This window comes from Methylomonas subterranea, assembly GCF_024505185.1.
Lineage (GTDB): Bacteria > Pseudomonadota > Gammaproteobacteria > Methylococcales > Methylomonadaceae > Methylomonas > Methylomonas subterranea.
In genome coordinates this window covers 172,681-266,116 of sequence record NZ_JANIBJ010000001.1, presented here as the reverse complement: position 1 = coordinate 266,116, position 93,436 = coordinate 172,681, and the positions used below count along the sequence as shown (strand labels likewise).

Annotated in this window: 88 protein-coding genes (1 of these 88 cut by a window edge); 32 read left to right on the top strand and 56 right to left on the bottom strand. The window is 52.1% G+C overall.

Features of this window, described 5'->3' with window-relative positions; all coding sequences use genetic code 11:
- Both NP590_RS01215 and NP590_RS01210 read right to left on the bottom strand, forming a co-directional pair.
- Positions 1-940: SPOR domain-containing protein (locus tag NP590_RS01215; RefSeq protein ID WP_256600315.1), on the bottom strand; the 940-nt coding region annotated here is incomplete at its 3' end.
- 80 nt (positions 941-1,020) lie between these two features.
- Entirely contained in the window at positions 1,021-1,992 is a 972-nt protein-coding gene (locus NP590_RS01210) for a YbgA family protein (RefSeq protein ID WP_256600314.1), read from the bottom strand.
- 738 nt (positions 1,993-2,730) lie between these two features.
- On the opposite strand from NP590_RS01210, the gene NP590_RS01205 reads away from it, so the two are divergent.
- From NP590_RS01205 to NP590_RS01190, 4 genes are read left to right on the top strand one after another with little or no spacing between them, the layout of a single operon-like run.
- Positions 2,731-3,612, top strand: coding sequence for a hypothetical protein (locus NP590_RS01205; protein WP_256600313.1), 882 nt, complete (start codon positions 2,731-2,733; stop codon positions 3,610-3,612).
- On the top strand, positions 3,609-3,977 hold the full coding sequence (locus NP590_RS01200) for a hypothetical protein (protein ID WP_256600312.1): 369 nt from the start codon (positions 3,609-3,611) through the stop codon (positions 3,975-3,977). The genes NP590_RS01205 and NP590_RS01200 overlap by 4 nt, the downstream gene beginning before the upstream one ends.
- Positions 3,974-4,426, top strand: a complete 453-nt coding sequence (locus NP590_RS01195) for a hypothetical protein (protein WP_256600311.1) — start codon at positions 3,974-3,976, stop codon at positions 4,424-4,426. Before NP590_RS01200 ends, NP590_RS01195 begins: the two co-directional genes overlap by 4 nt.
- Before the next feature lie 16 nt (positions 4,427-4,442).
- Positions 4,443-5,783 carry a hypothetical protein gene (locus NP590_RS01190; RefSeq protein WP_256600310.1) on the top strand — a complete coding sequence of 447 codons (1,341 nt, stop codon included), beginning with the start codon at positions 4,443-4,445 and terminating at the stop codon, positions 5,781-5,783.
- 81 nt (positions 5,784-5,864) lie between these two features.
- On the opposite strand, the gene NP590_RS01185 is transcribed toward NP590_RS01190, so the two are convergent.
- The 14 genes from NP590_RS01185 to NP590_RS01120 all read right to left on the bottom strand — a co-directional run bounded on the left by NP590_RS01185 (position 5,865) and on the right by NP590_RS01120 (position 18,574).
- A complete protein-coding gene (locus NP590_RS01185; protein WP_256600309.1) occupies positions 5,865-6,371 on the bottom strand; it encodes a lipocalin family protein in 507 nt (168 codons plus the stop codon).
- A gap of 13 nt (positions 6,372-6,384) precedes the next feature.
- A complete protein-coding gene (locus NP590_RS01180) occupies positions 6,385-7,749 on the bottom strand; it encodes a cryptochrome/photolyase family protein (protein ID WP_256600308.1) in 1,365 nt (454 codons plus the stop codon).
- A gap of 6 nt (positions 7,750-7,755) precedes the next feature.
- On the bottom strand, positions 7,756-8,268 hold the full coding sequence (locus NP590_RS01175) for a hypothetical protein (protein WP_256600307.1): 513 nt from the start codon (positions 8,266-8,268) through the stop codon (positions 7,756-7,758).
- A gap of 9 nt (positions 8,269-8,277) precedes the next feature.
- Positions 8,278-9,189 (bottom strand): TIGR01777 family oxidoreductase, encoded by a 912-nt coding sequence (locus NP590_RS01170; protein ID WP_256600306.1) that lies wholly within the window; start codon positions 9,187-9,189, stop codon positions 8,278-8,280.
- A gap of 36 nt (positions 9,190-9,225) precedes the next feature.
- The gene (gene msrQ, locus NP590_RS01165) at positions 9,226-9,867 is read right to left on the bottom strand and encodes a protein-methionine-sulfoxide reductase heme-binding subunit MsrQ (protein WP_256600305.1); all 642 of its coding nucleotides are present in this window, start codon (positions 9,865-9,867) and stop codon (positions 9,226-9,228) included.
- Positions 9,867-10,826, bottom strand: coding sequence for a protein-methionine-sulfoxide reductase catalytic subunit MsrP (msrP, locus tag NP590_RS01160; RefSeq protein ID WP_256600304.1), 960 nt, complete (start codon positions 10,824-10,826; stop codon positions 9,867-9,869). Before msrP ends, msrQ begins: the two co-directional genes overlap by 1 nt.
- A 48-nt stretch (positions 10,827-10,874) precedes the next feature.
- Complete coding sequence (locus NP590_RS01155; RefSeq protein ID WP_256600303.1) at positions 10,875-11,669, bottom strand: sterol desaturase family protein; 795 nt, start codon at positions 11,667-11,669, stop codon at positions 10,875-10,877.
- Positions 11,670-11,731: 62 nt separating this feature from the next.
- Positions 11,732-12,184 carry a PAS domain-containing protein gene (locus NP590_RS01150; RefSeq protein ID WP_256600302.1) on the bottom strand — a complete coding sequence of 151 codons (453 nt, stop codon included), beginning with the start codon at positions 12,182-12,184 and terminating at the stop codon, positions 11,732-11,734.
- A 33-nt stretch (positions 12,185-12,217) separates the two neighbouring features.
- A complete protein-coding gene (locus tag NP590_RS01145) occupies positions 12,218-12,700 on the bottom strand; it encodes an SRPBCC family protein (protein ID WP_256600301.1) in 483 nt (160 codons plus the stop codon).
- A 58-nt stretch (positions 12,701-12,758) separates the two neighbouring features.
- Positions 12,759-13,181, bottom strand: coding sequence for a hypothetical protein (locus tag NP590_RS01140; protein WP_256600300.1), 423 nt, complete (start codon positions 13,179-13,181; stop codon positions 12,759-12,761).
- 73 nt (positions 13,182-13,254) lie between these two features.
- A complete protein-coding gene (gene ftsH / locus NP590_RS01135; protein ID WP_256600299.1) occupies positions 13,255-15,162 on the bottom strand; it encodes an ATP-dependent zinc metalloprotease FtsH in 1,908 nt (635 codons plus the stop codon).
- 17 nt (positions 15,163-15,179) lie between these two features.
- Positions 15,180-16,040: a protease modulator HflC gene (hflC, locus tag NP590_RS01130; protein WP_256600298.1), complete on the bottom strand. Its 861-nt coding sequence runs from the start codon at positions 16,038-16,040 to the stop codon at positions 15,180-15,182.
- A complete protein-coding gene (gene hflK / locus NP590_RS01125) occupies positions 16,040-17,197 on the bottom strand; it encodes an FtsH protease activity modulator HflK (RefSeq protein ID WP_256600297.1) in 1,158 nt (385 codons plus the stop codon). Before hflK ends, hflC begins: the two co-directional genes overlap by 1 nt.
- Positions 17,198-17,308: 111 nt before the next feature.
- Positions 17,309-18,574, bottom strand: coding sequence for a sigma-70 family RNA polymerase sigma factor (locus tag NP590_RS01120; RefSeq protein ID WP_256600296.1), 1,266 nt, complete (start codon positions 18,572-18,574; stop codon positions 17,309-17,311).
- Positions 18,575-18,666: 92 nt separating this feature from the next.
- Between NP590_RS01120 and NP590_RS01115 the strand changes: the two genes are divergently transcribed.
- The 7 genes from NP590_RS01115 (at position 18,667) to NP590_RS01090 (ending at position 24,703) form a co-directional block, all read left to right on the top strand.
- Complete coding sequence (locus NP590_RS01115; protein ID WP_256600295.1) at positions 18,667-19,569, top strand: MerR family transcriptional regulator; 903 nt, start codon at positions 18,667-18,669, stop codon at positions 19,567-19,569.
- Positions 19,570-20,483: 914 nt separating this feature from the next.
- Positions 20,484-20,993 (top strand): REP-associated tyrosine transposase, encoded by a 510-nt coding sequence (locus NP590_RS01110; protein ID WP_256600294.1) that lies wholly within the window; start codon positions 20,484-20,486, stop codon positions 20,991-20,993.
- 163 nt (positions 20,994-21,156) lie between these two features.
- Positions 21,157-21,591: a hypothetical protein gene (locus NP590_RS01105; protein ID WP_256600293.1), complete on the top strand. Its 435-nt coding sequence runs from the start codon at positions 21,157-21,159 to the stop codon at positions 21,589-21,591.
- Positions 21,537-21,746: a hypothetical protein gene (locus tag NP590_RS20535; RefSeq protein ID WP_371927207.1), complete on the top strand. Its 210-nt coding sequence runs from the start codon at positions 21,537-21,539 to the stop codon at positions 21,744-21,746. Before NP590_RS01105 ends, NP590_RS20535 begins: the two co-directional genes overlap by 55 nt.
- A gap of 342 nt (positions 21,747-22,088) precedes the next feature.
- Positions 22,089-22,697, top strand: a complete 609-nt coding sequence (locus NP590_RS01100; RefSeq protein WP_256600292.1) for a hypothetical protein — start codon at positions 22,089-22,091, stop codon at positions 22,695-22,697.
- Positions 22,698-22,807: 110 nt separating this feature from the next.
- On the top strand, positions 22,808-23,317 hold the full coding sequence (locus NP590_RS01095; protein WP_256600291.1) for an REP-associated tyrosine transposase: 510 nt from the start codon (positions 22,808-22,810) through the stop codon (positions 23,315-23,317).
- Positions 23,318-23,491: 174 nt separating this feature from the next.
- Complete coding sequence (locus NP590_RS01090; protein ID WP_256600290.1) at positions 23,492-24,703, top strand: hypothetical protein; 1,212 nt, start codon at positions 23,492-23,494, stop codon at positions 24,701-24,703.
- A 281-nt stretch (positions 24,704-24,984) separates the two neighbouring features.
- Here NP590_RS01090 and NP590_RS01085 read toward each other — a convergent pair whose 3' ends face one another.
- Positions 24,985-25,263 carry a hypothetical protein gene (locus tag NP590_RS01085; protein WP_256600289.1) on the bottom strand — a complete coding sequence of 93 codons (279 nt, stop codon included), beginning with the start codon at positions 25,261-25,263 and terminating at the stop codon, positions 24,985-24,987.
- Between NP590_RS01085 and NP590_RS01080 the strand changes: the two genes are divergently transcribed.
- The 3 genes from NP590_RS01080 to NP590_RS01070 all read left to right on the top strand — a co-directional run bounded on the left by NP590_RS01080 (position 25,243) and on the right by NP590_RS01070 (position 32,196).
- Positions 25,243-29,820, top strand: coding sequence for a calcium-binding protein (locus tag NP590_RS01080; protein ID WP_256600288.1), 4,578 nt, complete (start codon positions 25,243-25,245; stop codon positions 29,818-29,820). The two genes, NP590_RS01085 and NP590_RS01080, sit on opposite strands and share 21 nt — an antisense overlap.
- Positions 29,720-31,507 (top strand): carbohydrate-binding domain-containing protein, encoded by a 1,788-nt coding sequence (locus tag NP590_RS01075; protein ID WP_256600320.1) that lies wholly within the window; start codon positions 29,720-29,722, stop codon positions 31,505-31,507. The genes NP590_RS01080 and NP590_RS01075 overlap by 101 nt, the downstream gene beginning before the upstream one ends.
- A gap of 155 nt (positions 31,508-31,662) precedes the next feature.
- Positions 31,663-32,196 carry a hypothetical protein gene (locus tag NP590_RS01070; protein WP_256600287.1) on the top strand — a complete coding sequence of 178 codons (534 nt, stop codon included), beginning with the start codon at positions 31,663-31,665 and terminating at the stop codon, positions 32,194-32,196.
- Between the two features lie 177 nt (positions 32,197-32,373).
- Here NP590_RS01070 and NP590_RS01065 read toward each other — a convergent pair whose 3' ends face one another.
- Both NP590_RS01065 and NP590_RS01060 read right to left on the bottom strand, forming a co-directional pair.
- Complete coding sequence (locus NP590_RS01065) at positions 32,374-35,706, bottom strand: EAL domain-containing protein (RefSeq protein ID WP_256600286.1); 3,333 nt, start codon at positions 35,704-35,706, stop codon at positions 32,374-32,376.
- A complete protein-coding gene (locus tag NP590_RS01060) occupies positions 35,703-36,770 on the bottom strand; it encodes a sensor histidine kinase (RefSeq protein WP_256600285.1) in 1,068 nt (355 codons plus the stop codon). Before NP590_RS01060 ends, NP590_RS01065 begins: the two co-directional genes overlap by 4 nt.
- Positions 36,771-37,095: 325 nt before the next feature.
- Between NP590_RS01060 and NP590_RS01055 the strand changes: the two genes are divergently transcribed.
- The 3 genes from NP590_RS01055 to NP590_RS01045 are packed head-to-tail and all read left to right on the top strand — an operon-like array spanning position 37,096 to position 41,791.
- Complete coding sequence (locus NP590_RS01055) at positions 37,096-38,961, top strand: ATP-binding protein (protein ID WP_256600284.1); 1,866 nt, start codon at positions 37,096-37,098, stop codon at positions 38,959-38,961.
- Positions 38,958-40,814, top strand: coding sequence for a response regulator (locus NP590_RS01050; RefSeq protein WP_256600283.1), 1,857 nt, complete (start codon positions 38,958-38,960; stop codon positions 40,812-40,814). The genes NP590_RS01055 and NP590_RS01050 overlap by 4 nt, the downstream gene beginning before the upstream one ends.
- Positions 40,814-41,791, top strand: coding sequence for a response regulator (locus NP590_RS01045; RefSeq protein WP_256600282.1), 978 nt, complete (start codon positions 40,814-40,816; stop codon positions 41,789-41,791). The genes NP590_RS01050 and NP590_RS01045 overlap by 1 nt, the downstream gene beginning before the upstream one ends.
- 63 nt (positions 41,792-41,854) lie before the next feature.
- Here NP590_RS01045 and NP590_RS01040 read toward each other — a convergent pair whose 3' ends face one another.
- From NP590_RS01040 to tusD, 6 genes are all read right to left on the bottom strand, one after another.
- A complete protein-coding gene (locus tag NP590_RS01040) occupies positions 41,855-42,622 on the bottom strand; it encodes a hypothetical protein (protein WP_256600281.1) in 768 nt (255 codons plus the stop codon).
- Positions 42,619-43,359: a type III pantothenate kinase gene (locus NP590_RS01035; RefSeq protein WP_256600280.1), complete on the bottom strand. Its 741-nt coding sequence runs from the start codon at positions 43,357-43,359 to the stop codon at positions 42,619-42,621. Before NP590_RS01035 ends, NP590_RS01040 begins: the two co-directional genes overlap by 4 nt.
- On the bottom strand, positions 43,356-44,348 hold the full coding sequence (gene birA, locus NP590_RS01030) for a bifunctional biotin--[acetyl-CoA-carboxylase] ligase/biotin operon repressor BirA (protein ID WP_256600279.1): 993 nt from the start codon (positions 44,346-44,348) through the stop codon (positions 43,356-43,358). The genes NP590_RS01035 and birA overlap by 4 nt, the downstream gene beginning before the upstream one ends.
- 39 nt (positions 44,349-44,387) lie before the next feature.
- Positions 44,388-44,969, bottom strand: a complete 582-nt coding sequence (locus NP590_RS01025; protein ID WP_256600278.1) for a PilZ domain-containing protein — start codon at positions 44,967-44,969, stop codon at positions 44,388-44,390.
- Positions 44,970-45,041: 72 nt separating this feature from the next.
- Positions 45,042-45,398, bottom strand: a complete 357-nt coding sequence (gene tusC / locus NP590_RS01020) for a sulfurtransferase complex subunit TusC (protein WP_256600277.1) — start codon at positions 45,396-45,398, stop codon at positions 45,042-45,044.
- Positions 45,399-45,404: 6 nt separating this feature from the next.
- Positions 45,405-45,794 (bottom strand): sulfurtransferase complex subunit TusD, encoded by a 390-nt coding sequence (tusD, locus tag NP590_RS01015; protein WP_256600276.1) that lies wholly within the window; start codon positions 45,792-45,794, stop codon positions 45,405-45,407.
- 132 nt (positions 45,795-45,926) lie between these two features.
- On the opposite strand from tusD, the gene NP590_RS01010 reads away from it, so the two are divergent.
- The 6 genes from NP590_RS01010 (at position 45,927) to NP590_RS00985 (ending at position 54,613) form a co-directional block, all read left to right on the top strand.
- Positions 45,927-47,378 (top strand): M48 family metalloprotease, encoded by a 1,452-nt coding sequence (locus NP590_RS01010; RefSeq protein WP_256600275.1) that lies wholly within the window; start codon positions 45,927-45,929, stop codon positions 47,376-47,378.
- A gap of 534 nt (positions 47,379-47,912) precedes the next feature.
- The gene (gene rpoZ, locus NP590_RS01005; RefSeq protein WP_256600274.1) at positions 47,913-48,155 is read left to right on the top strand and encodes a DNA-directed RNA polymerase subunit omega; all 243 of its coding nucleotides are present in this window, start codon (positions 47,913-47,915) and stop codon (positions 48,153-48,155) included.
- An 8-nt stretch (positions 48,156-48,163) separates the two neighbouring features.
- A complete protein-coding gene (locus NP590_RS01000; protein WP_256600273.1) occupies positions 48,164-50,341 on the top strand; it encodes a RelA/SpoT family protein in 2,178 nt (725 codons plus the stop codon).
- A 2-nt stretch (positions 50,342-50,343) separates the two neighbouring features.
- Positions 50,344-50,739 (top strand): deaminase RidA, encoded by a 396-nt coding sequence (ridA, locus tag NP590_RS00995; protein WP_256600272.1) that lies wholly within the window; start codon positions 50,344-50,346, stop codon positions 50,737-50,739.
- A gap of 41 nt (positions 50,740-50,780) precedes the next feature.
- Positions 50,781-52,892, top strand: a complete 2,112-nt coding sequence (recG, locus tag NP590_RS00990; RefSeq protein ID WP_256600271.1) for an ATP-dependent DNA helicase RecG — start codon at positions 50,781-50,783, stop codon at positions 52,890-52,892.
- A gap of 245 nt (positions 52,893-53,137) precedes the next feature.
- On the top strand, positions 53,138-54,613 hold the full coding sequence (locus NP590_RS00985) for a RimK family ATP-grasp domain-containing protein (protein ID WP_256600270.1): 1,476 nt from the start codon (positions 53,138-53,140) through the stop codon (positions 54,611-54,613).
- Between the two features lie 6 nt (positions 54,614-54,619).
- Here the strand turns inward: NP590_RS00985 and NP590_RS00980 are convergent, their stop codons facing one another.
- Positions 54,620-55,534 (bottom strand): DMT family transporter, encoded by a 915-nt coding sequence (locus tag NP590_RS00980; protein ID WP_256600269.1) that lies wholly within the window; start codon positions 55,532-55,534, stop codon positions 54,620-54,622.
- A gap of 291 nt (positions 55,535-55,825) precedes the next feature.
- On the opposite strand from NP590_RS00980, the gene NP590_RS00975 reads away from it, so the two are divergent.
- The 8 genes from NP590_RS00975 (at position 55,826) to NP590_RS00940 (ending at position 62,645) form a co-directional block, all read left to right on the top strand.
- On the top strand, positions 55,826-56,863 hold the full coding sequence (locus NP590_RS00975) for an agmatine deiminase family protein (RefSeq protein WP_256600268.1): 1,038 nt from the start codon (positions 55,826-55,828) through the stop codon (positions 56,861-56,863).
- A 65-nt stretch (positions 56,864-56,928) separates the two neighbouring features.
- Complete coding sequence (locus tag NP590_RS00970; protein WP_256600267.1) at positions 56,929-57,813, top strand: carbon-nitrogen hydrolase; 885 nt, start codon at positions 56,929-56,931, stop codon at positions 57,811-57,813.
- A gap of 65 nt (positions 57,814-57,878) precedes the next feature.
- Positions 57,879-59,420, top strand: coding sequence for a cation:proton antiporter domain-containing protein (locus NP590_RS00965; RefSeq protein ID WP_256600266.1), 1,542 nt, complete (start codon positions 57,879-57,881; stop codon positions 59,418-59,420).
- A gap of 47 nt (positions 59,421-59,467) precedes the next feature.
- Positions 59,468-60,199, top strand: coding sequence for a DUF1538 domain-containing protein (locus NP590_RS00960; protein WP_256600265.1), 732 nt, complete (start codon positions 59,468-59,470; stop codon positions 60,197-60,199).
- The gene (locus NP590_RS00955) at positions 60,199-60,975 is read left to right on the top strand and encodes a DUF1538 domain-containing protein (protein ID WP_256600264.1); all 777 of its coding nucleotides are present in this window, start codon (positions 60,199-60,201) and stop codon (positions 60,973-60,975) included. The genes NP590_RS00960 and NP590_RS00955 overlap by 1 nt, the downstream gene beginning before the upstream one ends.
- A gap of 8 nt (positions 60,976-60,983) precedes the next feature.
- Positions 60,984-61,334 carry a P-II family nitrogen regulator gene (locus NP590_RS00950; protein WP_256600263.1) on the top strand — a complete coding sequence of 117 codons (351 nt, stop codon included), beginning with the start codon at positions 60,984-60,986 and terminating at the stop codon, positions 61,332-61,334.
- A complete protein-coding gene (locus NP590_RS00945; RefSeq protein ID WP_256600262.1) occupies positions 61,331-61,738 on the top strand; it encodes a CBS domain-containing protein in 408 nt (135 codons plus the stop codon). Before NP590_RS00950 ends, NP590_RS00945 begins: the two co-directional genes overlap by 4 nt.
- Positions 61,739-62,123: 385 nt before the next feature.
- Positions 62,124-62,645: a bacteriophage T4 gp5 trimerization domain-containing protein gene (locus NP590_RS00940; protein ID WP_256600261.1), complete on the top strand. Its 522-nt coding sequence runs from the start codon at positions 62,124-62,126 to the stop codon at positions 62,643-62,645.
- A gap of 110 nt (positions 62,646-62,755) precedes the next feature.
- Here the strand turns inward: NP590_RS00940 and NP590_RS00935 are convergent, their stop codons facing one another.
- From NP590_RS00935 to NP590_RS00885, 11 genes are all read right to left on the bottom strand, one after another.
- A complete protein-coding gene (locus NP590_RS00935) occupies positions 62,756-62,950 on the bottom strand; it encodes a YbdD/YjiX family protein (protein WP_256600260.1) in 195 nt (64 codons plus the stop codon).
- A gap of 1 nt (position 62,951) precedes the next feature.
- Positions 62,952-63,308, bottom strand: a complete 357-nt coding sequence (locus NP590_RS00930; RefSeq protein ID WP_256600259.1) for a PilZ domain-containing protein — start codon at positions 63,306-63,308, stop codon at positions 62,952-62,954.
- A 94-nt stretch (positions 63,309-63,402) separates the two neighbouring features.
- The gene (locus NP590_RS00925; RefSeq protein WP_256600258.1) at positions 63,403-66,201 is read right to left on the bottom strand and encodes a class I adenylate cyclase; all 2,799 of its coding nucleotides are present in this window, start codon (positions 66,199-66,201) and stop codon (positions 63,403-63,405) included.
- Positions 66,202-66,243: 42 nt separating this feature from the next.
- The gene (locus tag NP590_RS00920) at positions 66,244-66,855 is read right to left on the bottom strand and encodes a histidine phosphatase family protein (RefSeq protein ID WP_256600257.1); all 612 of its coding nucleotides are present in this window, start codon (positions 66,853-66,855) and stop codon (positions 66,244-66,246) included.
- Positions 66,856-66,867: 12 nt separating this feature from the next.
- The gene (locus NP590_RS00915; protein WP_256600256.1) at positions 66,868-67,614 is read right to left on the bottom strand and encodes a phosphate/phosphite/phosphonate ABC transporter substrate-binding protein; all 747 of its coding nucleotides are present in this window, start codon (positions 67,612-67,614) and stop codon (positions 66,868-66,870) included.
- Positions 67,615-67,626: 12 nt separating this feature from the next.
- Positions 67,627-68,103: a PAS domain-containing protein gene (locus NP590_RS00910; RefSeq protein WP_256600255.1), complete on the bottom strand. Its 477-nt coding sequence runs from the start codon at positions 68,101-68,103 to the stop codon at positions 67,627-67,629.
- A 28-nt stretch (positions 68,104-68,131) separates the two neighbouring features.
- Positions 68,132-68,494 (bottom strand): roadblock/LC7 domain-containing protein, encoded by a 363-nt coding sequence (locus NP590_RS00905; RefSeq protein WP_256600254.1) that lies wholly within the window; start codon positions 68,492-68,494, stop codon positions 68,132-68,134.
- A 34-nt stretch (positions 68,495-68,528) separates the two neighbouring features.
- A complete protein-coding gene (locus NP590_RS00900; protein ID WP_256600253.1) occupies positions 68,529-69,188 on the bottom strand; it encodes a hypothetical protein in 660 nt (219 codons plus the stop codon).
- Between the two features lies 1 nt (position 69,189).
- On the bottom strand, positions 69,190-69,729 hold the full coding sequence (locus tag NP590_RS00895; RefSeq protein WP_256600252.1) for a GTP-binding protein: 540 nt from the start codon (positions 69,727-69,729) through the stop codon (positions 69,190-69,192).
- A gap of 15 nt (positions 69,730-69,744) precedes the next feature.
- On the bottom strand, positions 69,745-70,914 hold the full coding sequence (locus NP590_RS00890; protein ID WP_256600251.1) for a hypothetical protein: 1,170 nt from the start codon (positions 70,912-70,914) through the stop codon (positions 69,745-69,747).
- Complete coding sequence (locus NP590_RS00885) at positions 70,911-71,471, bottom strand: type IV pilus assembly protein FimV (RefSeq protein WP_256600250.1); 561 nt, start codon at positions 71,469-71,471, stop codon at positions 70,911-70,913. The genes NP590_RS00890 and NP590_RS00885 overlap by 4 nt, the downstream gene beginning before the upstream one ends.
- 288 nt (positions 71,472-71,759) lie before the next feature.
- Here NP590_RS00885 and hemJ point away from each other — a divergent pair, with 288 nt between their 5' ends.
- On the top strand, positions 71,760-72,185 hold the full coding sequence (gene hemJ, locus NP590_RS00880; RefSeq protein ID WP_256600249.1) for a protoporphyrinogen oxidase HemJ: 426 nt from the start codon (positions 71,760-71,762) through the stop codon (positions 72,183-72,185).
- A gap of 14 nt (positions 72,186-72,199) precedes the next feature.
- On the opposite strand, the gene NP590_RS00875 is transcribed toward hemJ, so the two are convergent.
- The 19 genes from NP590_RS00875 to NP590_RS00790 all read right to left on the bottom strand — a co-directional run.
- Positions 72,200-73,984: an asparagine synthetase B family protein gene (locus NP590_RS00875; RefSeq protein ID WP_256600248.1), complete on the bottom strand. Its 1,785-nt coding sequence runs from the start codon at positions 73,982-73,984 to the stop codon at positions 72,200-72,202.
- A 9-nt stretch (positions 73,985-73,993) separates the two neighbouring features.
- Entirely contained in the window at positions 73,994-75,352 is a 1,359-nt protein-coding gene (locus NP590_RS00870) for a phenylacetate--CoA ligase family protein (protein ID WP_256600247.1), read from the bottom strand.
- Complete coding sequence (locus tag NP590_RS00865) at positions 75,349-76,374, bottom strand: glycosyltransferase family 4 protein (RefSeq protein WP_256600246.1); 1,026 nt, start codon at positions 76,372-76,374, stop codon at positions 75,349-75,351. Before NP590_RS00865 ends, NP590_RS00870 begins: the two co-directional genes overlap by 4 nt.
- A 58-nt stretch (positions 76,375-76,432) precedes the next feature.
- On the bottom strand, positions 76,433-77,641 hold the full coding sequence (locus NP590_RS00860) for a TIGR04063 family PEP-CTERM/XrtA system glycosyltransferase (RefSeq protein WP_256600245.1): 1,209 nt from the start codon (positions 77,639-77,641) through the stop codon (positions 76,433-76,435).
- A 131-nt stretch (positions 77,642-77,772) separates the two neighbouring features.
- Positions 77,773-78,858 (bottom strand): nucleotidyltransferase domain-containing protein, encoded by a 1,086-nt coding sequence (locus NP590_RS00855; protein WP_256600244.1) that lies wholly within the window; start codon positions 78,856-78,858, stop codon positions 77,773-77,775.
- The gene (locus NP590_RS00850; RefSeq protein ID WP_256600243.1) at positions 78,848-79,753 is read right to left on the bottom strand and encodes an HprK-related kinase A; all 906 of its coding nucleotides are present in this window, start codon (positions 79,751-79,753) and stop codon (positions 78,848-78,850) included. Before NP590_RS00850 ends, NP590_RS00855 begins: the two co-directional genes overlap by 11 nt.
- Positions 79,746-80,027: an HPr-rel-A system PqqD family peptide chaperone gene (locus NP590_RS20530; RefSeq protein ID WP_371927204.1), complete on the bottom strand. Its 282-nt coding sequence runs from the start codon at positions 80,025-80,027 to the stop codon at positions 79,746-79,748. Before NP590_RS20530 ends, NP590_RS00850 begins: the two co-directional genes overlap by 8 nt.
- A 10-nt stretch (positions 80,028-80,037) precedes the next feature.
- Positions 80,038-80,691, bottom strand: a complete 654-nt coding sequence (locus tag NP590_RS00845; RefSeq protein ID WP_256600242.1) for a hypothetical protein — start codon at positions 80,689-80,691, stop codon at positions 80,038-80,040.
- Positions 80,692-80,796: 105 nt separating this feature from the next.
- Positions 80,797-82,683: an XrtA/PEP-CTERM system amidotransferase gene (locus tag NP590_RS00840; RefSeq protein ID WP_256600241.1), complete on the bottom strand. Its 1,887-nt coding sequence runs from the start codon at positions 82,681-82,683 to the stop codon at positions 80,797-80,799.
- A gap of 21 nt (positions 82,684-82,704) precedes the next feature.
- Entirely contained in the window at positions 82,705-83,838 is a 1,134-nt protein-coding gene (locus NP590_RS00835) for a TIGR03088 family PEP-CTERM/XrtA system glycosyltransferase (protein WP_256600240.1), read from the bottom strand.
- A 4-nt stretch (positions 83,839-83,842) separates the two neighbouring features.
- Positions 83,843-85,042, bottom strand: coding sequence for a TIGR03087 family PEP-CTERM/XrtA system glycosyltransferase (locus tag NP590_RS00830; protein WP_256600239.1), 1,200 nt, complete (start codon positions 85,040-85,042; stop codon positions 83,843-83,845).
- A 7-nt stretch (positions 85,043-85,049) separates the two neighbouring features.
- On the bottom strand, positions 85,050-86,069 hold the full coding sequence (locus NP590_RS00825; RefSeq protein WP_256600238.1) for a FemAB family XrtA/PEP-CTERM system-associated protein: 1,020 nt from the start codon (positions 86,067-86,069) through the stop codon (positions 85,050-85,052).
- Positions 86,066-86,905, bottom strand: a complete 840-nt coding sequence (locus tag NP590_RS00820; RefSeq protein ID WP_256600319.1) for an XrtA system polysaccharide deacetylase — start codon at positions 86,903-86,905, stop codon at positions 86,066-86,068. Before NP590_RS00820 ends, NP590_RS00825 begins: the two co-directional genes overlap by 4 nt.
- A gap of 32 nt (positions 86,906-86,937) precedes the next feature.
- Positions 86,938-88,089 carry a non-hydrolyzing UDP-N-acetylglucosamine 2-epimerase gene (gene wecB, locus NP590_RS00815; protein ID WP_256600237.1) on the bottom strand — a complete coding sequence of 384 codons (1,152 nt, stop codon included), beginning with the start codon at positions 88,087-88,089 and terminating at the stop codon, positions 86,938-86,940.
- Positions 88,070-89,095 (bottom strand): XrtA/PEP-CTERM system-associated ATPase, encoded by a 1,026-nt coding sequence (locus NP590_RS00810; RefSeq protein ID WP_256600236.1) that lies wholly within the window; start codon positions 89,093-89,095, stop codon positions 88,070-88,072. The genes wecB and NP590_RS00810 overlap by 20 nt, the downstream gene beginning before the upstream one ends.
- Positions 89,096-89,113: 18 nt before the next feature.
- Entirely contained in the window at positions 89,114-90,739 is a 1,626-nt protein-coding gene (locus NP590_RS00805; RefSeq protein WP_256600235.1) for a TIGR03016 family PEP-CTERM system-associated outer membrane protein, read from the bottom strand.
- The gene (locus NP590_RS00800) at positions 90,711-91,610 is read right to left on the bottom strand and encodes an XrtA-associated tyrosine autokinase (protein WP_256600234.1); all 900 of its coding nucleotides are present in this window, start codon (positions 91,608-91,610) and stop codon (positions 90,711-90,713) included. The genes NP590_RS00805 and NP590_RS00800 overlap by 29 nt, the downstream gene beginning before the upstream one ends.
- 16 nt (positions 91,611-91,626) lie before the next feature.
- Positions 91,627-93,156 (bottom strand): XrtA system polysaccharide chain length determinant, encoded by a 1,530-nt coding sequence (locus NP590_RS00795; protein ID WP_256600233.1) that lies wholly within the window; start codon positions 93,154-93,156, stop codon positions 91,627-91,629.
- Between the two features lie 41 nt (positions 93,157-93,197).
- Positions 93,198-93,436, bottom strand: the 3' end of a protein-coding gene (locus NP590_RS00790) for a polysaccharide biosynthesis/export family protein (RefSeq protein WP_256600232.1). The gene runs 484 nt beyond the window's last position; only the last 239 of its 723 coding nucleotides appear in the window; its start codon lies off the right edge, out of view; it ends in the stop codon at positions 93,198-93,200.

Here is a 93,436-nt window from a genome sequence, read left to right as displayed (position 1 = left end):
TGTCGGCCGGCGCCGGTTTGGCTGTTTGCGCCGCCGGTTTTTTCGCGGATTCGGAAACAACGGTTTGCGGCTTTGCCGCCACTGGGGCGGGCTGGACTTGATTGGCCGGTGCGGCCGCTACGATTTCCGGCAGTCTCTCAACGACCGGCGCCGGCTTAACCGGCTCCGGCGCTGATTTGACTTCCGCCTGGATCGGCGCCTGGGCAGGGAGTGGGGCCGGAGCCGCCGGTTTTTCCTCGGCTTGCCGCTGTTGCAACTGGATAGCCTGTTGTTGCCTGTCGCGTTCCAGCTGTTTTTGCGCCGTTTCGTATTGTTCGACGGCCAGTTCCAGTTTGACCAATTGCTGCGTCTGGGTGTCCAGACGATTTTCCAGACTGGCGATCAACATATCTTTCTCGGCCAATTTGGCGGACTCGGCATGCAGGTTTAACTGCAACTGGGTTTTGGCCTGTTGCTCGCCCCGGAAACGCTCGGCAACCCGGGCAATGACGGCCTCGAACTCGGGCAACAGGTTTTCCGCATCGGCCGCCGGCAGGTTATGCAAATTCAATTCGAAACAATCGACTAAATTGACCAGACTGTCCGCCACCAGCCGTTTGCTGCCGTTCAAGCGCGATTCGAAACCCAAGGCCCGTTGCGACTCTGCTTGCGCGGTTTGTTCGGCGGCCAGCTTGGCCTCTTCGGCTTCCGCCAACTGCTGACGCAAGGCTTCGATTTGCTGATTGGCCTGCTCCAGACCTTCCTGGGTTTGCTTCTTGGCCTGATTGGCCTGAATGATGTTTCGTTTTAAAAACCCGATCCGGATACTATAAAAGATGGCTGTCAGCAGCCAGACGGAAAGCGCCAGACTAATGGCATATTCCCGGTTATGCAGGGTCAGTTGGTACCAGTGTTGCAGCAATTCTTCAAAAAAAGGCACAAGTTTTTGCACGGTTTCCATTACAGCGTCCTGTTTATAATTATTCTGAAAATAAGATCATCGCGAAGATGACGGTAAGATGTCTATTGTAAACGACCCGCTTATATTTCGTTCAGCAACGATAATTCGGCGGGATGCGGAGTCATGTAAAAAGACTCGTCGATGAAGGCATCCGGCTGTTTGCGAAAGTGATGCCGCAGCAAGGTCAACGGTACGATCAAGGGCACACTGCCCGCCCGATAACTCTCGATGGTGTCCACCAATTCCTGTTTGTCGTCGCCATCGATGTTGCGCTTCAGATAACCCTGAATATGCTGCAATACATTGACGTGATTACCTCGGGTGGCCACGATTTTAAGACAGGCCATCAAGCCCGCGATGTAGCGTTGGCCGATTTCCTCGATATTATCGGCCCGCGCTTCGGCAACCAGCCGTCCCAACTCCCTGGCCCGATTTTGCTCGTGGCTCATCGCAATCAATTTATGCCGGCTGTGAAAGCGCATCAAGCCGTGCGCGGTCAGCGGGGCCCGGCAAAGCCGCCGCCAACGATGACGCACGAATACCCGCTGGATGAAATTCTCCCGCAAGCCCGGATCGCCCAAGCGGCCTTCTTCCTCGACCGGCAAGGTCGGAAAATGCTCTTGCAGATAATCGGCAAACACCCCTACCCCGGCGCGGGCCGGGATATCGTTTTTATAAACCTTGACCCGCGCCATGCCGCAACTGGGCGAATCCTTTTTCAGAATATAACCGCATAAGCCATCCAGCCAGACGCTTTGTTTTTCAGCCGCTTCCCGCAAGGCTTCGGTGACATCCAAACTGTGATCCTTAACCCCCACCACCCTGATACTCGCGCCGATTTCCCGCAACTGCACCGCCGGACGCGGTACGCCCAGGCCGGCTTCCACTTCCGGGCAAAAGGCCCTGAACTGGAAATACTGTCCCAGGGTGCGCTCGATATAACTGTGGTATTTGTGAGCGCCATCGTAGCGAACCGCGTTACCCAACAAACAACTGCTGATGCCTACCACAATAGTATCCGCATGGTCGGCGGCCGAATTTTCGACGTTCATATACTCTCCAAAAATGTTTCCCTATCGTTAGGATTCCGCCCCTAACGCTCATGAAACCGGCGCATCGCCCCGGCAAATGAAAGTAGTGCGGCTGGGTACGGTTCCTCGCCGGACAGGACGCCGTAAATACGTCCGTGTAGGCTCGACGGCAGCATCCTTGCTGCCGACGCCTGTCCAACAAGCAACCGTACCCGCTCGATTTTTTACTTTCAGAGTAACGCTCATGAAGGCCTGGCAATCACCCCGGCAAATGAAAGTCAACAGCGTTATGTCCTTAGTTTTCTGGGCGGTTGCCGCGTAACTTTCAGAGTAACGCTCATGAAGGCTTGGCAATCACCCCGGCATATGAAAGTCAACGGCGTTATGTCGTTAGTTTTTGGGCGGTTGACACGTGACTTTCAGAGTAATAACGTCCCGATTTATATCCCTCACCCAGGGGGCCATGCACAAATAGGCGGGTCGACATTTTCGCCGGGTTAAGGGCTATGATAAAGGCGCGGCAGCGCCCGCTGCATGAAAACAACAGCAGCCTGGGGCCAGTTTGCCATCAATAAACCGCTTTGCCTAAAAAAACCGCCGTGCAACTAGCGACCCGGATGACTTTATGGCACGATGCCCCGAGCCATGGTCTGTTTAATTACCGCGCTATGTCAGCCTCAAGACACACATGAATAGGCTGGCCCGGCAGTGGCTGTCGGGCGCGGGGATAAACCTGGAATTTCCGATAAACGAGTCATTATGCCAAGCAAATCAAGCAATACCCCGAACCCATTAAAGCGGCTGCGCCTGCTGGGCTGCGCCGCGATTATCGCCTGCGCTCCGGCGCAAGCGCCGGCGGGGGAGCGGGTCTGGCGCTTCACGCATGCCATTGCCGCGCCATGGGGGCCGGCATTGCCCGGCGGCGCTCAATTGAGCGGCAGGACCGTGACACTGGGGGATGCCAGTCTGCGCGGTCCCGAACCGCTGCGCTGCGAAACGGCGCGCATCGAAGCGACCCGCCTGCCGGCCGAAGGCCTGTTCGAGGGCAATCTGCCGGCTCCCGCCACGGATAGCGCGAAGACGTTGGGACTTGCCGGCTTTCCGGTCGACGGCATCCGGGTAAGCTGCGACAACGCCGGATTCGAATTCCACCGGGCCGATGCCGACACCCTGTTGCTCGGCCTCGACAACCGGGTGTGGATATTGTCCGGCGCACCCGGGACAACCGCCGCGGCGGACTCGCCGGCCGGTGTCGTGCAGCGATTGCTGGAATTGCATTTCAACGGCGACATGGGCTTTACCCCCGCCAGCGCGGCGGCCAAGGCCGCTCTCCTGAGCGCCGGACTTGCCAACGATATAAACGCCTATTTCTCCCGTCCATTGGCGGAAGATCAAGTCCCCGACATCAACGGCGACCCGTTTACCGCCAGTCAGGAATATCCGACCCGCTTTGCGGTCGGTGCCGCCGAAATCGCCTTGGAAAACCGCGCGGCCCAGGTACCGGTGCGCTACGCCGACGACTGGCGCGAATATAGTGTGCAATTTCTGTTGTTGCATAGCGACGCGGGCTGGCGGGTGGACGATGTGGTCGATGGCTCGGGCACCGGTTTGCGCAGTTTGCTGAGACGCGAAACACCATGAATAAACGCCATTTATCCATCATCTGCCTGCTCTGCGCCGGGCCGGTTGTCGGAGCGGAGCAAGATTTCGCCGATTTTCTCGGCGGTTTTCGCGCCGCCGTCGCCGGCAACGATGCCGGCCGGGTTGCCGACATGACCCGGCTGCCTTTTCTATTTGCCGGCCGGCCCCACGGCCGCGACGAATTTGTCGAGCTTTATCCGACACTGTTCGATGCGGCGGTTCGCTCTTGTCTGGCCGAGGCGACCGCGCTGACCGAAGCCGCCGACCGGGTGTTGTTCTGTCCGCCTTACGCCTTTTATTTCGACAACCGGGACGGCGGCTGGAAACTGCGCGAATTCAACGCCGATGGCGAGGATATGCCTTGAACATCTCGGCAAGTATCGCCTTGACCCTACTGTGCTTGCTGGCCCACGGCCAGTCGGCCCGGGCCGATGCGATTCCGGCCGCGGCGCGCAACTGCGCAATCGCCGCGCCGCCGGCGGATTCGGGTGCCTATGTCACGCCGGGCGGTTTTTTGATCGTCCATCCGCGCAACGCGGCTTTGTCGGCCGATTACACCGGCTGCAAGTCGATCTGGCTAGCGGACGAGACGGCGGGCACACCGTTATTGCTGCGTTTGTATTTTGAACAAGGCAAACTGCTGGCGTTACGTAATCATCGCGCGGCCGCCCCCAATGAATGCGTGCGACCATTCGACAGTCCGGCTTGCCGCGATGCGGATGCCAATCCGCTGACGACCCTGTATTTGGCCACTTGGCCGCTGGCGTGCATGGAAGGCTCCCGGCGGACCGATTGCAGCGGCGATCCCGATTGACCCAAGGCATCTAGGCATGATGGAAACGTTATCGCTTTGGTTGTCCGAATATCCGCTGCTGGCCGGCATGGCGTTCGGATTGTTCGTGCTGTTGCTGCTAGGTCTGGTGTTCGGCACACTGATGCGCCGCGCCGGCATGTCGCTGAAACCCCTGGTCTGGTTCTTCGTGCTGATGCTGTTGGTGGCGGGGCCGCAAGCGGTCATGCACATCCTGGACGTTCTGGCGTTCCAGAAACAGCGGGCAGCGGTGCCTTCCGCCGAACCGGGGGCTACAGGCGATAGGCAATTGGCTCCCATCCCCTGGCAACAGGTATTCGGTCCGGATGCCGACCCGGATCTGATCGTCGATCCGCGCCAACCTTTACAAGTCATTCTGGGCGAGGCGGAACAAGCGGCGCTGTCGTTCAGCAAGCGCGCCACCTCGGCCTTGGCCGCGCGCTTTTCTTCGCCGGCACAAGCCGCCCGCGCGCGAACCTTGTATGCCGGCTTTTTTCAGTTCGCCCAGGCGACCGGCAGCGATGCGCTCGGCTGGACCGCGCAACGCTATGCCGGTGCCGGCGAGTGGAATCATGTGGTGGTGGCGGGCGCAGAGCTGTATGCCTGGACCGCCGCCGACCGCGACAGTGTTATCGAACAACGCGAACGCGCCTTGGGTCCAATGGGCGCGGCGGGCCTGACGCCACTTTCCTTGAGCGGCACACAAACCGCCAGGCCCAAGCGCGCGCATGAAGCCAGACTGGTGACCGACAATCTGGATTGGCGCTTCATGCTACCGTTTGCCATTGTCAATCTTGCCGCCGCCGTGTTGTGGTTCTTTTGGGGCGCCGCCTGGGCGGCGCGCACTTCGCCCAAGACCACCGCGCCGCCCGCGCCGGCCACGGCATTAATCGGCAAGTTGCTGTCAGCCTACCCAAGCGAATCGGCCGTCAAAACCGTCCTGAACCCGGATGGCTCCATCACGCTGGACTGGAATTACGCCGATGCGGCCTGGTTCGACCTGATGCGCGCGCATCGTATGAAACGCACCCAACGTCTGCTGCTCCAACCGGACCCGGCCGGGCATACGGTGCGGGTACGCGAGTATTGGAGCTCTTTCGACGCCTCGGCCGGCGTCAACGGCCTGCGTCTATCTTGGTACGCCGCCACCGGCATCCAGTTTTTCCGTCTGGAGCAACAACGGGAATTCGGCGTGCAACTCGGCGCCGGCGGCCGCCCCAACGGCGCATTGAGCCATGCTTACCGCTTCGACCTGCAAGCCATGAAACAGCCGGCCATCGATGCCGTGACCGCCGCGGGTTGGCGCTGGCAACCCGTCCTGTTGACCGGCCCCGGCTGGTTGCGCTGGCTGACGGGTTAAGCCGATACGCCGGGAGCACTAGCCGATGCGCCATGCCCGGTCGGCCGCAACAAGGCCGCGGATTTCATGCGGGAAATCGTCCTACGGATAAATCAGCTCTCCGACCGGGAAGCCCAGTTCGGCGGCTTGTTGCAGCAGTTCTTTCAAAACGGTTTCATCCAGCGTGGGCGCGCGCGCCAAAATCCACAGGTAATCGGTATTGGGACCGGCAATCATCACATAACGGTAAGCGGTTTTATCCAGCGCGATGATGTTATACGCCCCGTAAAATGGCCCGAAAAACGACACCTTCAGGCGCCCCACATCCGGGGTGTCGATGAAATAGGCTTTACCTTCGGCGCTTCGGCGTTGCCGGCTTTCCGCGTCATATCCGCTATTGATCACCTTGACCCCGCCATCCGCGCGCAAACTGTATTCGGCGGTAACCCGGCTCAAGCCGCGTTCGAAGCTGTGGTCCAGCCGGGCGATTTCGTGCCAGGTACCCAGGTAGCGTTCCAGTTCGAATCCCGTAACGGGCCTTACCCCTTCGGGAATGCCGGTACACGCCGTCAAACTCAACAGCGCCAGCCAACTTAAAATACTTCGCATAAATATCCCCCGATTATTGATCGGCTTGCTGAAACAGGGCCTTGGCCCGTTGGCTGCGCAAACCGTGTTCGACCATGGGCGGCGGATAAGACCCCGCCAACGGTTGTTTAAACCAGTTGTGAATCCGCTCTGGAGAATAATGCTCTAATTCCGGCAGCCAGCGTTTGATATATACGCAGTCGGGATCGAATTTTTTTTGCTGCAGCCAGGGATTGAAAATCCGGAAATACGGTTGGGCGTCACAGCCGGTTGAAGCCGCCCATTGCCAGTTGCCGTTATTGAGACTGGGATCGTAATCCAGTAAATGCCGGGCAAAATAACGCTCGCCCCAGCGCCAGCTAATCAGCAAATCCTTGACTAAAAACGAAGCGACTATCATGCGCACCCGGTTATGCATGCAGCCGGTTTGGTTCAACTGCCGCATGCCGGCATCGACAATCGGAAAGCCGGTCCTGCCGTCCGCCCAGGCCTGAAATTCATCCCTGTCGTTACGCCAGTTTATGGCGTCGTAACGCCGTTGAAAGGCATGCCCGAACACCGTGGGGAAATGGAAGCCGATGTGGGTAAAAAAATCCCGCCAATACAGTTGCCGCAACAAGGGATGCTCGGGGCCGAGTTGCGTCAGCGCCGCGTGATAGGCTTCCCGTACCGAACAGCAACCGAACTTGAGATAGGCGGACAAATCGCTGGTGGCCGATAGTGCAGGAAAATCGCGTTGTTGTTGGTAGTCCCGCAAGGCAGCCAATGCGTGCAATTTTTGCAGGGCGGCTTGCCGCCCGCCCGGCAAATCCTTGCAAGCGGATGATCGTAAACTCGCCATCAGCGCTTCGGCTTCCGATTCGCCGTCCATGAATTCGCCGCCGCACAACTCTTGCGGCGATGCAACCGCATGCCAGCGCACCCGCTTATAAAACGCCGTGAATACCTGATAGGCGGAACCGTCGCTCTTCAACGCCTGTTCCGGCTCGGTCAGCAGCGCATCGGCGTGACTGGAAAACGCCAGCCCGCGTTGCTGGCAAAAAGCTTGCAAATCGGCATCCCGCTTGCGGCTAAACGGCGTGTAGTCGCGATTGACGAACACGGCCTCTATGGCGTGTTGCTGTTGCAAGCGACCGATAAGCTGTTCCGGCTGGCCGTGATACAGCCCCAGCCGGCAGCCGCGCGCCAGGCATTGCTCGCGCAAGTCTTGCAGGGCTTCCAGCATGAATTGCAGTCCCGGCCGGCTTTGATAGGGGTGGGCATCTATTTGGCGCGGATCGAAAACAAAACAGGCCAACACCCGCCCGGACCGGCTCAGGGCCGCATGCAAAGCAGAATTGTCGTACAGGCGCAAATCGCGGCGAAAAATAAACAGGGAATTTGCAAAGCGTTTCTGCATGCCGGACTAAACGCAGTCGCCCCAGTGAATGATCATTTGCTGGCAATTAAACAGAATATTGGGGTAATACTGATAAATGACCCCGCGCAAAGCCAAATCGCAATAGGCCGCCGCCGTGAGGCAGCGCGCGGTGGTTGCCCAAAGCCGGCTGGAACTGTTTTTGGAGCATCGCCATACCGCCCCCGTCCAATAAATCAACGGCATGGCCATGATCACGTGCATGGTGACCCAACTGGCCACCGTAAAAGTGCCCTCTTGCACCCGGTAGTCGATGTAAAACAAAATACCGTTAAAAAACACAAAAAACGGCCAGAACGCATCCTTTAATTTCAGATAGCCCAGCCAACTCCATTGCAAATAGAAATACAAGGTCGGCGGCGTGCGCTCTTCCCATTCCGGCTCGGGGGGCGGCGTAATGCTGTAAGTCAGCATCGCCAGGCCAAGCGCCACCAGCAGCGCTTCATACCAGCTGATAAAGGAGGTAAAGGCAAATAATATGGATAGACTGTCGATCAGCATGATGAATGATTAATTGGCAAGCAGGATATCGCGCAAGGCTGCGTCGAGATCGCCGAATTGAAATACATGGCCCTGGCTCAACAACCTGTCCGGCATCACCCGCTGACTGCCCAGCAGCAGGGCGGCCATTTCGCCCAGCAATAATTTCAGTAGAAACTCCGGCAGGGGCAGCAGCAAGGGCCTGTTTAACACGCCGGCCAGAGTCGCGCTGAAAACCCGATTGGTCACCGGATTGGGCGCGGTGGCATTATAAGCCCCTTGCATCTCCGGATTGTCCATCATGGCTAGCACGATGGCAATCCAGTCCCGCAGATGTATCCAGGACATCCACTGCCCGCCCCGGCCCAGTCGGCCGCCCAAGCCGAAGCGAAACGGCGGCAACATGCGTTTTAACAGCCCACCGTCCGGCCCCAAAACCAGACCGGTGCGTATCAGGCACACCCGCGTGCCGGCGGCCGCGGCCGACAGGGCCGTTTGCTCCCAGTCCGCGCATAACCGCTGGGCGAAATCGACCCGCGGCTGGCTTTGTTCGGTCAATAGCGTATCGCCGCAATCGCCGTAAAAACCGATGGCGGAACCGCTGATCAACACCTCCGGCGGCCCCTCGGAACGCTTGATCCAGTCCACCAGATCCCGAGTCAATCCGATGCGGCTCTCGCGTAACAAGCGTTTACGGGCTTCACTCCAGCGCCGGTCGAAAATGCCGGCGCCGGCCAGATTGACCACGGCCTTGAACCCGGAGGCATCGGCTAATTGATCCATGCGAGTGACGGCCCGCACCTGCGTGCCAAATTCGCGCCGAACTTTATCGGCGTCGCGGCTAAAAATCGTCACGTCGCGTTGCGCCCGCAGCAACTCGAACGTCAACGCGCTGCCCAAAAAGCCGGTACCGCCGGTAATCAATACGGGTTTATCAGTCATAAGCACCCCCAGATCAAATGAGTAAAATGCACTCGGTCATTCGCCTTCTCCCAGCGAAATTGCCCGGCCCTTTGGCAGCATCAATTTGGCCAATTGCCGGTTTTTAAACCAGACCAACACTCTAAACCCCAGTAAAAATACAACGATGGTCAGATAAAACAAGGGCTGAAACATATTACCCTTCAATTGCCAGAAATAATGCATTACGGCGGCGGCGGCGGCGTAATAGATCAGCCTGTGCAGTTTTTTCCAGTTTTTACCCAGCCGCTTTTTGGCGGATTTGGGCGAGGTAAGCGCCAACAGCAGCACAATAATGTAAGCGATGACCCCCATCCAGATATAGGAGCTTTGCGCGATATCGATTGCAATCAAATTCCAGCTAGCGGCATGATCGACGAATAAATATCCCAATACATGCAGGGTAGCGTAAAAAAATGCATACATTCCCAGCATTTGCCGGTACTCCGCCATACCGCGCCATTTGGTCATGGTTTGCAGCGGGGTGATCGCCAGTGTAAGACACAAAAACCGCAAGGACCAATCGCCCAGCCTGATATGGATGGCCTGAATCGGATTCGAACCCAAATTATCGCCGACTATATCCCACAGCAAAACAAACAGCGGCAGTAAACAGCCGATTGAGATGACGATCCATGTGTTGTTGATACGGAACCACATCAGTAGAAATGCCGCAGGTCCATGTCGCCGTATAAAGCCGCGACTTGCTCGCCGTAACCGTTGTAAAGCTCTGTCTTGCGGCGCGGCGTAAAAAATCCGCTACCCAATCGGCGTTCGCTGTATTGGCTCCAGCGCGGGTGCGGTACGGATGGATTGACATTGGCATAAAAGCCGTACTCGGTGGGAGCAAAGCCGTGCCAGGTGGTCATCGGGGCTTTTCTTAACAATTCGATTTTGACGACGGCCTTGATGCTTTTGAAACCGTATTTCCAGGGCACCACCAGACGCACGGCGGCACCATTTTGCTTGGGCAACACATCGCCGTACATGCCGACCGCCAGTATCGTCAGAGGATGCACCGCTTCATCGATACGCAGAGCCTCCACATACGGCCAATCCAGCATCGCATCGATGCGTTGCTTGGGCATGCTGTCCGGCGCGTGAACGGCGGTGAATTTGACGAATTTGGCGCCGGACAAGGGCTTTACCTGCTTAAGCAAATCGGCCAACGGAAAACCGACCCATGGAATCACCATGGACCAACCCTCGACGCAGCGAAACCGGTAAATGTATTCTCGAGGGCTGTGCTGGCGGAGAATCTCCTCCAGGTCATAATGGCCCGGCTTTTCCACTTCGCCGCCGACTTCCAGCCGCCAGTTATCGGTTGGAAGATTTTGCGCCAATTCGGTCGAGTCTTCCTTGTTAAAGGAAAACTCATAGTAATTGGTATAGTTTTTGACCAGTTCCGGCGGTGTAAGCAGTGCCCTATCGGTGGAATATTCACTGTTCTTCAATAAAGGCCAACGCGATTGCGGACCGGTATTAGCCGAAACGGACGAAATAACATTGGGCAGCAAGGCACCGGCAATCAGGGCCTTGACGATTTTCCGCCGCTGTTGAAACACCAGCGGATCGGTGATTTCACTCGCGGGTATGGCTTTTGTTGTTTTTATGATCATGCTAAATCACCCACGGTTTGGGTTGGCGCAAACGAGGCCGGCGTGAAGTTACTTTTTACCCTTGGGTATCAGTCCCAGTAACTGTTTAAATTTACGTTCGGTTATGAAAGCCAAGGAAAATAATTGAATGAAATTTTCAGCTTCAATCAAATCCAAACCGATATTTGCCGGCACCAATTCCTTGCGGGTGCCGAATATACGGTCCCAAATCGCCAACACGATACCGTAGTTACTATCGTGTTCCACGCGCAGGGTGGAATGATGGGTGCGGTGCAGGCAAGGGGTAATAATGTAATTTGAAATTAGCTGTTCGTTGGGCACCCGAATATTGGCGTGATGGAAAAATATAAAAAACAACTCGATAATTTCAATCGACAATACCAAATAGGCATCGACCCCTATCACTATTACGAAAACGCATTTGTAAGCGATTTCCAGCAATAGATCGAATACATGAAACCTGAACCCGGTCGATACGTTAAAACTTTTATCGCTATGATGGACCTTGTGAAAGCGCCACAACCATTCGTACTTATGGCTGGCGACATGCCAAAGGTAAATGGCGAGATCGAAAAAGGCGAACGCCAGCAACCATTTCAGCGGGCCGTTTTGCATGCCGCCCAGCAAACCGATGGAAGCAAATTGCTGCGCGACCAGGAACAGCGAAGAGGCGCGTAAAATGGTCAGGATGACGTTGTTGACCAGAAAAGCCGTGGTATTGGTGACGAGGGATTCCTTGTAAACTTTCCGGCTGAATTTTCTGTACGGCCTTTGTTTTTCCAAAACCAGCAAAATCATGAAGGCCAGTATCGCCAGTCCGAATAAAGCCGCGGTGAAAGCCATATCACCTTTTCCAGCATGTTCCAAAGCTCCCATATCGCCAACCCCGTCAAGTCATAAAGCGTTTATTGTTTTTGAGCGCTCAACAATTCGGTCAAGGCCTTGATCTCATTATCGGCATCGACTTGTTGGGTAATATCGTACTGCACGCCCAGATAATAGATTACCCGCTGTTTCTTATCGAATAACGGTATAACCTTCAGGTGGTTATAAAACAAGGTGCCGTCTTTTTTATAATTGCGCAAAGTCACTTCAACACCTTCATGCTTATTCATAGCCTCGGCGATCTTAAAGCGGGCCGCTTGCTCTCTGTCGTCGCCTTGCAGAAAACGACAGTTATGGCCGACGATTTCGGCCTGGGAATAGCCGGTCAGGCGCTCAAAGGCTTTGTTGGCGTATATGATGGGCGCGTCTTCCAAATCCGGGTCGGCCAATGTAACGCCATTAACGCATTCGTCCAGGATAGCGGACAATACCTGAGGGATTATTCCCGAATCTTTATCGACAATAAAATTCATGCGCTCACTCCAAATCAGTCAGTTTTTTAATTATTAATTGCATTCGGCGGAAATCAGGTTTTTTATATTTTCCACGGTATTCTCGGCTCCATCTTCGATGGCATACCGAATCAGCTTTTCAAATGGCCGCATGAAAACCTCCAATTCCAATAACTCAAATCTAAAGGTCAAGCGGGTAGGTTTTTTTTGCTCCAAGGTATTTAAAATATAACTATGTTTATAGGGCTGATCCAAACCGCTTAAAATCAATTTATTGTGCGGCTCGAAATCCGTAATGGTAAAGGTGGATTCGATTTCCGTATCGTTATCCCTGCGAACCTGTTTGGCTTTGGCGCCAACAAATACCTTGGTGCCGTCCAACGGCTCAAACTTCACCACCTCAACCGCCCATTTCGGGTAGTTGGTAAAAAACCGCTCCCCGACAAAGTTAAAAACTTGATCAACCGGTTTATCTATTTCGACAGATGCTTCGCCAACCACGGGCTTGCTTGAATCGAACGGCAACTTGAAATGCATGAAATCCCCCTGGATAAAACCGAAGAAAGACCGGAGCCCTTATCCGGAAAAGCATGTTTTACTGATCGGCTTTTTGCCTGAATACGCCGACTCCGCCATATAAGATATGGGACATACCGGCATATAAAAACAAGCGTTGATAATTTTCATCGATTTTGAGCTGATTTACCGAACCATAATATTCCAACGATATGGTCAGTAGCAGTAAAAATGCGCCGAGAGCCGTAATTGCCGTGAAATTATTGCTTATTTGATGAAAGCCGTATACCGCTACCTGCACCAAACACAGATATATCAAAACCAAACGTAAATTATTCGCCAAAGGCCCGTACAAATCGCTGGTATTTTCAAAGAAGAATTCGCTGCCGGTCAAAGACAATATACTGGCCAGCAAAATCAACATGACCGAGGCGTTAAAGTTAACCTGCAGGACAATCTGAATAATATTTAACGACGTACAAGATAAAGAGCGGGTATTCATACTTGATACCTCTTATTTTTAAAAAGATACCCTCCCGGAGTACAGCATTGGGAGGGCACATAGAGGAGGACGGTTATGAGGACATGACGGGTTGTTGCGTAAGGTCGGCGGATTGGCCGTCATCAGCCTCGCATTCGGTTTCGGTTTCCAGCACTATCGGCTCGGGTTGCGGCTCGGGCGGCGCAATGGTTTTGCCTTGCATCAATTCATCGATCTGATATTTATCGATGGTTTCCCAATCCAGCAGCGCATGCGCCATGTTGTGCAGAATTTCAATGTTATCCTTCAAAATGGTTTCAGCACGGTTGTAATTGCTGTCGATCACCGCACGAATCTCATCGTCTATGGTTTGCGCCATTTTTTCCGACATCGGTTTGGCTTGAGGCCCCATGTAACCGCCCTCGCTATCGCCGTAATCCATGGGTCCGAGCTTGTCGGAAAGCCCCCACTTGGTGACCATGTTTCTGGCCAGTTGGGTGGCGCGCATGATGTCGTTGGAGGCACCGGTGGTGACCTTGTTCTTGCCGTAAATCAAGGCTTCCGCCACCCGGCCGCCGAACAGACTGGCAATCTGGCTTTCCAATTTGTCCTTGCTGGCGCTGTATTGGTCGCGCTCCGGCAGGAACATGGTGATACCCAGCGCACCGCCGCGCGGCATGATGCTGACTTTATAAACCGGGTCATGTTCGGGCACCATGCGACCGACAATAGCGTGTCCCGCTTCGTGGTAAGCCGTCATCAGCAGGTCGTCCTTGCTCATGATCATGGTGCGTTTTTCGGCGCCCATGATCATTTTGTCGCGGGCTTTATCCAGATCGTTCATGGTGACCACGCGTTTATTGTTGCGGGCGGCAAACAACGCGCCTTCATTGATCAAATTGGCCAACTCGGCGCCGGAGAATCCCGGCGTGCCGCGGGCGAGGTCATTGATATTGACGTCGTCGGCCAGGGGTACCCGGTCCGCGTGCACTTTCAGAATTTGCTCGCGGCCCTTGATGTCGGGCAAGCCTACCTGTACCTGCCGATCGAAACGACCGGGACGCAGCAAGGCTTTGTCCAGAATGTCGGAGCGGTTGGTGGCGGCGATGACGATGATGCCTTCGCTGCCGCTGAATCCGTCCATTTCCACCAATAATTGGTTGAGGGTTTGCTCGCGCTCTTCGTTGCCGCCGCCCATGCCGGCACCGCCCCGCTGTCTACCGACAGCATCGATCTCGTCGATAAAAATGATGCAGGGCGCGCGTTTTTTGGCTTCGGTGAACATATCCCTTACCCTGGACGCACCCACGCCGACGAACATTTCCACGAAATCCGAGCCGGAGATGGAGAAGAACGGCACGCCCGCCTCGCCGGCAATGGCCTTGGCCAGCAGGGTTTTACCGGTACCGGGAGGCCCCACCATCAACACGCCGCGGGGGATTTTGCCGCCCAAGGCTTCGTACTTGCCGGGGTCTTTCAGAAAGTCCACCATCTCGACCACGTCCTGTTTGGCCTCTTCGCAGCCCGCCACATCCTTGAAGCGTATCTTGACCTGGTTCTCTTCCATCAGTTTGGCGCGGCTTTTACCGAAGCCCATTTGGCCGTCGCGCCCGCCCGCCATCTGAGATTGCTTGCGCATGAAATACACCAGCACCGCAATCAACAACAAGGTAGGCGCCCAGGAAATGAAAATATTCATCAGGGTGCTGGGTGGCTGAGGTTTTTCCACCTTGATCTTGACGCCGTATTCCAGCAATTCGTCGATCATGCGCATGTCGTTGGGGTTATAGGTGGAAAAACGGGTACCGTTGACGCGTTTGCCGTCCACATAATTGCCGTCGACCACCACTTCGGTCACCACTTTGTTCCGCACATCCTCGATAAAATCGGAATAAGAGATCTCGTAATGCGGATCGTATTGCGGCATGTTTCGATTGAATATCGAAGACACCACGATACCGATGGCGGCGACGATGACGACAAAGAATAAAATTTTCTTCATGACTGGGTTCTCCCGACTCATTTCTCGCTGGAGAAGTATTTGAAAAAGTCCGAATTCGGCTTTAACACCAAGGTGTCCTGGGTATTTTCAAACGAGGCCTGATAAGCCTGCAGGCTGCGGTAAAAGGCATAAAATTCAGGGTTTTTGCCGAAACTTTTCGCGTATATCTCGGCCGATTCGGCATCGCCGCGGCCGCGCAGGTTTTCCGCTTCACGCTGGGCATTGGCGACGATGACCTGCTTTTGCTTGTCGGCTTCCGCGCTGATCAATTCCGCGCTTTCCGCGCCTTGCGATCTGAACTCGCGCGCCACCCGTTCGCGTTCCGCCCGCATGCGCTGAAATACCGAACTGCTGACTTCCTGCGGCAGGTCTATGCGTTTAATCCGGATGTCGATCAGTTCGATACCGAATTTTTGCGCCGCCGGCGACAGTTTTTCCAACAAGGTGTCGCGTAATTCGCTGCGGTCTTCCGAAATCAACTGCTTGATGGTGCGCACGCCGAATTCGCTACGCATCGCATCCTTCATGATTTGATCGAGGCGTAGATTGGCTTGAAACTCATCGCCACCGACCGTGGTGTAAAAAAGACCCACATCACCGATTCGCCACTTGACGAACGAGTCAACAATAACGTTCTTCTTTTCGGAGGTAAGAAAACGCTCGGATTTGGCATCCAAGGTCAGCACGCGCGCATCAAACGTACTGACATTATTGATGATGGGGGTCTTAAAATGGAGTCCGGGGCTTAAGTCGGAGGTGACGATTTCGCCCAGACGAAACAGAATGGCTTTTTCATGTTGATTGACATGAAAGACCGACATGGAGGCCAGGCCCAGAAAAGCCAGACTGACCGGAAAAATGACTTGTGCTTTGTTCATTATTTGCTCCTGCTTGGGCGTAATTCATTGCCGGACGTATTGCGCGCGCCGTTTTTATCTGTACTTTGGCGCTCAACCTTCAATTCGGGTTCGCCGACCGTCGAACCCGCCGGGGCTTGCTGAGCCGTCATTTGCTGCAAGGGCATGTAAAGCGCGGGCGGCTGATCGGTATCCACCACGATTTTGTTGGTGGAGCCGTAGAGTTTTTCCTTGGCTTCCAGATACAGACGCTTGCGCGTGATGGCCGGGCTTTTTTCGTATTCCACCAGCAATTGATCGAAACGTTCGGTTTCGCCCTTGGCTTTCGCCACCTTGCCCGCCGCGTAGGCTTCCGCTTCCTGCAGGATACGGGCGGCGGCACCGCGAGCCTTCGGAATGATTTCGTTGCTGTAGGCTTCCGCTTCGTTGATCAGGCGTTGTTTGTCTTCGCGGGCCCGGATAGCATCTTCAAAGGCGCCCTGCACTTCTTCCGGCGGCTGGGCATCCTGCAGATTGACGCTGGCTATCACAATACCGGCCTTGTAAGCGTCCATGGCTTCCTGGATTTCTGTTTTGATTTCCGCCACGATCTGACTGCGGCCCTCGGTCAACACGAAGTCCATGTTGTTACGGCCTATCACTCCGCGCAACACGCTTTCGGTCAGCTGCTTCAAGGTATGTTCGTTGCTTTTGACGTTGAACAGATAGTCGCTGGCGCTGTTGATTTGGTATTGCACCGCCAAACGGACCGCAATGATGTTTTCGTCGCTGGTCAGCATCAAGGATTCCTGCGGAATCACCGACGCCTTGCTGACGCGGGCCGCGTCGCTATAACCCACTTCGATGAAACGTTGTTGTTCCACATTGACCACGCTGACCGTTTCAATCGGCATCGGAATATGCCAATGTGGCCCCGGCAGGGTGGTTTCCGTATAGGCGCCGAAACGAGTGACCACGCCTCGGTTACCTTGATCGATAATGTAAATGCCGCTGATCAGCCAGCCCAATACCAGGGAACCGCCCAGCACGCCGGCGATTTTGGAAAGGGAAAACAGCTGTTCATGTTCGTGGTAAAAACCCAGCGTCTTGTCGGAAATCGCTTTCCATTGTTTTTCAAACTCCATTTTCCAATCCGGTGGCGGCGTTTGTTTATCGGCGTTGTGGTTTTCTGAAGACATAGTCACTCCTCTTGTTACGTGTTTAGCCCGAACTCGGCTTTCATTGTTATTGTTTACAGACACTCAGCGCATCCACCGCAATTATGGATACAAAACACCAATACAGAGTATTTAAGTGTCTTTTGGTTCCAAAAACAGCATAAGGTCAAATCCGAATTGTTGTTTTAATTTTTGCAACGCTTCATTTTGAATTTGCCTGACCCGTTCCCGTGTCACTTGTAACTGATCCGCAACAGCTTGCAAAGTCATTTCGGTATGATTTTTCAAACCGAAGCGCATGGACAAAATCACGGCCTGTTTTTCCGGCAAGGTGGCCACGGCCCTATCCATGTAACTGACCAGATCGGTATCTATCAAATCCTGCAAAGGCAGGTTGAATTGTTGTTGCTGCATTTTTTCCATCAGCGACATCGCATCGTCTTCTTCACTACCGCCGCCGTCCTGCATATAGGTGGATTGGTAATAGCTGCTGATGGTCTTGATCTCCTGTTCGGACAAATCGCAACTGGCTTTCAGCTCGGCAAATGTCGGCCAACGCTCATGCAGTAGATAGGTGTTGCGCATCACCTCGAATATCGGCGAGGATTTTTCCGCCAGCGCAACGGGCAGTGGCACCACCTTATCCTGCTTGACGATCAGTCTCGAAATGGCTTGCCTGATCCAATAGACGGCATAGGTTGAAAAGCAGTTGCCGCGCGCGGAATCGAAACGGTCCACGGCCTTGATCAAACCCACCATGCCTTCCTGCATCAAATCTTCGAAGCTTAACGACACGGTTTTATATTTGTGCGCCACAAAAGCCACCAAGCCGGTATTGCTGGCAATCATCTCCTGACGCAGGGATTTGAGCTGATATCTCGAAGCCTGCAGGCGGGCTTTATAGCTCGGTTCCAATTCCCCTCGCAGCCCCAGTTTGTTTTCCACCACTTCGCTCACTTCGATCAAATAAATGGACAGGAAGTCCAAGCCGCGCAAAATCCGCAAGGCCAGCGGCGAAATCCGCAAGCGTTCACGCGGGATATCACCTAAAACCTGTACAAAACGATAATCCTGTACAACATTGTATGTGCCGGTTAACCTGTCTTCGTCCAGCAAGCGCTCGCGGATTGGCTCCTGGTCGCCGAATTCGCCCATGAAGCGCTGCAGGGAGGCCTTGTAGTCTTCGGTGTTTTTGACCAGCACGATATCCGAACAATCGGTGCCTTTTTTCAGATCGGAAAGCAGCTGGCCAACGATAAGCTCGGCTACCTGCTTGTTTTCCAATAACAATTCCAATAATTGCCGCCGGGCCTTCTCCACACGGCAAGCCAGAATGACTTGTTCGGACTCGCTGGCGCAGTGGGCGGTATGGGTTACAACTTCTGCAGATGCTGACATGGTTTTTTTACCGGACTCAATATTAGGTTGGAATCGAAGATACAATGCTGTAGAATTTTTGTCAAACTTATTTTTGTACAAAACATAAACAAATGTATTCAATCAAAGCAATCACCTCAATAACCGGCCTGACTGCTGAAACCTTGCGCGCCTGGGAACGCCGCTACGCCTGCATCGAACCCAATCGCAACGAAAATGGCCGCAGATCCTACTCCCAAGCCGATCTGGAAAAGCTGAAGCTGCTGGTCGACCTGACCCGAAGCGGTCACGCCATCAGCAAAATCGCCAATCTGACCTGTGAGCAATTGCGCCATTTTCAGAATCAATCGCCCGAACAAAACGACCAACAGCAGACGAATTTGTTCAATCAGCTCATCGAAGCGCTGCGACATTACCGCATCGAGCGCTGCGAACAACTGCTTAAGCGCGCCCAACTGGCTTACGAACCCCTGGAATACGCCAGGGATATCTTGCTGCCGGCGCTGCATCTAATCGGACAGTTATGGCACGAAGAAAAGATCAACATCGCCCAGGAACACATGTTTTCCAATTGCGTAAAACGTATCGTGCTGACCATGGTGAACAATCTGCATCAACCGTCCAGACAAAACCCGAGCATGCTGTTTGCCACACCCAGCGGCGAACCGCATGAATTCGGCATTTTATTAGGCTGTCTGGTGGCGGCGGCGCAGCAATATACCTGCTACTACGTTGGGCCGGACCTACCGAGCAAGGACATCATAGATGCCAGCCGGCATTTAAAACCCACGGTGATCGTGATGGGCATGGTAAAAAACCCGCCGGAACTGCAGACCCTTGTACAAGTCGATCAATTGCTTCATTTTGCCGAAACCAGCGCCACCGCGATCTGGCTGGCCGGTGCCGGCGCCCAACATTGGCTCGGTCTGCATAAGTCGCCGCCACCCGGCTGCGAATTGATTAGCGATATCGACCAATTCCATACCAAGGCCCGGCAAAGGCAATTTTTGAGATGAGAACCTCGTGCCGAATTGCTTCCCCCTATGAAAAAGGAGGATAAAGGGGGACTTACCCCACATGAAGGTCACAAAAATTTGGACAGTGGAAAAATTGCAATACAGAATCACGCCCGATTTCACCTCATTTATAGTACTAGAGCCTATTTGGGCTCCTTGCCTAAAACCGCGCGTAACCGACGATCAACAGGGATGAGCGGATGCCACAAGCATTCGGCTTACAAATAAAACAGTTTAAGGACATGAAATAACTGGAGTGAAATAACTGAAAATAATAACTGGGGTCAGAGTAAAGTAAATTTAAGGTTACTCCGCCCCCAGTTATTTACGGGCTGAAAATCGGGTCGACAGTAAATAATTTTATAAGTCAGTAGTTCTACTTTGTCACATTTCATTCCAGAGCCACTTGCGCTGGATTATGCGGTGCGGATGATAGAAGCGGTATTACCGAAGGGTAAAGCAACCGAATACGCAAAAGCGCTCAATAATTAATCACCTCGTTATCGGCAAAGTTATCCCCGCCTCGAAAGAATAAAATAGCGGAAAAACTGGAAGCACTTCACAAAATTGTAGACACCGGGAAAGTTCAACGGCAAAATCACGACCCATGTCACCGTATAACTGGAGTTAGAGACAAATTACCTGACTTCTCGACTCAAATCCACGCGTAACCGGCAATAGCAGGGATGATCGAATCCCGCAAACAATCTCCGGCTGGCAAACAAAACTTAATACGGACGTTGAACGCAAAGCGGAAAAAATAGCCACGATACGATGCGCCAAATAGGATGTGCCGACGCAAGGAGGCGCATCAATCGCGTAACCAAAATCCATGACCGAATATAACGCGATAAGGTGCGCTAAATAGGATGTGCCGACGTTAGGAGGCGCATCTGTCGAGTCCCAATAACACCATGACAGAATATCGTCGATTTTATATACCGAAAGCCATGTGGTTTTTCACCGTCAATCTTGCCGAGCGCAAAAACAATCATCTGTTGATTGACAAGATTGATGAATTACGAAATGCCTTTCGATATGTAAAACAACGCAAACCTTTTCATATTGATGCCATCGTTATATTACCGGATCATTTGCATTGTATTTGGACATTGCCACCCGACGACGGAAATTTCTCCGTAAGATGGAATATGTTGAAAGGACGATTTTCCAGGTCAATTGACCATGGAGAAAGAATTTCGAAAAGCCGTCAAAAACGCCGCGAGCGTGGAATCTGGCAGCGCCGATTATGGGCGCATTTGATCGAGGACCAAAACGATTACAACAAGCAAGTTGATTATATTCATTGGAATCCGGTAAAACACGGTCATGTTAAAAATGTAATCGATTGGCCTTATTCAAGCTTTCGCCGTTATGTAGAACAAGGTATTTATGAACCACGTTGGGGAAATGATGAAAAATAATAGATTGATAGTATTGAATGACTCGACCGATGCGCCTCCTAACGTCGGCACATCCTATCAGCTACCACAATTTAGCGCACCTTATCGCGTTTCATCTTGTTGGTCGGTGCCGGCGACGATTTGTTGAATGGTGGCGGCAGGCTAAAACGAAAAGGCATGGCAATTGCTGACCATAGCAAAAAAACCCAAGGCGAATACCGCCGAATGGCGGCTTAACCGGTCATCCAGCGCTTGCCGGATATTGGCAAAATGCATCAAATGCCTTGGTGCCCGCGTGAAATCACGCAAAAATCGATTGATGAAAGTCGAATATGCACGGAGAAAGGCGTTGCGGGCGATGAGTTTGTTTGAATTTAATAACGATAAATGTTTTGAATATTGCGAGGGCGAAATAATGGTAGAGCGGAAATTGATTAAATGGCGTTACTCGGTCGATGCGCCGTCTAGTGTCGGCGCATGTTATCGAGTTAACGTCGGCACATCCTATCAGCTACCACAATTTAGCGCACCTTATCGCGTTGGTACAACGATCCGGCCAACCGGGTGGAAAGCTTCGTATTCGCCGACGGCCAAACTGTCACTGCCGACACCCTGTTGACGTTGGCGATAACCCCGCAAACCAGCGGCGACGGAGACGACATTTTTGGACAATACCGAAAGTGGCGACATAACATGGCAAAAAGCAGTATAAATTTAAAAAAATTGTGGACGCAGCAAAAACTGCAAGGCAGAATCTCACGCCGTGTCAACTGATCTATAGAACTAGAACCTATTCGAGTGGTTTCTCGATTCAATCCCGCATATAACCGACCATCGACAGGGATGACCGTATGCCGCAAAGCAACCTCCAACGCGGTGTGTCCTCTACACTTCCATGCGATGCGAAGATAAAGAACCGATGGCCGGCAAGATTGGGATTCAGTCGAAATGGGTTCACCGCTATACCATTAATGACGAGTTTCAAGTTTAATTTTACTCTGACTCCAGTTATTCTAAATTTGTTCAGGAGTTGATGGAGATTTATATGAGTTTGCATAATGTGCAAGAAATAGAAATACGGCGCAATGCCTTTATGTCCAATTGGGTGCTCCGTTTATGATCGCTTTACTTTATTTTATATTTTTCATTTTTATCTATTTCCCACTATCGTTTTGGATTATTAGGAAAAGCTATTTTTTCGCAAAACGGAAATATAAACACGGTTGGGCAGGTGGGTTAATAGCGGCATTAATTATGTATAACCTGGTGTTTTGGGACTGGATTCCAGTGATATTGATTCATAATCATCTTTGCGAAACCGAAGGCGGATTTTGGGTTTTTAAAACGCCGAAACAGTGGGTAAAGGAGCATCCTGAGGTAGTGGGGCTAGATTGGAGCAAACAAAGTTGCTGTAAAACTGAATATATAAGAAATGATTATGATGATACTCAATACAGAGAAAGTTATGGAAAATATTTGTACACTGAGTTTTCGCTCAAAAGAAACATTGATTTTACAGAAACCATAAATTCTCTTCATATAAGGACTGTAGATTTTAAAACAGGTGAAGTCGTTTTTGAGGTTATAAATTTTCAAATAGCTTCTCCATATAAAATTTGGTTAGCGCCATATAGAGATGATTGTAAAAATGTAAAGCAATCTGAATACGCTCAAGAGTTAAACAATCTTATTAATCTGGTTAAAGGGGAGCTAAATGACAAATAATATTAAATTTACTTCAGATATGGCATCTTTAGCAGAAGCTAACGCGATAAGGTGCGCTAAATAGGATGTGCCGACGTTAGGAGGCGCATCTGTCGAGTCCCAATAACACCATGACAGAATATCGTCGATTTTATATACCGAAAGCCATGTGGTTTTTCACCGTCAATCTTGCCGAGCGCAAAAACAATCATCTGTTGATTGACAAGATTGATGAATTACGAAATGCCTTTCGATATGTAAAACAACGCAAACCTTTTCATATTGATGCCATCGTTATATTACCGGATCATTTGCATTGTATTTGGACATTGCCACCCGACGACGGAAATTTCTCCGTAAGATGGAATATGTTGAAAGGACGATTTTCCAGGTCAATTGACCATGGAGAAAGAATTTCGAAAAGCCGTCAAAAACGCCGCGAGCGTGGAATCTGGCAGCGCCGATTATGGGCGCATTTGATCGAAGACCAAAACGATTACAACAAGCACGTTGATTATATTCATTGGAATCCGGTAAAACACGGTCATGTTAAAAATGTAATCGATTGGCCTTATTCAAGCTTTCGCCGTTATGTAGAACAAGGTATTTATGAACCACGTTGGGGAAATGATGAAAAATAATAGATTGATAGTATTGAATGACTCGACCGATGCGCCTCCTAACGTCGGCACATCCTATCAGCTACCACAATTTAGCGCACCTTATCGCGTTAACGTCGGCAGCATCCTATCAGCGCACCTTATCGGGTTATCAGCGCACCTTAACGGGTTAGGCAGGAATTAGTGGAGATTTGAATGGCATCGGAAATACGGCGCAGTGCTCGTTGGTTATTGAGTTTTTCGGCCTTGCTAGTCACGTCGACTCTATCTCACGCCAATCCATTGGCAGATTATTGCATTACCAAACAAGGTCAAAAACCACCACCTGTTAAGTTTGAACATCCGGTTAATTCGCCTCAGCAACCGCCTGAAACGATTGAAATTGAATTTACCGTCAAAAACGATCTCTATCGGCTTCGAAGTGAGCGGAGTGATGTCACGCTTTACGACGCAGCCAACCAAACACTGGGCAAAGTCATTGCTCGGCAAAGAGACGGCGGTAGCATTGAACATTTACAACTCGTGGCGGAGGATTTATTGTGGATCAAGGGCAGCAAAATGGACTATCTGGTGCGGCTTGATTTAAAGCAATCGCCCATCCGCTTCGGGGCTTTGGAAGCCATCGATTTAACACCTAAGCCCTATTCCAAAATTGAGAAGTTTTTTTTCGCGCCAGATTACCGGTCCCACGGCCAATATAGCTGGGTCTTGAATCGCCTGTTCATTACCGGCCATCGCACCACATTGTTTGGGACGGCCGATCCGGTGGCCACAGAATGGGTCAACGGACAAGCCAAACCGTTACCGGAAGAATTGTACGATACCGAACTAGACACCGAGCTTCCGCAACTCAACGGCGTATTATTTAGGGGGCGAGGCGTTCAGGGGGATGAACTGGAAGCATACAACAAAGCTGTTTTTTACGATGGCGTCAAGGCTACGCGGTTGTTGGAGGGGTATTTGGATAAGGAGGTTAAATATCGCGGCTGGAGTGTGCATATAGCGCCAATAAGCAAGCGAGTATTTCTAAGTAATGCTAATGGCAATAAACCATTTCTAGTGGAGCTGAAAGCCAGTTCCAAAGAAATAATGTTACCAAATAATTTATCAGCAGGTTTTGGAGTATACGAGTTGCCTGAGAAAAGATGGTTGCTTTTAGCCGGTTATCAAGACCTTGCTATTGAAATAGATAATGAATGGCGATCAATTATCCATGTTACTCCACCTTCAAAAATTACCCGTATTAGTACCTCATCATTATTCACAGAAATTAACGAAATAGTTATAACTATCGATAATCAGCAAACTAAAAATGGTACCAACTATTTTTTAGTTAATTCATCGTCTAAGACAAATTGTTTTGCAACACTCGATCCCGATAAACCCATTGAACTTAAAGTCGAGTAATTAAAAACTCGTAATCCTTTTTTCGTAACTTTCAATTAACCAATTAGAGAAGGAACTAGTCCATGTCAACTGTTTACGATCCCATCAAACTCACCAAACTGGCTATTTTCGGCACCGACGATCTATCGTCTGTCGATTACAACGATTTAATTCGGCCAATCGGTGCGAAACTTGCCGATTATCCTATGGATATGCAAATCTATATGGAAATCGGCGGCGGACGCTATGCCTATCCGTCCTTATTCAAGGCTGTTGAGAAATTTTTTGATACAAGACTTACCTTAGCGGATGGTGTTTACAATTTTGTTGGTGGCATCAATGGTGGATATATAGAAAATATAGTTAGTGGGGCTAACGGCCCAGAAAATTTGGGTTTTTCCAAAGATGACCTTGATATCTCCATCCTTCAATACGGCACCGATTACATGTCGAGCAATGATTACGCCGAGCGCGCCTACATCTTTGGTGGTGGACATTTCAACATTGATTTTAGCCACGCAACGTTCGAAGTGGTCAATGGCGAAAGGACAATCAAAGGGATGACGATCAATGCCGTTCAAGAGGGTTTCGACTTTAATTCCGATACCGGTATGTCTCAATACGTCAGTGATTTTGTGTTAGGCCCGCTTTTGGATCCTTATGGCTTGGCCCGAGAAGAATTGCCTATCATCTGGGACGGTCCCGGTAAAACTTACGCCAGTTATGGACAGGCCGATTTCGATGGGCATCAATCCGAAGAGTGGATAGTTGCGGATGGGGGTAAAGGTTTAGTTCAGAAAGCTATGGCTATAGACGGAATTACTTCATTAGCGGGTCCTGAAGGACTGGCCTATTTTTTAAATCTATTAAATGACCCGGATTTGAGCTATACCAAGGATGGACGTCGGGTGATTTTCGGCACGTTAGATGACGATAGCCTTGATCCAAGTGACGAGAAAGGCCCTGGCTTGGCAAATGTGTTCAATAAATTTTTATTAGTCGGCGGTACCGGTAACGACACCATAACCGGCGGTGGCGATTCGGACAAACTATTGGGTGGCGACGACAATGACACCCTCACTGGCGGTAAAGGCAACGACTACCTGGAAGGCGGCGCGGGTAATGACGAATACGTGTTTGCAGCAGGCGACGGTATGGACACCATTTTAGACACCGACGGCCTGGGCAAAATCACCCTGGACGGCATTCAAATCATGGGTCAGACCGGCGTTGCGGCCGATCAATGGGTACAAGCCGGCAACACTTGGCAAGACCGTCAGCGCCACATCGGCTACAACCTAGTGACTCAGGCCGACGGTACGCAGGATTTGCTGATTGCCGCCACCGATAACACCTTGATCGTAAAAAATTGGCATGCCGGCGAATTGGGCGTCACGCTTGGTAGCGCTACCCAGGCCGAACCCACCATCGAACTTACCGTAAGCGGCGACTTTCAGCCCCTGGATCAAGACCCGAACGCAGACGGCATCCAGCTTGGCTACGATGCGCTGGGCAACATTTTCGTCGATGTCAACTTGCCCGACCCCGACCGCGAAGATACGCTGTACGACAGTACCGGTAACGACAAACTGGAAGGCTTTGGCGGCGATGACGTTTTGATCGCTACCCGCGGCGGCGAAAACACATTACTGGGCGGCGGGGGCGACGATAAACTGTTCGGCGGATACGGCATCGATGTACTGGATGGCGGCGCCGGGCGCGACGTGTTGTCGGGGGGCGACAACAGCGACAGACTGTATGCCGATCGGGATAATGTCGAAGCCTTGTCCGGAACCGTTCCCGAAGACCAAGTCGGCGACTTCCTGAACGGCGGCGCGGGCGACGATATTTTGATCGGCAGCGGCCGCTCCGATGCCTTGATGGGCGGCGAAGGTAACGACATTATCATGGGGGGCGCCGGTCACGACATTATTTTAGCTGATGCCAGCTATATGACCGCCGATACCGATTGGACCTGGAAAAACAGTCATCAAACCTATGCGGCCGCCGACGATAATACACCCACCTGGGGCGTAGGTATTGGCTTTAGTCCTGTAACTGGTCTGCTCGATACCGGCACCGGCGGCAACGACATTGTCTACGGTGGCGACGGCGGCGATTACGTGCTGGGTGGCCGCGGCAAGGACGTGATTTTCGGCGAAGCCGGCATGGACTTTTTGGACGGCGGCGCCGGCGACGATATTTTGTACGGCGGCGACGGCGACGATGCTCTGGAAGGCGATCTGAACGCTGCACCGGAGCTGCACGGCAACGACTACCTGGATTTGGGCAGCGGCCAAAGTCATCAATTCGCCCGAGGCGGTGGTGGTGCCGATACCATTATCGGCGGCGATACCGACGACACCATCGAAGGCGACGAACTGCGCGCCGGTTACACCGCCTATTATCACGGAGACGACATTATCGATGCCATGGGCGGCAACGACACCGTGTGGGGCGAAGGCGGCGCCGATATCATTTATGGCGGTGACGGCGACGGCGGTAACGACCTGTTGGACGGCGGCGCGGGCGCGGACTATTTGGCCGGCGGAGCCGGCGACGATATCTATCTTAATGTCGACGGCGAAGACACCATCAATGACACCGAAGGCCACAACACCATTCGATTGGCTACCGCCACCGGCTTGGGCGCGGCGGGTCTGTCGATCGCCAATTACGGACCGCAAAACCAATACCGGTGTCTGGACATTGCCCTGGACAACGGTGAAACCCTCAGACTCGAAGATGCCTTTTACGGCACCGACGCCACGCTGGTATTTGCCGACGGCAACGCAATGGATTTGGATACCTTGGTAGGCACTCGACTGAGTACCGCCTTGAACCTGCAATTGGATAACAGCGGCGGCAAACTATATGGCGGCGCGGCGGCGGATCAGCTTTTCGGTGGTACCGGCAACGACACATTGGCTGGTCACAAGGGCAATGACACCCTGCAAGGCGGACTGGGTAACGACATTTATGAATTCGCCGTCGGCGACGGCCAGGACACGATAATAGAGACTGGCGGCGCCCTGGATACGCTACGTTTCAAGGAAGGCATATCGACGGATAACATCAAACTCACCCGATATTGGGCTAGCGACGAGGATAGTCTGCGTCTCGAACTCAGCGACGTAAACGGTTTTTTGACCGGCGACTATGTCAGTGTGAAGAATTACTTTGTGGGCACCAGTGCAAACAATCGCGTCGATTACATCGAATTCGCCGACGGTACACTGTGGGAGTACGGCGACATTCAGGCCTTGATCCTAAAGCCGACGGAAGGAAACGACACGGAGTTGAGCGGATTTGCCGGCGACGACGTGATCGACGGGCTGGGTGGAAACGACTCGATCAACGGCAAGGCCGGCAACGATTGGTTAAAAGGCGGAGCCGGCGATGATGATTTGCAAGGCGGACTCGGTAACGACATTTTGGAAGGGGGCGACGGCAACGACCGCTTACTGGGTTATGGGGTTTGGCTTAACGATTCAACTGCCGTCAATAACGAAGCCGGCAATGATGTATTGGATGGCGGCGCGGGTGACGACAGACTGTTTGGCGGCAACGGCGCCGATGTTTATTTGTTCGGACGCGGCGACGGCAGCGATTATCTGTCGGATAGCCGCGAAGACGGCCGCATCGACACCTTGCGGCTTAAAGCCGGCGTACTTCCCGAGCACGTGGCGATTTACGAGCAGACTTTGGTAATTGACGGCAGCAGCACCCAGATTTACTTTGACGGCATCGAGCGTATCGAATTCGATAACGGCAATGGTTCGGTCTGGTTGGCCGACGATATTCTTGCCCATACCGAGTTCGGCAGTTTCAACGCGATGACGGGGACGCAGGGTGACGATACCTTTGTCGTCGATTATGCCGGCGACACCATAACCGAAGCGGCCGGTGGTGGCGTCGACACAGTGCTCGCCTCCCGTAGTTACGTGTTGCCGGCAAACGTCGAAAACATTACGCTGACCGGGCCGCTGAATATCAATGCGACCGGTAATTCACTGGATAATGTCCTGATCGGCAATGCCGGCAATAATGTGCTGGACGGCAAGGCGGGCAACGATACCGGCTACGGCGGTTTGGGGAACGATGTTTATAAAAACATCGAACATATCGTTGAATATGCAGACCAGGGGATCGATACCTGGGTGGTCAGAGACGGCGGCGTTTTACCCGATCACGTGGAAAATATCAGCTTATATGACGGCACAGGGTCGCACTCTATTTACAACGTCTCCGCGATCGGCAATAGCCTGAACAATGTCTTGACCAGTGGGGGCATTGGCGTGACAGGCGACATTCTGGACGGCCGAGGTGGCGCGGACACCTATATCGTCAAGGGTTGGGATAGACCGATCGTCTATATCGATAACATTGGCGATACCGTCATCGGCGCGCCTTACGAGGTACGCAGCTATATTGACTACGCACTACAAGAGCCATCGCGCTACACCAGCGACAATTCTTACATCCCGGATAGTGTGGCCAACCGCTTGGTATTACTGGGTGATACGGCCATCAATGGCCGGGGGAATGCCGTCGACAATAGCATCACCGGCAACGGCGGCGACAATGTGTTGATGGGATTGGCGGGGAATGACAATCTAAGCGGCGGCGCCGGCAACGACTATCTGGACGGCGGCAACGGCAATGACAACCTGAGCGGCGGCACGGGGAACGATACTTATATCGTGGATAGCCTGGGCGATGTGATTGTGGAATTGTACGCTCAGGGTATCGACAGCGTGGAAAGCTTCGTTAACCATACCTTGGGGGTCAATCTTGAAAATCTGACATTACGCGGCGCCACGGCGCTTGAGGCCATTGGCAACGCCCAAGACAATATTCTGACCGGTAACGACGCCAACAACACACTGCAAGGTTATGCGGGTAACGATTATCTCCATGGCGGCAACGGCGACGACGTCCTGTACGGCAATAAACCCGATGCGGCCGAATGGCACGCTCAATCAATTGACCATCAACGCCAAAGCCTCGCTGCTGAACGACGGCGTTCCGGCGCAAATGGATATCTATGTGGACGGCGTATTCAAAGCCACGTTCGCCGTCGCCAACACCGGCGCTTACGCCGCCTACAGTGTCGATCCGGCCTTGCTGGGCGCTAACGCGCGGCGGGTCGATGTGGTATTCGCCAACGATGCATTTATTGCCGGCACCCCGGCTCAGGATCGCAATCTGTACGTCGCCGGTATTAAGGTCAACGGCCAAAGCCTGGCTTCCGTTTCCACCGGCGTGCAATACGATATCGGTAACGGCGGCGCGGCGCGGGACGGCAAAAACATGCTAGGCGGCCGCGAGCTCATGTCCTGGGGCGGTGCATTGCGCTTCAGCCTGGACGGCAACGACTGGCTGGATGGCGGGGCCGGCGCGGACAGCATGAACGGCGGCTTGGGCGACGATGTGTACGTGGTCGACCATAGCGCCGATACGGTCAATGAAATCGCCGACGGCGGTTTCGATACCGTCCGTAGTCTGATCTCTTACGATTTAAGCGCCGCCGCCCATGTCGAAAACCTGATCCTGATCGGCACCGCCGCCATCGACGCCACCGGTAACAGTCTCGACAATACCTTGTTGGGCAACGCGGCGAGCAACCGCCTGGACGGCGGCTTGGGCGCCGACCGCCTGGAAGGCGGTCAAGGCGACGATGTCTATATCGTCGATCACTATGGCGACGTACCGGTGGAAAACGCCAATGCCGGCATCGACAGCGTGTTCGCCTCTATTCGGCATACCTTGGGCAATCATCTGGAGTATCTGACCCTAACCGGCACCGCCGCCATCGACGGCTTCGGCAACGGCCTCGACAATCGGCTGACCGGCAATGAAGCGGACAATGGCCTGTACGGCAATTTGGGCAATGACACATTACAGGGCGGCCGGGGCAACGATCGTTTATTCGGCGGCGACGGCAACGATAGACTTTATGGCGACTGGCTAACCGAAAGTCCAGGGTCTCCGCTATCGTCCGATCTGTTGATTATCAACGCCAAAGCCTCTTTACTGAACGACGGCGTTGCCGCGCGGATGGCGGTTTATGTGAACGGCAACTTCAAAACCTCGTTTGACGTTGCCAATACCGCTGTTTACGCCGGTTACAGTGTCGATCCGGCCTTGTTGGGCGACGGCGTGCGCCAAGTCGATGTAGTCTTTCTCAACGATGCCTATATTGCCGGCTCGCCGGCGCAGGATCGCAACCTGTATGTCAATCACATTGCGCTCAACGGCATAAACCATGTTTCCGCCTCGCCCGACGTGCAATACGACCTCGGCACGGGCTCGGCGGCCAGGGATGGCCTTAATCTGGTTACCGGCCGCGCGGCAATGGCGTGGAATGGCGCCTTGCGATTCGATCTGCAAAGCAACGACTGGCTGGACGGCGGCGCCGGCACCGACATCTTGACCGGCGGCGCGGGCAACGACACCTACATTATGGGTCGCGGCTACGGCACCGACACCGTGGTAGAAGACGATCTTACCGTCGGCAACATCGACACCGCGCAATTTTTGTCGGATATTACGGCGGAACAGATTTGGTTCCGTCGTACCGACAACGATTTGGAAGCCAGCATCATCGGTTCCGGCGATAAGTTGATTGTGCGGGATTGGTACGCCGGCTCGGCCCATCATGTCGAACAATTCAAGACCGCGGACGGGCTGACCCTGCTGGACAACGAAGTGGAAAATCTGGTCAATGCCATGGCTGCCTTTGCGCCGCCGACCGACCAGACCAGTCTGCCGCTGGATTACCAAGCCGCGTTGGCGCCGGTGTTGGCGACCTATTGGCTTTGAGCATGCCGCCGGCGGAACTCATGGGCTTCACACGGAAGCACGGTTTGAATATACGCATTTATTAGCCGCGGGCCGGAACAGACCATGGGCCTTCTTGACATTCACCCCGGGCCGATCCAGACTCCATGGCATAATTATTAAAAAGGAGGTGTACCATGAGACGGTCGGTGATTTTTTTGTTGTTTTGCATCGCTGCCTTGTCCAGCTTTTGCAGTCAGGCGGCGGGCAAGTATCAATTCGAACCCGGCGATACGGTGCTGACCAACTGCCATCAAATCTATACCAAGGGTACGGTTAAAGCCCAGGTTGACGACGGTTACACCGTGCATTTTCCGAAAAAAAGCGGCCCCATCAACTGCCCGCCTTTCCGCTGGCATGCCGAATACGTCTTGCCGTTTCAATCCGTGCCGGAGTATCGGCTGCAATTTTTCGGCGGTTTGAAAACCGCCAAAGTGTTTCGGCTGGGCGAAACCATTACCCTGCGTTTCGACACCGACAAACGCATCGTTCAAAACAAGGATAGCGTGGATATAGAAGCGGAAATCACCGATATCAGCAGTAACGGCGCCGTCGCCTTGAAATTGCTCGGCACCGATCCGGATGCCGCCGCCATGTTCTGGAAATGGGTAGGCAGCAATTACGTGGATTTACGCCACGATGCGCTGGCGGTGGAAAGAAACAAACGTTGAAGCCCGGGCCTTATCGATTCCGTTCCCAATATCTTCCCTATTTATATCCCTCACCCCAGCCCTCTCCCGCAAGGAGAGGGAACTTTTACGACAGTCTCCGAAGGCAGAGGGAATGCCTTGTTAAAGTGATTTCGCGCGCGTTCCTAACCGCGGCGGACGGGCCCTGGGCGAAGCGACTCAGGCCCGCCGCCAAAACCCCAGCATGGCTGCTTCATCCACGGGTTTGCTGAACCAATAGCCCTGAATGATGAAACAACCATTTTCCCGCAAGAAATTACTTTGCACCTCGGTTTCCACCCCTTCGGCAACCAGCTTGATATTCAAGTTTTTCGCCAAATCGATCACCGCCAGCGGAATGGCGGTCAAGCGGGTATCGGTTAAACTGCCCGCGTCGGTGATTTCCATGATGAAGGAACGGTCTATCTTGATTTCGTCGATGGGAAGATGCCGCAAATAACTCAAACTGGAATAACCGGTACCGAAATCGTCGATCGATATCGCCACTCCAAGGCTTTTTATGGAATGCAGCAGTTCTATGGTGCTTTGTTGCCTGTTCATCACCACCCCTTCCGTCAGCTCGATCTGAATCAGGGCCGGGTCGATCGCATGATCCGCTATGGCCCGCGACAGGGTTTTATACAGATTGCCGCGATGAAACTGGATGGGCGATATGTTGATGGCAACCGGCGCCAGCACGGCGCCTTGTTTCCGCCAATGGTTCATGGTTTGGCAAACCCGCTCGATCAGCCAGCAGCCGATATCCACAATAAAGCCGGTTTCCTCGGCAATCGGAATAAACTCGGCCGGCGAAACCGTGCCCAATTCCGGACTGAACCAGCGCAACAGGGCTTCCGCGCCGACAATGTTGCCTTGGTCCAGAGCGTATTTGGGCTGATAATGAATAGCCAGTTCGCCGCGTTTGAGAGCGTTGTGCAAGCCGTGTTGTATCAACATGTAGCGTTCGGTCTGGTTTTCCAGCGATTCATCGAAAAACTGAAAATTATTGCGGCCTTCTTTTTTCGCCAGATACATGGCGCTGTCGGCGTGTTTGAGCAACGTGGCTGGGTTTTCGCCGTCCTTGGGAAACATGCTGACCCCCATGCTCAGGGTGGTGCGTAATTCGCGACCGGCAATCTGATAGGTCTTACTGGCCGTCATAAAGATCTTGGCAACCAAGCGCGCCGCCATCTCGGAACTGCCGACGTCGGGCAGCAAAATGGCAAATTCATCTCCGCCCAGACGACTGACGGTATCGACCTCGCGCACCACGGATTGCAAGGCGCGCGCCACGCTGAGAATCAACTCGTCCCCGACGTCGTGCCCCAGGGTATCGTTTATATTCTTGAAGTGATCGATATCCAGATAGATGACCGCCAGGACGGTTTTTTCGCGCTGGGCCTGCAAAATGGCCTGATTCAGACGATCGTTCAACAGCAGGCGGTTAGGCAGATTGGTCAGGCAATCGTGATGCGCCATATGCCGTAACTTCTCTTCCGCCACCAGCCGTTGGGTGATATCGGCAAATACCGAGGCGTAATTACAAATTTCGCCGTTCTCGTCCCTGATCACGCTGATGTTGATCCACTCCAAAAACAGCTCGCCGTTTTTGTGCCGATTCCAGATTTCGCCCGACCAGCGATCTTTTTGATTCAATTCCTCCCACATCTGCCGATAGAATTTGCTGTCGTGCTTGCCCGAACTCAAGATTTTCGGATTGCAGCCCAATACTTCGGCGTCCGTGTATCCGGTAATTTTGGTAAACGCCGGATTGACGCTGACGAAATTGCGGTTCTTATCGGTAATGGTAATGGCCAATGGCGAGGTCATGAATACCGAGGAAGACAACTTCAACTTTTGCAGATACTCCTTGCGGCGCACGCAATGATTGATGCCGCGCAATAACTTATCCCCCTGCAAAGGCTTGACCAGAAACTGATTGATCTGCAGATTGACCAGATTTGCCACTTCGGGCGGACGGGATTGCCAACTGGACATGCCGCTGATCAAAATCACCGGTACGCCGGGTTCAATGGCGCGAATCTCCTGAATCAATTGCAAGCCGTCGCCGTCCGGCAAAACCATATCGGTGATCACCAGTTGCGGCCGATGCCGCTTGAACAATTCCAGACCCTGCTTGGCATCCGCCGCCGCGTGCACCGCGCCCAGCCGCCTTTGCAGGAAGCGGGTCAAATGTTCCAAGGCGTCGAGATCGTCCTCGACGTACAGCACCGACAACCATTTGAGCCCGTCGTGATCCATGGCCGCCCGCTCATCCGCCTTACCCACCAAGCTTGCGGCGGCGTTGACGCGTTCAACCGGCCGCGCGCTTTCGAGTTCGACGGGATTGAACAAGACTTCCAGCAAAGTCACGTCGTCTTGATGACGCTCGCTGGCCACTTGCCGCAGCAAGGCGTCGATATCATCTATCAAGGTTTCGCTCCGGCCTTCCGCCATCAGGTCCATGCACTGATTCATGGACACTTGCGGGGCGCCCCTGTCCAGTATTTCGGGCAGCCCATCCGTATACAGATATAGTCGCGCCGGCTCGTCGCAGCGGGCTACCTGCAGTTCCGGGCAGAATTCGTCGCCGCTGACGATACCCATGGCTACATGGTTGGAGGAAAATTTCCGCGGCTCCCCGCCATCCTCGGTAAACAGCAGCAGCGGCGGGTTGCCGCAATTGATCACTTCCAGACGATGCTGCTTGGCATCCATGCACAATAGGGTCATGGTGACAAAATGCTCTCCCATGCCGCGCTGGCACAAAGCTTGGTTCAATTCATCGGCAATTCGAGGCAGACTAAATTCGCGAGCCGCCAGCTCCCTAAAGCGCCTGGGTAAATCCAGCGCCGGTAAAATGGCCGCCAAACCATGCCCCATGCCGTCGCCCAACATCACATACAAGCCGTTTTCCGTGGCCTCCATGCAATAAAAATCGCCGGAGATGGTGCTTTTCGGGCGACTGATGACCCGGGCTTCCTGCGGTTGCTTGTCCCCAACCAACTGGGTCACGTAATGTTCTATGCGCTGCTGCTGGTAGCGGTAATCGCTGACGGTTTCCTTTAACTGATTGAGTTGGTCGTGAATGACGCGCTGAGTATCCAACTTCTCGGTGGCCACTTCGAGGGCCTTGTTCAATTGCTCGAAACTGATGGGCTTCACGATGTATTGAGTGGCGCCCAGACTGATGGCTTCCTGCAATAAAGCCACCTCGGAGTGCGCCGACAGAAAGATGATGGGTGTACTGTCATCCCCCAAGGCCCGGATGGCCTGACACATTTTGATGCCGTCAAGCTTGGGCATTCTGAAATCAGAAATAATAATGTCGGGCTTGTATTGGCGATATAAAGCCAAGCCCTGTTCGCCGTCTTCGGCTTCCAGAATTTTGCCGCCCTTACGCCGTAGAAAGATGCTTAACAGATTACGCGCCTCCTTGCCGTCCTCCACGCATAAAATAGTCAAGCCGGCCAAGGATTGCGTGTCCGTCCTCTCAGTGGTGGAGGCTTTCATACCGCCCGCTCCGCCGCCCCGGCTTGAGGCAAATAGACGCTAAACCGTGCTCCCCCGGCGTGGTTACCGGCTTCGATTTTACCTTTCATGTTTTCCTGTATGGAGAGATTGCTGAGATACAGACCCAAACCGGCCGCATGCGGTTTGGTCGTAAAATAAGGATCGAAAATTTTCGGCAGATATTCCTGGTCAATGCCGCCGGCATTGTCGGTGACATGCATGATGACCCAGGCATCCCTGCGCTCCAGGCTGATTGTGATTTCACCGTCAGTCTGCTGCCGGGCCATAATTTGCTCCTTGGCATTGTTGATAAGGCTCAATAACACCTGCGAAAACTCGCCGACCGGCATCATCACCCGCGCGGGACAGTCCCTGCCGACAAAGCTCAATTTGATCCGGTGATATTGCATGCCCGCGCCGAGTAAATTTACGCAACTGTCGATGTTTTCGGCAAGCACAAACTCGGCCATGGATTTATCGTTTTTAAAAAATCCGCGAAATTCGTCTATGGTGCGCGACATACCCGTCAGAATTTCCTGGCACCGCACAACAGCGGCATGGCTGGCATCCTTGTCCGCCTCGCCGTAGGCCAAGGCATCGTCCAGATTCATCAAAATCACCGCCAACGCGTTCAAGGGTTGCCGCCATTGGTGGGCGATATTGCCTATCATTTCCCCCATCGCGGCCAGCTTGCCCTGCTGTTGCAGGATCAAGAGTTTTTTTTGTTGGCTTGCCGCGTCCCGCCGGGTCCGCGTCCCCCGCCCGGCAATGACGCCGGCGTGCACATAGCGCTGCCCTTGATCGGTGAAAAGATCCAGTAGCAAGGAAACCGGCAAACAGCTTGCGTCTCTTGCTTGTCGCACGGATTTTATAGTCGCGCCCGACTCCGCGCCGCTTATCAGCCATTGAAAAGAAGGATGATCCGGCAAGCTTGGAAAGACCCTGCCGACCGGCAGCCGCAAAAGTTCTTCACGGTCGTAACCCAGGCACTCCAGCGCGGCGCCGTTCGCCCAGCAAAAACGTAAGCTGTCGGCATTGAACACCACACAGGGGTCTTTGTTCATTGGCTCCGGCTCCCGGCGGGTTTCAGCAATCCGCCCACAATACAAGAAAATTGGTCTGAATAAACCTGCACTATTGGCCTATATGGACGAATTGTTCAGCGCAATGCGCCGACCGTTCAGTTTCGGCACTCTGAAAAACAGGGATGGAAGGTGGAATGTTGTCGAAAGATATCGCCACCGGCAAAGACTGTATACGAATTGAGGAATTAGCGGATACAATCCTACCCAGTTTTAAACGCTATTTTCAGCGAAATCAGGCGTTTGGTGATGCATATCGCAAATACGCTTTTTTAACCCTTATCGGCTTGACAGGTGGAGCGAGAACATGCAGTTCCTGAATCAATTGGAGGTTTTGAGAAAAAAATTCGCCGCCGATTTACCCGCCCGCCTGTTGGAAATCAAAACCCTGTACCAAACGCCGGATTGCGACCCCCTACTACTGCGCCAAGCCCTGCACCGCCTGACGGGCTTGGCCGGCACCTTCAAGGCCCACCGGATCAGCGAACTGGCCCGCAATATGGAAAACCGTTGCGCGCGGCATCTGACGGACTCCGAAGCCGAAAACCGGCAAATCATCGCCATCCTGTTTGGCCGTCTGGAAGCCGCCGTCCAAGAATATTTGGCCGAAACCGCACCGATAGACAGCACTTGGCTGGAACCACCCGTCATCAGCCAGGGCGACAAGGTCATTTGTCTGATTGCCCCGCCTGACTCTTCGACGGACAAGTTTGCCGAAGCCTTGCGCGAAAACGGCTATTTGCTGGATCCGCAGCCGGATTTGACGGCGTTTATCGAGTTCATCGACCACGGCGGCGCGCTGCCCGGACTGATTATCCTGGACACGGCGCTCGACATATCCAGCCAGGACCAACTCGGCTTCCAGCGTTTCAAGGCCGGTATCAAGGATTTTCCGCCCTTGATTTTCATTTCCGAGCGGGGCGACACGCTGTCCCGACTGGCAGCCGTCCGAGCCGGCGCCAGCGATTACCTGTTAAAAACCGTCAGCAACGATATTTTGCTGGATATCGTAGCGCAATATTTACATCCCCCCGCAAGCCGGAAAATACTGATAGTCGACGACGACAACATCGCCGCCGGCTACATTGCCAATATCATCGACGCGGCGGGCTATCAAAGTCGAATTCTCGGCGAGCCGCTGCGCATTTTCGAGGTATTGGAAAGCTTTCAGCCCGATCTGTTGATTCTGGATATTTACATGCCGGACTGCAGCGGCATTGAACTGGCAAAAGCCATTCGCCAATGTTGCTGCCACAACATCATGCCCATCCTGTTCCTGACCACGGGTACCGATATCGACCAGGAACTGTGCGCGCTGGGCAGCGGCGGCGATGAATTCATCCGCAAAACCGATCCGGATCGTTATCTGTTGGAGAAATTATCCTACCGACTGCGCCGGCTCGATCAAATTCGCGCCCTGCACAAACAACTTAAATCCGCCCAACTGCGCTCCGAGCGCCTGCGCAAATCGCAAAGCGATTTCCTGACCTATGTGGTGCACGAATTGAAATCGCCGCTTAATCTGATTTTGGGCTATAGCGAACTATTGCAAATGGATGACAAGCTCAGCCACGAACAGCGGAATCTGGTCATGGAAATCGTCAAGGGCGGCCAAAGTCAACTGGCGATGATAGAGGAACTGTCGGAACAGGTAAAAGTGTCCAGAGGTCAATTCAACCTGAATTTGGAATCTTTCGACGTAATGCCCTTGTTGACTCAAGCCGTTGCCAACGCGGCGATATTGGCCGCCGAGTCCGGCATCGGCGTGCAAGGCCGATTCGACGCCAAGCAAAGCGTCTACGTGCGCGCGGACCGCCGCCGGGTCGAACAAATTCTGGCCAATCTGCTCTCCAACGCCATCAAATACAATAAGCCCGCCGGCAAGGTCTGGATCAGCGCCCAAGCGCGCGCCGGCAAAATGCTGCGCATCGAAGTAGCCGATACCGGACTTGGCATTGCGCCGGAGGACCGCGAGCTGATTTTCGATGCCTTCGAACGCCTGAATGCCGCCAAGCAAGGCATAGACGGCATCGGCATCGGCCTGTCCATATGCAGTCGACTATTGACGCTGATGCAGGGCCGTATCGGCGTCGACAGCGAATTGGATGTCGGCTCCAAGTTTTGGATAGAACTGCCTCTTACCGCCCAATCAAACCTCCGGGACCCGCTATGAGCCACGACAAGCTTATCGACGAATTGCAAAACCAAATCAGGAATTGGGAAATCCGTCATCACACCTTATTGAATACTTTAAGCGATGCGCTGATTACCATAGACAGGCAAGGCATCGTCAAAACCTTCAACCAGGCCGCCGAATTGGTTTTCGGTTACCCGGCCCGCGAGGTGGTCGGGCAAAAAATCAATATGCTGATGCCGGAACCCCATGGCACCGAGCACGACAAGTATATGGATCGTTACATCAACACCGGGCGTAAACACATCATAGGCACGGATCGGGAGGTGATGGCGCTACGCAAGGACGGGTCCACCTTTCCGATAGAACTGGCGGTCAGCGAAATGTGGCAGGACGGCGAGTTGCAGTTTACCGGCTTGATCAAGGATATTACCGAGCGTAAAAAAATAGAACGCCTGAAAAATGAGTTCATTTCCACGGTCAGTCATGAATTGCGCACCCCGTTGACATCGATACGCGGCGCCTTGGGTTTGATCAACAGCGGCCTGTGCGGGCCGCTGCCGGATAAGATGGATGCGCTGCTGACGATAGCCACCAACAATACCGAGCGCCTGCTATTGCTGATCAACGACATTCTGGACATCGAGAAAATCGAGTCCGGCCATTTGCGCTTCGATTTCAAACGCGTGGCGCTGGCCGATTTGATCGAGAAAGCCATTGCCGATTGCAGCAGTTATGCCGCCGACCACGACATTCATTTTGCATTCGAGGCCGACGACCGCCTGTTGCAGGTTACCGTCGATCCGGATCGCATCATTCAGGTCATCAACAATTTATTGTCCAACGCCGCCAAATTCTCCCCCAAAAACGGCACGGTCAACGTTACGCTACGGGCATTTTCGGGGTATGCCCGCATCAGCGTTTGCGACCACGGCGCCGGCATACCCCGGCATTTCCTGCCGCGTTTGTTCGACAAATTTTCCCAGGTCGACGGCAGCGACAAGCGCGATGCCGGCGGCACCGGTTTGGGACTCAGCATCTCCAAAGCCATCGTCGAAAAACATCAAGGCAAAATCAGCGTCGAAACCGCCGTCGGCGCGGGTACGACTTTTCATGTCGACCTGCCCTTGCATTCGATCAGTGAAATCAAGGATCAACTCAAGCTCGACCCGGCGGCAAACGCTACCGTCCTGGTCATCGAAGACGACCCCGATGTGGCGCATTTGATCAAACGCATATTGCTGGATGCGGGATTCAACACCGAAATCGCCTACGACACCATCCAGGCCAAGCAATTGCTGCAGAAAAACCATTACCACGCCATCACGCTGGATATCATTCTGCCGGGTCAGTCGGGTCTGGAGTTTCTGCAGGAATTGCAACTCAACGGCGATGAAATTCCGGTGGTCATCATTTCCGTCGACGACAACAAAAAATATACCGACTGCGGCAGTTTCACCCAGGACGTGGTGGACTGGCTGCAAAAACCCATAGACAGCCAAAAACTGATCTCCGCCATCAACCGCATCCATCCCAACCCGTCGCAGCGGCCCCTGGTATTGCAGGTCGAGGATGAAGCCGACGTGCGCAAAATCGTCGAGTTGATTCTGACCGATGTCGCCGACGTGGTTGCGGTCGCTACCCTGCGGGAAGCCAGACAGCTGTTGAGCCAACAACATTTCAGTCTGGTGCTGCTGGATGTCGGCCTGCCGGACGGCAGCGGTCTGACCTTGTTGCCGGAAATCAAGCAACGCCACCCCGGTACCGAAGTCGTGATTTTCTCGGCCCAGGATGTGGGCCAGGACATCGCCAGTCAAGTCAGCGCCGCCCTGGTCAAATCCGCCACCAGCAACATCAAACTGATACAAACCATCAAGGCCGCCATCAAATAATGAGCTCCAGACAACAACTCCGTTTCCCCTGCGTGGGCATAGATTTGATGTATTCGCCGTTGCAGGACGATTACGTTGAAGCCATGGGCGCGAAAATTTATCAGGCCGTTTGCCATGACATGAGTTTCTCCGGCTTGTCGTTCGATGTCATCAAACCGTTGCCGGTCGGCGAACAGTTGCTGATCGTGGTGGAAAACCAGTTCCAGCCCACGGAGCATTTGCGGGCGGAAGTACGCTGGTGCAAGGCCATTAGCGAGCAGATATACCGAATCGGGGTAAAAATTCTGCTGGAACAAGCCGCCGATTTGTCCGGTGCCCGCGCAGAACTGGACGATATTGCCGCGCATGATTTGGCCATACCCAGCGGCGCGGAGCTGCGTTGTCCCGCCTGCTTGGAAAGAGCGATATTCGAGCTGGTCGACACTCAGCGCGGCCAATGGACGCAAGGCCTGTTACCGCTTTACAACTGCTCTATCTGCGGCACCACCCGCACCATTCCGAATATTCTGGAATTCAATCGCCGCTTTTATCTGAACGAGTTCAAAAGCAATCGGCTGATTTTCAAGGCCCCGGACGACCAGCCCAAACCCAGGCACAAGCTCGGCAAAATTTTGTATGTCGAGGACGACAGGGATATTCAAACCGTGGCCAAAATGGCCATGGAAATGCTGGGCGGTTTCCAGCTGGAAGTCTGCGACGACGGTTATCAGGCACTGGAAAAAGCCCCGGCCTTTCAGCCCGATTTGTTCTTGCTGGACATGATGATACCCGGCATGACGGGCATACAAACCCTGGACCAACTCCGCGCCCTGCCCGGCCTGCGCGAAGTGCCGGCCATTTTTATGACGGCCAAGATTCAGAACCACGAAATCGAGGACTATAAACGCCAGGGCGTGCTGGGCCTGATACCCAAACCCTTCGATCCCATGGCGCTGGCCAACGACATCAACAGCATCTGGCAACTGCATTCAACCTGACGAGTCAACGGAGGCAGCCCAGGCAAGACCGAGACTACAGGCGATGACAGGCCCAACGGCCGACTAATTGTCGCTACAGGCCGACAAGCCGATGCCGGGCGCTTCGTATTGTTTGAGGTCGGCCTTGTCCAACATGACCTTGGCAAACCAGCGCGCCTCGGTCTTGTCCCGCTGCCTGATTTCCGACGCTATGCCGCGGGCGGCCAATTGGGTCTTGAATACCAGGGCGCGCGACGCATCCCTGAACACGCCCAATGATATGGCGCCTTTCTTGTCGCCTTCCGCAATCAGCCAAATATCCTGCAGCCCCTTGTCCTTTAACATCATTTTGTTGGCCAGAGTCTGCTCGGCGGTTTTCGCGGCCGGGTAATAGACCTGAAAGTCGCTGGCGACAGCCCGCTCCCGCTGCAGGATTTGTTTGCCGGTCAGGGCTTTTTGCCCCAACCAAATTTTGACGCCCGCTTCGTCGGCAAAAGGGCCGGCTTCAAAGCATTTGCGCACGATGGTTTGCCGCGCCGGCCGCGGCGGTTTCTCGGCGAGTCTATTCGGTTGGCGCGGTTTAAGCGCGAGCTCCGCCGGTAAGCGCCATGAATGTCCGCGCAGATCGGCCAATATCCATGCCAATTCGGCTTGCCGCGATTGCTGAATAGCGTCCCGGACCAGCGCCGCGATTTGCGCTCCGCGCCGGGCGCGCTTGAATTCCTCCACCGTCAACAGGCCGCCGACGTCTTCCGTCCGCGCGACAACAGCAGTGTCAATCTTGCCGGCATGAAATTGCCAGAAAAAATAAGCCATATTCAACAAACACAGCAGTAAAAACAATGGTTTCACGGACGCGGTTCTCCCTCGCAAAAAATCGACATTCCCTTCAGTACCAGCTCCGCATCGAGCAGATACGGCACGGATAGCAACTCGGCAATACAGGCGGCATCGCCGCCGGTCAACAGCAGGCGATAACCGACGGCCTGATTTCGCAGGGTCTGCTCTATCAATCCGGTCACGGCCGCGCCAACCCCGTTAGCAATGGCGGCATCGGTGGCGGTAGCCAAACCGCCGCGATAAGCCTGGGCGGTAAAATCCAGCTCGGCGGTATTGGCAACCAGGGCTTGTTTCATCGCGTGCAAGCCGGGGCAAATCAAGCCCCCCAAATGCCTGCCGTCGGCTTGCAAAACATCAACGGTTACGGCGGTACCGCAATCGACAATGCACAGATCGCCTCCATAATGATGATGGGCGGCGATTATCGCCAGCCAACGATCGACACCCAATTTTTCCGCCCGCGGATACGCATTTCGCACGCCAAAGGCGGCGGCGGACGCCTTCGGCAACAGCAGGCGGCATTGCGGCCAAAGACTCCGGCTGAGCGAAATCAGGCTCTCGAACAGCGTCCGATTGGAAACCGAGGCTATCGCCACGGTTTGCGGAGGGTCGATAGCCAGCCAGCCGCGGCGCAGATCGTCTAAAAATCCGGGCCGCCGATAATCCAATGCCACCGTGGCATATCCGCCATCCGCTGTTTCGGTGGCCCATTTAAGCCGGCTGTTGCCGATGTCCAGCAATAATCTCATGTCGACCTGAAACTGACTTCGCCGGAAGCAAAGGCCCGTAGCTTGCCTTGCGGGTCTTCCAGCAACAACATGCCCTGCTCGTCTATACCGCGCACCATGCCGGCAAACGCTTGCTCGCCGATGTAAACATTGACCGCTTCACCCAGCATGCAATCCAACTTGCGCCACTCGTCGATAAAACCTTGCAGGGTCAGATGCTCGAAATCGGCAATCACCGGCAGCATTTCATTCAACAGCAAAGCCACCAGCCGATTGCGACTGGACATGATGTCTTCGCCCATGATTTGTATCAAGTCCACCCAGGCTTGATCGATGGCCTCGGCTTGCGCCGGCGGCAGGTACAGATTCAAGCCCAAGCCTATGACGGCATGGCAAGGTCCGCTGCTTTCTCCGGACACTTCGATCAGAATCCCGGCCAGCTTGCGCCCGCGCCAATAAATGTCGTTGGGCCATTTCAGGCCCACCTCGCTGATTCCGGCTCGCGACAGGGCGCGCACCACGGCAACACCCAATGCCAAACTCAAGCCGGCCAGCGCGCCCGGACCGCTCTGATAGCGCCAAAGCACCGACAGGTAAACATTGTGTCCAAAGGGCGAAACCCAGCCGCGACCGCGACGGCCCTTGCCGGCCGATTGGTACTCGGCCAGACATACCCTGCCCGTGGCCGGTGTTTGTTGGGCCAGCGCGGACAAATAGCCGTTGGTTGAAGCCAGCGCCGGATGTATCTCCAGTTGGCTGATCAGTGACCTGGCGCGCGGCGCTAGCAGTCCGGCGATGTGTTCGCTATCGAGCAGTTGCAAGGGGCGTTGCAGCCTATAGCCCTTGCCGCTGACGGCCAGCAACTCGATTCCGAGCTCATCCAGTGCCCGCAGGTGCTTCCAAACGGCGGAGCGGCTGACGGAGATCAGCCTTGCCAGTTCGGTACCGGAATGAAAGCGGCCGTCCGCCAACAGATTTAGCAAGCGTAACAATTGCCCGGGAATCGACATTGAGGAATTTTATGCCAACGGAAACACTGACGGGCCGGCTTAAGCGTTTTTGCCGCGCAACTGCTGCATCTGCTTTTTAACCACGTGTTTGATCAACAATTCCCGGTCCTCTTCCTTCATGTTCACGTACTCGACACAGACGGCAAAGGGCTGCTCGGGATTGTCGGCCGAAATATCCTTGCATTGAGCGACGCGGCCATAGGCGACGATAACGGCCAGGCATGAGGTCAACACCATGCGCAGTTCCAGTAAAGTGCCGACCGGCAGCGCCTCGGCATTGGTAAACGCCACTCCGGCCGCGCTCAAACTGACTTCGCGCTTATCGTGATCGGTAAACTCGCCTTGCGGCGGGCTAAAGGACTGGGCGATCAAATTGATTTTGCTGTCCAGAAGCTTCAGATACTCGAACATTTCCGGGTCGCGCCGTTCCAGCCTGGGAGCCATCGCCGCCGCCTCCTGATTCAAAGCTTCCAGCGCGGCGGACAAGCTACAGGCGCTTAACACGTCCTGGGACACGTGGCTGCGCTGATTGACTTGCTGTTCGTTGACAACTCTGTGCAGCAAATTGATGGTGTCGCTAACCCGAAAATAGCGTCTTTTCTCTTCAAATTCCTCAGCCATGCGTAATGTCCCGACGGGTGTGTAAGCGGCGATTTTAGCCGATGGCCGAGCGGATTCGGCAAAATTTAACATTTAATCCGGAACGACCACATCATGCCGCCGAATCAACGCATTGACATCGGCGCGCGCAACAGTCAAAACCGGCAAAATCAGCTCAGCCGCACTCAAGCCCCTGTCGAGCAGGGACTCGGCTTCCACAAACACATCCTTGACTTCGTAGAGTTCCAAGGCGGTGAAAATAGCCCCTGTGTTTTTTAACACCATGTCTTGCGGGTTTTGCCGGGTTTTCAATTGAAACACCCCGTCATCCAAAAACAATACCGAGACCGCCTGATCGAAGGCCGCCGTGGTCAGGATTTGATCCAGGGTTTCCTGCACATGGCTGCCGACATGCGGCGGATGCCGCATCACAAACAAATATTTCTTCATGCCGGTTTAGCCGAACACCAGACAACGATCGGCGTTCAGCGTGGCCTCCAGCCACTGGCCCAAACCGGCAATCCGGAAACCCTCGGCGAGTTGCTTATCCGCAAGTCCCCGCCGCCGGGCTTCGTCCTCGCATAACAACCCGCGCCGTTGCGCCGCCGATATGCAGACCAGCAGATCGATTCCGTGCTGTTTGGCCAAATCGGACCATGCCTTGCCCATGTCGATCTCGTCATCCGGCGGTAAGGCATGGCGGCAGGCATATTGAATGCCCTGCCGGTAAAAAAACACCTGCAAGATCCGGTGCTGTTGTTGCAGGGCCGCCCGCGCAAAGCGGTAAGCCGTTAATCCGGCGTTGGCTTCATAAGGGCCGGCATTGATTTGAATGGCGTAATTCATGACTATATGAGGTGTTTAAACTAAATCACTTATAATTGATCAGAACGGATATCAGCATAACACGCCGGCCGGTATTTCCCGGTTAATCCATCAGCATCCAACCCCATTGACGCCGTCATTGTCCGACTTATCATGAAATTATCCGCCCTTACAGTAGCCACGGCATTGAGCTTGTTGCCGACAATTCCCCAAGCTATCGAAACGGAAAAAATCCAGTTGCCGGACATGGGAGATTCCTCCGGCGCGCTGATTTCGCCAATAGAGGAACAGGAGTTCGGCGCCTCATTTTTCCGCAACCTGCACTCGCAAACAGAAATCAGCCAGGATCTGGAAATACAACAATATATCCAAAGCATAGGCCGGCAACTGGTTGCCCACAGCGACAATCCGTCCACCCCGTTTCATTTTTTTGTGGTGATGGATCCCAATATCAACGCCTTTGCCGGCCCTGGCGGTTATATAGGCGTCAATTCGGGACTGATTTTACTGACCGAAGCCGAAAGCGAGCTGGCTTCCGTGATGGCACACGAGATCGGCCACGTCACCCAGCGCCATCTTTACCGGCAAATCGAAGCCGCCAGCAAAATGTCGATACCCACCGTGGCCGCCACGCTGGCCGCCATTTTGATCGGCACCCAGTCGCCGCGCATGGGTCAGGCGGCGTTGATGGCGGTGCAGGCCGGCAGCGTACAGTTTCAGATCAATTTTACCCGCGACAACGAGAAGGAAGCCGACCGGGTCGGCATGCAAACCTTGGCCGACGCCAGCTTCGACCCGCGCAGCATGCCGACCTTCTTCGAACGTCTGCAGCAATCCACCCGTTACTACGGCAAGGGCGTGCCGGAATTTCTGCGTACCCACCCGGTTTCCGAAAGCCGGATTGCCGACACCCGCGGCCGGGCCGAAACCTATCCCTACCGGCAATATCCCGATTCGATGGGCTATTTGCTCACCAAGGCCAAATTGTACGCTCTGACCATGCACGACAGAGCCGCCGCCCTGAAGCATTTTTCCGCGCTGGAACAGCAAGGCACCAACGAACAGCGAGACGTGGCGCGCTATGGGATTGGCTTGATCCATCTGAAAAACCTGCAATATCAGGCCGCCGGCGAAATATTCGAACAATTGACGGCCAAGTACCCCAATCAACCGCACTATATTTCCGCCTTGGCCCGCACGGCGATGGAAAACCACGAAGCCGACAAAGCCGACCGCTTGTTTGCCAAAGCCATACAAAACTTTCCCAGCAATGACGCCATCAAGATCGAATACACCCGCTTCCTGCTAAAAATCGCCAAGCCCGAACAAGCCAGACAGGTACTGCAGAGTCTGTCCGACGATCAAAAAGAGCGCCCGTTTTATTATCAAACCCTGGCCGAAATCCACGCCGGTCTAAACCAACCCGCCGAATCGCACCGCTATATGGCCGAACATTATTTCGCCGGCGGCCAGACCGACAATGCCATTTTGCAGATTCGCTTGGCCAAGCAGGTAAAAAACCTCAACTATCAGATGCAAGCCATCCTGGATGAGCGGCTGAATTTTTTTCTGAGCGAATTGGAAGAAATGAAAAACAAAAGGTAATGATTCAGCGGAAACGCTTGGCCTGCTCCGCCGAGGAAAACACTTTGTGATTCGCCAGGGTCAAACACGGCAAAACAAAATAAATATTAGGCATTGATGATATTTGCAAGCTTCTGTTTCAAAAAGTTAATTTCGCCCCGAAACTATTTGTAGGGAAAAACTTACTTTTTTGATAGACATCGCATTTTTTTTCACATAGACTCTGCCCACCTTATGGGAGTACGCAAGGCCTGAAAATAAAAAAGGTCATGACTTTGAGGGGAGGGAAGCGGCCTGTAACCAAGGCGCATAATAACAACAATAACAGTAACTGCTTGACTAAGCTGCCATAACTGGCGGACGTCCAACATAACAATAGCAATAACAAGGACGGAGCCCGCTATATGCGGGCTTTTTATTTTCCGCCAATTCACATCGCGCCGGCGACCAGTGGCTTCCAGAGTCCTTTTTCAATTATAATAGCCACTTAGGGCTATTGACTGTTATGGTTAATGCTGTTTAATTCACCCATCCATTCCCAAAAAGGTTCCAAAAATGGCACGCGTTACCGTCGAAGATTGTTTAGAAAATGTTGAAAACCGTTTCAAACTGGTGTTATTGGCCGGCAAACGGGCCAGACAACTGGAAAAGGGCGCGGATGAATTTCTGCCGCGCGGCAAGGATAAGGATACCGTGCTGGCCTTGCGCGAAATTGCGGCCGGTTTTGTCAATGAGGAAAACATAGACCGCTTGCACCGCGGCGGCCACGTCTCCGACACCCACCTGGAAATTGGCTGATCGCGCTAATGACCGAGCTAGTCGCCCCATCAAACACGCTACAAGTTGAGCATCCGCAAGAGAAACTGCTCAACCAGCTCTGCGACATTTTATACGGCTATCTCGATCAAACGAACATCAACAACATCGTCCGCGCCTATCACTTCGGCGCGGCGGCCCACTCCGGGCAATTCCGCAAAAGCGGCGAAGCCTATATCTGCCATCCGGTCTCGGTAGCTATCACTCTGGCCGGCATGCACATGGATGCCCACGGCATCATGGCGGCCATCCTGCATGACGTCATAGAGGACACCCCGGTCAGCAAGGAGCAACTGGCCGCCGAATTCGGCCAGGAAGTCGCCGATTTGGTCGACGGTGTCACCAAATTATCCAAAATAGACAGCCGCTCGCGCGCCGAGGCCCAGGCGGAAAACGTGCGTAAAATGTTTTTGGCCATGGCGCAGGATCTGCGGGTCATCGTGGTCAAGCTGGCGGACCGTTTGCACAACATGCAAACCATGGGCAATATGCCGCTGGACAAAAAACGCCGCATCGCCAAGGAAACCCTGGAAATCTATGCCCCCATCGCCAACCGGCTGGGCATGAACGACATCCGCCACCAGTTGGAGTCCTTGGGATTCAAGGCGCTCTACCCTAACCGTTACACCGCCATCAACAATGCGGTGAAAAAGTCGCGCGGCAACCGCAAGGAAATCGTCGACACCATCCAGAATTCGATTCAAAACCGCCTGAAGGAAACCGGCATGGACTGTACGGTGGCCGGCCGGGAAAAAAATATCGCCAGCATTTACCAAAAAATGCTGCACAAAAAAATCTCCTTTACCGACGTGTTCGATGTATACGCCTTTCGTATCTACTGCCATCAGGTCGACGATTGCTACCGGGCCCTGGGTTGCGTGCACAACCTGTTCAAGCCCATACCCGGCCGCTTCAAGGACTACATCGCCCTGCCCAAGGCCAACGGCTACCAATCGCTGCATACCATTCTGATCGGCCCTTACGGGGTACCCATAGAGATCCAGATTCGCACCCACGAAATGCACCGCCTGTCCGAATCCGGCATCGCCGCCCACTGGCTATACAAATCCGACAACGAAAAAAGCGAAACCATCCAGGCCCGCGCCAACGAATGGCTGCGCGATTTGTTGGAAATTCAAAAATCCGCCGGCGACTCGCTGGAATTCATCGACAACCTGAAAGTTGATCTCTTCCCGCAGGAAGTCTACGTATTCACGCCCAAGGGCAAGATTATCAAACTGCCGCGCGGTGCTACCATCGTCGACTTTGCCTACATGGTGCATACCGATGTCGGCAACGCCTGCATCTCGGCGCGCATCGACAAAAAACTGGTGCCGCTGCAATCCAAGCTGGAAAACGGCATGACGGTTGAAGTCATCACCGCCAGTTGGGCCCGGCCCAACCCGCTGTGGTTGAATTACGTGGTCACCGCCAAGGCGCGCAGCTGTATCCGGGCCTATCTGAAAAACTTCAATCAGCAGGAAGCCATCAATCTGGGCCGGCGCCTGTTGGAAAAGGAACTGCTCAGTCTGAACATCCAACTCGACAAAGTCGATGACACTCAGATCATGCAAGTCCTGCATGCGATGAAAAAGCATTCCCTGAACGATTTGCTGGAAGATATCGGCCTCGGCAACCGCATGCCTTTCCTGGTGGCCAAACACATCAATCAGATCGGCAATCAATCCGGCGTCAAACTCGACGACAGCGAACAACGCCCCAAATCCCCCTTGATCATCAAGGGCACCGAAGGCATGGTGGTCAGTCTGGCCAAATGCTGCCGCCCCATACCGGGCGATTCCATCATCGGCTTTTTCAATCCGGGCAAGGGTATCGTGGTGCACCACCACGAATGCCGCAACAGCAACGAAGTCAGAAAAAAACAAACCACCTGGCTGGATGTGGAATGGAGCCCGGACGCCGCCGGCGAATTTCCGGCGGAAATCCGTATCGAACTGTTGAACCAGCGCGGTTCGCTGGCCACCATTGCCTCGACGATTTCCTTTATGGATTCCAACATCGAAAACATCACCGTGGTCAGCCAGGACGACAGGGTGTCGGTGGATTTGCTGACCCTGGCCGTGCGCGACCGGGTGCATCTGGCCAACATCATCCGCAAACTGAAAAAATTGTCCATTGTGTTAAAAATCACCCGCATCAAGGCCTGATTATGACTAAAACCATCATCGCCACCACTTCCGCCCCCCAAGCCATAGGCACTTATTCGCAAGCCGTCAAGGTCGACAGCACGGTTTATCTGTCCGGCCAGATTCCGCTCGACCCCGTCAGCATGCAAATGGTGGAAGGCGACATTGCTCTGCAAATCCGCCGGGTATTCGACAATCTGCTGGCCGTGGCCGAAGCCGCCGGCGGCAATTTTTCCGATATCGTCAAGCTCAACGTGTTTCTGACCGATCTGGGCAATTTCCCCATCGTCAACGAAATCATGGCCGAATATTTTACCCAACCCTACCCGGCCCGCGCGGCGGTCGGCGTGGCGGCGCTACCCAAGGGCGCCGGCGTGGAGATGGACGCCATCATGGTACTGCGAGAGGAATATTACTGATCGGCGGGCGTTTTTTCTAAACTGCGCCATCGCCGTCGCGGATGCCCAATCGAGAACCGGCGCAACTGCCCGTTACCCATTTGACCGGCATCGGTTCGCAAACCGCCGCCCGCCTGCAAAAGCTGGGCATCCTTACCGTACAAGACCTGCTGTTTCATCTGCCGCAACGCTATCAGGACAGAACCCGTTGCCAGCCGATCGCCGGCCTGGCGCCCGGCATGACCGCCCTGGTTTGCGGCCAGGTGGAATACGTCGACACCCCGCAACGCGGCCGCAACAGCGTGATTTGCCGCATCAGCGACAGCAGTGGCTTGCTGTCGCTACGCTTTTTTCATTTTTCGGTACAACAGCTGCAGTTGCTCAAGCCCGGCACGCAAATCAGTTGTTTCGGCGACATACGCATGGGCTTCAACGGCCTGGAAATGATACATCCGGAGTACCGCATCCTGCATGCCGGCGACGACCCGACCGAGCCCGCGCTGACCCCGGTTTACCCGCTTACAGAAGGCTTGGCCCAAACCACCTTGCGCAAAGCGGTCAAACAGGCCCTGGAACTGTGCCTGAACTCCGCCGGGGCGCTGCCGGATTGCTTACCGGCCACCATCCGGCAAGCCCATAACTACCCCGAGTTGGCGGAGGCACTCAGCACCTTGCACCAGCCTCCCGCCGATCTGTCTGCCGCGACCTTGGCCAACGGCGAATCGCCGGCCTTGAAACGCTTGGCGTTCGAAGAATTTCTGGCCCATCACCTGACCCTGTTGCTGGGTAAACGGCATTACAAAACCTGGCAAGCCCCGACATTGACCGTAAACGACAGCGCCAAACAGGCTTTTCTGGCCGCGCTGCCCTTCCAACTCACCGCCGCGCAACAACGCGTGATTGCCGAAATAGAAGCCGATTGCCGCCGTCCACAACCGATGTTGAGACTGGTGCAAGGCGATGTCGGCTCCGGCAAAACCCTGGTAGCGGCATTGGCGGCACTGAGCGCGCTGAGCTCCGGCTTTCAAGCGGCCTTGATGGCTCCCACCGAATTATTGGCCGAGCAGCATTTTCGCAACTTTATCCAATGGTTCGCCCACGGCGACCACCAAGTCCTGTTTTTAAGCGGACAAATCAAGGGCAAGGCCCGCGCCGCCACGCTGGATGCGCTGGCGGACGGCAGCGCCGGACTGGTCATAGGGACTCACGCCCTGTTTCAGGATAGTGTGGGTTTTCACAACCTGGGTTTGGTGATCATCGACGAACAGCACCGTTTCGGCGTCCAGCAGCGTCTGGCCCTGCGCGCCAAGGGTCAAACCGCCGGCAAGGTACCGCACCAACTGGTGATGACCGCCACGCCGATTCCGCGCACCTTGGCCATGTTGCAGTATTCCGACCTGGACATTTCCGTCATCGACGAACTGCCGCCCGGCCGCCAACCGGTCACCACCAGCGCGATTCCCTCCGAACGCCGGGCGGAAGTGATTGCCCGCATCAAGCACTGGGCGGCGCAAAAACGTCAGGCCTATTGGGTCTGCACCCTGATCGAGGAATCGGAACAGTTACAGTGCGAAGCGGCCGAAAATACCGCGCTGTTATTGCAAGAAACGCTACCGGAGGTGCGTATCGGTTTGGTGCATGGCCGCATGAAAGCCGCCGACAAGGATGCGGTGATGCAGGCGTTTAAACGCGGCGAGTGCGATTTATTGGTGGCCACCACGGTCATCGAAGTCGGCGTCGACGTCCCCAACGCCGGCCTGATGATCATCGAAAACCCGGAGCGCCTGGGCTTGTCGCAGTTACACCAGCTACGCGGACGGGTCGGCCGCGGCAACCGGGAAAGCTATTGCCTGTTGCTGTATCAAGCGCCGCTGTCGGATACAGGCCGCCAGCGACTGGGGATATTACGCGAAAGCCACGACGGCTTTGTGATCGCCGAAAAAGACCTGGAATTGCGCGGCCCCGGCGAAATTATCGGCAACCGCCAAACCGGCCAAATCCCCTTCAAAATCGCCGATCTGATCCGCGACCGCGAACTACTGGAACCCGTGCAGAGGGCCGCGCAACTGATTTGCCGGGACCACCCTGAATCCATTCTACCTTTGGTAAGGCGCTGGACCGGCGGTTCGCTACAAAATCCTGACGAATTATTTCACACCGTTTACAGTCCGTAGCAACGCCAAGGCTTTCCGGGCGGGGTTTTGCTAGGCTCGCCAAATGGGTGAGAAGGTGAAAACCGCGCATGGTTCGACAGGCACACCATTTATGCTCTGTGGGTACGAACGGTTTCCAGACACCTCAACTGATTTTTCAGGCTCATTCACCGGAACATTACAGCACCGCATGAACTTTAGTCCTTGTCTAAAACTCCGCCTGGATTCAGAATCCGTTTTGTTTTTCCCACCAACTTTCCCCCGCCATGGCCAACACATTACTGGTGGTTGACGACCTGTCCGACTGGAACCCTTATTACCCCAGCGAACAGGTCATCAGCTTCGAACATTATCTGGCGTCCGAGCACACCTACCCCGAGCAACGGGTGCGGGTCATCAATCTTTGCAGCAGTTACGCCTATTTGTCCGACGGCTATTACTGCTCCCTGCTGGCCGAAGCCCGCAACCACCACGTCATCCCCTCGGTCAAGGTCATCAACGATCTGGGTAAAAACGCCTTGTACCGCTTGCAACTGGAAGACTTTACCCAACCGCTGGCGCGGGCTTTTAAAAAGCAAACCCGGCAGAGCGAATTCAAGCTGTACAGTTATTTCGGCAATACGCCGGAAACCGATTTTCAGGATTTGGCCCGGCGCTTGTTCGAACGCTTTCCCTGCCCGGTGCTGGAAATTACCCTGCACTTTAATCAGCAATGGGAAATCACCGATCTGAACGCCGTATCGCCGCGCAGCCTGGACGACGCGATGCAAACTCTGTTCGCCGAAGCGCTGGATAAATTCAGCAAGAAAGTCTGGCGCAAGGGCCGCACCCGCAAGGCGGCGCGTTACGATCTGGCGGTATTGATCAATCCCCTGGAGAAACTGCCGCCCAGCAATCGCGGCGCGCTGAAAAAATTTATCGACGTCGGCCGGCAAATGGGCATAGACGTGGAATTGATCACCCAAAAACATTATGGCCGCATCCCCGAATTTGACGGTTTATTTATCCGCGAAACCACGGCCATCGACCACCACACCTACCGTTTCGCCAAAAAAGCCGAAGCCGAAGGTTTGATGGTGATAGACGACCCCACCTCGATTTTGCGCTGCGCCAACAAAGTTTATCTGGCCGACCTGTTTCGCACCCATAAAGTGCCGACGCCAAAGACCTGGATCCTGCACAAGGGTAATCTGGAACATCTGGATAAACTGGAAGCGACCGCCGGTTATCCGGTGGTGATCAAAATCCCCGACGGCTCGTTTTCGCGCGGCATCGTCAAGGTCAACAACCGCCAGGAACTGGATATTAAAGTGGCGGAACTGTTCGAGCAATCGGCGCTGCTGCTGGCGCAGGAATTTCTCTATACCGATTTCGACTGGCGTATCGGCATTTTCAACAACAAGGCCTTGTATGCCTGCCGCTACTTCATGGTGAAAAACCACTGGCAAATCTACCGCCACGGCGCCAGCCGTACCGACAGCGGCAGTTTCGCCACCCTGCCGACCTTCGAGGTGCCGAAAGCCGTGCTGGACGCGGCGCTAAAAGCCACCCAGCCGATAGGCAACGGCTTGTACGGCGTCGACGTGAAGGAAATCGCCGGCAAGGGTTATGTGATCGAAGTCAACGACAACCCCAGCATTGACAGCGGCGTGGAAGACAAATACCTGGGCGAGGAACTATACCGGGTGATCATGGGCGAATTTCTGCGCCGCATGGACAACCGCGGCAAGGGCTTGGCCTGACGGGCTTTATCGGCGCGACAGACTCAGCACCACGGCCAGCACCAGCCCCGCGCCGACTATTTGTTGCGCCGTCATCGGCTCATCCAATATGACAGCAGCCATCACCAAGGTTGCCACCGGCCCTATAGAACCAATCAGCGCGGCGCGGCCGGACCCGACCAAACGGATACCGGCCGACAGCATGAACACCGGCAACACCGTGGAGACGACGGCCATCAGCGCGCTCAAGCGATACACCCGCGCCGGCAACTCCAGCAAACTCGGCGGCGAATGCGTCAAGACAAACTGCAGAAAGGTTGCCGCGCAGGCCACCAGCATGGCCAGCGCCGTAAAACGCGCCACGCCGATGCGGGCCACCGCTTCGCCGGTACCGATCAGATAAGCCGAATACGTCAGCGTGCTGGCGAACACAAAGGCCGCGCCCTTGAATACATGCGGCGACTGAACTTGCAGTTCGTCCAAAAACACCACGCCGATGCCGGCATAACTCAACAGCAGCGCCATCACTTCCTTGCGGCCGAAGCGTTTACCCAACAGCAGCGCCGACAGCAACACCACCATGGTCGGGTACAGAAACAGAATCAGCCGCTCCAGGCCGGCGGATATGTAAGCCAGACCGATAAAATCGAACAAGCTGGACAGATAGTAACCCAACAAACCCAGGATCAAAATCGACAGCCAGCCCCTGCCGCGCAACGGCGCCGCGCTGCCGCGACCGATATGCCGCAAGGCCACCAGCAAGAAAAACGGGGTGGAAAACAGCATGCGCAGGGCCAGCAGCGTTACCGCATCGACCGAGTCGGCATACGCCAGCTTGACCAAAATCGCCTTGCCGGAAAAACCGATGGCGGCCAGCGCGGCCAAAGCGAAGCCGAATAAAAGCTTGCGGTCGGATAACGTGGGTGGTGTGATTGTCGCCATTATGGCCTCCAGGATGGTTGCGGGCCGTGGGCGAAAAGCGGAGCAAACGCGGTAGAGCCCGCGGTTGCTTTAAAATCGATTAACTAAACGACAGCACCACGGCAAAAGGGGGTAATCCCTAGCCATGTTTGCTTGTTTGAAATACGTGTATAAATGCGCATGGGCGCAGACTATAGAGTCCGGTGCGGACGCTGTCAATCGGACATATTTTGAACCGGTAAAACATTCCCCAGGCAGCATTGATACAATAGCGCATCCGTTTTCAAACCATATTCAATCAGGGAGTATTTCATGATCCGTTTTCCAGCCGAATGGGAACCGCAAGCCGCCGTGGTCATTGCGTGGCCGCATGCCGACGGCGACTTCGCCAACCTGTCCGCCGTCGAGGATTCCTATCATTTCATCGCCACCACCATCAGCCGCTTCCAGCCGCTGATCGTCATTTGCAAAAACGGCGAACATGAAGTGCATATACAAAGCCTGTTGAAAAGCACCGGCAATATTCACTTTATTCAAGCCGATTACAACGATATCTGGGTGCGCGATACGGTATTTTTGAGCCTGGAATGGCAACACCCGAAAGCCAAGCTGCAATTGGCCAACTTCCGCTTTAACGGCTGGGGTAATAAATATCCGCACGCCGCCGACGACGCCTTGAATCTGGCGCTATTTTCGCATCCGATCTTTAAAGGCCACCCCACCGCCACGGTCGACTTGGTGTTGGAAGGCGGCAGCGTGGAATCCGACGGCCAAGGCACGCTGATGACCACCAAAAACTGCCTGTTCAACCCCAACCGCAACCCGGATTTGTCGCCAGCCGCCATCGCCAGCCAGGTACAGAATTATCTCGGCGCGCAACGCATTTTATGGGTAGAACAGGATAATTTGGCCGGCGACGACACCGATGCCCATATCGACACTCTGGCCCGTTTTTGCGACGCCGAAACCATCGCCTACAGCAGTTGCGACGATGCCGAAGACGCGCATTACGCCAGCCTTAAAAACATGGAAGCGCAGTTGCAAGCCTTTAAAACCGAGGCCGGCGAACCTTATAAACTGGTTGCCCTGCCGCTGCCCAAGCCTATCACCGACGAAAACGGCCAACGCCTGCCGGCCAATTATGCCAATTTCCTGATTATCAACGGTGCGGTCTTGGTGCCGGTTTATGACGATGCTAACGATAAAGTGGCTTTGGAACGCTTGGCCGCGAGCTTTCCGGACCGCGAAATCGTCCCCGTGCCCTGCCGGCCCCTGGTGCATCAATACGGCAGCCTGCATTGCGCCAGCATGCAAATCCCGGCCTTTGTAAGCTTGAATTTCGAACCCTGAGCTAATTTGCCGCTAGGGTACGCGCTGCGTACCCTAGCCTTTTTCATAACGCACTCGATTACCCTATGAAAAAATCCATCATCGCCTGCGCCGTGCAACAACCCTGCAATCGCGGCAGAGACGCCAATCTGGCCTATTCCATCAGCCAAATCGAAGCCGCCGCCCAACAAAATGCCGATCTGGTGGTGTTGCCGGAACTGCATCTGGACCATTATTTCTGCCAAAGCGAAGATACCGACTGCTTCGACATGGCCCAGGCCGTTCCCGGTCCAAGCTGCGAAACCCTCGGCCAAGTGGCCGCCGACAACCGCGTGGTCATCGTCTCGACCATATTCGAAAAACGCGCGCCTGGCCTTTACCACAATACGGCGGTGGTGTTCGACAAGGACGGCGGCATCGCCGGCACTTTCCGCAAAATGCACATCCCCGACGATCCGGGATTTTACGAGAAGTTTTATTTCACCCCCGGCGACCTGGGTTTTAAACCGATTGAAACTTCAATAGGTAAATTGGGTGTGTTGATATGCTGGGATCAATGGTATCCGGAAGCCGCCCGCCTGATGGCCTTGGCCGGCGCGGACGTATTGATTTATCCCACCGCCATAGGCTGGAATCCGGACGACGACGCGGCCGAAAAACAGCGCCAGCTGGACGCCTGGATTACCGTACAACGCGGCCACGCCGTCGCCAATGGCCTACCGTTGATCGCCTGCAACCGCATCGGCTACGAAGCCGCGCCGAGCCAAGCCAGCGGCATCCAGTTCTGGGGCAACAGCTTCATCGCCGGCCCGCAAGGCGAATATCTCGCCCATGTCGACGACCGGCAAGACACGCTGTTACTGGCCACGCTCGATCCCAAACGCAGCGAAGACGTGCGCCGAATCTGGCCGTTTTTGCGCGACAGGCGCATCGATGCCTACGGCGAACTGGTGAAACGCTATATAGATTAACTGTAAATTCATTTGTCACTAAACCAATCGTCATACTTGATGAACCTTATATACTGGAAATAACCATGATTGAATTAGTGTGGATAGGCAGCGCCTATCTGATGGGACTGATAGCCAGCCGCTTGCTGTTTCCGCCGCTGGTGGGTTATCTCATTGCCGGTTACGCTCTGCATGCCTCGGGTTTCACGACCTTCACGGCCATACCGCATATTGCCGATATCGGTATCGAATTGTTGTTGTTTACGGTGGGACTCAAAATCAAACCGCGCTCGTTAATTCGAAGCGAGGTTTTAAGTGTCGGCGGCTGGCATTTACTGATAGTCACCGCCGTTTCCGCGTTGATGTTTTTCTGGCTGGGCAAACAAATTACCGGCGGCTTGGTGCTGGGCGTCAGTCTGGCGTTCTCCAGTACCGTGCTGGCCATCAAGGTGCTGGAAGACAACGGCGAACTGTCTTCGTTTCACGGCCGGGATGTGCTGAGTATCCTGATCCTGCAAGACATGATCGCCATCGCCTTGCTGGCCTTTACCGACGGCCACCAACCCACGCCGTGGGCGCTGGAATTGTTGGCCATTCCTTTCCTCCGTCCTATCGCCTATCGTTTACTGGAGGCCAGCCGTAACGCGGAATTGCGCCTGCTGCTGGGCGTGACCATGGCCTTGGCCGGCGGCGTGTTCGCGGATTACTTGGGTATTTCGGCGGACATCGGGGCTTTGTTAACCGGCATCATGCTGGGCGGACACAGCAAAACCGAAGACATCGCCCATAAACTCTGGAGCCTGAAAGAACTGTTTCTGGTAGCGTTTTTCCTGCAAATCGGCTTGAACGATTTACCCACTCAGCAGCAGGCACTGACGGCTTTGTCCCTGTTGGCCTGGCTACCGCTGCAAGGCGGATTGTTTTTTTTCCTGTTCATCATGGCCGGACTGCGGGCCCGTACCGCGTTTGTGTCGTCGCTGGCATTGACCACCTACAGCGAGTTTGCCTTGATCACCACCGAATCGGTGGTGAACTCCGGTCTGCTGGGGCCGGAGTGGCAACCCATCATCAGCTTGGCGGTGGCCGGCTCATTGGCCATCGCCGCACCTTTGAATCGCTATTCACACCTAATATTTAACAAGTTAGAGCCGTTACTCATACGCTTCGAACGCAAAAAACGGCAACAACATTTCGGCCGTATCCCTGAATCGCTAGGCGCAACCGAATGGCTGGTAGTAGGCATGGGACGCACAGGCGTATCGGCCTATATGGCGCTGCATGCAAAACATAAGCGCGTCGTGGGCTTAGATGCCGACCCTACGGTTGTGGAAATCCAACTCGCAAAAAATCGCCGCGTAATTTACGGTGATTCTGTCGATACCGAATTATGGAGCGGGTTACCGCTGAATAAAATTAAAGGTGTAATTTTGACTTTACCTGATTTTGACCTCAGATTTTCCGCGATCCAGCAACTGAAACATCGTGGATTTAAAGGCAAAATCGGCACTATTTGTTATTACAGCGACGAACAAGTAGAATTGCAACGCCTAGGCGCCGACTTTGTAGTTCATCCGTTATACGAAGCTGGCAACCGAATGGCCGATCACATGCTGAATTTAGATAAATAATCACATACCGCAAATCGACTGGTGTCAAAACTTTATTGATAGCCATCATGCTAAGCATCAAACGTTTTTTCAAATTAATCATTAGCAGTTGTTTCGATCTGTTGCCGATTCTAGTCGTAGTGTTGGTTTTTCAATTGCTGGTCATTCACCAGCCCATTCCGAACGTTGCCGATTTGATAATCGGCTCCTTGTTTGTGGTGCTCGGTTTAACCTTTTTCATGCTGGGCCTGGAACAGAGTCTATTTCCCATCGGCGAATCCATGGCTAACGCCTTTGCCCGTAAAGGGAGCGTATTCTGGTTATTGCTGTTTGCATTTTGCTTAGGGTTTGGCTCTGCCGTGGCCGAGCCCTCTTTGATCGCTGTTGCCCAAAAAGCCGCCGATATCGCTGGTGCCGCGCATTTCATTGAAAATAGTCCACGAGCAAAATCCGACTATGCATTGACGCTACGCCTGACCGTAGCTACTGCCGTGGGCATGGCCATTGTAATTGGCGTACTACGCATCCTGATAGGCTGGCCGCTGCACTATTTCATAATCAGCGGCTACTTCATCGTGACTGTATTGGCACCTTTCGCGCCGGCCGAAATTGTCGGCATTGCGTTTGATTCCGGGGGTGTGGCCACCACTACCATTACGGTACCTCTAGTCACCGCCCTGGGTATTGGCTTAGCCAATTCCATCAAGGGCCGCAATCCGATAACGGAAGGCTTCGGGTTGATTGCCTTTGCTTCTTTATTGCCGATGATATTCGTCATGGCATTTGGAATAGTGACGTGATGCAGTGGTTTGAACAGTTTCTGGCTGCATTTCTGGAAACAGGTCGTAATGTCATGCCCATTGTCATCATCATCTTCTTCTTTCAACTACTGGTGATTCGTAAACCCTTGCCGCATCCGGGCCGAACATTGTTGGGATTTATCAATATCCTGATCGGCATCACTTTCTTCCTGGACGGCTTGAAAATAGCCTTATTTCCCCTGGGCGAACTAATGGCAACCCAATTAACCGCACCGGCGTTTCTGAATATTCCCGATAGCACAGCGGCTATCGATTGGCGCAATTACGGCTGGGTTTACCTATTCGGTGCCTGCATCGGCTTCGCCACTACCCTGGCGGAACCTTCATTACTGGCCGTGGCCATCAAAGCCGAAGAAATTTCCAGCAAATCCATCAATGCCTGGGGCTTACGTATCGCGGTAGCACTGGGGGTTGCGCTTGCAATCGCAGTAGGTACTTTCAGAATCGTCACGGGCACGCAGCTGTATTACTACATAGTTGCTGCCTATGCCATAATTGCCATCCAAACAGTGTTTGCACCTAAATTGATGATTGGACTTGCCCTTGATGTGGGCGGCGTCACCACCTCCACCGTTACAGTACCCATCGTGACCGCGCTGGGCCTGAGTCTGGCGACCACCCTTCAAGGCCGCGATCCATTGCTGGATGGCTTTGGTTTAATTTCCCTGGCCACGTTGTTTCCCGGCATCAGCGTGCTGGCATATGCTCAACTCGCCGAATGGCGCCGCAAAAAACGCAATTCAAACCACACGTGAGGATTACCATGCGCTTCAAATTGATCATAGCATTTGTCGACGACACCAAAACCGAGTTGGTGCTGGATACCGCCCGTAAAAGCGGCGCCAAGGGCGCCACGGTGATTACCCAGGCTCGCGGCGAGGGCATCAAGCAATCCAAGACATTCTTCGGCCTGACGCTGGATGTGCAGCGCGATGTTTTATTATTTTTGGTGGAAGAGCATTTGAGCCGCTATATATTGGAAAAAATCGCCAAGGCCGGCGAATTCGATACCCAACCGGGTTCGGGTATCGCTTTTAAGATCGATGTGGAAGACGCCATAGGCGTGATGCATCAAGTCGAACAACTTACTCAAGAACTGGAAGATGAAATATGATCGATAGCGCCAAAACCATACGTGTCAGAGATATCATGAGAACCGATTTCGCCCGCATTCATGGCTCCGAAACGGTTAAAGACGCGCTGATTAAAATGAAATCCCATAAAACCTCGGTGTTGGTGGTAGAAAAACGCCATGAATTCGACGATTACGGCCTGATAACCAGCGGAGACATTGCCCGCCACGTGTTGGCGAAAGACAGAGCGCCGGACCGGGTCAATGTCTATGAAATCATGACCTGCCCGGTGATCCAGGTGAATCCCGACATGGATATTCGGCATTGTTCGCGCCTGTTTTCAAACTATAACCTAGTCCGCGCGCCCGTCGTCGAAAACGGCAGCGTGATCGGCATGGTCAGCCCCAACGCATTGGTATTGGATGGCATGTATAAGAATTTATAACATTCTGGCGACTGCTCCCCAGCCGGAATCCAGCGTATTCCGACCCAAAACAGTCGCCTGTTCCGATGAATCGCCGCAAGTGCGTCATTGGAGAACAAGGGCCGAGAATGGTCTGAGGGAAATCCCTGAATAATCCGGCCATCCAATTACACTGAAAGTCATGGTGGGAGCGACGCGTAATCACGATTTGCAAGGCCAGCATCGCGACCGTGCGTTACTCTTACTCGATTGCCTTCCCTAACCAGGGGCGGCGCCCCGCCTTCATCAGCGTTACTGTGTCTCGCAGGCCGGAAGCCGTTGCCGATGATTATTTGACTCTGGTTTACACATCAACTTAGACTGAGTTTGAGCAAATATTACTTTAACCTTTTGGGGAGCGCGCGGCATGGCTGAGAATAAAAACACACAAAGCAATCGAGTCGACACCATAGGCGGCAATGATACTCTCACCGTCGGAGGTTCTCGCAATGCCTCTATTGGCAGCAATGACAATCTAACAGTGGGGGTTGGCCGTAACGTCGCTGTCGGAGCTAACGATACACTTTCGGTGGGATCCGGACGTAATGTCAACGTGGGCAATAGTGATACGCTGACGGTCGGTGGCGGACTGAATGTTAATGTCGGCAGTAATGCCAATTTGACGGTTAATTTCAACCAATCCGTAACTGTTGGTAAAGACGCCGCCCTCTCAGTCACTGCTAATGGTAAATTGAATATCGGTAAAAGCCTGCGGATAGTGGCGGGCGATTCAATTGAATTAGTGGTCGGCAATGCAAAATTGATAATGAAAAAAGATGGTTCTATATTGCTGAGCGGTCATGATATTACGATTAACGGTAGCGGTAATATCAACGTCAAAGCTAGTAAGGATGTGGCAATCAAGGGAAGTAAAATTTTACAAAACTAAGGCTGAAGTCAAGCAGGTCTAAGATGCATACCCTAGACCCAAGACTCGACAACGGGGCGATTAGGGCAAGTGCCGAAGTTGGCCGGAAGGATTAATCGGCTCATGTAAAATCAGCAACAACGCTTGATGCCGTTCCATTTACGTTGGGTTTCGGCGGCGAAAAACGCCTTGCGGCTCAGGGGCTGCCCTTCCGAGGCGTGCTGCCGCCGCCAATGCTCCAGATAACGTTGATAAGCCGCCTCGCCGTTACAATTTTGCCACGCATTCACAATAAAGGCCGCCGCCGATTTGACCGTCGGTTTCATACTACTCGGAATCGGCGGCGAATTTCACGCACTCGAACATCAGATTGTCCATTTCATCTTCGGTATGCCGCTCGGCATATTGCAGGCCGCATTCGCCTTTTTCCTGAATGTGCTTGATCATGCCGTGAATGGAAACCGATACCCCGGACTCCGGCAAAACGATGGAAATTCTGAGTTCTCCCTGCTCGACCTCGGGATTCAAGGGCTCTTCCAGTTTGATCTTGATCCCCTTGTAACTCATATCCAGCACCACGCCCTCGATGACGATCTCTTGATCGGGCGGCGGCGGATCGATGATGATGTGGGCGGTAAGTCCTTCGGGATTAAAGCGTTTATGAATGCGTTGGTCGGCTTCCACTTTCTGACTCCATGTTGATCATGGTCGTGAGTATAGGCATAAACCCTTGAGCGGTAAAATTTATCTAATGTCTCGGTAGCCTATCGACGGCCGGTCAAATATTCAGTTTGTCCTCGATTTTTTGTTTGTAATTTAAATAATGCAGACTTTGAGCCTGATCCATCTGCTGTATCCCCAATATTTCGCCGGGCGCGTCGACTTCGGTAATATGAAAGGGATAGTCTTCGCGATTTTTTCTAAAACCGAAAATATGGTTTTTTAAACTCTGGTAAGCCCCGGCCTCGGCGAGATCGAATTTGCGTTCGTTACAATACACGACCGGCCCTCGGGAACGATCGACCACGATTCTTACCCGCAAATCCAAGGCGGTATTGCCCGGCTTTACCTCGGTTGGGTGACACGACACCACTCCGGTCGAGTTTTTTTGAATTTCATAGCACTCGATACCGATGTATTCCGGCAATTTGGCCTGCAATTGCAGGGTTTTGATAAATAAGCAGTAGTGAACCAGTATATGTTGCGGATTGGCATTGCTGTGTTGACGCACAAACAATGAACCGTGTTCGTCGATGATATACACCGCCACATGCTTGCTGGTGGCGTGATAAAAAATCTGCAACTTGTCGGGCCGGTTATATTGATATAAAAACGGAATATAGGTTTGCTCCAGCACAAATTCGTCGAAAATCACCGGAGAAAATTGATTATGCGGACTGGATAATTCGTTTAGCAATTGGCTATGGTTTTCCAAAAAATAAAACCCCAACGCATCATTCCGCAATTTAAAACAACAATATCCGCCGCCGGCCGGCAGGATATATCTGCCGGCTTCCCGCCCCCGCCGGGCGGAAAAGCCGGCCAACAAACGATTGAAGATCGTTTCTATCCGTAAGGCAATACTGCGGCCCCGCCCGCGCGTATAACAAACCACTCGCAGGTTTTCGGCCAACATGGGTTTGGCCGTTTCATTGAATATTTCGCTCAGGCAGGTAAACACTCCTTCCAAACCGTTGTAGCGCAGAGATGTCACTTCGCCCCAACTGGAAATCGATATTTTTTGTAGGCCTTGCACAAAACAGTGGCGACTCTCGCCATAACTCAGCGGGTCCGAGCGTTCGCTCATCATGAACTGCTGTTGATTGTCATCGATAGCCAAAACCTCCCCCAGGTTTATGACCAAAAACGACGCTATCCAACGGTTCGGCTGCCTGTAAACATCCAAGCCGGTTTCCTTGTTCGGTAAATGGGTAGACAGAAAGGCTGACAATTCCGTCAACAGCCGATTCAAATCGGCATCGGGAATCTTGCAGCTCCTGGCATGAAAGTGCAGATTGACATCGCGCTTGTATAATCCATTCAGCACCGCCCAACTCAGCAACTCCAGCAATGTTTCGCTTTGCTTGATCGCCAGTTCGGGCCGTACAGGCTGAGGCGGCAGCCTACCGTCGTAAAGACACCAGACCGTCTCCGTATCCGTCAGAGGTATTTCCGCTATTGCCCAGATATCCGGTTTGTTGTAAACCATGGACCGCGTGGTCAATATCTCAATCTTGCCGGGACGCAAATCCAGAAACGCCCTCAACTTGCGACTCAATAATTTTAAGTCGTCATGTTGCTCCGGATGATCGCCGGGGTCGCCGGTAATTTTCAGAATAATGCGCAGACATTGTTGCAGTTGGTCACGGATTACACTGTGTTCCGTGCCGGCTCGTCCGATGTCCCAAAACTTACCCGTGGCCAAGTTTCCCAACAAATTTTCCGGCCAATGCCAACGGCGGGCAATCATCTCCATGAAGTCGTTACGCATCTGGCGGGTTTTGCTATCCGGCAAGCCCGATGATGAGCCGGTAATTTTGATATAAAAACATTCACGAGCCAGATCGAGTCGATGCGTGGAGCCTGCCCGCCGCAAATAGTCGTCGACTTTGTTATAAATCTGCAGGTAAGCATCCAGGGTATCGACACTGAAATCACCCGTGTAAATCGCCTGTTTCATAGACACGCACAACCATTGCGGCTCCGGAAACTCCATCGCATAGCTTTCCATTAAAAACAGTTTCAGCAAAGCCTTGTGGGGCGAATTCAAGGACTTATAGATATGCCACAGCGTGGCGCTGACGAATTCGGCTTGCGGCATGTCTTGCAAACCGCCGAAATCCAATACTTCCTGTTCGGAAATAAACCGGTTTTCCAACAGATGATCCACATAGCCGGCGTAATTTTTTTCCTGCAGCGGCGGCACCAGCCACCATACGGGCACGCGCCCGGCGATATAAACCGAAGTGCGATAAAACTCTTCCAGCAATAGGTAATGTTGAGCCTCGCCGCTGCTTTCGCTGGAAATCGGCGTATTTTCACCTTGCTTGAATTGCTCGCTGTTCACCAGAAAAAAGTGCACTTCCAGCTTTAACGATTCGGCCCATTTTTCCACCAATAGGGACTTTTGCCGCAGTTCCGCCAATTCGGCGCCGGACAAACCTGGCTGATGGCACAGCCAGATATCGATGTCGCTCTCCTTGGAAAAAGCCATGCTACCGACGCTACCCATCAAAAAAAGACTCTGAATCGGATAACTTCTGAGAGCCTTGCGCTTGTAAATAAAGCCCTTGGAAAATTGTCTGGCCGCTTCGACGGCCTGCTTGCCGGGCTGGTAATCCGGAATGCCGGCCGGTGTTTCCAGGGAGACGAACCCCGGCAATAGCGGATGATTTTGGTGAAAAAGCAGCGGCAACAAATGCAAAAAATCGTGCTGGCGCGGTTGCATGAACTCCCGCATACGCAGCAGGCGGCTCTGGTTAAAATACTTAAACCTCTGGGCGATGGCGTGTAAATCCTTTCTGCTGATTTCTTCGCCCGGCGCGCCTAAATGTATGGGAGGAAAACGGGAAGTCAAACTTTATCCTGAGAAATATGCGGGGTTTGCCAGTATAGGAAATCAAACAGGCTTGTGAAAGTTGAGCTGAACAAATCTGCCGTGTTCGTCATCAAAACAGCTGAAACGACTCAAACAGGCATGCGGCACATCGATCTGAAAACTATGCTGGGCCGGAATATTCAACAGTTGCGAATACAAGACCCTGATAACACCCGCGTGAGTCACTACCAACACCGATTGTCCCGCGTGCTTGACTATCAGCGCGTCCCACGCGCACCGAATACGCGCGGCAAAATTCGCGTAAGTCTCGGCATTGGGCGGCGAGTAATCCAGCGGCTGTTTATAGAAAGCGTCTAACGCCCCGGGATTTTCCCGCATGATTTGCTCGGTGCCGAGACCGTCCCAATCGCCGAAATCCATCTCCATCCAGGCCGGTTCGAGGGCAATGTCCGTATGATGATCTCGTCCCCAAGCCAAGGCAAATGCCGAGCAACGCTGTAAGGGGGAACTGACTACGGCCCGCCAATGCAGGCCCCGGCACTGTTGCGACATCTGCCGCCAACCCAATGCGGACAGTGGATCGTCCGTTCTGCCGCGAAAACAGTCCGCTCCATTCACCTCGCCGTGCCGCAACAGATCGACCGTGGTTTTCGTTAATCCGGCTGTGGGCAAGGCGGCAACCGGTCAGGTGTTAAGGGTATCCATCAGATCGATCATAAATTCCATGGCTTCATCGTCGACAATTTGCCAGGCATTGAAACCCAGAGCCTTCAATACTCCGCGGCCTTTTTCGTCAGCCGCCATTTCCAGCAATATCTTTTGCAACTCGTCTCGCCTGTCCCGCAGTTTCGGCCCTATCATTAGGGCGTGATGTATCACGCTGATCTGGCTCCTGACCAATACCCTTAACTGTTTTTTAACCATGGACGACAGATCGTCATAGGCTTCCGCCAGAAAAATACCGACATCCGCCTCACCCTTCAATAAATGCTTGGCCACCAATACATAATTGTCAGTCAGCACTGGCTCAATATTATTCTTGTCCAGGTCCCCGGGCTCCAGCATGATCATGCCCATCAAGCGCACATCGGGATCTTCGGTATAAGCCACCCGGGCGCCGGGCTGCAATTCGGCGACATCGTTTATGGGGCTATTGGCGTTTACGACAATCAAAGCCTCATCGGCGGCTCCCTCGGCTTTTACCAGGGGCAGAAAACCCTTTTCCCTTACCAGCATGGCGGCATCGAACGGATTGGCATAGATCAAATCGATGTTATCGGCTTGTATCGCATCCCTTTGGCTTTGAAAATCGTTGTACATTTCCAAATGGATGGCAAGTTCCGTTTGCTTCTGCAGCCACGTATTGAATATGTACCATCCCGACAAATGATCGGGGGTGAAATCGGGACTGACGGTAAATTGAAATGACATTGGCATCCCCGGTTAAAAAAGTGTTGGGTAGAGTTTGCAGCACTCTTCGATTTTGCTACGGGATGGTTTACGCCTGACCGATGTGTAGCCCACCACTTTACCGGCCCTGACGTTGGGAATCACGGTAGCTTTCACCCAATAAAAACCGCCGTCCTTACGCAAATTTTTTACATAGCCTTGCCATTTTTCGCCGCGTTGAACCGTTTCCCACAGGTCCTTGAACGCCGCCGGCGGCATGTCCGGATGTCTGAGGATGGAATGCGGGGCGCCGATCAATTCATCTTCCCTGTAACCGGACATTTCCACAAAAGAGCGGTTCACGTGGGTAATGATTCCATCCGGATTGGTGGTTGAGACGATCAGTTTGCCATCCGGATAAGGCGTTTCAACTTCGGTGTATAATATTTTTCTTAAAATGGAACCGTACAATTGCAAGCTGACTTCCCGATAGTCGCCTACGATGTCTTCCGGGTTCATATCCGCAATCATGATGCTCTCCCCCACGCAGTTTTTTGACTTACAACATTTCGGCAATGCTTTCCGCCGCCCGTTTGACATCCAGAAAAATCAAACCCAGTTTGGCATTGGGTTTCGCCAGCACGGTCAGCACGGCTTCTTCGCCGGCGTAGGTCATCAGCACATAACCGTGCCCACCCTTGATCAAGACCTGCTCCAAATGACCGCGATTCAATTCTTGCGCGGTCCTGTCGCCCAATGACAACATGGCCGCGCTCATGGCGCCCACCCGATCTTCATCCATGCCGGCAGGCAATACCGAAGCCATCATCAAACCATCGGTGGAAATCACACCGGAAGCCTCGATATCGGCCGAGGTGCCGTTGAGTTCGTTTAAAACCGAAGTCAGCATGTCTGCTTTCATTATCTGTATCCTCTTAACTTAAAATAATCCAAAATCATTCACCTTTTTTGGGGTTGTCTATTTTTGTATAACGAGTGCTTAAAGCCCAGATCAAAGTCACAAACTCGGGCTGATTGAAGTGCGGTATGCCGGCTATGGCAATCACAAAATGATGCCCGCCGATAAACAGCGGCCAAAATCCGATTTGACTGCAACCGAAAGCATCCACGATTGCCCAGGCGTGGCTGGCGATACCCATGTTGCTGACCAACAGGCCGGAGCGGCGTTGATGTACCGTCGCCAAATCCGCGCTTAACGCCGATAATTCTTCCGCCACCTCATGGGCAAATCCGCTACAAGCCAGATAAAACCCCTGGTCGTCCGCCAACAGCACTTTCCCGCTTTCGGATATCCGTGCCAATAAATCCGGCAGCAGGTTCTCCAATGCCCCGGCGGGCGCTTGCAAAACCTCATTGACGCCCTGCACCCAGCCCAGTTTCTGACAATGATGCAAAAGTTCCAGCACCTTGGCCTCATCGTCGCCATCCGCCAATCTTTGGAGTTGCGGTACCGTTAGTGCCGGAGTTTGGGGCTCCTGCAACAATCGTTGCAGGAAACGCTTGGGTTTATCGGCTTCCGGCGCGGCAATCGCCTGAAATGCTCCGGCGGGTGTTGGGTAAAGATATAGGTTTTCAATTAATTTGAATCCGCTCATATCATTCACTTACCACACCGGGATCCAGTGTGTATAACAAGGCCTGCACCAACAGCGACACATCGTTGTGTTCCCTGGCATCGACCGCAAACACCGGCGGATTGAGACCCAAATTTTGTAAATGTGCTTGATATTCGTTGATGGTGGGGGTGCTACTGATATCCATCTGGGTTACCCCCACCGCGACAGCGGTGTCTTCGATAAACTTACTGAAGGCATTCAGAAAAAACCGCATATCCTGAAACGGATCGGTGCGGGTATTATCCAGCAACAAAATCAGACCGATACCGCCTTGGGTCAGAATGTCCCACATAAAATCGAAGCGTTCCTGACCCGGAGTTCCATACAGATGTACCTTTTCGCCGCCCTCAAGATTCATGACCCCGTAATCCATCGCCACAGTGGTGGATGCCTTACGGTCCTTGGTCATATCGCTGGCGGCTGCATCGGTTTTCACCGGTGGCGCATCGCTGATGCTTGTGATTGCAGTAGTTTTTCCGGCGCCTACCGGCCCGGTAAAAATAATTTTATATTGACTCATGCCGATCCCTAACCCTTAGTCGCCGCGCAATTTATTAAGAATTTTACTAAACAGAGTTTGCTTTTTATTCGGCTTGGGTAAGTCCGGTTTTGGCGTCTGTACCGAATCGATACTGGGCCGACTTTGCGACAATATCCCCAAGCAGTGACATGCACTGATAAAAGCAAATGCATATTGAGGTTTTACATCCAACACTTTAACAACTTCCAAAGGTGTATATGTCCCTTTGAGCAATAATGAGGTCATCCGCATGGCATCCGGAATCAACAACAGGCGGGTAAAATTAGGCCAATATTTCAATGAAATCGGCAAGTTTGGATCTATTCCGCGGGGAAAACGGCCTTTTGAAGTCCAGATAGCCAATTTCCAGATAAAGGTCTCCAAATCCTGAAACTTGTCCTTGGCCTTTCCGGCTTTCACACTATCTGCATCGATAGGCACCAAGCTGATGTTGGCGGCGAACATTTTATTTTGTTCCACCCCCGCAAATACCCTCAACTGCTTGTCGTCGGCATCCAGCCAGATTTGCCGTGTATCGGGAAATATCAACAAGGGCTTCCAGATGGAGTTTAATTGCTGAGCTTTGCCTTGATGCGCGGCCACTTTGCAAGCCGAAAGAACATAGCTGAGAAAATGTTTTTTGGCATCGAAACTGGCGCTCAATAATTGTTTGGCATCCTGAAAGTCGATATCCATCAAGGTACCCAAAAAAGCCGTGTAACCACCTTCGTTATTTTCAAAGGCTGAACGAGGCTTAGCCGGTTTTGCCGCTACCGGACGGCTGACTTCCGGACCGGACTGCTGCGCGGTGTTTGGGGTAGTCTGGCTTGGCTTTTCCGAAACAGGCGCCGGGCTGACTTTTTTAACCGGTTTCAATTGGCTCAGCACGGTGGTCAACTGCTCGGCGTTGACCGGTTTTTGCACAAAATAGGTGTTTTCAATTTTTAAGCGTTGCAACGATAAAAGTACCACCGGTCTTTCCGGCGCTTTCCGCCGGCAATCCGCCAGAATGTCCGAAGCCGTTGCAAAATCCGCATCGATAATGTTGACTTGAGCATCCGCTTCCGCGACGACTTCGGCGATGCCCCGGCAAGGACCCTTCAAATATAATTCCATGGTCTTGTAACTTCTCGGATCCATGCCGTATAACGCCACTTTGACAGAATCCGGTCGATTTTTTTTCATGAGCTTTTTCCATTAAAAAACACTGCCAACTGTTGCCACTGGTCAATTAATGGCTCACCGGATTCCAGCATCCAGTCATATTGTTTTTGAAACCGCTCGCTGCTCTCGGTAGATTTATACAGTTCCAGCAACAACGCTTGAAAATCCTGCCTGTCCGGAGTTTGCTCCAGCCCTTGCTCCAATATATCCATTGCTTCTTCAAGCTGGCTGTATTCGATAAAATCCGCCGCCAGACCCAAATAATCATGCTGAGACTGGACTTGGCGCTTGGTCTCCAGCAAGCTGGAAACACCCACCACGCCCTTGGTAAACACGGAAAAACGGCTCCCCCGCATATCTTGCCGGCCTTGAACCAGATTTTTAAGACATGCCTGTTGCTCTTCATTTAGCAGGGAACGGCTGCCCCACAATAGTCGCAGGCTCAAATCCCTGCCTTTTTGATCCAGTACGATCAGTAAATCCAGCAACGCGGCAAACAGTGGTTCCGGTAAAGCATTTTGATAGCAAAAATAAATGCGCCGCAGATGAGCCAGCAAATCTTTCGGCTTTCTGCTCACCCTTAACACCAGTGTGGTAAGAATCGATGCTTCGGGCGACTGGTTCCCGTGAAAAGACAATACCTCATGGTCTGCAAACGCCTGGAGAACAACCGAATCATCGGACTGATCAACAAACAAGTTATTCAAATACTGAGGCATCAAACCCTCCGAGGTAAAATATTTTGTGCAAGAATAGCAGCTAATAGGCCTAACAGGCGACACAAGCAGCGATTTGCCATAAAAAACCCTTAATTTGTGAGGTAATCGAATTTTCGCATACCCGCATCAACCCAAAGGAGACCAGACATGCTGTGGTTGAAAGCATTACATTTGATTTTTATGGTGACATGGTTTGCCGGTTTGTTTTATCTGCCCAGACTCTATGTCTACCACGCCATGAGCGACGATGAAATCAGCAACCAACGCTTCAAGGTCATGGAACGCAAACTCTATTTCGGCATCATGACACCCGGCATGCTGTTAACCCTGGCGTTTGGGGTATGGATGTTGGCCGATTACGCTTGGTCTTTGTATTCAGCCGCCGGCTGGCTGCACTTGAAACTCGGCTTGCTGGTATTGATGGTGGTTTACCATCTGTTTTGCGGCAAATGGCTGCTGGACTTTAAACACGACAGAAACCGGCGCAGCCATGTTTATTACCGCTGGATGAATGAAATACCGGTGATTTTCCTGATCGCCATTATCTGGCTGGCGGTGCTGAAACCCTTCTGAGATTTCCCCAGATATTAACGACCCTTTCCATCAAACCATAACTCCAGCATCATCAAGATCCAGATCAATTCGCCATAATAAGCGGCATGGATGCTTTGATGCATGTCTATGGCGTGATCGAGAAATTTGGGCTGGAAATACTCGCGCTTCTTAAGCGTGTGTATGGCATCGTAAGCCAATTCCTTTAACGGTTGATGGTCTTTCAACCAGATACCGAACGGCAAGCCAAAGCCGTGCTTGGGTTTATTGATGATCCGCTCGGGCAAAAAGTTGCTCATGGCTTGTTTGTAAAACCAGCGCAGCTTTTGGCCTTTTAACTTATCGGCCGAGGGTATGCGGCAGGACAATTCCACGATACGCTGATCCAGCAACGGATAACATACTTCTACGCCAACCATCTCGCACATACGATTGACTTTCACCAGATCGTTATCATGCAACGTGGTTTTCCAGTCCATATACAGCATGCGATTCAGCGTGCTGGCATTTTCCGGCCGACGATAACAGTCTGCCAGCAATTGCAACGGTTCGGAGCTATCGATACGCGCCAGAAAATCGGCCTGAAAAATATCGGCTACGTCATGCCGGTGCAAAAAATTATAGTCTTGCAAACGATCCGGCATGGCTGCCTTGGCTTGCTCGATATAGCGTTTGGCTTTAAAGGGTAATTTGCTATTGGCGAGACCCCGGGGTAAACAGCTCAAACCGGCTTCCAGGGCGGACTGGGCAAAGCCCGGCAGGCGCAGATAGTGATCGAACAACATTTGCTTGGCGTAGCGTTCATTCCCGGCGAAAATCTCGTCGCCCCCGTCACCGGCCAGCATCCGGCTTACGCCATTTTCTTTAGCTAATCTGGCGCAATAATAAGCCGCCAATGCCGACGAGTTGCCAAAAGGCTCGTCATAGTAACGGGCTATCAAGGGCACCGCGGCCACCGTATCTTCCGGCGTAACGTAATATTCGTGCTGGCGGGTGTTGAAATGCTTAACGGCAATATTGGCGTATTCGATTTCGTTATAACCTTCTACGGGAAAACCCATCGAAAAGGTTTTTGCCTTTCCGGGAAATACCTTGGCCAAGGTACCGGCCACACTGGAGCTATCCAAGCCGCCACTCAAAAATGCGCCGGTGTTGTCTTCGCTTCCCACGCTGGATTTAACGGCATCGACCAGCAATTGTTGTAATTCGTCACCGGCATGCTGCAAGCTGCCGCTCATCTGTTCCTGAAATACCGGCAACCAGTAACGTTTCAGACTGATCTTGCCGTCCTTATAAATCAGGCATTGTCCGCCCTCCAGTTTTTTCACCTGTTGGTAAATCGTATTCGGACTGGGGCAATGATGAAAATAAACATAATCGTAAACGCTTTGCGCGGAGATATCCGAGCTGACTTCAGGGTGGCGGATCACGAAATCCGCACTGGAACCGAACACGATGCCGTCGTTGGTTTCAGCATAATAAATATGGCTTAATCCAATGGGGTCGGTCGCCAGCAGCAGGCTTTGCCGCAGGGCATCCACCACCACCAGCGCAAGCGGATGGCTTTGCGACACCAAACCTTCCCCCCCCTGTTGCCGATAGACAGCGTGATACTGCCGCAACTTGTCCACAGAAAGGGGCGCGGCCGGCGCAATTAAATAGCATTCATCGACTTGCGCGATTTTGTCGGCGGCCGCGCGGATCGCATAGTTCGCGCCGTGAAAATGATCCAGCCCGGGACCGGAAAGCATTTTCTCCAACACACCTCGTGAATCGGCTTGGCCTATAGCGCCATGCATCCAACCTGCAAATTTCGTCATTGTGGTTATTTACTGTTTGACATGACTGATAACATACCTGAATTTACCGGATTTCTCCTTGGCAATAAACTCGGGATATTCGATATTGATATTCACGGCTTGACCCAACCTGGCCTTGAATACGGCGATAATTTTTTCTTCGGCGCTCGCCTGTTGATAGGCGGAAGTCCTGACGATTTGCACACTGGTTTTATCCAGGCTTTCCTGGGTGATTTTAAAGGCGTCCACCCCGTCCAGGTCGCGCAAAACGTAGATCAAGGCCAGCCCATGCAACACCGTGCCGTCTTGAGCCACCACAAAGTCCGTTGTTCGACCTTGCACTTCCGCCAACAAAGGTAACCCCCGACCGCAGTCACAGGTTTCGGCGGACAAAATCCCCATATCCCCGGTACGATAACGAATGAAGGGAAAATCCCGGGTCGCCAGATGGGTCACCACGATTTCGCCCAATTCTCCGACCGGCAGCACCTTTCCATCGTTGTCGACAATTTCCACGATGATGTCTTCGGCGGTGATATGCATGCCGCCCCGAGGACATTGATGGGCTATAAAGCCGGCATCGCGCCCGCCATAGCCATTGGCGACCGGGCAACCGAATACGCCTTGAATTTTTGCCCGCTGATGCTCATACAACCTTTCCGAGGTGACAAAAGCCACTTTTATGCCCAATTCGCTAAGAACTACGCCATTTTTTTCGGCATGCTCGGCTATATGCGCCAAGGCCGATGGATAGCCGAACAGCATTTTTGGCCGTATGCGTTGAATATCCCCGATAAAGCCGTCCAGTTTCTCCGCCGACATTTCAAATGCCGGCATAAGATGGGTTCTGAAAAATTTATCCCGCAAAAGCCGAATTTTGTCCTGCGAACCCAGTTCGATAGGCGAACCCCAGATCACCGCCTCCGGATCGCCGATATCGACATCCCACCAACGCGTTGCCCGCCATTTGGCAGCCACATCGTGACTGACCCGTTTGTTGCCAATGAAAAAAATCAACGGCTCACCGCTGGAACCGCCGGTATTAAAACGAGACAAGCCATTGGCATCATCCGCTTTCAATGCCTCCGAATTGGCTCTGATAGTCGCTTTATCCAGCAAGGGCAATTCGGCCAATTGCCGCAGATCGCTTAACTCTTGGGGATCGAAGCCGCGAGAGGCAAACAACTGCCGGTAATAAGGCACATGCCGGTCCACATCGATCAGGAAAGCCTTCAGCCTTGTCAACTGCAATTGCCGGATCTGCTCCGGAGCCAACCACTGGCTGTGCTCCATGTCTTGGCGCACCTTAACCGTTGTGTGTTTTTTCAGCGCCTCATGCAGAGGGAACAGAATGGTCGAGCAAAAAGAGGTATAAATATCCGATATCATGCTGTCACCTGCTCGTAGAGTGTAAGCCATTGCTGTTTAACCTGCCGCCAAGCATACTGTTGAACATATTGGATACCGTTCTCGGCCAGCTTTTCATATAAGGCCCCATCAATGATTAATTGCTCCAATTTAGCCGCCATCATTTCCGGATTATTGGGTTCAACCATTAAGGCGGTTTCACCGTCACTGACAATGTAAGGTATTCCGCCGACGGCGGTAGTCACTATCGGCAAGCCGGCGGCCAAAGCTTCCAGCAGCGAATTAGGCATGTTGTCGACCCGGGTCGGGTTCAGCATGATATCCGCTTTGGCATACAATCCGGCAATCTGCTCCGGAGTCAATTTGCCGGTAAATTCAATGTTATCCGTCAAAGCCTTCTGTTGAACCAACTTCGATAAGGACTCCAATAAGGGGCCACTACCGGCTATCAACACCTTCACCAGCGGTATTTTTTGCCGCAAAATTGCTATGGCTTCAATGGCGACGTCGATCCCGTAAATCGATTCCAGATTTCGCGCAATCACAATCACGGGAGCCTCCTTATTACGAACGCACTTATTCGACGCAAACGCAAAGCGGTTTAAATCGACGATATTGGGAATCACGCGGGCGGCAAAGCCGTATTTATCAAAAACGGTCTGTAGAAACCCGGAAGGTACCACCAAGGCCGATATTTTTTTCAATGTCGGGGCTACGAATTTGATCGAAGTTTGCAAATATACCTCGGCCTCTCCGCCTCGATAATTTACGATCACCGGTACGTTTTTAAACCACGCGACCCATATCGCAGGCGCGGCAAAAACCTGCCAGGACCAGCCGGAATTTGCCATTACATGCAAACAATCGACATTTTTACAAACTGTCCAAAGCTCAAGGATATATGGGATCAAGCGAAATACGGCCCGAATTCCTTTAATACGCGCAAACAGCGGATGCGGATAAGGTCTGTTGGTTTGCACCAACGTGACTTTGACGCCCTCCGAAGACAATAATCCGGCAAGTTGTTTGGTTTGATTGGCCATACCGCCAAAAGGCGGTGGCAATGGCCCCACTAAACCGATATGCAAGCTATTTTTCCGGCTATCTGGCTGCGACGCACTTTGCATAAACATCCTGATAGCGCTCGACACTGCCGAGCCAGTTCCGCTCTTCCTCTACATATCGCCTGCCGGACCGGCGTATCTCATCCCAACGGGGCTTATCCTTCAATGCAAACAAAACCGTGTCGGCCAACGACGTCCGGTCACCGGCTTTAAACAAATAACCCGTGGATTTATCCTGTATCAATTCGTGATGCCCACCCACGTCCGAGGCCACCAACAATCGGCCTTGAGCCATGGCCTCCAGCGGCTTCAGCGGCGTGACCAATTCAGTCAGACGCATGGACAACCGTGGATAAACCAGAACATCCACCAGATTGTAATAGCGTTGAACTTGGTCATGCGGCACGCGCCCCGTCACGATAACCATATCCTGCAAACCCAAGGCCTGAACCTTGTTCTTGATTTGTTTTTGCTGCGGACCGCCGCCCACCAGCAACAAACGCACATCGGGCTGGGATGCCAGGATGGCGGGCAAGGCATCCAACAGCAGCAGCAAGCCCTCGTAGGCGTAGAATGAGCCTATAAAACCAAGCACCTGTTTATCCACCAGATTCAACTCTTTCACCAAATCGGGGTCCGCCGACTCGCCAAAGGTAAATTTCTCGATATCCACGGCATTCGGGATCACGGTGATTTTATCCGCCGCCACCCCGCGACTGATAATATCCTTTCTCAGGCCGTCGCAAATCGTTGTCACGGCCTGGGCACGCTTGAAGACATGAGTTTCCATTAACTTGGTAATGCGGTAACGCAAACTGTTTTCCCGCGTGGTGCCATGATCGACCGCCGCGTCTTCCCAGAAAGCCCTGCACTCATAAACCAAGGGAATTTGGTATTTGTTCGACATCGCCAGAGCCGCCAGCCCGTTTAGGGCCGGAGAATGGGCATGCAAAATATCAGGCTTGATTTGCGGGATGACTTCATCCAGACGTCTTTCCAGACTTTTGACTATGGCCCATTGATTAAGGACGGGGAAATTGGCGAACAGTCCTTCCGGATCTGGCGAGCGAAAGAACTGCAAACCATCGACCGTTTCGACCGCCGCGCGACCGCCGACATGTTTTGCGGAGGTTATATGAAAGGTTTCCCAACCCAGTTTCCTTTGCTGTTCAAGAATTGCGCGAGTGCGAAAGGTATAACCGCTGTGCAGGGGGATGGAATGATCGAGAATATGTAAGACTTTCATGTCTGAAGTTGGCTTGATTATTTGTAATTATTCAGCAATCATTGTGCATGCGCGGGGCTTATCCGCCCTACACTTCGCAATCTCTGAATCGTTACGGTTATTTTTATTTTAATTATCGACCATTCAAGCAATTAGTGCTGATCTTTTCCTGGTAGCCGCATCCAGGCTTTTCGAGATAAATGCGGCAATAGTAAATATAGCGGCATTTTTAACCAATGCGAACGGACATACAACAACCAACGCGCCAACCCTGTCCAGCTATCATCACAACTGGCATGATCCGGCATCAATGCCCTTAAAAACAGCCAGTCCATGACAACGATGAGTTTTGGTTGGCAACCCGACTGTTCCAACCGCCGCATGGCGCCTTGCAGTTCTGGCGCGTGTAGAATTAAAGTCAGATATCGTAAAGCGTAATAAACAGGCCGCTGCAGCCCGAGTTGCCGTGCGCGATCAACCAATTGCAAACGCTCATCGGCATCCAATTCAGCGATCAGCCCAGCCAAATCCACCAGATCGCGCAAGCCCTTGTCCAACTCACCTTCGTAAAATAAATGCGTGGCGCTGTGAATGAATCTATCAAGAGGCGATAGTACCTTGATTCCCTGATGCTCGCCCGTCAACTCGACGGCAGCCTCAAGCAACAACTGCGCATCCGGGCAGGCTTTGGCGGTTCTGGGCAGAATATTATGATGCAAATCAACCACGCTACCGCGTTTGACATGCCTAAGAGGTGGAATTTCATGCATCCAGCGCCGGTAGTATTGCTGGTCGTAATCGTCTTTGTTTTCCGGCAACCAGCCATGTATCATCAAGCGCTTCTCGACATCAACCAGCGCCTCGAATGGTACCAATAAGTCAATATCGGAGAATGAACGTCCTCTATGCGGCGCCAAACAGGCCAGTGTATAAGCGCCACCTTTTAAAACAATTAATGAACAACTCGCACCAGTAAACGCCTGGCGCAGTTTACCAATTTCCCACAAAAAATCGCGCTGTTGCTTTTCGGTTTGAACACGTGCGGAGTCCAAGTGTCGAAATGCACCATTAGGCAATAACGGCAACAAAGCTTGCGCATCAACCAAATAATATAAATGCCCTAACAATTGAGATCTTCGCGCCTGACGAATTAGTAAATCCCACTCGGCCGCGTTTAACTCTTTAAAAGCCCGTTCTTTACGAAGCACCGCAACCAACAGAGGCCAGCTAGTTCTCATGTGGCGGTTCCAATTGAGAAAAAACGACAATCGCCTCGTCCAAATTGCTGTATTTAAAACTAAAACAATCCGCTCGATCAACAACCTGCTTTAAAACCTCAAAGCCCTTCACACCCAACGCACTGTAATTGAAGGCGTTATTGGCAACTTCCATGAATGCCTGTCCCTTCGGCTTTGACAGTAATTCAGTGATGGCGCCGGCTTCATATTTTGGAAAAATAATCCAGCCAATCGGACATTCGACGAATTGTTTTTGCACGCTTTCGGTTGGCGGTTTCAGATGGCAAACGCTGCCTTTCAAAGTATCGGACGATAAAACCCCAAGCACAGCTTGCGGATAACGCTGTCTTATAATGTCAATGGAACGGTTTTTTAATCCAATTGGCCGCGGCACCGGTACCACGCCGGCAGTAATGAGATTGATCAAGGTCAATTCATCGGACAACAGGCGCCAACCTTCCTGCACCAAACTAGCACATAAGGTGCTTTTACCCGAACCGGGCGGTGCAGGCAATACAGCGGCAAAACCGTTCTTTTCCATCACCGCGGCATGAATAATCAGATAGGTATGAATTTGCGTGGATATGCACCAATTCATGCCCCATTCGAGCATGGCGGTGGCGTGAATCATCGGGAATGGGTTAAATACAACCCTGTCGTCTACGTAGAACTGAGCTTGTGGATGAATCAGGCTTCTGATCAACCGGGGTGCCCTTAGATTGACATGAAAATCACAAAAGCTATTTTCGCCATATAAATCGACCGGAAAATCTTGATAAAGTCTTTCTAAATTATATCCAACATTCGCCAACGAGCTTCTGATCAAGAAATTGAATGGACCTGTGCAAATTACTAGACCATGCGCCAGATGCTTTTCGAAAGAAAAATTAGTCACTGGTAACAGGTTGCAAAAAACCTATATTAACAAGTTGCTTGATAACCTCAACCACAATTCTTTCAGATTCATTCGAAGAACGGGGAAAACTGACATCAATATCGGATAAGAGCTCGGAAAGTGAAATATCATCATACTTGGAACAATAACGGATTACGGGTTCAAGCACGACTGGAAACAAATGGGTATCCCCGCTTCTAGGGTTATAAACAACTAACTCGTCATCCCATTTGGCAACTAATATTTGGGCAATTTTTATAAACCTTGCAATCACAACTCGAGCATCAAATGCAACTAGAATAAAATATTTCGTAATCTGACATGGCTACGCCATTAATGTTAAATACTTCTCCAGTCAAATTTGGGAAAGGTATTGCAGAAGTGCTTATCAATTTATTAAATTCCGTTGCAATTTTATAAAGCAATATTTTGTCAGCAGCTGAATTCGCCAATAATACTGTATAAATTGTGCGACCATCTGAAGAACCGGGTACCAGGCTGGACACGAATCCTTTTGCAATAGCTGGATCGGTAGCCAAATAATTCCCACTCCAAAGCCCGGTTGACAAATTACGAATTTCGTATCTAATAGGCCCCCCGCCGTTGACCTTTATCCGGGTAGGTAAATAATTGCTGGGCCAAGCCGTTCCAGGAACGGAGGTTACCTGTGACAGCCAACCTGCCGCGCTTTTCCATCCCGAACCACTAGGAGGGGTGAATGTGCCGTGAGATAAATTCTGTCCCAATCTTGCAGCTATTGCAAAAGACTGGAATCCACTGGCAACGCAGTAGTTCGCCCAAGCAGACCGGTTTGCCAATGTGAGCAGAGGCAGAGCAACCAACCCTCTCTTCGAAAACGAACGGCGGGAGTTATCTACAGTATAGGGAGGTTCATGCCCGCCAATTTCCGCTTTTTGGTTTTGGTCTTCGGATTTCATTTCAGATTACCTCTAAATAAATTTGAACTGGTTCACACTCTAACAAAACGCTCAGCGCATGTCCATTGAACAAGTGGGCAATTTTTAACTTAAAAATTTAACGCACTAAAGGGAGTTTCTCAGAAAAGCTTCAAACATCAATAACGACCAAATCGGCGCGCTGTAATCGCGTAATCCGGCCTGATGCTGCGTGACCATATGCTCTAAAAACGCCTGATTGAACCAGCCGGTTTGTTTAAGTGTATCCCCTAACAACGCTTCCCGCACCCGTTGTTTTAATGGACCTTTAAACCAGCTTGCCAAGGGTACCGCAAAACCCATTTTGGGCCGATACAGAATATCGTTGGGTAAATAAGTTTCCAAGGCTTTTTTGAACACGTATTTGCCTTCCCGGCCATGCAATTTCAATTCCGGCGGCAGGGTCGCCATCCATTCCACCAGCTTGTGATCCAACAACGGCACCCGCACTTCCAACGCATGCGCCATGCTGGCTCTATCGACTTTGGTCAGGATATCGCCCGGCAAATAGGTTTTCAAGTCCAGGTATTGCACCATGGACAACGGATCGCTCGGCGCCAGATTTTTATATCGCCTGAATACCTCTATGGCCTGATAACCTTGCAATTGGCTTTTTAGCTGGTTGCTGAACAACTGCTCCCGCATCTCGTTGGACATGATGGAAACGCTATGAAAATAACCGGCCATGGAATCGCGGCCAATGGATTCCAAAGTCGATTTCGCCCGCAAAAACTTGGGCGCCCAATCCAGTTTGGGATAAATCCGGCCCAGGGTCGAAAACAGCGGCACCCGTACTGCGTCCGGCAACAATGCCCGCATTCTGTCTTCATAGGTATGCCAACGGTGCCGGCGGTAGCCTGCCAGGTTTTCGTCGCCACCGTCACCGGATAGCACCACGGTAACCTGTTTCTTGGCCAACTCGCAAACCCGGTAAGTCGGCAAGGCAGAACTGTCCGCGTAAGGTTCATCGTATAATCCGGACAATTGATCGATCAAACTGAAATCGTCCGGATCGACCTGCTCCACTCTATGCGCGGTATGATAACGCTCGGCCACTTGCGCGGCGAACTGGGATTCATTGAATTTGGGATCGCCAAAGGAAATGGAACAGGTATTTACCGGATCGTTCGATAATCCGGCCATCATGGCCACCACGGCGCTGGAATCCACGCCGCCGGACAGAAAAGCTCCCAACGGCACATCGGCTACCATGCGAATCTTGACTGCTTGGCGCAGGCGCTCGATCAATTCCTCACCGACTTCCGCCGCATCCCGGTTTAGGCCCGGCTGAAATTTTACGTCCCAATATTGCCTGGGCTGCCATTGCCGTTGGCCTTTTTTGATGGTTAAGAAATAGCCTGGCTCCAGCTTATAAACGCCCTGATAAATAGTCTTGGGATCGGGAATATAGCCGAAACCGAAATAATCTTCGATGGCGGTTGGATCGATTGTTTTAGGCAATAGCGGATGCTGTTTCAATGCCTTGAGTTCGGAACCGAATATCAGCTGATCATTCGGTAAGTGGGCATAAAACAGCGGTTTGATACCCAAACGGTCGCGCGCCAGAAACAAGGATTGTTGCGCCCTGTCCCAAATCGCGAAGGCAAACATGCCGCGCAAGCGCTCGACGCACGCTTCCCCCCAGGCTTGCCAAGCATAGAGAATCACTTCGGTATCGCAATGGGTTCTAAAACCGTAGCCCAAGGCTTGCAACTCTTCCCGCAGCTCCGGAAAGTTATACACCTCGCCGTTATAGGTCAGCACCACATTACCATCCTGGCTATGCATGGGCTGCTGGCCGCTGGACAGGTCGATAATCGACAAACGGCGATGCCCGAAACCCAAACCCGGCTCGGTATGCAAACCGCCCTCGTCGGGTCCGCGATGAAATTGCGATTCGTTCATCCTCGACAGCAAATCCCGATCGATTTCGGTTTTTTCATGAATGTCAAAGATACCCACTATGCCGCACATGTTAGCTCCCCAGGGCTGTGATTAATGCCTGTCATAAACCGCCAGATAGCGTGCCACCATGCTATCCATTGAAAATTCCTGTTGCGCCCGCCGCCATGCCGCTTCGGCAAATTGCCGCCGTTTACCATCGTCACCGACCAGACTTTGCAATGCGGCGGCCATGGCCGGGACGTTTTCCTTTTCCACCAGCAGACCGGTTGTTTCGTTGAGCACCAACTCCGGATTACCCCCCACCCGGGTTGCGATGACCGGCAAGCCAGAAGCCATGGCTTCCAGAATGGTATTTGAAATGCCCTCCGCCTTGGACGGCAATACAAAGACATCGAAACCGCGCATGATTTGGGCAACATCTTGGCGTTCTCCGGGCAGCCAGGCCTTGTCGTCCAAGCCATGCTGCTGAAGCAGATTGACAGCCAATTCCCGTAATGGCCCATCGCCGATCAACGCCAGACAGGCTTTGCCGGCAAAGCTTGCCGACTGCTGACAAGCTAGAATATAGGCCTTGACCAGGGTTAATTGATCTTTTACCCCATGCATGCGCCCGACGGTGCCGATCAGTAACTTATTCTGCAAATCCAGCGGACAGTCTACCAAGGTTTGTCGCTGTCCTTGAGCAGGATAAAACCTCTCCGTGTCAACACCGTTACAAATCCGGGTAATTTTTTGGGCGGAAATACCCACTTTGTACTGCAAATAATCTTCCAACTGCCTGGAAAGTGGAATAAAGCGCTGAATCAAAAAACCCAACGAAAAGCGTAACCAGCGATATTTGACATTATTACCCTCCGGATCGAATACATCCCAACCATGCTCGCCCTGTACCCTGAAAGGCACGCCGGCCAAAAAGGCACACAGTTGATATTCGATGGCGGCCAAATTGCGGGTATGCACAATCTCGGGCTCAAGTTGTTTGAGCAATTTGTAAACTTTTAAAAATGACCCGCCATCCTGGCCCGGCTTTTTATGTATTTCAAATATGGCCACATCCGGCCGCTGGATACGCTTGCTGAAATCGGTACTGTCGGTCAAACAGATAATTGCATGCCGATATTTTTCACTTGGCATGCGATTGATCAGGTTGACCAAACCGTTTTCCAGCCCACCCACGTCCAGACGGTAAATGATATGCACGATCAACGGCGGCAATTCGGACATGGGGTTAACGTTCCCGACCGGAAATGATGCCGCATAGGCGTTGCCCGTTATGCTCCCAACCGAAATCGCTCCGCACGTAACCGCGATGCTCCGGCACAACCCTGACGGCTTGCCGCAGAATATCGACGACTTTTCCGGCAAACTCGTTAGGCTCATCGGCTAGCGCAATTTGTAACGACGAATTACCTGGAATGCCTTCCATTGCGGCGGAAGTTGCCACGATGGGCTTGGCCATGGCCATGGCTTCGAGCACTTTGTTTTGTATGCCGCGGGCAATTCGCAAAGGCGCCACCACCAGACCGGCGTGAAAAACGTAGTTCCTGACATCATCGACGCGCCCGGTGACGATTACCGAGCTGTCTTCGTCCGCCAGCTGCAGCACAGCCCCGGAGGGTTTTGAACCGACAATATAAAAACGCGCCTCCGGGATTTGCTGCTTGACCAACGGAAAAACCTGCCGGGCAAACCAAACCACGGCATCAACATTGGCCCAATAATCCATGGCTCCGGTAAAAACCATGTTTTTTTCAGTTGGCGCAAATGGCGAATCGAAGCTTAAAGCAGGGTCGAAAAAGTCGGTATCGACGCCATTATTTACAAAACTGACTTTATCCGCGTGCTTTGGCGATAATTGCCTGAATAACTCCGCTTCCCGTTCCGATACAAACAAGGTGGTTTTAGCCAAACCGGCAATATGGGTTTCGAAATCCAGCAGTTTTTCCGCCTCGCGCCGGTACACCCAACTGGCCGGCCAACTTTTACTGCCGGCGTATTGCCGCCATTTATCGGAGTCAACATCCACAAAATCGGCCACCAAACTCACCGCGGAGTGATTTTCCAGGTACTGCGCCATCGGCGAGGAAAAAATCTGCGCGTGCTGAATATTGTGTTCCGCAACGGTTTTGTCTACCCAGGCCTGCAATGCGGCATTGCGATAGTAGGACAAACTCAACGCCTCGCCGGTCAGAAAACCGCGCAAGCTCATCAGCTTTGCTAATTTGGGCTGTAAATCAACGCAAAAACTGTCTTTGCAATAAGGTTTCAAGGCATCGACATACTGTTTATCATCCGGGTCGTCGATAAAGGTTCCCAGATAAACCTCGTATTGTTCCGCCAAGGCTTTCAGGAAGTGAAACGAACGTATCTTGTCGCCTTTATTCGGCGGATACGGAATTCGATGCACCAAATAGAGTAATTTGGTCATGAGCAGCTCAGCCCAAATCCTTGGCCAACCATGGGCCCACCCACTGACTGACCGGCAATGGCAAGCGCTTCCAGGCGGCAATAAACAATTGATACTTGGGATTCAGTGGATTGATATCGGGAATTTGTTGCGCCTTAACCAGATCGATTTCGTAGAACAACGGCTCGGGCTCGAAGCCCCAATGCTTTTTAAACCGATAAGAGCCGGTACCTTCCTTGCTGCGACCATAATCGAATATTTTGCAACCTTTATCCACCGCCCTGCGCATGACTTCCCAATACATGAAATCGTTGCCTTTCAGATCCCGGGCCAGATCGGTACCACCGCCGTAGTAAGGCAATACTTCATCCTTGAAATAAAAGCTCATGACGCCGGCGACCAATCGGCCCTCATGTTCGATGACCAAAATCTCGCAATCATCGGCAAAAACTTGCTTTAAGGCTGCAAAATAACGTTTGGGGAAAACCGGCGTACCCAAGTTTCGGACGCTTTCCGAGTAAGCTTGATAAAAACGTTCGATTGAGTTGTCGACCGTGCCGCTCAAGCCAGCCTTGATACCCGCCCTGACCATGGCGCGTTGTTTGCGCGGGATTGCCGCCATATTTTTCTCATGGTCGCTATCCAGACCTTTTCGGAAAGTCACATAGAGTTGCTTATGCGGCCAATCCGGATGCTGTTGCCGCCGATTGCGCATTTCCAGATGGTCCACGCCCAATTCCCGCGCCAATTGTTGCGCATGGTTTTGCAAGGCGGCAAACGCCTGATCATTGCTGGCAACTATGCCGCCGTAGACGCAAAACGCATTGGAAATTAGGGCATTGCCGAACAGCAAACTATTGATGTGCACCAACGGCAGAATCCCGGTGATTTGACCGTCTTGCTCGGCAAAGTAGTAATAAGTCTTATGCGAAAAAGCCTGTTGCACGACCCGCTGCCAACCGGAAAGATGAAAAAAGCTGGCGGAATCGGATGCGCTGACATAGTTGTCCCAACGCTGATAATCAGCCGGTTCAAGTAGTTTGATCATGATGGCGTTTTGGCAAGAGGTGTGCTTAAAAAAACATTTTGCATGGTATCCCAGACAAAATCATTTAATAAGTTATCGAGGCGGCTTTCTACCCGGTTTAAATTCAAATAATGTCTGAAGCGCGATTTGAACGGCAGGTTGTGCTGTCTGGGCTGATCCGGATCAATTTCCCACGGGTGGAAATAAAAAATACCTGCCTGCCGTTCCACCGAGTTCAGATATTGATAGGCCGCCTTGGAAAACAGATAGGGGTACAAGCGAAAAAACCCGCCGCCCCCACAGGGCAGGTTCTTATTTAAAATTTTTAGCGTGGTAATCGGCAGTTCAAGCAAGTTTTGCGTGTTATCCGGTTGAAACGCAAATCGCGGCGCCGAAGGCATGCCATATAAATCATGCTTGACCGGATAAATGCTGGAGCTATATAGATGCCCCTCTTCTTCCAAAATTTGCAAAGCCCAAAGATTGTTGGCGCCAATTGAATAGCTGGCCGCGCGATAGCCGATAACCGCTTTCCCGGCAGTCTGTTCAAGTAACTGTTTGGTTTTTTTGATATCCGCGCGAAATTGCTGCGGTGTTTGCTGCGTCACACGCACATGCTCGTATCCGTGCGACGCCAACTCATGACCCTCGGCAACAATCCGTCTCACCAACGCCGGGTAACGCTCGGCCACCCAGCCCAGCGTAAAAAAAGTCGCTTTCACCTGATGTTTAGCAAATAAATCCAGAATGCGATGGGTATTTTCGACAACCCGGTGCGGCAAGGAATCCCAGCCGGATTTATCGATATGCTGCTCAAATGCCGATACCTGGAAATAATCCTCGACATCGACCGTCATCGCATTGGTGATTGCGGGGGGCGCCATAAATCTCAATTATCCGTAAGATAACGACCAATGATTTCCGCAACGATACGTTGCGCGGCCATGCCATCCCAATACTCGGGCACCCGCCCGCTTTTACCGCCGTTAATCAGCACTTCTTCAACACACTGCATGATTTTGGCGGGATCGGTTCCGACTATCGTATTGGTACCCTCGGTAACCGTGATCGGTCGTTCGGTATTTTCCCGCAGAGTAATACACGGCACGCCCAGCGCGGTGGTTTCTTCCTGCAAGCCGCCCGAATCGGTTAATACCAGTTTAGCTGTCTGCATCAATCCCAACATTTCCAGATAGCTGACTGGCGGCAACATGATCACCCTTTCTTCGGACAACACGGACAACAAACCAGCCTGACTAATCTTTTGCTGGGTTCTAGGATGTACCGGAAAAATCACCGGCAATTTTTCGCTCACTTCCGACACCACTTTGATCAGACGCTCGAGAGTGACTGGGTCATCGACATTCGAAGGCCTGTGCAGTGTCAACAAGGCATAGTTCCGCTCCGCTACTTTTTGACTGCGACCGTAATTACGAAGAGTCTCGGTAAACGAGGAGGCTTGCTTACAATTGTGTAACAAGCTATCAATCATTACATTGCCGGCAAAACAAATGCGCTGCTCGGAAATACCTTCTTTTAGTAAATTGTCCGCGGCGGAGCGTTCGGTAGTCAGTAATAAATCGGATAGCTGATCGGTCAGGATACGATTTATTTCTTCCGGCATTTCACGGTCGTAACTGCGCAGACCGGCCTCGACATGTATCAGCGGTATCTGCTTTTTCACGGCTACCAAGCCGCAAGCAATGGTCGAATTGACATCGCCGACCACCAATACCGCAAACGGTTTGACTTCATCGAGCACCGGTTCGAATTTCAACATGATATTGGCGGTTTGTACCGCATGAGTCCCGGAGCCAACTCCCAAATCGGTGTCCGGCTCGGGAATACCCAATTGCTGAAAAAAAGTGTCCTTCATGGCCTGATCGTAATGCTGGCCGGTATGAACCAGATACGGCTTTATTAAATGCTTGACCTCTTGTAACGCTTTAAAGATGGGCGCCATTTTCATGAAATTGGGTCGGGCGCCAACCACGCAAACCAGGACCCCGGGTTGCACGGAATTATTTTTTTCCACTGTCATAAACCGGTTCCATATCCAACTGAATTAAAATTGCTTTTCTGAGCAAGGCCTTTTCCTTGCTGGCGATATTATGCAGATTAAGCACCTCGTTTTCCAAACGCTGTAAGCGGTCTTCAAATGACCCTGCTTCCGCATCGGAATATCGAATGGCTGTAATTGATGATGCCGCCACTTGTTCTTCACGATCTTCAAGTTGCATCTCTTCATTCACTTCCGAAATGACTTTTTCTACCGCCTGACTATCTAAAACACTCAGTTCTTCCAAATAACCGAATAGCAACAAACGATCGCACAGAGAATTGATACGTCTCGGAGTTCCGGCGGAAAAATCGTGAATATCGGCAAATACCCTGGGATCGAACTCGGGTTTCCCTTGCCAGCCGGCCGTTTGCAACCTGAATAAAATATATTCCTTGGTTTCTTCCTCATCCAGTGGATCGAGATGATAGGTCGATACAATACGCTGCTTTAACTGCTCCATGTCCGCTGCATAAATGGTACGCTTCAACTCCGGCTGCCCAACCAGAAAAACCTGAAAAACCGGTGTGCCGTTCACATCCAGATTGGTCAACATCCGCAATTCCTCTAGGGATTGCTTGGGCAAATTCTGCGCCTCATCGATAATCAATAATAAGCGACGCCCTTCCCTTGCCTTTTCTATAATAAATTTTTCAAAACTATTTAATAAACTAGCTTTATCATTATGCAAATATTGAAAACCAAAGGTGGAGGCTATCAGACGTAAAGTATCTTCAGGGCCTACCTGAGAGGTCATCATAACCCCGATCAACAGTTTGTCTTTATTTAAGTTCTTCACCAAACTCTTGACCAACATGGTTTTACCCGTACCGGGAGAACCAGTCACTAAAACGAAACCTTCGCCTTGTGTCAAGCCGTATTGCATATATGCCAATGCGCGCTTGTGAACAGAGCTTTGAAAAAAGAAATCGGGATCCGCGCTTAATTGAAAAGGTTTTTGACTTAAATTGTAAAATCCGTCGTACATAAATTTGAATTGGCTATATTAAAAACGGACAGCAAAATTGGCGGTGGCGCGGTTCTCGGTGTAGTCATTACCAATACTACCATTAACAATAGGATTATCGAACTGCTGATTAATATGTCTAAATTCCAAACTGGTATTCATCAGCAATGGCCGACCCAGGTTGATGGGAAAACCGCGGGTTAGACCTAAAGCCACATCATAGCGCTTACTATTTGCCCGCGATGCCCCGGAACCGTCCATGGATTGCCAACTGGGACGAAAATAAAAGTCAAGCCGTGGCTGAAACTGCCAATTCCAGCTCCCGGAAGCGCCATAAACGTCATCCTGGGCGCGACTGGGCTCATAACTACGCTGAGTATTGTATAAAGAAAGATTGTAGAAACTCTTACCGGTTTGAAAATTAAACGATAGATTAGCCTGTTTACTGATAATGACATCGTTACCAAGGGATAAATCAGGTAAGTTGGGATTAAATGCAAGCAAAGTCTGATTCGTGGTGTTTGAAACAGCATTCCCAAACGGATCGGTAAAAATTTGCTGCTGCGCCAATACCTGTTGAGCAGTGGTCGTTTCCTGAGAATAACTAAAATTCACTGAACCGTGATTTAAAATATAATTTAGATGCGCATTCCACACATTGCCAGTATTAAGTCCCACATCCCTATTTTCATAGGTTACAAATGCATTGAAATTTGCGGCAGGATTGACACGAACAGTAACTATTTTGTTATTGCCGTATCCTGCTTCCAATGAGTAAAATTGACTAGGGCTCCATTGACCTCCAAAAGTGTAATAGAAACCGTTGTTTATACTGTTTGAAGCTGTCCGATAATCGTTGTTTTCGTAGCCGGCCCGAACAAAAACATTGTATTTTCTATTAAAATAGTACCGCGCATCGCCACCATATTGCTCAAAACGCACATCATTCCCATCGACTCGGTTTTGATCTTGCGAAGAGTAATTCAAGTTCCATCTGACTATATTAAACTTGCTTCCACTGGACAAGCCGGCTTGCCTGGAAAAAGTCTCCGAATCGGTAATAGCTAAACTATTATTTCCGGAAACTAAACCTGTGTTATCAAAACTGGACTTTTCATATCCAACCCTGAGTAAACCACTGGCATATTGCCCGAAATGAGGCGTCCAATAAGGCGAAATACTGAAGTTCTTTGATTCAACTCGATAACCATCATTTCCGCTCAGGTTATCGGTGGTAAGAAAAGTATTTCTGATATTCTGCTGACTGATGGAACTTCTGGTTTGCAAAAAAAGAGTATCTCTTACCGCTTGATATAATCCATTCATCTGAAGTTGATGATTGATATCAACTTGATCACGGCCGCCGGCATTATAAAGCCCCTGCAACCTGTAATTTAAATTAAAACTACTCCAAGGCGACGAGCCGAAAACGGAGATACCGGGCGAGACTTCCGATACAAAGCCACTCTGTTTCTCGGCATTGGATAATGTTAAATTATCTGAAAAAACCTCGCTCATCGACAGGTTTGGAAGCAACTGCCAGTCAAAAGCAAAAGCATGCCTTGCACTTGACAATCCACACAAAACCATAGCCACAAAATATCTTACGGTTACACCATCCAAAACAATTTTACTTCTATGAATGTCCATACTTGCCGTAGCCATAATTATATCCGTACAGATCAAGTTCCTTCTTAGTTTTATTCAGCAGAGTCATTACCACATCGCAATTGCTTAATTTTGAAATGGACTCATTAACGATATTCTGAGGAGTTTCCTCTGCCGCTATAACCAAAACAACTTGGCCGACCAATTCAGCAAGAATTTGAGCCTGCGTGGCGACCAGCAAAGGTGGTGAGTCAAATATAACAACTCTATCCTTATAACGCCGACTAACTTCTTCGGCGAACAAGTACATCCTTTGACTGGACAACAACTCCGTCGAATACTTATGTCGCTTACCCGCCGGTATAACATTAAGATTGGACAAATCCGTCTTCAACAAAATATCGGAAAAGGTCACTTTTTCATCTTCCAGATATTCAATCAGCCCGGGGGACTGCTTAATCCCTAATTGCTTGGAAACACTGGGTTTCTCTACGTCCGCATCAATCAGCAACACGCTTTTATCCAATTCATTGGCTATGCTGAGTGCCAAATTTATGGAAACAAATGTTTTGCCTTCTCCGGGCAGGCTACTACAGATTAAAATAAGATTGGCTCTTGATATACCATTAACTTCGCCGCCCTGTATATTGTTGACCAGCGGCCTTTTAATAACTCGAAACTCTTCCGCCAATTGAGACTTAGTGTCGTTCTGATCGAGAAAACCATCACCTGCCAAAGCGGCCCAATTGATAGAGACTTGATTATCCTTTGGAATAAAAAACTCATCGGACGAAACCTTGATATCCACTGGCTTATCAACGAAAACAGAATTTAATTTTTCTTCCTTATTTGATGACAGTTCCGATTTATTTTTTTCAATCAGATTTTGACTATTAGCTTTTTTTAAAGCGTTCTCAATAATACTCATAAGGGTTACCTTGTTGTTATTTTAAAATCTCAAATAACATAATACCTGTATACCCCATAGCTATCAGTGCGATTGTACCTAACAAAAGCCAATCAACACTTTTAGCTTTGGTAATGCCAAGGTTAGTTAATGAAACGCTGCCTAAAGAAGGTAACCCAGTAACGACTCGGACTTGCCGGCTCGACATGTAAACCGGCCTGATAAAATAAATCAAGAAAGCCACACCAAACCCACTAAGAATCCCTCCAATCAAAATAGCGGAATAGAATAGAATTCTATTTGGCGAAGATGGCTTACTAGGCTTGGTTGGTGGATCGGCAATTTTGAATTTTAACCGTGACGTTTGATCATCTACCCGTTCAGTAATATGCGCTTGCTCTCTACGCTCCAATAATTCAGAGTACTTACTGTTAATGGTTTCATAATCCCTATTAAGGTTCTTCATCTCGGTTTCGATTGCGAGTCGCTCATTCAAACCTTGTTCTATTTTATTTATTCTTGCCTTAATTGAACCTATTAGTGCCTGGACAGACGCCACTTCCGCGTCGGCGTTATCATATGCAATTTTCAGTGTTTGGACGTAAGGATTTGACATTTTCTGTGGTCCGAGCCAATCCATTTCAGAACTCGTTTCACTTTTATTGCGTTCTTTTTGTTGCTTCAATGAATCAATCAATCTGTCAATCGCTAAAATTTCCGGATGATTTTCAGTATATTTAATTAACATCTCGGTTTTTTTATCATTTAACGCTGCTATTCGCGAGTCCTCTTGCGAAACCTCTTCTGAAATATTCGTTACACCCCAGTCCTCATCCGATTGCTGAATGTTTCTTACCTGCTCTCCCAGCACACTCTTTCTAGCCAATGCCTGTTCTAGCGCGGCCGTTGCCGCGTTAAGTTGCTCTTTAAGCTGATTCAGCAATTGGAATTGATCTGAATCGCTGGTAAGGTATTCCATGTTTGCCCGTTTAAAATCCTCCTTGGCTTTTTCAGCTTCCTGCAGTCTAATTTCGTAATCTCGAATTTGCTGCTCTATAAAACGCTGGGCATCGCTGGCATCCGCCAATGCCTTCCCTTGAGCCTGTTCTGAAAAAACGGTTAGCACGGCCTGAACAACGCTCTTGGCGGTTTCCGGGTCGGTTGCGGAATAGCCAATATCAAAAATATCCCGGTCTCGAGCACCCTCAATAGTAATATCTTTCTTTAACTTCTCAATGAAATCGCTACTGATTATTGCGCCGGATTTATCAGCCTGCATATGAGACAGTTCAATGATTTTCTCTAAATTTGGCCTTGTAAACATCAATTGCTGAATGATCCGAATCAAAGCCGATACATCAGGATCAATTACCATACCCCTCATCAAGGGCCTGATGACTGTGGAGGAATCAATATGCACTTTAGCTTTCGACTCGAATTTATCCGGCATGGAAAATACAAAACTCCAGCCACTTACGCACACCAGCAAGGCAAACATAAAGGCCACCCGTTTGTACTTAAGCGTTCCTTTTAAGTAAAAATAAACTTCGGTTAACTCATGTTGCATGGTTCGAATTTGAAAGTATGTAGAAAATAGTTAAACCCATATTAAAAATACGCATCCGGTATAATTAATATATCACCCGGCATCATAAGCACATTGGCTGACAAATCCGCATCATCGATCAAATCATCAATTCTTACGCGATAAGATTTCAGTTCTCCGTCTATTGCACGAATTACACTCGCCCTATTTCCATCGGCGTATTGATTTAAGCCTATTTGAATAATGACATCCAATAAAGTCATACCCCGCTCATAAGGCAAAGACTTACCCTGATAACGAC

What these genes read in the sequence shown, in the direction of transcription:
- NP590_RS01210 (WP_256600314.1), bottom strand. Translation starts at nt 1,992, where the DNA reads ATGAACGTCGAAAATTCGGCCGCCGACCATGCGGATACTATTGTGGTA.
- NP590_RS01205 (WP_256600313.1), top strand. Translation starts at nt 2,731, where the DNA reads ATGCCAAGCAAATCAAGCAATACCCCGAACCCATTAAAGCGGCTGCGC.
- NP590_RS01200 (WP_256600312.1), top strand. Translation starts at nt 3,609, where the DNA reads ATGAATAAACGCCATTTATCCATCATCTGCCTGCTCTGCGCCGGGCCG.
- NP590_RS01190 (WP_256600310.1), top strand. Translation starts at nt 4,443, where the DNA reads ATGATGGAAACGTTATCGCTTTGGTTGTCCGAATATCCGCTGCTGGCC.
- NP590_RS01185 (WP_256600309.1), bottom strand. Translation starts at nt 6,371, where the DNA reads ATGCGAAGTATTTTAAGTTGGCTGGCGCTGTTGAGTTTGACGGCGTGT.
- NP590_RS01180 (WP_256600308.1), bottom strand. Translation starts at nt 7,749, where the DNA reads ATGCAGAAACGCTTTGCAAATTCCCTGTTTATTTTTCGCCGCGATTTG.
- NP590_RS01175 (WP_256600307.1), bottom strand. Translation starts at nt 8,268, where the DNA reads ATGCTGATCGACAGTCTATCCATATTATTTGCCTTTACCTCCTTTATC.
- NP590_RS01170 (WP_256600306.1), bottom strand. Translation starts at nt 9,189, where the DNA reads ATGACTGATAAACCCGTATTGATTACCGGCGGTACCGGCTTTTTGGGC.
- msrQ (WP_256600305.1), bottom strand. Translation starts at nt 9,867, where the DNA reads ATGTGGTTCCGTATCAACAACACATGGATCGTCATCTCAATCGGCTGT.
- msrP (WP_256600304.1), bottom strand. Translation starts at nt 10,826, where the DNA reads ATGATCATAAAAACAACAAAAGCCATACCCGCGAGTGAAATCACCGAT.
- NP590_RS01155 (WP_256600303.1), bottom strand. Translation starts at nt 11,669, where the DNA reads ATGGCTTTCACCGCGGCTTTATTCGGACTGGCGATACTGGCCTTCATG.
- NP590_RS01150 (WP_256600302.1), bottom strand. Translation starts at nt 12,184, where the DNA reads ATGAATTTTATTGTCGATAAAGATTCGGGAATAATCCCTCAGGTATTG.
- NP590_RS01145 (WP_256600301.1), bottom strand. Translation starts at nt 12,700, where the DNA reads ATGCATTTCAAGTTGCCGTTCGATTCAAGCAAGCCCGTGGTTGGCGAA.
- NP590_RS01140 (WP_256600300.1), bottom strand. Translation starts at nt 13,181, where the DNA reads ATGAATACCCGCTCTTTATCTTGTACGTCGTTAAATATTATTCAGATT.
- ftsH (WP_256600299.1), bottom strand. Translation starts at nt 15,162, where the DNA reads ATGAAGAAAATTTTATTCTTTGTCGTCATCGTCGCCGCCATCGGTATC.
- hflC (WP_256600298.1), bottom strand. Translation starts at nt 16,040, where the DNA reads ATGAACAAAGCACAAGTCATTTTTCCGGTCAGTCTGGCTTTTCTGGGC.
- hflK (WP_256600297.1), bottom strand. Translation starts at nt 17,197, where the DNA reads ATGTCTTCAGAAAACCACAACGCCGATAAACAAACGCCGCCACCGGAT.
- NP590_RS01120 (WP_256600296.1), bottom strand. Translation starts at nt 18,574, where the DNA reads ATGTCAGCATCTGCAGAAGTTGTAACCCATACCGCCCACTGCGCCAGC.
- NP590_RS01115 (WP_256600295.1), top strand. Translation starts at nt 18,667, where the DNA reads ATGTATTCAATCAAAGCAATCACCTCAATAACCGGCCTGACTGCTGAA.
- NP590_RS01110 (WP_256600294.1), top strand. Translation starts at nt 20,484, where the DNA reads ATGACAGAATATCGTCGATTTTATATACCGAAAGCCATGTGGTTTTTC.
- NP590_RS01100 (WP_256600292.1), top strand. Translation starts at nt 22,089, where the DNA reads ATGATCGCTTTACTTTATTTTATATTTTTCATTTTTATCTATTTCCCA.
- NP590_RS01095 (WP_256600291.1), top strand. Translation starts at nt 22,808, where the DNA reads ATGACAGAATATCGTCGATTTTATATACCGAAAGCCATGTGGTTTTTC.
- NP590_RS01090 (WP_256600290.1), top strand. Translation starts at nt 23,492, where the DNA reads ATGGCATCGGAAATACGGCGCAGTGCTCGTTGGTTATTGAGTTTTTCG.
- NP590_RS01080 (WP_256600288.1), top strand. Translation starts at nt 25,243, where the DNA reads ATGACGATCAATGCCGTTCAAGAGGGTTTCGACTTTAATTCCGATACC.
- NP590_RS01075 (WP_256600320.1), top strand. Translation starts at nt 29,720, where the DNA reads ATGGATATCTATGTGGACGGCGTATTCAAAGCCACGTTCGCCGTCGCC.
- NP590_RS01070 (WP_256600287.1), top strand. Translation starts at nt 31,663, where the DNA reads ATGAGACGGTCGGTGATTTTTTTGTTGTTTTGCATCGCTGCCTTGTCC.
- NP590_RS01065 (WP_256600286.1), bottom strand. Translation starts at nt 35,706, where the DNA reads ATGAAAGCCTCCACCACTGAGAGGACGGACACGCAATCCTTGGCCGGC.
- NP590_RS01060 (WP_256600285.1), bottom strand. Translation starts at nt 36,770, where the DNA reads ATGAACAAAGACCCCTGTGTGGTGTTCAATGCCGACAGCTTACGTTTT.
- NP590_RS01055 (WP_256600284.1), top strand. Translation starts at nt 37,096, where the DNA reads ATGCAGTTCCTGAATCAATTGGAGGTTTTGAGAAAAAAATTCGCCGCC.
- NP590_RS01050 (WP_256600283.1), top strand. Translation starts at nt 38,958, where the DNA reads ATGAGCCACGACAAGCTTATCGACGAATTGCAAAACCAAATCAGGAAT.
- NP590_RS01045 (WP_256600282.1), top strand. Translation starts at nt 40,814, where the DNA reads ATGAGCTCCAGACAACAACTCCGTTTCCCCTGCGTGGGCATAGATTTG.
- NP590_RS01035 (WP_256600280.1), bottom strand. Translation starts at nt 43,359, where the DNA reads ATGAGATTATTGCTGGACATCGGCAACAGCCGGCTTAAATGGGCCACC.
- birA (WP_256600279.1), bottom strand. Translation starts at nt 44,348, where the DNA reads ATGTCGATTCCCGGGCAATTGTTACGCTTGCTAAATCTGTTGGCGGAC.
- NP590_RS01025 (WP_256600278.1), bottom strand. Translation starts at nt 44,969, where the DNA reads ATGGCTGAGGAATTTGAAGAGAAAAGACGCTATTTTCGGGTTAGCGAC.
- tusC (WP_256600277.1), bottom strand. Translation starts at nt 45,398, where the DNA reads ATGAAGAAATATTTGTTTGTGATGCGGCATCCGCCGCATGTCGGCAGC.
- tusD (WP_256600276.1), bottom strand. Translation starts at nt 45,794, where the DNA reads ATGAATTACGCCATTCAAATCAATGCCGGCCCTTATGAAGCCAACGCC.
- NP590_RS01010 (WP_256600275.1), top strand. Translation starts at nt 45,927, where the DNA reads ATGAAATTATCCGCCCTTACAGTAGCCACGGCATTGAGCTTGTTGCCG.
- rpoZ (WP_256600274.1), top strand. Translation starts at nt 47,913, where the DNA reads ATGGCACGCGTTACCGTCGAAGATTGTTTAGAAAATGTTGAAAACCGT.
- NP590_RS01000 (WP_256600273.1), top strand. Translation starts at nt 48,164, where the DNA reads ATGACCGAGCTAGTCGCCCCATCAAACACGCTACAAGTTGAGCATCCG.
- ridA (WP_256600272.1), top strand. Translation starts at nt 50,344, where the DNA reads ATGACTAAAACCATCATCGCCACCACTTCCGCCCCCCAAGCCATAGGC.
- recG (WP_256600271.1), top strand. Translation starts at nt 50,781, where the DNA reads ATGCCCAATCGAGAACCGGCGCAACTGCCCGTTACCCATTTGACCGGC.
- NP590_RS00985 (WP_256600270.1), top strand. Translation starts at nt 53,138, where the DNA reads ATGGCCAACACATTACTGGTGGTTGACGACCTGTCCGACTGGAACCCT.
- NP590_RS00980 (WP_256600269.1), bottom strand. Translation starts at nt 55,534, where the DNA reads ATGGCGACAATCACACCACCCACGTTATCCGACCGCAAGCTTTTATTC.
- NP590_RS00975 (WP_256600268.1), top strand. Translation starts at nt 55,826, where the DNA reads ATGATCCGTTTTCCAGCCGAATGGGAACCGCAAGCCGCCGTGGTCATT.
- NP590_RS00970 (WP_256600267.1), top strand. Translation starts at nt 56,929, where the DNA reads ATGAAAAAATCCATCATCGCCTGCGCCGTGCAACAACCCTGCAATCGC.
- NP590_RS00965 (WP_256600266.1), top strand. Translation starts at nt 57,879, where the DNA reads ATGATTGAATTAGTGTGGATAGGCAGCGCCTATCTGATGGGACTGATA.
- NP590_RS00960 (WP_256600265.1), top strand. Translation starts at nt 59,468, where the DNA reads ATGCTAAGCATCAAACGTTTTTTCAAATTAATCATTAGCAGTTGTTTC.
- NP590_RS00955 (WP_256600264.1), top strand. Translation starts at nt 60,199, where the DNA reads ATGCAGTGGTTTGAACAGTTTCTGGCTGCATTTCTGGAAACAGGTCGT.
- NP590_RS00950 (WP_256600263.1), top strand. Translation starts at nt 60,984, where the DNA reads ATGCGCTTCAAATTGATCATAGCATTTGTCGACGACACCAAAACCGAG.
- NP590_RS00945 (WP_256600262.1), top strand. Translation starts at nt 61,331, where the DNA reads ATGATCGATAGCGCCAAAACCATACGTGTCAGAGATATCATGAGAACC.
- NP590_RS00940 (WP_256600261.1), top strand. Translation starts at nt 62,124, where the DNA reads ATGGCTGAGAATAAAAACACACAAAGCAATCGAGTCGACACCATAGGC.
- NP590_RS00935 (WP_256600260.1), bottom strand. Translation starts at nt 62,950, where the DNA reads ATGAAACCGACGGTCAAATCGGCGGCGGCCTTTATTGTGAATGCGTGG.
- NP590_RS00915 (WP_256600256.1), bottom strand. Translation starts at nt 67,614, where the DNA reads ATGTCATTTCAATTTACCGTCAGTCCCGATTTCACCCCCGATCATTTG.
- NP590_RS00910 (WP_256600255.1), bottom strand. Translation starts at nt 68,103, where the DNA reads ATGATTGCGGATATGAACCCGGAAGACATCGTAGGCGACTATCGGGAA.
- NP590_RS00905 (WP_256600254.1), bottom strand. Translation starts at nt 68,494, where the DNA reads ATGAAAGCAGACATGCTGACTTCGGTTTTAAACGAACTCAACGGCACC.
- NP590_RS00900 (WP_256600253.1), bottom strand. Translation starts at nt 69,188, where the DNA reads ATGAGCGGATTCAAATTAATTGAAAACCTATATCTTTACCCAACACCC.
- NP590_RS00895 (WP_256600252.1), bottom strand. Translation starts at nt 69,729, where the DNA reads ATGAGTCAATATAAAATTATTTTTACCGGGCCGGTAGGCGCCGGAAAA.
- NP590_RS00890 (WP_256600251.1), bottom strand. Translation starts at nt 70,914, where the DNA reads ATGAAAAAAAATCGACCGGATTCTGTCAAAGTGGCGTTATACGGCATG.
- hemJ (WP_256600249.1), top strand. Translation starts at nt 71,760, where the DNA reads ATGCTGTGGTTGAAAGCATTACATTTGATTTTTATGGTGACATGGTTT.
- NP590_RS00875 (WP_256600248.1), bottom strand. Translation starts at nt 73,984, where the DNA reads ATGACGAAATTTGCAGGTTGGATGCATGGCGCTATAGGCCAAGCCGAT.
- NP590_RS00870 (WP_256600247.1), bottom strand. Translation starts at nt 75,352, where the DNA reads ATGATATCGGATATTTATACCTCTTTTTGCTCGACCATTCTGTTCCCT.
- NP590_RS00865 (WP_256600246.1), bottom strand. Translation starts at nt 76,374, where the DNA reads ATGGCCAATCAAACCAAACAACTTGCCGGATTATTGTCTTCGGAGGGC.
- NP590_RS00860 (WP_256600245.1), bottom strand. Translation starts at nt 77,641, where the DNA reads ATGAAAGTCTTACATATTCTCGATCATTCCATCCCCCTGCACAGCGGT.
- NP590_RS00855 (WP_256600244.1), bottom strand. Translation starts at nt 78,858, where the DNA reads ATGAGAACTAGCTGGCCTCTGTTGGTTGCGGTGCTTCGTAAAGAACGG.
- NP590_RS00845 (WP_256600242.1), bottom strand. Translation starts at nt 80,691, where the DNA reads ATGAAATCCGAAGACCAAAACCAAAAAGCGGAAATTGGCGGGCATGAA.
- NP590_RS00840 (WP_256600241.1), bottom strand. Translation starts at nt 82,683, where the DNA reads ATGTGCGGCATAGTGGGTATCTTTGACATTCATGAAAAAACCGAAATC.
- NP590_RS00835 (WP_256600240.1), bottom strand. Translation starts at nt 83,838, where the DNA reads ATGTCCGAATTGCCGCCGTTGATCGTGCATATCATTTACCGTCTGGAC.
- NP590_RS00830 (WP_256600239.1), bottom strand. Translation starts at nt 85,042, where the DNA reads ATGACCAAATTACTCTATTTGGTGCATCGAATTCCGTATCCGCCGAAT.
- NP590_RS00825 (WP_256600238.1), bottom strand. Translation starts at nt 86,069, where the DNA reads ATGATCAAACTACTTGAACCGGCTGATTATCAGCGTTGGGACAACTAT.
- NP590_RS00820 (WP_256600319.1), bottom strand. Translation starts at nt 86,905, where the DNA reads ATGACGGTCGATGTCGAGGATTATTTCCAGGTATCGGCATTTGAGCAG.
- wecB (WP_256600237.1), bottom strand. Translation starts at nt 88,089, where the DNA reads ATGACAGTGGAAAAAAATAATTCCGTGCAACCCGGGGTCCTGGTTTGC.
- NP590_RS00810 (WP_256600236.1), bottom strand. Translation starts at nt 89,095, where the DNA reads ATGTACGACGGATTTTACAATTTAAGTCAAAAACCTTTTCAATTAAGC.
- NP590_RS00805 (WP_256600235.1), bottom strand. Translation starts at nt 90,739, where the DNA reads ATGGCTACGGCAAGTATGGACATTCATAGAAGTAAAATTGTTTTGGAT.
- NP590_RS00800 (WP_256600234.1), bottom strand. Translation starts at nt 91,610, where the DNA reads ATGAGTATTATTGAGAACGCTTTAAAAAAAGCTAATAGTCAAAATCTG.
- NP590_RS00795 (WP_256600233.1), bottom strand. Translation starts at nt 93,156, where the DNA reads ATGCAACATGAGTTAACCGAAGTTTATTTTTACTTAAAAGGAACGCTT.